Origin of the sequence: Microbacterium sp. M3, from assembly GCF_033548675.1 — a bacterium.
GTDB classification, from domain to species: Bacteria; Actinomycetota; Actinomycetes; order Actinomycetales; family Microbacteriaceae; genus Microbacterium; species Microbacterium arthrosphaerae.
The window spans coordinates 897,432-1,012,774 of the sequence record NZ_JAWTZT010000001.1 but is presented as its reverse complement, the minus strand read 5'-3'; the positions used below and the strand labels follow the sequence as shown (position 1 = coordinate 1,012,774).

86 protein-coding genes and 2 tRNA genes (1 of these 88 only partly in view) are annotated in these 115,343 nt (G+C 71.6%); 40 read left to right on the top strand and 48 right to left on the bottom strand.

Annotated features, from left to right (window positions below; genetic code table 11):
- The 5 genes from R8Z57_RS04565 to R8Z57_RS04545 all read left to right on the top strand — a co-directional run.
- Positions 1–305, top strand: partial view of a glycoside hydrolase family 6 protein gene (locus tag R8Z57_RS04565; RefSeq protein ID WP_318352556.1) — the end only. The gene continues 1,321 nt to the left of window position 1, outside the view; the window shows 305 of its 1,626 coding nt (coding positions 1,322–1,626); its start codon lies off the left edge, out of view; it ends in the stop codon at positions 303–305.
- Positions 306–490: 185 nt separating this feature from the next.
- Positions 491–817 carry a hypothetical protein gene (locus R8Z57_RS04560; protein ID WP_318352555.1) on the top strand — a complete coding sequence of 109 codons (327 nt, stop codon included), beginning with the start codon at positions 491–493 and terminating at the stop codon, positions 815–817.
- A 255-nt stretch (positions 818–1,072) separates the two neighbouring features.
- A complete protein-coding gene (locus R8Z57_RS04555; RefSeq protein WP_318352554.1) occupies positions 1,073–2,122 on the top strand; it encodes a biotin/lipoate A/B protein ligase family protein in 1,050 nt (349 codons plus the stop codon).
- Positions 2,101–3,093 (top strand): site-specific DNA-methyltransferase, encoded by a 993-nt coding sequence (locus tag R8Z57_RS04550; protein ID WP_318352553.1) that lies wholly within the window; start codon positions 2,101–2,103, stop codon positions 3,091–3,093. The genes R8Z57_RS04555 and R8Z57_RS04550 overlap by 22 nt, the downstream gene beginning before the upstream one ends.
- A gap of 89 nt (positions 3,094–3,182) precedes the next feature.
- Entirely contained in the window at positions 3,183–4,169 is a 987-nt protein-coding gene (locus R8Z57_RS04545; RefSeq protein WP_318352552.1) for an LLM class F420-dependent oxidoreductase, read from the top strand.
- Positions 4,170–4,205: 36 nt separating this feature from the next.
- Here the strand turns inward: R8Z57_RS04545 and R8Z57_RS04540 are convergent, their stop codons facing one another.
- The 5 genes from R8Z57_RS04540 to galT form a co-directional block, all read right to left on the bottom strand.
- Positions 4,206–5,696: a carboxylesterase/lipase family protein gene (locus R8Z57_RS04540; RefSeq protein WP_318352551.1), complete on the bottom strand. Its 1,491-nt coding sequence runs from the start codon at positions 5,694–5,696 to the stop codon at positions 4,206–4,208.
- Between the two features lie 240 nt (positions 5,697–5,936).
- Entirely contained in the window at positions 5,937–6,095 is a 159-nt protein-coding gene (locus R8Z57_RS04535; protein ID WP_318352550.1) for a hypothetical protein, read from the bottom strand.
- 66 nt (positions 6,096–6,161) lie between these two features.
- A complete protein-coding gene (locus R8Z57_RS04530) occupies positions 6,162–7,004 on the bottom strand; it encodes an alpha/beta hydrolase (RefSeq protein ID WP_318352549.1) in 843 nt (280 codons plus the stop codon).
- A 223-nt stretch (positions 7,005–7,227) separates the two neighbouring features.
- Positions 7,228–8,496 carry a galactokinase gene (gene galK, locus R8Z57_RS04525; protein ID WP_318352548.1) on the bottom strand — a complete coding sequence of 423 codons (1,269 nt, stop codon included), beginning with the start codon at positions 8,494–8,496 and terminating at the stop codon, positions 7,228–7,230.
- Positions 8,493–9,653 (bottom strand): galactose-1-phosphate uridylyltransferase, encoded by a 1,161-nt coding sequence (galT, locus tag R8Z57_RS04520; protein ID WP_378723740.1) that lies wholly within the window; start codon positions 9,651–9,653, stop codon positions 8,493–8,495. The genes galK and galT overlap by 4 nt, the downstream gene beginning before the upstream one ends.
- Before the next feature lie 157 nt (positions 9,654–9,810).
- On the opposite strand from galT, the gene R8Z57_RS04515 reads away from it, so the two are divergent.
- Positions 9,811–10,782, top strand: a complete 972-nt coding sequence (locus tag R8Z57_RS04515) for a LacI family DNA-binding transcriptional regulator (RefSeq protein ID WP_318352726.1) — start codon at positions 9,811–9,813, stop codon at positions 10,780–10,782.
- A 20-nt stretch (positions 10,783–10,802) separates the two neighbouring features.
- On the opposite strand, the gene galE is transcribed toward R8Z57_RS04515, so the two are convergent.
- Together galE and R8Z57_RS04505 are read right to left on the bottom strand one after the other, a co-directional pair.
- Positions 10,803–11,780, bottom strand: coding sequence for a UDP-glucose 4-epimerase GalE (gene galE / locus R8Z57_RS04510; protein WP_318352546.1), 978 nt, complete (start codon positions 11,778–11,780; stop codon positions 10,803–10,805).
- Between the two features lie 205 nt (positions 11,781–11,985).
- Complete coding sequence (locus tag R8Z57_RS04505; RefSeq protein WP_318352545.1) at positions 11,986–12,687, bottom strand: ThuA domain-containing protein; 702 nt, start codon at positions 12,685–12,687, stop codon at positions 11,986–11,988.
- A 90-nt stretch (positions 12,688–12,777) separates the two neighbouring features.
- Here R8Z57_RS04505 and R8Z57_RS04500 point away from each other — a divergent pair, with 90 nt between their 5' ends.
- Positions 12,778–13,905, top strand: coding sequence for a glycerate kinase (locus R8Z57_RS04500; protein WP_318352544.1), 1,128 nt, complete (start codon positions 12,778–12,780; stop codon positions 13,903–13,905).
- Between the two features lie 758 nt (positions 13,906–14,663).
- On the opposite strand, the gene R8Z57_RS04495 is transcribed toward R8Z57_RS04500, so the two are convergent.
- From R8Z57_RS04495 to R8Z57_RS04465, 7 genes are all read right to left on the bottom strand, one after another.
- Positions 14,664–16,124 carry an aldehyde dehydrogenase (NADP(+)) gene (locus R8Z57_RS04495; protein WP_318352543.1) on the bottom strand — a complete coding sequence of 487 codons (1,461 nt, stop codon included), beginning with the start codon at positions 16,122–16,124 and terminating at the stop codon, positions 14,664–14,666.
- 208 nt (positions 16,125–16,332) lie between these two features.
- Entirely contained in the window at positions 16,333–17,484 is a 1,152-nt protein-coding gene (locus R8Z57_RS04490) for a mandelate racemase/muconate lactonizing enzyme family protein (RefSeq protein WP_318352542.1), read from the bottom strand.
- Positions 17,481–18,383 (bottom strand): 5-dehydro-4-deoxyglucarate dehydratase, encoded by a 903-nt coding sequence (locus tag R8Z57_RS04485; RefSeq protein WP_318352541.1) that lies wholly within the window; start codon positions 18,381–18,383, stop codon positions 17,481–17,483. Before R8Z57_RS04485 ends, R8Z57_RS04490 begins: the two co-directional genes overlap by 4 nt.
- Positions 18,380–19,327: an NAD(P)-dependent oxidoreductase gene (locus R8Z57_RS04480; RefSeq protein WP_318352540.1), complete on the bottom strand. Its 948-nt coding sequence runs from the start codon at positions 19,325–19,327 to the stop codon at positions 18,380–18,382. Before R8Z57_RS04480 ends, R8Z57_RS04485 begins: the two co-directional genes overlap by 4 nt.
- Positions 19,324–20,673, bottom strand: coding sequence for a Gfo/Idh/MocA family oxidoreductase (locus R8Z57_RS04475; protein ID WP_318352539.1), 1,350 nt, complete (start codon positions 20,671–20,673; stop codon positions 19,324–19,326). The genes R8Z57_RS04480 and R8Z57_RS04475 overlap by 4 nt, the downstream gene beginning before the upstream one ends.
- Before the next feature lie 181 nt (positions 20,674–20,854).
- Positions 20,855–21,868 carry a LacI family DNA-binding transcriptional regulator gene (locus tag R8Z57_RS04470; RefSeq protein ID WP_318352538.1) on the bottom strand — a complete coding sequence of 338 codons (1,014 nt, stop codon included), beginning with the start codon at positions 21,866–21,868 and terminating at the stop codon, positions 20,855–20,857.
- 78 nt (positions 21,869–21,946) lie between these two features.
- The gene (locus tag R8Z57_RS04465) at positions 21,947–22,984 is read right to left on the bottom strand and encodes a LacI family DNA-binding transcriptional regulator (protein WP_318352537.1); all 1,038 of its coding nucleotides are present in this window, start codon (positions 22,982–22,984) and stop codon (positions 21,947–21,949) included.
- Positions 22,985–23,091: 107 nt separating this feature from the next.
- Here R8Z57_RS04465 and R8Z57_RS04460 point away from each other — a divergent pair, with 107 nt between their 5' ends.
- The gene (locus tag R8Z57_RS04460) at positions 23,092–25,458 is read left to right on the top strand and encodes a beta-L-arabinofuranosidase domain-containing protein (protein WP_318352536.1); all 2,367 of its coding nucleotides are present in this window, start codon (positions 23,092–23,094) and stop codon (positions 25,456–25,458) included.
- 157 nt (positions 25,459–25,615) lie between these two features.
- On the opposite strand, the gene R8Z57_RS04455 is transcribed toward R8Z57_RS04460, so the two are convergent.
- The 15 genes from R8Z57_RS04455 to R8Z57_RS04385 all read right to left on the bottom strand — a co-directional run bounded on the left by R8Z57_RS04455 (position 25,616) and on the right by R8Z57_RS04385 (position 47,263).
- Positions 25,616–26,497 (bottom strand): sugar phosphate isomerase/epimerase family protein, encoded by an 882-nt coding sequence (locus R8Z57_RS04455; RefSeq protein WP_318352535.1) that lies wholly within the window; start codon positions 26,495–26,497, stop codon positions 25,616–25,618.
- Positions 26,498–26,624: 127 nt separating this feature from the next.
- Positions 26,625–27,842: a dihydrodipicolinate synthase family protein gene (locus R8Z57_RS04450; RefSeq protein WP_318352534.1), complete on the bottom strand. Its 1,218-nt coding sequence runs from the start codon at positions 27,840–27,842 to the stop codon at positions 26,625–26,627.
- 13 nt (positions 27,843–27,855) lie between these two features.
- The gene (locus tag R8Z57_RS04445; RefSeq protein WP_318352533.1) at positions 27,856–29,058 is read right to left on the bottom strand and encodes a Gfo/Idh/MocA family oxidoreductase; all 1,203 of its coding nucleotides are present in this window, start codon (positions 29,056–29,058) and stop codon (positions 27,856–27,858) included.
- A gap of 136 nt (positions 29,059–29,194) precedes the next feature.
- Positions 29,195–30,511: an alpha-galactosidase gene (locus R8Z57_RS04440; RefSeq protein ID WP_318352532.1), complete on the bottom strand. Its 1,317-nt coding sequence runs from the start codon at positions 30,509–30,511 to the stop codon at positions 29,195–29,197.
- Positions 30,508–32,976, bottom strand: a complete 2,469-nt coding sequence (locus tag R8Z57_RS04435) for a beta-galactosidase (RefSeq protein ID WP_318352531.1) — start codon at positions 32,974–32,976, stop codon at positions 30,508–30,510. Before R8Z57_RS04435 ends, R8Z57_RS04440 begins: the two co-directional genes overlap by 4 nt.
- The gene (locus tag R8Z57_RS04430) at positions 32,973–34,493 is read right to left on the bottom strand and encodes an alpha-N-arabinofuranosidase (protein WP_318352530.1); all 1,521 of its coding nucleotides are present in this window, start codon (positions 34,491–34,493) and stop codon (positions 32,973–32,975) included. The genes R8Z57_RS04435 and R8Z57_RS04430 overlap by 4 nt, the downstream gene beginning before the upstream one ends.
- A gap of 87 nt (positions 34,494–34,580) precedes the next feature.
- Positions 34,581–35,864, bottom strand: coding sequence for an ABC transporter substrate-binding protein (locus R8Z57_RS04425; RefSeq protein WP_318352529.1), 1,284 nt, complete (start codon positions 35,862–35,864; stop codon positions 34,581–34,583).
- Between the two features lie 59 nt (positions 35,865–35,923).
- Positions 35,924–38,020 (bottom strand): beta-galactosidase, encoded by a 2,097-nt coding sequence (locus R8Z57_RS04420; protein ID WP_318352528.1) that lies wholly within the window; start codon positions 38,018–38,020, stop codon positions 35,924–35,926.
- Positions 38,021–38,061: 41 nt separating this feature from the next.
- Positions 38,062–38,706 (bottom strand): DUF624 domain-containing protein, encoded by a 645-nt coding sequence (locus R8Z57_RS04415; protein WP_318352527.1) that lies wholly within the window; start codon positions 38,704–38,706, stop codon positions 38,062–38,064.
- A gap of 48 nt (positions 38,707–38,754) precedes the next feature.
- Positions 38,755–39,678, bottom strand: coding sequence for a carbohydrate ABC transporter permease (locus R8Z57_RS04410; RefSeq protein ID WP_318352526.1), 924 nt, complete (start codon positions 39,676–39,678; stop codon positions 38,755–38,757).
- A complete protein-coding gene (locus R8Z57_RS04405; RefSeq protein WP_318352525.1) occupies positions 39,675–40,670 on the bottom strand; it encodes a sugar ABC transporter permease in 996 nt (331 codons plus the stop codon). The genes R8Z57_RS04410 and R8Z57_RS04405 overlap by 4 nt, the downstream gene beginning before the upstream one ends.
- Before the next feature lie 72 nt (positions 40,671–40,742).
- Positions 40,743–42,047, bottom strand: coding sequence for an ABC transporter substrate-binding protein (locus R8Z57_RS04400; protein WP_318352524.1), 1,305 nt, complete (start codon positions 42,045–42,047; stop codon positions 40,743–40,745).
- Positions 42,048–42,807: 760 nt separating this feature from the next.
- On the bottom strand, positions 42,808–43,902 hold the full coding sequence (locus tag R8Z57_RS04395) for a Gfo/Idh/MocA family oxidoreductase (RefSeq protein WP_318352523.1): 1,095 nt from the start codon (positions 43,900–43,902) through the stop codon (positions 42,808–42,810).
- Between the two features lie 393 nt (positions 43,903–44,295).
- On the bottom strand, positions 44,296–46,083 hold the full coding sequence (locus R8Z57_RS04390) for an ABC transporter ATP-binding protein (RefSeq protein ID WP_318352522.1): 1,788 nt from the start codon (positions 46,081–46,083) through the stop codon (positions 44,296–44,298).
- A 145-nt stretch (positions 46,084–46,228) separates the two neighbouring features.
- Positions 46,229–47,263: a LacI family DNA-binding transcriptional regulator gene (locus R8Z57_RS04385; RefSeq protein WP_318352521.1), complete on the bottom strand. Its 1,035-nt coding sequence runs from the start codon at positions 47,261–47,263 to the stop codon at positions 46,229–46,231.
- A 330-nt stretch (positions 47,264–47,593) separates the two neighbouring features.
- Here R8Z57_RS04385 and R8Z57_RS04380 point away from each other — a divergent pair, with 330 nt between their 5' ends.
- The 3 genes from R8Z57_RS04380 to R8Z57_RS04370 are packed head-to-tail and all read left to right on the top strand — an operon-like array spanning position 47,594 to position 51,348.
- A complete protein-coding gene (locus R8Z57_RS04380) occupies positions 47,594–48,595 on the top strand; it encodes an ABC transporter permease (RefSeq protein ID WP_318352520.1) in 1,002 nt (333 codons plus the stop codon).
- A 13-nt stretch (positions 48,596–48,608) separates the two neighbouring features.
- Positions 48,609–49,565, top strand: a complete 957-nt coding sequence (locus R8Z57_RS04375; protein WP_318352519.1) for a carbohydrate ABC transporter permease — start codon at positions 48,609–48,611, stop codon at positions 49,563–49,565.
- Positions 49,566–49,596: 31 nt separating this feature from the next.
- A complete protein-coding gene (locus R8Z57_RS04370; protein ID WP_318352518.1) occupies positions 49,597–51,348 on the top strand; it encodes an ABC transporter substrate-binding protein in 1,752 nt (583 codons plus the stop codon).
- Positions 51,349–51,660: 312 nt separating this feature from the next.
- Here the strand turns inward: R8Z57_RS04370 and R8Z57_RS04365 are convergent, their stop codons facing one another.
- From R8Z57_RS04365 to R8Z57_RS04355, 3 genes are read right to left on the bottom strand one after another with little or no spacing between them, the layout of a single operon-like run.
- Positions 51,661–52,266, bottom strand: coding sequence for a DUF624 domain-containing protein (locus R8Z57_RS04365; RefSeq protein ID WP_318352517.1), 606 nt, complete (start codon positions 52,264–52,266; stop codon positions 51,661–51,663).
- A gap of 54 nt (positions 52,267–52,320) precedes the next feature.
- A complete protein-coding gene (locus R8Z57_RS04360) occupies positions 52,321–53,310 on the bottom strand; it encodes a LacI family DNA-binding transcriptional regulator (protein ID WP_318352516.1) in 990 nt (329 codons plus the stop codon).
- A complete protein-coding gene (locus R8Z57_RS04355; RefSeq protein ID WP_318352725.1) occupies positions 53,304–55,931 on the bottom strand; it encodes a glycosyl hydrolase family 95 catalytic domain-containing protein in 2,628 nt (875 codons plus the stop codon). Before R8Z57_RS04355 ends, R8Z57_RS04360 begins: the two co-directional genes overlap by 7 nt.
- A 115-nt stretch (positions 55,932–56,046) precedes the next feature.
- Between R8Z57_RS04355 and R8Z57_RS04350 the strand changes: the two genes are divergently transcribed.
- The 3 genes from R8Z57_RS04350 to R8Z57_RS04340 are packed head-to-tail and all read left to right on the top strand — an operon-like array spanning position 56,047 to position 63,100.
- On the top strand, positions 56,047–58,110 hold the full coding sequence (locus R8Z57_RS04350; RefSeq protein WP_318352515.1) for a beta-galactosidase: 2,064 nt from the start codon (positions 56,047–56,049) through the stop codon (positions 58,108–58,110).
- A complete protein-coding gene (yicI, locus tag R8Z57_RS04345) occupies positions 58,107–60,467 on the top strand; it encodes an alpha-xylosidase (protein WP_318352514.1) in 2,361 nt (786 codons plus the stop codon). The genes R8Z57_RS04350 and yicI overlap by 4 nt, the downstream gene beginning before the upstream one ends.
- Positions 60,464–63,100: a glycoside hydrolase family 3 C-terminal domain-containing protein gene (locus R8Z57_RS04340; protein ID WP_318352513.1), complete on the top strand. Its 2,637-nt coding sequence runs from the start codon at positions 60,464–60,466 to the stop codon at positions 63,098–63,100. Before yicI ends, R8Z57_RS04340 begins: the two co-directional genes overlap by 4 nt.
- A gap of 556 nt (positions 63,101–63,656) precedes the next feature.
- On the opposite strand, the gene R8Z57_RS04335 is transcribed toward R8Z57_RS04340, so the two are convergent.
- Positions 63,657–64,568 (bottom strand): PmoA family protein, encoded by a 912-nt coding sequence (locus R8Z57_RS04335; protein WP_318352512.1) that lies wholly within the window; start codon positions 64,566–64,568, stop codon positions 63,657–63,659.
- Between the two features lie 181 nt (positions 64,569–64,749).
- Here R8Z57_RS04335 and R8Z57_RS04330 point away from each other — a divergent pair, with 181 nt between their 5' ends.
- The gene (locus tag R8Z57_RS04330) at positions 64,750–65,028 is read left to right on the top strand and encodes a GlsB/YeaQ/YmgE family stress response membrane protein (protein ID WP_318352511.1); all 279 of its coding nucleotides are present in this window, start codon (positions 64,750–64,752) and stop codon (positions 65,026–65,028) included.
- A gap of 119 nt (positions 65,029–65,147) precedes the next feature.
- Here R8Z57_RS04330 and pgm read toward each other — a convergent pair whose 3' ends face one another.
- Entirely contained in the window at positions 65,148–66,791 is a 1,644-nt protein-coding gene (gene pgm / locus R8Z57_RS04325) for a phosphoglucomutase (alpha-D-glucose-1,6-bisphosphate-dependent) (protein WP_318352510.1), read from the bottom strand.
- A gap of 290 nt (positions 66,792–67,081) precedes the next feature.
- Here pgm and pheA point away from each other — a divergent pair, with 290 nt between their 5' ends.
- Positions 67,082–68,059, top strand: a complete 978-nt coding sequence (pheA, locus tag R8Z57_RS04320) for a prephenate dehydratase (RefSeq protein WP_318352509.1) — start codon at positions 67,082–67,084, stop codon at positions 68,057–68,059.
- The gene (locus R8Z57_RS04315; RefSeq protein ID WP_318352508.1) at positions 68,059–68,499 is read left to right on the top strand and encodes a pyridoxamine 5'-phosphate oxidase family protein; all 441 of its coding nucleotides are present in this window, start codon (positions 68,059–68,061) and stop codon (positions 68,497–68,499) included. The genes pheA and R8Z57_RS04315 overlap by 1 nt, the downstream gene beginning before the upstream one ends.
- A 69-nt stretch (positions 68,500–68,568) precedes the next feature.
- Here R8Z57_RS04315 and R8Z57_RS04310 read toward each other — a convergent pair whose 3' ends face one another.
- The 3 genes from R8Z57_RS04310 to R8Z57_RS04300 all read right to left on the bottom strand — a co-directional run bounded on the left by R8Z57_RS04310 (position 68,569) and on the right by R8Z57_RS04300 (position 77,482).
- A complete protein-coding gene (locus R8Z57_RS04310) occupies positions 68,569–74,952 on the bottom strand; it encodes an SdrD B-like domain-containing protein (RefSeq protein WP_318352507.1) in 6,384 nt (2,127 codons plus the stop codon).
- Between the two features lie 198 nt (positions 74,953–75,150).
- Positions 75,151–76,215 (bottom strand): LLM class flavin-dependent oxidoreductase, encoded by a 1,065-nt coding sequence (locus tag R8Z57_RS04305; protein WP_318352506.1) that lies wholly within the window; start codon positions 76,213–76,215, stop codon positions 75,151–75,153.
- 220 nt (positions 76,216–76,435) lie between these two features.
- Positions 76,436–77,482, bottom strand: a complete 1,047-nt coding sequence (locus R8Z57_RS04300) for a LacI family DNA-binding transcriptional regulator (RefSeq protein ID WP_378722791.1) — start codon at positions 77,480–77,482, stop codon at positions 76,436–76,438.
- Positions 77,483–77,599: 117 nt separating this feature from the next.
- Here R8Z57_RS04300 and R8Z57_RS04295 point away from each other — a divergent pair, with 117 nt between their 5' ends.
- From R8Z57_RS04295 to R8Z57_RS04275, 5 genes are all read left to right on the top strand, one after another.
- Entirely contained in the window at positions 77,600–79,615 is a 2,016-nt protein-coding gene (locus R8Z57_RS04295; RefSeq protein ID WP_318352504.1) for a beta-galactosidase, read from the top strand.
- A complete protein-coding gene (locus R8Z57_RS04290; protein WP_318352503.1) occupies positions 79,612–80,547 on the top strand; it encodes a sugar ABC transporter permease in 936 nt (311 codons plus the stop codon). Before R8Z57_RS04295 ends, R8Z57_RS04290 begins: the two co-directional genes overlap by 4 nt.
- On the top strand, positions 80,544–81,443 hold the full coding sequence (locus tag R8Z57_RS04285; protein ID WP_318352502.1) for a carbohydrate ABC transporter permease: 900 nt from the start codon (positions 80,544–80,546) through the stop codon (positions 81,441–81,443). Before R8Z57_RS04290 ends, R8Z57_RS04285 begins: the two co-directional genes overlap by 4 nt.
- Before the next feature lie 69 nt (positions 81,444–81,512).
- Positions 81,513–82,847, top strand: a complete 1,335-nt coding sequence (locus R8Z57_RS04280; protein ID WP_318352501.1) for an extracellular solute-binding protein — start codon at positions 81,513–81,515, stop codon at positions 82,845–82,847.
- A gap of 8 nt (positions 82,848–82,855) precedes the next feature.
- A complete protein-coding gene (locus R8Z57_RS04275; protein WP_318352500.1) occupies positions 82,856–84,916 on the top strand; it encodes an alpha-galactosidase in 2,061 nt (686 codons plus the stop codon).
- Between the two features lie 179 nt (positions 84,917–85,095).
- Here the strand turns inward: R8Z57_RS04275 and R8Z57_RS04270 are convergent, their stop codons facing one another.
- Both R8Z57_RS04270 and R8Z57_RS04265 read right to left on the bottom strand, forming a co-directional pair.
- Complete coding sequence (locus R8Z57_RS04270) at positions 85,096–85,770, bottom strand: NADPH-dependent F420 reductase (RefSeq protein ID WP_378722794.1); 675 nt, start codon at positions 85,768–85,770, stop codon at positions 85,096–85,098.
- Between the two features lie 32 nt (positions 85,771–85,802).
- Positions 85,803–87,158 carry a deoxyribodipyrimidine photo-lyase gene (locus R8Z57_RS04265; RefSeq protein WP_318352498.1) on the bottom strand — a complete coding sequence of 452 codons (1,356 nt, stop codon included), beginning with the start codon at positions 87,156–87,158 and terminating at the stop codon, positions 85,803–85,805.
- Positions 87,159–87,350: 192 nt separating this feature from the next.
- Here R8Z57_RS04265 and R8Z57_RS04260 point away from each other — a divergent pair, with 192 nt between their 5' ends.
- From R8Z57_RS04260 to R8Z57_RS04240, 5 genes are all read left to right on the top strand, one after another.
- The gene (locus R8Z57_RS04260; protein WP_318352497.1) at positions 87,351–88,358 is read left to right on the top strand and encodes a LacI family DNA-binding transcriptional regulator; all 1,008 of its coding nucleotides are present in this window, start codon (positions 87,351–87,353) and stop codon (positions 88,356–88,358) included.
- Between the two features lie 442 nt (positions 88,359–88,800).
- The gene (locus R8Z57_RS04255) at positions 88,801–90,480 is read left to right on the top strand and encodes a glycoside hydrolase family 13 protein (protein WP_318352496.1); all 1,680 of its coding nucleotides are present in this window, start codon (positions 88,801–88,803) and stop codon (positions 90,478–90,480) included.
- Positions 90,481–90,565: 85 nt separating this feature from the next.
- Positions 90,566–91,933, top strand: a complete 1,368-nt coding sequence (locus R8Z57_RS04250) for an ABC transporter substrate-binding protein (protein ID WP_318352495.1) — start codon at positions 90,566–90,568, stop codon at positions 91,931–91,933.
- 60 nt (positions 91,934–91,993) lie between these two features.
- Positions 91,994–92,980 (top strand): sugar ABC transporter permease, encoded by a 987-nt coding sequence (locus R8Z57_RS04245; protein WP_318352494.1) that lies wholly within the window; start codon positions 91,994–91,996, stop codon positions 92,978–92,980.
- Positions 92,977–93,903 carry a carbohydrate ABC transporter permease gene (locus tag R8Z57_RS04240; protein ID WP_318352493.1) on the top strand — a complete coding sequence of 309 codons (927 nt, stop codon included), beginning with the start codon at positions 92,977–92,979 and terminating at the stop codon, positions 93,901–93,903. The genes R8Z57_RS04245 and R8Z57_RS04240 overlap by 4 nt, the downstream gene beginning before the upstream one ends.
- 48 nt (positions 93,904–93,951) lie before the next feature.
- Here the strand turns inward: R8Z57_RS04240 and R8Z57_RS04235 are convergent, their stop codons facing one another.
- Positions 93,952–95,427 (bottom strand): diacylglycerol/lipid kinase family protein, encoded by a 1,476-nt coding sequence (locus R8Z57_RS04235; protein ID WP_318352492.1) that lies wholly within the window; start codon positions 95,425–95,427, stop codon positions 93,952–93,954.
- Between the two features lie 98 nt (positions 95,428–95,525).
- Between R8Z57_RS04235 and serS the strand changes: the two genes are divergently transcribed.
- The 3 genes from serS to R8Z57_RS04220 all read left to right on the top strand — a co-directional run bounded on the left by serS (position 95,526) and on the right by R8Z57_RS04220 (position 97,860).
- Entirely contained in the window at positions 95,526–96,806 is a 1,281-nt protein-coding gene (serS, locus tag R8Z57_RS04230) for a serine--tRNA ligase (protein ID WP_318352491.1), read from the top strand.
- A complete protein-coding gene (locus R8Z57_RS04225) occupies positions 96,803–97,711 on the top strand; it encodes an HAD family hydrolase (protein ID WP_318352490.1) in 909 nt (302 codons plus the stop codon). The genes serS and R8Z57_RS04225 overlap by 4 nt, the downstream gene beginning before the upstream one ends.
- 64 nt (positions 97,712–97,775) lie before the next feature.
- Positions 97,776–97,860 (top strand) — tRNA-Ser (locus R8Z57_RS04220).
- Positions 97,861–97,913: 53 nt separating this feature from the next.
- Here the strand turns inward: R8Z57_RS04220 and R8Z57_RS04215 are convergent.
- Positions 97,914–99,848: a DUF4012 domain-containing protein gene (locus R8Z57_RS04215; RefSeq protein WP_318352489.1), complete on the bottom strand. Its 1,935-nt coding sequence runs from the start codon at positions 99,846–99,848 to the stop codon at positions 97,914–97,916.
- Positions 99,849–100,172: 324 nt separating this feature from the next.
- Between R8Z57_RS04215 and R8Z57_RS04210 the strand changes: the two genes are divergently transcribed.
- The 4 genes from R8Z57_RS04210 (at position 100,173) to R8Z57_RS04195 (ending at position 104,464) form a co-directional block, all read left to right on the top strand.
- Positions 100,173–101,465, top strand: a complete 1,293-nt coding sequence (locus R8Z57_RS04210; protein ID WP_318352488.1) for an LCP family protein — start codon at positions 100,173–100,175, stop codon at positions 101,463–101,465.
- The gene (locus tag R8Z57_RS04205) at positions 101,465–102,802 is read left to right on the top strand and encodes an LCP family protein (RefSeq protein WP_318352487.1); all 1,338 of its coding nucleotides are present in this window, start codon (positions 101,465–101,467) and stop codon (positions 102,800–102,802) included. Before R8Z57_RS04210 ends, R8Z57_RS04205 begins: the two co-directional genes overlap by 1 nt.
- A 199-nt stretch (positions 102,803–103,001) precedes the next feature.
- Positions 103,002–104,294 (top strand): diguanylate cyclase, encoded by a 1,293-nt coding sequence (locus R8Z57_RS04200; RefSeq protein WP_318352486.1) that lies wholly within the window; start codon positions 103,002–103,004, stop codon positions 104,292–104,294.
- Between the two features lie 81 nt (positions 104,295–104,375).
- Positions 104,376–104,464, top strand: a tRNA-Ser gene (locus R8Z57_RS04195).
- Positions 104,465–104,700: 236 nt separating this feature from the next.
- On the opposite strand, the gene R8Z57_RS04190 is transcribed toward R8Z57_RS04195, so the two are convergent.
- Positions 104,701–105,954 (bottom strand): hypothetical protein, encoded by a 1,254-nt coding sequence (locus R8Z57_RS04190; RefSeq protein ID WP_318352485.1) that lies wholly within the window; start codon positions 105,952–105,954, stop codon positions 104,701–104,703.
- Positions 105,955–106,429: 475 nt separating this feature from the next.
- Between R8Z57_RS04190 and R8Z57_RS04185 the strand changes: the two genes are divergently transcribed.
- Both R8Z57_RS04185 and R8Z57_RS04180 read left to right on the top strand, forming a co-directional pair.
- On the top strand, positions 106,430–106,954 hold the full coding sequence (locus R8Z57_RS04185) for a helix-turn-helix domain-containing protein (protein WP_318352484.1): 525 nt from the start codon (positions 106,430–106,432) through the stop codon (positions 106,952–106,954).
- 17 nt (positions 106,955–106,971) lie between these two features.
- Positions 106,972–107,523: a PIN domain-containing protein gene (locus tag R8Z57_RS04180; protein WP_318352483.1), complete on the top strand. Its 552-nt coding sequence runs from the start codon at positions 106,972–106,974 to the stop codon at positions 107,521–107,523.
- Positions 107,524–107,800: 277 nt separating this feature from the next.
- Here R8Z57_RS04180 and R8Z57_RS04175 read toward each other — a convergent pair whose 3' ends face one another.
- The gene (locus tag R8Z57_RS04175) at positions 107,801–107,929 is read right to left on the bottom strand and encodes a hypothetical protein (protein ID WP_318352482.1); all 129 of its coding nucleotides are present in this window, start codon (positions 107,927–107,929) and stop codon (positions 107,801–107,803) included.
- On the opposite strand from R8Z57_RS04175, the gene R8Z57_RS04170 reads away from it, so the two are divergent.
- From R8Z57_RS04170 to R8Z57_RS04155, 4 genes are all read left to right on the top strand, one after another.
- Positions 107,922–108,245: a PadR family transcriptional regulator gene (locus tag R8Z57_RS04170; protein ID WP_318352481.1), complete on the top strand. Its 324-nt coding sequence runs from the start codon at positions 107,922–107,924 to the stop codon at positions 108,243–108,245. The genes R8Z57_RS04175 and R8Z57_RS04170 overlap by 8 nt on opposite strands.
- Positions 108,246–108,925: 680 nt before the next feature.
- Entirely contained in the window at positions 108,926–109,600 is a 675-nt protein-coding gene (locus R8Z57_RS04165; protein WP_318352480.1) for a VOC family protein, read from the top strand.
- A 20-nt stretch (positions 109,601–109,620) separates the two neighbouring features.
- Complete coding sequence (locus R8Z57_RS04160; RefSeq protein ID WP_318352479.1) at positions 109,621–110,121, top strand: hypothetical protein; 501 nt, start codon at positions 109,621–109,623, stop codon at positions 110,119–110,121.
- The gene (locus tag R8Z57_RS04155) at positions 110,118–110,594 is read left to right on the top strand and encodes a GNAT family N-acetyltransferase (RefSeq protein ID WP_318352478.1); all 477 of its coding nucleotides are present in this window, start codon (positions 110,118–110,120) and stop codon (positions 110,592–110,594) included. The genes R8Z57_RS04160 and R8Z57_RS04155 overlap by 4 nt, the downstream gene beginning before the upstream one ends.
- A 36-nt stretch (positions 110,595–110,630) precedes the next feature.
- Here R8Z57_RS04155 and R8Z57_RS04150 read toward each other — a convergent pair whose 3' ends face one another.
- The 5 genes from R8Z57_RS04150 to R8Z57_RS04130 form a co-directional block, all read right to left on the bottom strand.
- On the bottom strand, positions 110,631–111,686 hold the full coding sequence (locus tag R8Z57_RS04150; protein WP_318352724.1) for a DNA polymerase IV: 1,056 nt from the start codon (positions 111,684–111,686) through the stop codon (positions 110,631–110,633).
- Positions 111,687–111,843: 157 nt separating this feature from the next.
- Complete coding sequence (locus R8Z57_RS04145) at positions 111,844–112,560, bottom strand: SDR family oxidoreductase (protein WP_318352477.1); 717 nt, start codon at positions 112,558–112,560, stop codon at positions 111,844–111,846.
- 34 nt (positions 112,561–112,594) lie between these two features.
- A complete protein-coding gene (locus tag R8Z57_RS04140; protein ID WP_318352476.1) occupies positions 112,595–113,431 on the bottom strand; it encodes an IclR family transcriptional regulator in 837 nt (278 codons plus the stop codon).
- A 50-nt stretch (positions 113,432–113,481) separates the two neighbouring features.
- Positions 113,482–114,309: a 5-dehydro-4-deoxy-D-glucuronate isomerase gene (gene kduI / locus R8Z57_RS04135; RefSeq protein ID WP_318352475.1), complete on the bottom strand. Its 828-nt coding sequence runs from the start codon at positions 114,307–114,309 to the stop codon at positions 113,482–113,484.
- Positions 114,310–114,325: 16 nt separating this feature from the next.
- The gene (locus R8Z57_RS04130) at positions 114,326–115,285 is read right to left on the bottom strand and encodes a 2-hydroxyacid dehydrogenase (protein WP_318352474.1); all 960 of its coding nucleotides are present in this window, start codon (positions 115,283–115,285) and stop codon (positions 114,326–114,328) included.
- Positions 115,286–115,343: the final 58 nt, after the last annotated feature.

The window sequence follows — 115,343 nt, the reverse complement described above, 5'->3', positions numbered from 1 at the left end:
ACCCGCCGATCGCGCCGCTCGACTGCCACGTCGACTGGGTCGCGGACGGCGATGCACGTGCGTTCTCGGCCACTGTGCGGCTCTCGGGCGCCGTGCCCGATCGCTGGACGCTCGCCTTCGCGGTGCCCGAAGATCAGCAGGTGACGAAGGCGACGCGCGCGACCGTCTCGCAGCAGTCCGACGTCGTCGCCGTCGCCGGCGCGGCCAAGCGGACGGGCAATGCGCCCGACACCGTGGTGCACGCGAAGGGCGCGGTCACGACCCCGTGGCAGTTCCTGCTCGGCGGGCGCGCGTGCACCTCGTGACGCACGGCGGCTGATACCCGAGGCGGCGGCGACGGATGCCTCATCCGCCGTCGCCGCCTCATAGCAGGCGCGACGACCGCACGTCCAGACCCGGGCCTCTTCTGCGCCGCCGTTCGAGCCGTCGCTAGTGTGAGCGGCGCCGCGGCGACCGTCGCGGCATCCCTTCGAGAAAGGTTCCCCCCGCCTTGATCACCCTCAGCTGGCTCCTGCTCATCGCCCTCGTGGGCGGCGCCCTCGCGCTCATCGACGGCATCCTCCGCGTCCGCGGACGCGGCAACACCATCGTCGGCATCATCGAGATCGTCGTCGCGGCGCTGTTCGTGCTGTCGCTGTTCCTGCCCGGCATCCCGTTCGGATCGCTGGTGCTCGCGATCGCGACCATCATCGTCATCGTGGTCGGCATGGTGTTCCGCGGTCGCCAGGGCATCGGCATCGCGATCGCGGCGCTCGCCGTGCTCGTGCTGTGGATCGTCCTCGTCAACCGGTGGCTCGTCATCCCCGGCATCAACTGACCCGGAGCCGGGCGTCGCCGCGGCGGCGCCCGGCTCAGCGGTGCCTTTCGGGCGCCACAAGGTCGGAGATCTCCCCCAGATCGGACGGATCTTCCTCAGCCCCTCCGGCTTTCGGTGGATCTCCGACCTTGCGGCGGCCGACGCAGGGCCGCGCGAGCTCCGGTGCCACCCTCCGACCCCACCCTCCGGCCTCCGGCCACCCGCCCCCGCCCCGCCCTCCGGCATGGCCGGGGACCCGCGCAATAGGCTGAACCCATGCACGGCGAATACAAGGTGCCCGGCGGAAAGCTCGTCGTCGTCGACCTCGAGGAGCGCGGCGGCCGCATCGCGGACTTCCACCTCGCGGGCGACTTCTTCCTGGAGCCCGACGACGCGCTCGACGACATCGACGCCGCCGTCAACGGACTGCCGGTCGAGTCCGACGTCGCCGCGATCGCCGCCGCCGTGCGCTCGGCCCTTCCCGAAGGCGCGCAGCTGCTGGGGTTCACCCCCGAGGCCGTCGGCACCGCGGTGCGCCGTGCGCTCGTGACGGCACCCGGCTGGCGCGACTTCGACTGGGAGATCGTCCACGACAAGCCCGTCTCGCCGCGCATGAACCTCGCCCTCGACGAGGTGCTCACCGGCCGTGTCGGCGACGGCCGGCGTCGCCCCACCCTGCGCATCTGGGAGTGGGACGAGAACGCCGTCGTCATCGGCTCGTTCCAGTCCCTGCGCAACGAGGTCGATCCCGACGGCGCCGCCGCACACGGCTACGACGTGGTCCGCCGCATCTCCGGCGGCGGCGCGATGATGATGGGCGCGAACTCGATCGTCACGTACTCGCTCTACGTGCCGGCATCCCTCGTCGCCGGGCTCACGTTCGCCGACTCGTACGCCTTCCTCGACGACTGGGTGCTGCAGGCGCTGCGCTCCCTCGGGATCGAGGCGACCTATCAGCCGCTCAACGACATCGCCTCGCCGCAGGGCAAGATCGGCGGTGCGGCGCAGAAGCGCCTCGCCAACGGGGGAGTGCTCCACCACGCCACGCTCAGCTACGACCTGGACGGCGAGGTGATGACCGAGGTGCTGCGGATCGGCCGCGAGAAGCTCAGCGACAAGGGCACGACCTCGGCGGCCAAGCGCGTCGATCCGCTGCGCCGGCAGACCGGGCTGCCGCGCGAGGCGATCATCGCCCGGCTCGAGGAGACGTTCGCGCACCTGTACGGCGCGGTGCCCGGCAGCATCAGCGACGACGAGTACGCCGAGGCCGAGGCCCTCGTCGAGTCCAAGTTCGCGACCGACGCATGGCTGCGGCGGGTCCCCTGACCGGGGGAGCGGATGCCGCGGCGCCCGGGTCGATCGAGATCCACCAGGGTGACAACCTCGAGGTCATCCGCGCGCTCCCCGACGCCTCGTTCACCCTGATCTACCTCGACCCGCCGTTCAACACCGGCCGCCCGCAGGAGCGCTCGATCGAGACCGCGCGGTCGGGCCTGCGGATTCAGCCTGAAGGGGAGGAACCGGTCGCGCACGCCGCGGAATCCCCGGACGCGCACGCGACCGCGGCGCCGCACAGACTGAATCCCGCAGGTGCGGGGCCTGGTGCCGTCGTCCGCCGCGGGTTCCACGGCCGGGAGTACGAGCGCATCCGCGGTGACCTGCGCGCCTACGACGACACCTTCGACGACTACTGGGGCTTCCTCGAGCCGCGGCTGCTCGAGGCATGGCGGCTGCTGGCCGACGACGGCACGCTGTACCTGCACCTCGACTACCGCGAGGCGCACTATGCCAAGGTGCTGATGGACGCGCTCGTCGGCCGCGAGCGGTTCCTCAACGAGCTGATCTGGGCCTACGACTACGGCGCGAAGACCCGCAAGCGCTGGCCCACCAAGCACGACACGATCCTCGTGTACGTCAAGGACCCGAAGGCGTACTGGTTCGATTCGGATGCCGTCGACCGTGAGCCGTACATGGCGCCGGGGCTCGTCACGCCCGAGAAGGCCGAGCGCGGCAAGCTCCCCACCGACGTCTGGTGGCACACCATCGTGCCGACCACTGGGCGGGAGAAGACGGGGTATCCGACGCAGAAGCCCGAGGGGGTCCTGCGGCGCATCGTGCAGGCATCCTCACGCCGCGGCGATCGCGTGCTCGACTTCTTCGCCGGCAGCGGCACGACCGGGGCGGTCGCCTCGGCGCTCGGCCGCGACGCCGTGCTCGTCGACCACAATCCCGAGGCGATCGCCGTCATGCGCGAGCGGATGCCGCACGCCCGGGTGGTGACTGAAGCCGGTCGTTGAGCGGGGCACGTATACGCCTTCGTGGACGCGCTGACAACCCTCCCGCGGCGCGGGGCTGCGGCATCCGTCATCGCCCTAGGCTGAGGATCATGCGCTTCGGAACCTTCATCCCCCAGGGCTGGCGATTCGACCTCGTGGGCATCGAGCCCGCCGAGCACTGGGCGGTGATGAAGGGGCTCGCCGAGCGCGCCGACGCGGGTCCGTGGGAGTCGCTGTGGGTGTACGACCACTTCCACACCACACCCGTGCACAGCGACGAGGCGACGCACGAGGCGTGGACGCTGATGGCGGCGTTCGCCGCGACGACCAGCCGCATCCGCCTCGGGCAGATGTGCACGTGCATGGGCTACCGCAACCCGGCGTACCTCGCGAAGGTGGCGGCGACCGTCGACATCGTGTCGGGCGGGCGCACCGAGATGGGCATCGGCGGTGGCTGGTACGAGCACGAGTGGGAGGCGTACGGCTACGGGTTCCCGCCGATCCCCGAGCGCCTGCGGATGCTGCGCGAAGGCGTCGACATCATGCAGCAGGCGTGGACGACCGGCCGTGCGACGCTGGACGGCAAGCACTACCAGGTCGACGGCGCCATCGTGCAGCCGCTGCCCCTGCAGGACGGCGGCATCCCGATCTGGGTCGCGGGCGGCGGCGAGAAGGTGACGCTGAAGATCGCGGCGAAGTACGCCTCGTACACGAACTACGCCGGCTCGCTCGACGACATCGACCGCAAGAGCGCCATCCTGCGCGAGCACTGCGACGCGCTGGGCCGGGACTTCGCGGACATCACACGGACGTCGAACTTCAACACGATCGTCGGGGCGACCGAGGCCGAGGCGCTCGAGCGGCTCGCCGTCGTCAAGGAGCGTCTGCTGCCGCACGTCGGCCAGGAGCGTGCCGACAAGATCGAGCACGACTACGTCACCTCGCCGGCCTTCGGCGCGGTCGAGCAGGTCGTCGAGCGCCTCGCCGAGCGCGAGCGGCACGGCATCGCCTACGCCATCCACTACTTCCCCGAGGCCGCGTACGACCTCTCGGGCGTCGAGCTCTTCGAGCGCGAGGTCATCGGCGCGCTGAGCTGAGACCGTAGGCCGGCGGGCCGGAACGGATGTCGCGCCTCAGACGAGGGCGCGCACGCTCCGGTAGCCGTCGGGGACCACGTCGGGGGCGGATGCCGCGCCGCCGAACACGCGCGTCGTCCCGGGGGCGTCGGACCAGGGCCGCCAGCCGGGGTCGCCGCCGCGGATGAGGGCGACGGCCGCGCCGTGCACCGCGTCGGCCAAGCGACGGGGCGGAGCGTCGCCCGCGATGGCGGCGACGTGCGGGTCGTCGAGGCAGTCGAACCAGAACGGCACGTCGAGGCAGTGCAGCGCCCAGCGCTTGGTGGGCGACGGCCACGTGAAGCGGTAGACCCAGGTGGGTGCCGCGCCCCGAGCGCCGGCCACCTTCACCACGGTGGAGCGGAACACCCTGTCGGAGACGTACCGGCCGACCGTGGCCGCCGTCCCCTTGCGGCGCTGCGCCGTGTTGTCGGCGAGGTACGGCTGACGCACGTCGCGCGGCACCCCGAGCTTCGCGAGCGCGAGCGTCGCCGGGATGAGCCGAAGCTTGCGTGCGGCTCCGTCCAGCACCATGGTGAACTCGTCGTCGGTCGAGCCGAGGACGAGCGGCTTGTCGGCACCGACACCGGAGGCCAACGACGCGATCGTCGGCTGGGTGAGCAGGTCCCCGTCGATGGCGGGTCCCCACGAGGGGCCCTCGCCGAGCAGGATCCGCACACCGGCGAGGCGATCGCCCGACTCCGGTTCCGCCGCCTTCGACTGCAGGGCGTGCAGCCGCTCCTCGGGCACCGACGCGAAACCCTCCCGGGTCGCGTCGACCCCGGCGAGGTGCGCGAGCCGTGCCGAAGCCGTGCGTGCCCGCTCGCGCGAGACGTCGGCCAGCGCCGCCGACAGCGCCCACGCGGAGTGGAAGAGGTGCTGGGCCGCCGGCATCCCGAGCAGTGTCAGCACCGCCCCGCCACCGGCGGACTGGCCCGCGATCGTCACCCGCGACGGATCGCCGCCGAACGCGGCGATGTTCCCCTGCACCCACTCGAGCGCGGCGAGCCAGTCGCGCACGCCGCGGTTCGACGGGGCGCCCGCGATGTGCCCGAACCCGTCGAAGCCGAGGCGGTAGGAGATCGCGACGGTCACGACGCCGTCGCGGTTGAACGAGCGCCCGTCGTACCACGGACTCCCGGGAGACCCGGAGATGTAGCCGCCGCCGTGGATCCACACGAGCACCGGCAGCGCGGGCTCCGACCGACCCGGCGACGGCGTGAAGACGTTGAGGTTGAGCGTCGCCTCGCCGGGCACGCTCGGCTCGGGGATCAGCGTGATGCCGGTGTCGCCCCGCTGCGCGGTGGCGCCGAACGCGACGGCGTCGCGGATCCCGTCCCACGGGTCGGGCGGCACCGGCGCCGCGAAGCGGAGGTCGCCGACGGGCGCCTTCGCGAACGGGATGCCGAGGAACGCCGCCGACGCGCCGCGCTCGCCCGGCGACCCCCGCCACACTCCGCGCACCTTCCCGGGTGCGGTCAAGGCGATGGGGCCTTCGGCGGGAGTCATGCGGGTCCTTCCAGGCAGGCGGGCTCGGCGCCCGCTGCCGCCGGCTCCCACCGCCGGCAGCGGACACGCGCGGAAGCCTACCGTCCCAGCCCCGGCCGGACCGGATGCAGGGGTGCCGAACCCGCCGCCCGGGCCCACGGCCCCGGACTCGCCGCCCGGGCCCACGGCCCCGGACTCGCCGCCCGGGCCCACCGCCCGGGCCCACCGCCCCGGACTCACCGCCCGGAGCTGCCGCCCGACCTACCGCTCCGGGACGTGGTCGCCCTGGCGCTCGATGTCGTCGTCGGCGTCGTCCTGTGCCTCGATCAGCTGCTCGTGGAACTCGCCGCCGGCCAGCGTGTCGGGCTGGTCGTCCGGCCCTTCGCGGGCGTCCGTCGTGTCGTGCGGGTCGCGGTGCATGTCGTGCTCCTCTCCGCGATCAGCGTGGCCCTCCCGGTGTCGAGACCGGGAGGGCCTTGACGCGCGTCACGTGTGCAGGAAGGCGAGGAGGGCCTCGTTCACCTCGGCACCGTGCGTCCAGAGCAGTCCGTGGGGTGCGCCTTCGAGCTCGACGTAGGTGGCGTCGGGCAGCAGCTCCTTGAACCGGCGCGCGGTCACGTCGATCGGCAGGATGTTGTCGGCGGTGCCGTGCAGGATGAGCGCCGGCACGTCGATCGCGGGGATGTCGGCGCGGAAGTCCGTCGGCCATGTCAGCGGAGCCGCGGCGATCGCGGTGTTGCCCGCGTAGCTCGCCACCTGGATGCTCGCGTCCAGCGCCTCCTGCGAGATGCGCGAGCCGAGATTGTCGTCGAGGTTGTAGAAGTCCTTGTAGAACCCTGCGATGAACGCGTAGCGGTCGTCGCGCACCGACTGTGCGATCCCGTCGAAGAATTCCTGCGGCCCCGCGCCGTCGGGATTGTCGTCGCTCTTCAGCAGGAACGGCTCGAGCGAGCCGAGGAACGCCGCCTTGGCGACACGGCCGCTGCCGTAGCGCGACAGGTAGCGGGCGATCTCGCCGGTGCCCATCGAGAACCCGACGAGCACCGCGTCGCGCAGGTCGAGGTCTTCGATCAGGGCGTGCAGGTCGGCGGCGAAGGTGTCGTAGTCGTAGCCCGATCCGGCTTTGGTCGACGCGCCGAACCCGCGGCGGTCGTACGCGATCACGCGGTAGCCGGCATCGAGCAGGGCAGCCTGCTGCTTGCCCCACGACTCGCCGTTCAGCGGGAACCCGTGGATCAGCACGACCGGCTGCGCGTCGGCTGGTCCCTGGTCGGTGTAGTAGAGGTCGACGTCCACCGAGTTCTCGGTCCCGACGGTGATGTACGCCACGATCGCTCCTTCCGGGCCGGGAGACGGATGCCGCGGCCCTGCGTTCGACGCTAGGCCGCGGCATCCGTCATCGCCAGCATCTTGCGCGCAGCCGTCATGAGCGTTCATGCGGCGTTCAGGTCGGGCTCGTCTCCCCACACCCGCCGTCCCCCCCGCCGCGGCCCCAACTCAATAAGGACCCGGGGGGTGGGGGCGGGGAGGGTGGGACCCTAGAGCGGCCCGGTCAGTCGCGGGCGGCGCCCGCGGACGGCGTCACGGTGAAGATCGTGGGCGCGCCGAACCCGGCGGCCGCGAAGGCGGCGGTTGCGGCATCCGTCACCGTCCGGACCTTCTCGTGGGCGACCAGGGCGATCGCGGCGCCGCCGAAGCCGCCGCCGGTCATGCGCGCGCCGACGGCACCCGCCGACAGTGCAGCCTCGACGGCCGTGTCGAGCTCGGGCACCGAGATCTCGAAGTCGTCGCGCATGGAGGCGTGCGAGGCGACGAGCAGGTCGCCGATCGCCGTCGGACCCTGCTCGCGGAGCGTCTGGACCGTGTCGAGCACGCGCTGGTTCTCGGTCACGACGTGGCGCACGCGACGGAAGGTGACGTCGTCGACGAGCTCGGCGAGTCGCGGGAGGTCGTCGACCGACACGTCGCGCAGCGCCGGCACCCCGAGCGCCGCCGCGCCGCGCTCGCAGGCCGCACGGCGCTCGCCGTAGCCGCCCGTCGCGTGCGAGTGCTTCACGCCCGTGTCGATGACGAGCAGCTCCAGGCCCGCGGCCGCGAACCCGAGGTCGATGACGTTCGCGTCCAGCGAGCGGCAGTCGAGGAAGATCGCCGCGTCGGCCCGGCCGAGCAGCGAGGCCATCTGGTCCATGATCCCGGTGGGGGCGCCGACCGCCTCGTTCTCGGCGCGACGGCCGATCTGCGCGAGCGCGACCCGGTCGAGGGGGCCCACGCGGCCGGAGGCTCCGCTCGACGCGTCAGCGGCGAGTGGAGGGGCCGTGGGGACGATGGCCCATGTCTCGGCGAGCGCGACGGCGGTCGCGCCCTCGATCGCGGCCGACGACGACAGTCCGGCGCCGACCGGCACGACGGAGGCGAAGGCGAGGTCGACGCCCGTGACCGACTCGGGATCGGTTCCGGATGCCTCCAGCAGCGCCCACGCGACGCCCAGGGGGTAGCGGGCCCACTCGGGGATTTCGTCGCGTCGCTCCGGGAAGAGGGCGTGCAGCTCGGCGAGTCCGGCCTCGACGGTGGCGTCGTCGAAGGTCGAGACGACGCGGATCCGTCCGTCGCTGCGCGGAGCCAGCGCGGCGTGCGTGCGGTGCTGGATCGCGAACGGGAGGACGAAGCCGTCGTTGTAGTCGGTGTGCTCGCCGATGAGGTTCACGCGGCCGGGGGCCGACCAGGTGCCGACGGGCTCGGCGCCGAAGCTCTCGGTGAAGAGGGCGCGCGCCGCCTCGGCGGCCGGGCTCTGACGGTGGGCAGCGGGGCCGGCGGTGGTCACAGGGTCTCCTCGGGGATGGACAGAACGGCCTCGCGCAGCTTCGCGGCGGCCGCCTCGGGCGGGATGTCGCCGATCCAGGCGCCCATGGCGGCCTCGGATCCGGCGAGGAACTTGAGCTTGTCGGCGGCCCGGCGGGGCGAGGTCAGCTGCAGGTGCAGACGGGCGGCGTCGCGGGCGCGGTGCACCGGCGCCTGGTGCCAGGCGGCGATGTAGGGCGTCGGCGAGTCGTACAGGGCGTCCACCCCGCGCAGCAGCCGCAGGTACAGCGGGGCGAGCTCGTCGCGCTCGGCCTCGGAGGTCTCGGCGAAGTCGGCGACGTGGCGGTGCGGCACGAGGTGGATCTCGATCGGCCAGCGCGCGGCGAAGGGCACGAACGCCGTCCAGTGCTCGCCCTCGAGGATGACGCGCTCGCCGGCGCGTTCGAACTCGAGGATGCGGGCGAAGAGGTCGGGTCCCTCGCGGTCGATCGAGGCGAGGAGGCTGGTCGTGCGGGGTGTGATGTAGGGGTAGGCGTAGATCTGCCCGTGCGGGTGGGGGAGCGTCACGCCGATCGCCTCGCCGCGGTTCTCGAACGGGAAAACCTGCTCGATGCCCGGCAGCGCCGAGAGGGCCGCGGTGCGGTCGGCCCACGCCTCGATCACGGTGCGCGCCCGGGTGGGGGTGAGCGTGCCGAACGAGCCGGAGTGCTCGGGGCTGAAGCACACGACCTCGCAGCGACCGACGCTCGTGCGGGTGCGGCCGAGACCGGGAGCCGTCAGGTCTTCGAGATCGCGCGGGGCGTCGGCGCCGGCCGGGGCGTCGCCGTGCGCGGCGGCGAGGGCGGGCCCGAACGACGGCGACTTGTTCTCGAAGACCGCGACGTCGTAGCGCGACGGGATCTCGGACGGGTTGGCCGGCGTCTGCGGCGACAGCGGGTCGAGGTGGGCGGGCGGCAGGAACGCCCGGTTCTGCCGCGCCGCGGCGATCGAGACCCAGTCCCCGCTGAGCACGTCGCGGCGCATCGTCGCGGTCTCGGGCCGCGGGGCGAGGTCGCGGGCGTCGACGGCCCGCTCGGCGCCGAGCGTCGTGCCGGGGTCGTCGTAGTAGATGAGCTCGCGGCCGTCGGCGAGGCGCGTCGAGCGCTTGACGACGCCCGCCCCCAGGTTCGAGGTCTCGATGTCGGTGGCGGCGGTGCCGAACTCCGGTGTGTTCACGTCAACACGGTAGCAAGCGCGCTATGTTAGCGTCAACACGAGGCGCGATCGTGGAGTTCTGCAGACGCAGCCGGCGCCATCGTGCCGGGAAGAAGGGGACGTGACGTCGAGGCGGGTGTCGATGGCGGACGTCGCCGCGCGGGCGGGCGTCTCGGGCCAGACGGTGTCGCGCGTGGTCAACGCGAGCCCGCGCGTCGATCCCGAGACCCGCGCCCGCGTCGAGGCGGCGATGAGCGACCTCGGCTACCGCCCCCACCGCGCCGCCCGCGCCCTGCGCACCGGGCGGACGCAGACCATCGGGCTCGTGGTGTCGACGCTGGCCTCGGTGGGCAACTCCCGCATGCTGCAGGCGGTGGCGGATGCCGCAGCCGCCCGCGGCTATGCGCTCACGGTGGTGACGCTCGGCGCCGGGGGCGACGTGGCCGCCGCGTTCGAACGGCTCGCCGACCAGGGCGTCGACGGGGCCATCGTGCTGAACGAGGCGACGGAGCGCGTGCGCGAGTCCGACCTGCGGGGCGCGGGCCTGCGGCTCGTGGTCGTCGACTCGCCGCGCGACGACCGCTTCGGCGTGGTCGAGACAGACCATGCCGGCGGCGCGCGCCTTGCCGTCGCGCACCTGATCGGGCTCGGACACCGGATGGTGCACCACCTCGCGGGCCCTCAAACCTCGTTCGCTGCGGCCGAGCGCGAGCGGGGCTGGAGCGAGGCGCTGGCCGAGGCGGGGATGCCGGCCCGCGCCGTGGTGCGGGGCGACTGGACCTCCGCGTCGGGGTTCGCCGCGGCATCCGCTCTCCTCGCCGAGGGGGCGACCGCGGTGTTCGCCGCCAACGATCAGATGGCGCTCGGCGTGCTGCGCGCGGTGGCCGAGGCGGGGCGCGTCGTACCCGGCGACGTGAGCGTCGTGGGGTTCGACGACGTGGCGGATGCCGCGGACTACCGCCCGCCGCTCACCACGGTGCGCCAGGACTTCGACGCCCTCGGCTCGCGGGCTGTGGCCGCGCTCGTGGACGGCATCGAGGCGGGCGCGCCCGCCGCGTTCGAGACCGTGCCCACGCGCCTCGTCGTGCGTGAGAGCACCGGCGCCGCCCGCTGAAGACGGCGCCGGCGGATGCCTCAGCCCACGGCCCGGCGGGCCTCCCAGCCGGTGCGGACCATCTCGTCGACGGTGTAGCGGTTCTTCCAGTCGAGGTCTCGCGCCGCGAGCTCTCCGGTCGCGACGATGCGGTCAGGATCGCCCGGGCGGCGCGGCGCGATCTCGGGCGTGAAGTCGATGCCCGTGACGCGCGCCATCGCGTCCATGATCTCGCGCACGCTGAGGCCGTTCTGCGAGCCGAGGTTGTACGCCGGCTCGATCGGCTCGCCGGCCAGCAGCCGCTGCGCGGCGGCGACGTGCGCGGCGGCGATGTCGGCGACGTGGACGTAGTCGCGCACGTTGGTGCCGTCGGGGGTGTCGTAGTCGTCGCCGTTGATGCGCGGGGTTTTGCCGGCGAGCAGCGCCTCGAAGACGAGGGGGAAGAGGTTGTGCGGGCTGCTGTCGTACACGGCCGGGTCGCCCGAGCCGACGACGTTGAAGTACCGCAGGGCGGTGTGGCGCAGCGGGCGATCCGACGCCGCGGTGGCGACGGCCTGATCGCGGATCAGCCACTCGCCGATGAGCTTCGACTCGCCGTACGGCGATGCCGGGCGCTTGGGCAGGTCCTCGGTCACGAGGGGGACGTCGGGGGTGCCGTAGACCGCGGCCGACGACGAGAACACGAGGTTCGCGACGTCCGCGGCCTGCATCGCCTCGAGGAGCGCGCGCGTGCCCTCGACGTTCTGCGCGTAGGTGTGCAGCGGACGCTGCACCGAGACGCCCGCGTACTTGAAGCCGGCCAGGTGGATGACGCCGACCACCGCGTGCTCGCGGAGCGTGCGCTCGACGAGGTCGCGGTCGAGGATCGAGCCCTGCACGAACGCGACGCCGTCGGGGACGAAGCCCGCGTGGCCGCTCGAGAGGTCGTCGATGACGACGGGCGTGAGGCCCGCTCCGGCGAGCGCACGAACGATGTGGGCGCCGATGTAGCCGGCGCCTCCGGTCACGAGCCAGGTCATGTCACTCCGTCGGTTCAGCGGGGTCTGGTCGCCGAGCGGCGCCGCGTCCCATTCTGCCCCGAGCCGGACGGATGCCTCGTCCCCGGCGTCTGCGCGGGGTGCACGGCGTGCGCAGAATCGCCAGGTCCGGCCCGCACGCCGGGGCGCGACATCCGCTTCACGGCGTGTCCTGCGAAAGGTCCGACTCTGCGCTTCGATGCCGGGCTCAGACGTGGGCGGCCCAGCGCGCAGCGCGCTGCAACAGGGCGACGTGCGCGGGGGAGTCGTAGGAGCGCTCGTCGTGGCCGAGAGACGAGACCACGGCGCGTGTCGGCTGCTCGCGCACCCACACCGCGGGGTGCTCCGCCCCCTCGACCTCGTGCACGGCGAGCACGCGCACCCCGGGGTCGACCACGAGGTCGCAGTAGCGCTCGTCGAAGACGTCGAGCCCCGGCATCCCGCTCGTCACGGGGTGGGTCGCGTCGACCACGCGCACCCCCGCGTCGCCGATGGGCGGGTGCCACGAGACACCCGGCGCCCACTCGCCCCCGATCGCCTCGCGCCACGCCGGATGGTCGCGCAGGGTCGAGAGGGCGGCGTGCACGGCGACGAGCCCGATGCCGCGGGCGATCGCGGCGCGCAGCCCGGCGTCGGCGTCGGGATCGGCGCGACGGTCGAGCTCGGTCGCGCCCTCGCGCCACGGGTCTCCGGCGTTGACCACGAGGAGGTCGGCGCCGTCGAGGGTTGTGAGGGCGTGGTCGACGTCGTCGTCGACGACGACCTCCCACCCGTCCGAGCGCAGCGCCGCGGCGATCCGCGCGGACGTCTCGGGATACGGATGCCACGGATCGGCGTACCGCCCCGTCCCCGTGGCGATGACGGCGCGAGGCGGTGCGGGCTCGGCTTCCGGTCGGTCCATGGTTACCATGATCTGCAGGATAACGCTTTCCCGCTCCGCCGGGGCAGCGCACGGACATCGCCGCGCAGCCGATCGCTGCGGCCCGAGGAGAATGACGCCATGGCACACATCGTCGTGATCGCCCCCGATTCCTTCAAGGGCACCATCGGTGCCGCATCGGCCGCCGACGCCCTCGCCGCAGGCTGGCGCCGCGAGCGACCCGGCGACCACGCCCGCCTGCTGCCGATGGCCGACGGCGGCGAGGGCACGGTCGACGCCTTCGCGACGGCCGTGCCGGGTGCGCGGCGCATGCCGGTCACCGTGACGGGACCCGAGGGAGCGGCGGTCGAGGCATCCTGGGTGCTCCTCCCGCCGACGGCGGACGCGCCCGAGGGCATCGGCGTCGTCGAGCTCGCCAACACGAGCGGCATCGAGCTGCTCGGCACGCCGCCGCGGCTGCGCCCCTTCGATGCGCACACCCGCGGCTTCGGCGAGGCCATCGCCGCCGCCCTCGCTCACGGCGTCTCGCGGCTCGTCCTCGGCATCGGGTCGAGCTCGTCGACGGACGGCGGCACCGGCATGCTGACCGCGCTCGGCGCGCGATTCGCCGACGCGGCGGGCGCGCCGATCGCCGACGGCGCCCGGGGGCTCCATGCCGTGGCGTCGGCCGACCTCTCCGGTCTCGCGCCGCTGCCCCCCGGCGGCGTCACCGTGCTGAGCGACGTCACCAACCCGCTGCTCGGCGCGCGCGGCGCGGCGGCCGTGTTCGGCCCGCAAAAGGGCGCCGGGCCCGACGATGTGCCGGTGCTCGACGCCGGGCTCGCTCGGCTGGCGGGTCTGATCGATGCGGATACGGATGCCGCGGGCGCGGGTGCTGCGGGAGGCACCGGCTTCGGCCTCCTGGCTTGGGGTGCGGTGCTCGTGCCCGGGTCGGCGGCGGTGGCGGAGCTGGTGGGACTGGACGCGGCGGTGACCGCGGCATCCGTCGTCGTCACCGGCGAGGGCTCGTACGACGGCCAATCGGCCGCGGGCAAGGTGCCCGCTCACGTCGGTGCGATCGCGGCGTCTGCGGGGGTGCCCGTCGCGCTCGTCGCGGGACGCATCGCGACGGATGCCGACACCTCGGGCTTCGCCGCGACCACGTCGCTGACCGAGCTCGCCGGGTCGGGCGCGGCCGCGATGGCCGACGCCGCGCGGTGGCTCGTCGAGGCCGGCGCGCAGCTGGCCCGGGAGCTCGACCGCGACTGACCCGCGCGGGTGCGGGTGTCGCCGCCCCTCCGCCGCCCTCACGCGCCCGGCCGTGAGCGGACGCCGAACCCGGGGAGTCGCGCCGAGACCGGGGGCGATGCCCGGTGTTTCGGCGGGAATCCCCGGTCTCGGCGCCGGGGTCGGGGGCGATGCCCGGTGTTTCGGCGGGAATCCCCGGTCTCGGCGACAGGGTCGGGGGCGATGCCCTGCGTTTCGGCGGGAATCCCCGGTTTCGCCGCCGCCCCGCGCGCGGCCGGGAATGGACGCCGAACCCGGGGAGTCGCGCCGAGACCGGGGGCGATGCCCGGTGTTTCGGCGGGAATCCCCGGTCTCGGCGACAGGGTCGGGGGCGATGCCCTGTGTTTCGGCGGGAATCCCCGGTTTCGCCGCCGCCCCGCGCGCGGCCGGGAATGGACGCCGAACCCGGGGAGTCGCGCCGAGACCGGGGGCGATGCCCGGTGTTTCGGCGGGAATCCCCGGTCTCGGCGCCGGGGTCGGGGGCGATGCCCGGTGTTTCGGCGGGAATCCCCGGTCTCGGCGCCGGGGTCGGGGGCGATGCCCGGTGTTTCGGCGGGAATCCCCGGTCTCGGCGCCGGGGTCGGGGGCGATGCCCGGTGTTTCGGCGGGAATCCCCGGTCTCGGCGACAGGGCCAGGGTGATGTCCTGTGTTTCGGCGAGAATCCCCGGTCTCGGCGATGGCACCGAGGTCCACGCCACGGCGGAGCCCGGGCAACGACGCGGCTCGTGCGCCGAAGGACTCAGGGGACGCGGAGCACGCCGTTGCGACGGTGCGGCAGCGACGCGAGCGCCGCGTCGCGCAGCACCTCCGGCAGGAGCTGCTCGGGGGCGTCCTGGAACACCACCGGCCGCAGGAACCGGCGGATCGCCGTCGCCCCGACCGACGTGTGCAGCGACGTCGTGGCCGGCCACGGTCCGCCGTGCTGCTGCGACCACGTGACGGCGACCCCGGTGGGCCAGCCCGCGAAGAGCACACGCCCGGCCTTGCGGGTCAGCACCTCGAGCACGTCGCCGACCTCGTCGGACGGCTCGGAGTGCAGCGTGGCCGTGAGCGACCCGGGCACCGCTTCGAGCGCGGCGTGGAGCTCCTCGTCCGACGAGTAGCGCACGAGCAGCGTCACCGGACCGAAGCACTCCTCGAGCAGCGTCTCGGGGCGCGCGGCGACGGCCGCGGCATCCGTCATCAGCACGATCGGCTGTGCCGCACCCGCCTCGGCGGGGAGGCCCTGGGCGACCACCGACACCGACGGGTCGGCCTCGAGGTGCTCGATGCCGGCCGGGAAGGCCTCGGTGATGCGGTCGGTCAGGAGCGGGCCGCCCGCGGCGCCCGCGGCGAACCCGGCGACGAGCGACTCGAAGCCGGCGTCCGCGGGCACGAACACCACACCGGGCTTCGTGCAGAACTGGCCCACGCCGAGCGTGAACGAGCCGACGAGCCCCTGTGCCAGGGCTTCGCCGCGTGCCGCGACCGCGGCCGCGGTGATCACGACGGGGTTGACCGAGCCGAGCTCGCCGTAGAACGGAATCGGGTCGGGGCGGCCCGATGCCAGGTCGAACAGCGCGCGCCCGCCGCCGAGCGATCCCGTGAAGCCGGCGGCCTGGATGAGGGGATGCTGCACCAGCGCGTTGCCGGCCTCGCGGCCCTCGACGAGTGCGAGCGAGCCCCCGGGGGCCCCGGCGGCGACGAGGGCCGCGGCGACGATCGCGGACGTGCGCTCGGACAGCCGCGGGTGGCCCGAGTGCGCCTTCACGATGACCGGGTTGCCGGCGGCCAGGGCCGACGCCGTGTCGCCGCCGGCGACCGAGAACGCGAACGGGAAGTTCGACGCCGAGAAGACCGCGACCGGGCCGACGCCGACGAGCATGCGGCGCAGCTCCGGGCGGGGCGGCGTGAGCGACGGGTCGGCATCATCGACGGTGAGCTCGAGGTACGAGCCCTCTTCCACGACGGTCGCGAACAGCCGCAGCTGTCCGGTGGTGCGGCCCACCTCGCCGCGCAGCCGCGTCTCGCCGAGGCGCGTCTCCTCATCGGCGATGGCGACGAGCTCGTCGACGTGCGCGTCGAGCGCGTCGGCAGCCGCACGCAGCCACGACGCCCGGGTCGCGGCATCCGCTGCCCGCCACACGGGGGCGGCAGCCGCGGCAGCCGCGGCGAGGGCATCGAGCTCGGCGGTCGAGGTGGTCGTGAGGGCGGTGGTCATCGAGGGTCCTTTCGTCACGGCATCCGCTCGCCTGTCGCATCGTGCCGCGCGGGGCGGCCGTTCGTGACAGGTGAGCCGGGGTCGTCTTCGTTCACCTGTCGCAAACCGCCGCAGGCGGCGGCCGATCGTGACAGGCGAGCAGTGAGGGAGTGGGGAGCAGTGAGGGAGTGGGGAGCAGTGAGGGAGTGGGGAGCAGGGAGGGAGCGGGTCATGAGAAGCGGATGCCGAGGCCGGCGTGGGCGACCTCGGTGAGGGCTCCGTCGGCGATGCGCACGGGCGACTCGTCGAGGAGTGCGCCGAGGGTGCCGAAGCCGGCATCCTCCACATCCTCGGCCATGGGCTCGGGGACGCCGGGCACCGCGCGCAGGCAGAGGGCCAGCTGGCCGGAGAGCTCGGGCAGCAGGTGCGGATGCACGGCGGCGCCGTACTCGGCGGCGATCGCGGCGATGCCGAGGAACGGGGTGATGCCGCCGACCCGCACGATGTTGGGCTGCACGATCTGCGCGGCGCCGGTGCGGAGGAAGTCGTCGAACCGGTACACGTTGTGGAGGTTCTCGCCCACGGCGATCGGGATGCCGCTGGACGCGGCCAGGCGCTTCGCCAGCTCGCCGTGCCCGAAGAGGTCGTCGGAGCGCAGGGGCTCCTCGATCCACGCCGGCGACACCTCGGCGAGCACGTCGAGCGCCCGCGTCGCCCGATCGAGCTCCCACCGCTGGTTCGCGTCGATCATGAGGGCCCGCTCGGGGCCGAGCACCTCGCGCACGGCCTTCAGGCGGTCGAGGTCCTCGGCGACGTCGGGCTTGCCGACCTTCACCTTCACGGCGTCGAAGCCGGCGTCGACCCACCGATGCACCTGGGCCACCAGCTCGTCGAGCGAGTAGTGCAGGTTGACGCCCGATCCGTACGCGCGGACGCTCTCGCGCTGCGCACCGAGGAACCCTGTCAGCGACGTGCCCGCGGCGCGCACCGCCGCGTCCCAGAGCGCCAGGTTGAGTCCCGCCATCGCGATCGTCGTCAGACCGCCGCCGCCGGCCTCGTGCAGGTGCTGCCACAGCGCGAGCGACTCCGAGCCGGGGTCGGCGGAGCGTCCGATCGCGAAGGCCGTGATGTCGTTCGCGAGGAGCGCGTGCACCGCCTCGGCGCCGATCTGCGGCGTCCAGGAGAAGCCCCATCCCTCCGTGCCGTCCGATCGCACCACGTGCGTGGCGATAACGCCGACCGAGGTCACGTCGGCCGCCCACGGCCGCGTGAGCGGCACCCGGACGAGCCGCGTATCGAACGCGGCTATCGTCGGCGCGGGGTCGAAGGCGGCCGCCGTCCCGTCGGGAAGGAGGGCAGCGGTGGGCGGGGGAACCGTCATCGCAGCAGCGCCCGTCCGGCGTCGAGGATCTCGGCGAGGCGCTTCTCCTGCGCCGGCGTCGGGTCGACCAGCGGCGCGCGCACCGAGCCGACCGCCAGCCCGCCCAGGCGCAGCCCGGTCTTGATGAGCGAGACGCCGAAGCCGGGTGTCTCGTCGCGCAGCTGCACGAGCGGCGTATAGAACCCGTCGAGCAGCTCGGCGCGGCGCGCCTCGTCACCGTCGACGTACGCGCGGTAGTACGCGTTCGCGACCTCCGGGATCATCGCGAACGCCGCCGAGGAGTACAGCGGGATGCCGATTCCGCGGTACGCGCCCTGGGTCAGCTCCGCCGTCAGCAGGCCGTTGAAGAACGCGAAGTCGTCGCGCCCCTCCGCCGCGACAGCGCGGACGATCTGCTGGGCGAGGCCCACGTCGCCGACGCCGTCCTTGAACCCGACGACCTTCGGATTGCCGGCGAGTCGTCGCACCGACTCGACCGAGTACTGGGCGTTGCCGCGGTGGTAGATCACGACGGGAAGATCGGATGCCGCGGCCACCGCCTCGACGTAGGCCACGAGTCCCGCCTGCGGACCGCCCACGAGGTACGGCGGCAGCACCAGCAGCGCGTCGGCGCCGGCGTCCGCGGCGGCCCGGGCGAGGGTCGTCGCGTGCCCCAGCGGACCCCCGGTGCCCGCGACCACGGGCACGCGGCCGGCCACGGTCTCGGTCGCGACCTGCACCACCCGGGTCGCCTCCTCGGTGGCGAGGGCATGGAACTCGCCCGTGCCGCATGCGGGGAACACCCCGCCGGGAGCATGCTCGAGCGTCGTCGCGATGTGCGTGCGCAGCAGGTGCTCGTCGACGCGGCCGTCGGCGTCGAAGGGGGTGACGGGGAAGAAGAGGATGCCGTCGAAGTTCACGCCAGCACGTCCTTTCGGGCGAGGTCGGGGGAGGGGGAAGGAGTGACGGGTTCGCCGAGCTCGCCGCGCCAGGAATGAGCCGGGCGCCAGCCGAGCACGCGGCGCGCTTTGGCATTGGAGAACGCCGGGGCGGTGCCCGTCAGCCCGGCGGCGAGGCGCTCGGAGCCGGGCACGAACTGCGGCAGCAGCTCGGCGAGCGGCCGGCGCGCGAGGGCGTCGTCGGCGGCGACGAAGAACACCTCGGCGTTCGGGATCTCGGGCAGGGCCACCAGGAGCGTGTCGACGAAGGTGGCGACGTCGCGGGCGTCGACGTAGTTGAAGAGCGCCGGCGCCGATAGCGCCGGGTCGTCGAGGCGCTCGGCCACGGTGTGTCCCTGCTGGGTCGGCGCGCCGCGCCACTCCTCGGGGGCGATGACGTAGCAGGGGCGGAAGGCGGCGAACCGCGTCGCCTCGCCGGTCTGGCGCGCGAGCATGGCGATCGTCTGCTCGGCGAGCAGCTTCGACAGGGCGTACGCGTTCCAGGGCCTCGGCGCGGTGTCCTCGTCGAGCGGGAAGCGGTCGGGCAGCCAGCCGGTGGGGGCCCCGTAGCCGAGGACCGTGGGGCTCGACGCCGTCACGATCTTGGGGATGCCGGCGGCCACCCCGGCCGACAGCACGCCGAGCGCCATCGAGGCGTTGGTGCGCAGGATGACGTCCTCGGGGGCGCTGAACGGCACGGCGATCGCGGCCAGGTGGATGAGCGCATCGGCTCGGGCGGCGGCGATGGCGCGGGCTGCGGCATCCGTGTCGGTGAGATCCACCGCGATCTGCTCGACATCGGCGAGCTCGGGGGCATCGGACACGGCGCGGTCGAGCGACACCAGTTCGTGCCCCGCGCCGGCGAGGCCCGCGACGAGGCTGCGCCCGAGGCGCCCGGCGCCGCCGGTGACGACGATGCGGCTCATGCGCGGAGGGCGGCGGCGCCGTCTGCGGCGAGGAAGCGGATGCCGAGCTCGGCCACCTGCACGGGCAGGCCGGTCTCGAGGGAGCGGTTGCCGGCGATGCCGACGGCGATCGAGCGAACGCCGTCGCGCCAGTCGGCGGGGCGCGCGAGCGGGTCGTCGCCGGGGCCCTCGAAGACGTCGGCGAGCAGCAGCTCGTCGCCGCCGCCGTGGCCGCCGTCGCCGTTGACGATCGGCACCTCGTACGCGGCCTCCCAGTGCTTCTGCACGATGAGTCGCTCGCCCTCGGGCCGGAGCGACCCCGACGAGCCGGCATCGACCGCGGAGGGATCGAGCACCGGGTGCAGGCCCTCGTCGGACAGCACGGCTCCGCGCTCGACGACCTCGAGCTCGGCCCGGCCGAGCGTGCCGTTGACGGCCACGCGGTAGCCCTCCCACGGGGAGTGCGCGTTGAGCGAGTAGCTGAGCGTCGCGCCGGAGAGGTAGTCGACGACCAGCGCGAGGTTGTCCTCGATGGTGATGCCCTCGCCGAACACGTCGCGGTCGCGGACATAGCCGTCGTGCTGCTCGGCGTCGAGGTAGAGGGCCTTCAGCCGCTCGTCGGTGCGCAGGTCGAGCTCGAACGGGTCACCACCGTCGTGCGTGCCGCGGGCGGGGCGCTCGCCGAGGCCGCGGGCGGCGGCGTTGTCGGCGCCGTAGAACCGCAGCGCGCCCGAGGCGTACACGCGGCGCGGGGCCGAACGGATCCACCAGTTGACCAGGTCGAAGTGGTGGCTGGCCTTGTGCACCAGCAGGCCACCCGAGTGCTCCTTCTCGCGGTGCCAGCGACGGAAGTAGTCTGCGCCGTGCTTGGTGTCGAGGACCCATGAGAAGTCCACCGAGGTGACCTCGCCGATGGTGCCGTCCTGGATCACCTGGCGCAGCGCCGAGTTGCGCGGCGAGTAGCGGTAGTTGAACGTGATGACGACCTCGCGGCCGGTGCGGTCGATGGCATCCTCGATCGCCGCCGCGCTCGGACCGTCGATGGTCAGCGGCTTCTCGACGACGACGTCGGCGCCGGCATCCAGCGAGCGCACGATCAGCGGGGCGTGGAGGTCGTCGCGCGCGCAGATCACGACGCGGTCGACGCTCTGGTCGCGGACCATCGCCTCGAGGTCGTCCGGCGCGTAGACGGCGGGCGCGGGGAACCCGGCCGCGACGACGCGGTCGACGTAGTACTGCGCGCGGACGGGGTTCGGCTCGCAGATCGCGACGAGCACCGCGTCATCGGAGTAGCGCCCGATGATCGCGTCGACGTACATCTGGGCGCGGTGTCCCGCTCCGACGAGGGCGTACCGGCGGTGGCTCATCTCACTCCTTCAGGAAACGTTTTCTCAGGATAGCACGCGGCCGAAGGAAGCGGTTCCCGGGGTTCCCGGCGGTTCCCGGGACCGCGAGACCGGGGAAATCGGCCGAACCACTGGCCGACGCCCTGTGGCTCGACGCGGATCCCCTGTCTCACGCTCCGCGGCGGGACGCAGGCGGTTGAGGTCAGGCCCCGGCGGGACCCGTCGAGCCGCGCACGGTGAGCTCGGGGAGGAGGGTGAGCGGATGCCCCGGCTCGGCGCCCTCCAGCAGCTCGCGCATGCGCGACCAGGCCTGGGCGCCGAGATCGGCCGCCGGCACCGCGGCGGTGGTGAGCGGCGGAGTGGTGTACTGCGCGAACGGGATGTCGTCGAAGCCGACGATCGACAGATCGCCGGGGACGCGGCATCCGCTCGCCTGCACGGCGCTCAGAAGCCCCATCGCGACGAGGTCGTTGAACGCGACCGCCGCGGTCGCTCCGGAGCCGAGCACCGCGGAGCCGGCGGCGGCGCCCGATTCGAAGTCGACGCCGCAGGGGATCTCGGTCACCTCCGTGTCGGGGTGGTCGGCCACGAACGACGCGATGGCGTCGAGGCGTGCCGCGTTGGCGACGCTTCCCGGCGCGCCGGCGAGGAAGACGATGCGCCGGTGACCCAGGTCGTGGAGGTGGGCGAGCTCGGTCGCCAGCGCGCTGCGGTAGTCGGCGCGCACCGACGGCACGTCGCCCGAGGCGCGGTTGATCAGCACCACGGGGCGCAGGCCCCCCACCAGCCGGTCGAGCTCGTCCTGCGGCAGGCGCGGCGAGCACAGGATGATGCCGTCGGTGCGGCGCCGCGTCGCGCCGGCGAGCACGCGCTCCTCCTCGACCGACTCGGCCGAGTCCGCCACGAGGACGTGGTAGTCGTCCGCGGCGGCCGCGCGGCTGAGCCCGCGCAGGATCGCCTGGAACGTGGGGTTGCCGAGGTCGGGCACGATCACCGCGACCGTCTGCGTGCGGCCCAGCACCAGGCTGCGTGCCACGGGACTGGCGGTGTAGTCCAGGGCGGCGGCGGCATCCTTCACCCGCTCGGCGAGGGTGGGATCCACCGTGGGATTGCCGTTCAGGGCGCGCGAGACGGTCGAGAGCGACACTCCCGCGCGCGCGGCGACGTCCGCGATCGTGACGCGCGCCGGTCCGTCGGTGCGGGCAGGTCGAGGCATCCGTACTCCTTCGCTCGGCGCGCTCAGCCTACCCGGAAGCGTTTCCCGAGCTTCGGCCGGTGGGCGCCGGCCGTGCGGTCAGGAGCGGGGCGGGGTGCTGCCGCGGACCACGACCTCGAGCGCGAGGGGCGCCTCGGCGGCATCCCACTCGGGCTCGGTCGCGGCGTGCAGCGCGCGGTAGCCGAGGTCTTCCAGCGGCACGCGCACGGTCGTCAGGCCGGGGCGGATATCGCGGCCCGTGGCGATGTCGTCGAATCCGGCGACCGCGATGTCGCCGCCGACCTGCCGCCCGGCGTCGCGCACTGCCGACATGATGCCGATGGCCACGACGTCGCTGATGCCGAAGATGAGGGTGCCCGGCGCGATGCCGCCGTCGGCCAGCAGCTCGGTGGCGGCGGCATAGCCGGCGTCGCGGGTGAAGCCCGTGCGCCGCACCTCGCGCACCGAGCCGCCGGCGGCTCCGAAGCCCTCGGTGAAGCCCGCGACGCGGTCGTCGGACGTGCGGATGCCCTCGGATGCCGCGACCACAATCGCGTCGCGATACCCGAGGCCGGCGAGCTCGGTGCCGAGTGCGGCCGCGCCGCCGCGGTTGTCGACGGCGACCGAGCGCTCGGTGCCACCGCCCGGGCCGACCACCACGACGCGGCCGCCCATGCCGGCGAACGCGTCGAGCTCGCCCTGGAGCCCGGCGGCGTCCGGTCCCTCCACGCGGGAGGCCGCGAGGATCAAGCCGCGCGGGCGCTGGCCGCGCAGCGCTCGGACCAGCCGCACCTCGCGCTGCGGATCGCGCTCGGTGATCGCGATGGTGACGACGAGGCCGGCCTCGTCGGCCCCTCGGGCGACGCCCGCGGCGAGCTGACCGAAGTACGGGTCTGCGATGTCGGCGACGAGCAGCGCCACGATCGCCGAGGTGCCCCGGGCAGTCGCCTGGGCCGACAGGTTGGCGGTGTAGCCGAGCTTCTCCGCGGCGGCTTCGACGCGCTCGCGATAGCTCTCGGCCACTTTGCGGGTCGAGCCGTTGAGCACTCGCGAGGCGGTGGCGAGCGAGACACCGGCCTCGCGCGCGACATCATGAAGGGTGGCGGCGCCTCGGGTCGGCGCGATCATGTCGCTCACAGGGCAGAGTCTAGGCCCCCATGTCCGGTTCCGGCGATAGGGTGGGAAACGGTTTCCGTCGTGTCTTTCCGTGGGGAGACCGGCCCCCGCCCCCGCGAAGGAGCACCATGCGCCGACCCGTCGACTCCCCGTCGCCCCCGCGCCCCGCGCGGTTCGCCCCGGCGGCTGCCGTGCGCCTCGCGCCGGGCGCCGAACTCGACGCGCAGCAGACCGTCAGCGCGACCCTCCTGCGGCTCGACGCCGACCGGCTGCTCGCGCCGTTCCGCCGCGAGGCCGGCATCTGCCAGGCGGTCGCGTCGTACGGCGGCTGGGAGGCCGACGGGCTCGACGGTCACACGGCCGGGCATGTGCTGTCGGCCGCGAGCACCCTGGCCGCGGGAGGGGACGCGGCGGCCGCCGCGCTGGCGCAGGCGCTGGTCCGCGGCATCCGGGAATGTCAGCTCGCGAGGGGCACCGGCTACGTCGGCGGCGTGCCCGACGGCGAGGCGCTCTGGGACGAGCTGCGCGCCGGCCGCATCGACGCCGGGGCGTTCCATCTCAACGGGCGCTGGGTGCCGCTGTACAACCTGCACAAGATCCTCGCCGGCCTGATCGACGCGGTGGAGCTGACCGGCGACCCGGTCGCCCGCGAGGCGCTCGCGGCCCTGGGCGCGTGGTGGCTGCGGGTGGCGTCCGGCCTCGACGACGACGCCTTCGCGGAGATCCTGGAGTGCGAGTTCGGCGGAATGACCGAGGCGTTCGCCCGCCTCGCGCTGCTGCGGCACGACGGCGAGGTGCCGGGTGACGCCGCCGACGCGGTGGCGTACCTGCGTCTCGCCCGGCGGTTCGCGCGGCGCGGACTGGTGGAGCCGCTCGCCGAGGGACGCGACGAGCTCGACGGACTCCACGCCAACACGCAGATCCCGGTCGCGGTGGGATTCGCCACGACCGAGCGCGCCGCACGGGTGGTGGCACCCGAGCTGCTGCCCGATGTCGAGACGCGCGAAGGCGCGGCGGCGCGGGTGTTCTTCGACCGCGTCGCGCGGCACCGCAGCGCGGCGATCGGCGGCGACAGCGTGCGCGAGCACTTCCCGCAGGGGTTCGCGAGCATGTTCATCGCGCGCGAGGGCCCCGAGACCTGCAACACGCACAACATGGTCAAGCTCGCGGCCGAGCTGCACGCGCTCACCGACGACGACGCCTACCTGCTGTGGGCCGAGCGGGCGCGCGCGAACCACCTGCGCTCGGCGCAGCATCCCGTGCACGGCGGCCTCGTGTACTTCACCCCGCAGCGCCCCGCGCACTACCGCGTGTACTCGCCCGAGGCCGAGGGCTTCTGGTGCTGCATGGGCTCGGGGTTCGAGGCGCAGTCCCGCCACGGCGCGCTGGTGTTCGCGATCGGCGCCGACGGCGACGAGCTGCGGGTGAACGCCCTGGTCGCCTCACGGGCCGAACTCGACGGGGTCGAGGTGGTCGTGGAGGTCGACGAGCAGGCGGATCCGTCGGTCGTCGGCGCGACGATCGCCGTGCGGGCGGTGCGCCCGACGCGGCTGGCGGTGCTGATCCCCGACTGGGTCGACGGCGATGCCGGCGTCGAGGTGCTCGCCGACGGCGGGACGGATGCCGCGCCCCGGCGCGCGGCGCCGGGCACCCGGCTGCGGCTGCCCGTGCCGGATGGGGCGTCGGTCGTGCGGCTCCGCCTTCCGCGCCGGCTGCGGTTCGAACGGCCCGCCGACGGCTCCGACTGGGCGTGGATCGTCGACGGACCCGATGTGCTCGCCCAGCGCCTGCCCGACTCCGATCCCGCCTACCGCGGCAGTGGCGCCCGCATGGGACACATCGCGGTCGGTGCGCTGCGGCCGCTCGCCGACACACCGGTGCTCGCGCCCGACGCGCTGGATCGGGCGCGACGGCTCGGGCCCGGTCGCGTGCTCGTGCCGACGGCCGACGGCGGCTCGGTCGAGCTCGAGCCGTTCGCTCGCATCCACGACGCGCGGTACACGGTCGCGTGGCCGCTGGCAGCGGCGACGGATGCCGCCTCCGCCGTGGCACGTCGCTCCGAGCTCGAGCGCCTCGACGCCGCGTCGCTCGGGCTCGAGGCCCGCACGCGTGACGTCGTCGGGTTCGGCGAGCAGCAGCCGGAGTCGGATCACGGGCTCGAGGCATCCGATGAGGAGATCGGCGTGCGGGGCGACGCGCGCTGGCGGCGCACCCGAGGCTCGATCACGGTGACGCTCCGGGACTGGAGCGGGACGGCCGATGCGCTGCGGATCTCGTGGTTCGCGGGCGACGACGCCGAGCATCTGCGCGTGGTCGTCGCCGGCGAGGTCGTGCTCGACGAGGCGGTGCCGCCGGGCTCGGGCGAGGCGACCCGCGAGGTACCGGTGCACGTCGCGCCCGGCACGGTGGAGTTCCCCGTGCGCCTCGAGGCCGGGGACATCCCCACACCCCGCCTGCGCGAGCTGCGACTGCTGGCCGCGGCATCCGACCGCTGAGCCCCTCGGGGCTGCGGCTCCGCCGTCGGCTTCGGCGGGCGTTGGAGCCGTTGCCCGCGAAAGGTGACTGCGGAGCACCGCGCCCTGCGGCTGCGCACAACGACGGAGCGTCCGCGGGGGCGAAGACCCCGCGGACGCTCCGAGTCTCTGAGCCGGCTCAGCCCGCGACCGGTGCGCGCAGGTGAGGGGAGACGGATGCCGCGAACCCGGCAGCCGTGCGCTGCACGGCGACGAGCGGGTCGGTGGCCCAGATCTCCTCGTTGAAGATCTCGACCTCGATGTCGCGGTCGTAGCCGGTGGCCTCGACGGCGCGCGTCAGCGTCTCGAAGTCGATGACGCCGTCGCCGGGGTAGTGGCGGCTGAGGAGCACGTCCGCGGGGAGCGGCGTCTTCCAGTCGCACACCTGGTACGTCGCGATGCGGCCCTCGCGGCCGGCGCGCTCGATCGACGACAGAACGTCGGGATCCCACCAGATGTGGAAGGTGTCGACGGTCGTGCCGACGACGGCCGGATCGAAGTCCGCGGCGATGTCGAGCGCCTGGCCGAGCGTCGAGACGACGCAGCGGTCGGACGCGTACATCGGGTGCAGCGGCTCGATGGCGAGCGTCACGCCGGCGGCTGCGGCATCCGGAACCAGCTCGCCGATCGCATCGCGCACGCGCTCGCGCGCACCGATCAGGTCGCGCGAGCCCTCGGGCAGGCCGCCCGCGACGAGCACGAGGATCGCGGTCGACCCCTCAGCGCCGGCGGCGGCCAAGGTGGCGGCTTCTTCGATCGCGACGCGGTTGTCGTCGATCGAGGCGCGACGAGCGGGGCCCTCGGGCATCGTGAAGAAGCCCGAGCGGCAGTGCGTCGTGAAGCGCAGGCCCGAGTCGGCGAGCATCGCGGCGGCGGTCGCGAGACCGACCTCCTGCACCGGCTCGCGCCACAGGCCGATCGCCTGCACGCCCGCCTCGGCGGTCACCCGCAGCGCGGTCGCGAGGTCGGCGTGCTTGATGGTCGCCTGGTTGATCGACAGGCGTGGGTCAGCGGCGGTCATCGGGTGGCCTTCCCGGAGCATGTCCCCATTTCGTCCATACCGCGGTCGCTGATCGAGCGAATCCGGGACACGGGGGCGAGAAAGTGGGACATGGATGCCTCGAACACGGATGCCTCGAACTCGGCGGTCATGCGATCACCCCGGGGACGTCGACGCCGTTGTGGCGCAGCATCCCGTGCCAGCGGATCATCGCGAGCTCGGGCTTCTCGAGCGCGAGCGAGGAGTTCGCGAGCTCGACGATGCGCGACAGGTGGGGGAGGCTGCGCGCGGAGTGCAGACCGCCGACCATCTGGAACGCCGGCTGGTGGCCGTTCAGCCACGACAGGAAGGCGACGCCCGTCTTGTAGTAGAAGGTCGGCGCGGCGAACACCTGGCGGCTGAGCTCTTCGGTCGGGCCCAGGATCTCGAGGTACCGGGCCGGATCGCCCGCGTCGAGCGCCTGGATGGCGGCCGAGGCGACCGGCGTGATCGCGGCGAACGCCCCGAGCAGCGCATCGGAGTGCTGTCGAGCGGATGCCGCATCCCGCTCGGGCTGGGTCGCCTCGGGCACGTCCTGACCGCCGATGAGGCCGACGTAGTTGAAGTCGTCGCCGGTGAACATGCGCACGCCTTCGGGGAGGCGCTCGCGCACCGACACCTCGGATGCGGCATCCAGCAGGCTCATCTTGACGCCCGCGACCTTGTCGGTGTTCTCGCCGATGATCTCGAGCAGCACCGACGACGCCTCGCGCCAGTCGGGCGAGCCGAAGTAGCCCTCGAGCACCGGATCGAACGCGGTGCCGAGCCAGTGCAGCACGACCGGACCCGACGCGGCACCCAGCACCTCGCGGTACACGCGGCGGTAGTCGTCGGCCGACTCGGCGGCGCGCGCCAGGTGGCGCGACGCCATGAGCACGGGGCCGGCGCCCTGCTCCTCGGTGAAGTGTAGCTGCTCCTTGTAGGCGTCGATCACCTGGTCGATCGAGATGCGCTCGTCGTCGACGTGGTCGGTGTTGACCCCCACGACGACCGAGCCGCCCTCTTCACGGGCGACCTGCGCCGAGCGCGCGATGAGGTCGCGCGTGGCCGCGGCGTCGAGACCCATGTTCCGCTGCGCGGTGTCCATGGCGTCGGCGACGCCGAGGCCCCAGGAGTACACCGCGCGACGGAAGTCGAGCGTCGCGTCCCAGTCGACCTCCGCGGGCTGACCCGGGGTGTTGTCGGCCCAGGTCTGGGGCACGACGTGCGCGGCGGCGTACGCGACGCGGCTGCGGAGAGGGCCCTCGGGCTTGGTGTACCCGGGCGCCTCGTTCAGGTCGGCGGCGGAGAGACCGCCGTCGCCTGCGAGAAGTGTGAGCTTCGGCATCCGTGCTCTCCGGTCAGTCCAGCGACAGCGTCGGCAGCTCGACCTTGCGGCCCTCGCGGCTCGACTGCAGGCCGGCCTCGGCCAGCAGCACGCCGCGCGCGCCCGACAGCAGGTCGAACTCGTAGGCGGTGCCCTCGACGTACGACACGAGGAACTCCTCCCACTGCTGGCGGAAGCCGTTCTGGAACACGTCGTTGGTCGGGACCTCGGCCCAGTCGGCGTCGTAGTCGTGGTCGTCGGCGAGATCGGGGTTCCACACCGGCTTCGGCGTGGCGTTGCGGTGCTGGATCTTCGCCCCGAAGAGGCCCACGACGGCCGAGCCGTGCGTGCCGTCGACGTGGAACTCGACCAGCTCGTCGCGGTTGACGCGCACGGTCCACGACGAGTTGATCTGCGCGACGATGTCGCCGTCGAGCTCGAAGATGCCGTAGGCGGCGTCCTCGGCGGTGGCGGTGTAGTGCTCGCCCTTCTCGTCCCAGCGGTCGGCGATGTGCACGGCCGCCTGCGCGTAGACCGATTTGACCTCGCCGAACAGGTTCTCGAGCACGTAGTTCCAGTGCGGGAACATGTCGACGATGATGCCGCCGCCGTCCTCGGCGCGGTAGTTCCACGAGGGGCGCTGCGCGGGCTGCCAGTCGCCCTCGAACACCCAGTAGCCGAACTCGCCGCGCACCGAGAGGATGCGGCCGAAGAAGCCCGAGTCGATGAGGCGCTTGAGCTTCTGCAGGCCCGGGAGATACAGCTTGTCGTGCACGACGCCGGTCTTGACACCGGCCTCCTGCGCGAGCTTGGCGAGCTCGAGAGCCTCGTCGACCGTCTCGGCCGTGGGCTTCTCGGTGTAGATGGTCTTGCCGGCGGCGATCGCCTTGCGGAGGGCCGACGCGCGCGCCTTGGTCACGAGGAAGTCGGCGTAGATCTCCCAGCGCGGGTCGGCGAGGGCAGCGTCGAGGTCGGTCGTGTAGTCCTCGATGCCGTGCTTGGCCGCGAGGTCGGCGAGCTTGGCCTCGCTGCGGCCGACGAGCAGCGGCTTGACGGTGACCTTGGTGCCGTCGGGCAGCTCGATGCCGCCCTGGTCGCGGATCGCGAGGATCGAGCGCACCAGGTGCTGGCGGTATCCCATGCGGCCCGAGACGCCGTTCATGATGATGCCGATCTCACGCACGGCGGGGCGGACGGATGCCTCGGCCGAAGCCGGAGCGAGTGTCGTGTCAGTCATGGGTCCTGCTTTCTTCTCTGAAGGCTGTGGGTCTCCTGCGGCGGTTCGGATCCGTCGCGGGTAAACGCTTTCCAATAGTGTGCCACGGGTCCGGACGGCGCGCAAGCGTTTTCCCGGGTGCGCGCCGACCTGCGGCTCATGCGTGACCTCGCGCTCGGAGGAGCACGCACCCGTGCGGCTCCAGCGCGAGACGGACGACCGAGCTGCCGGGGGCGACGCCGCGCGCGGCATCCGACTGCTCGTGAACGACCTCGACCGCGACCGGCGCGCCGGCCCACAGGTCGACGACCGCGGCCGGCGTCGGCCCGAGTCCGACCGAGCGCTTGTCGAAAGGCACCTCACGCGCCTCGTCGGCGGTGTTGAACACGGCGACCCACCGGGTGTCGCCGCGCGACGCCGCCCACACCACGAGGTCGCGTTCCCGCAGCAGCTCGCGGTTGCCCGCCGAGTCGCGCAGGATCTCGAGCACGTCGTCGTTCGTGAAGAGCGCGATCGTCTCGGGGGCGCTGGTCGGCAGGTCACCGCCGATCATGAGCGGGGAGCGCGCCATGACCCAGAGGGTCACCAGCGAACGGCGCTCGGCGAGCGTGAGCGCGTCCTCGCGCGGTTCGCCGCGCTCGGCCCGGATGCCGATGCGCCCGAGCGGCAGCATGTCGGCGTCGGGCCAGCCCTCCGGGCCCGCGAACGGCGCCCACCGCGCGAGCCGGGCGAAGTTGGCCTCGACGCCGTCCCACCGGTCCCACAGGTCGTCGCAGATCCGCCACATCGTGGCGTGCTGCCGCAGGTGCTCGAGGTGGGCGGCCGACAGGTCGCGCCCGGGTGACAGTGACAGCGCGATCTCGCGGTGCGCCGTCTCGATCGCGGTCGAGAGGGCCTCGATCTCGGCCGCCTGATACGGCCACAGCAGGTCGTCGGCCTTGAGGAAGTCCACGCCCCACATCGCGTACTGGTCGGCGAGGGAGTGGTAGTAGGCCGCCGCCCCGGGAGCCGAGTGATCAAGCCCGACGTAGTGCGGATTCCACTCGCAGGCGTTCGCCGGGTCGGCCACCGCCGAGGCGGTGACGCCGGCCCCGAGGATCGGCAGGTCGCGCTCGACCGCGATGCGGGGGATGCCGCGCATGATGTGGATGCCGAACTTCAGGCCCAGCTCGTGCAACCGCGCGGCGAGCGGTGCAAACCCCTCGCCGCCGGCCGCCGAGGGGAAGCGCACCGGATCGGGCTGCACGCGCCCGTACTCGTCGATCACGAGCGGGGCGGACTGGTTGTAGCCGTGCGCGCGGGCGGTGGGGTCGGCCCAGTCGATGTCGACGACGATCGTGTCCCACCCGTGGCGCAGCAGGTGCTCGGCCATGAACTCCGCGTTGGCGAGCACCTCGGCCTCGGTCACGGTGGTGCCGTACGAGTCCCAGCTGTTCCAGCCCATCGGCGGGGTGGGTGCCTTGCGCAGCGTCATCGCCGCCTCCTCGGGTCGCCGTCGCCGTGGTCACCGTTGCCGTTGCCGTTGCCGTCGCCGTTGCCGTTGCCGTTGTCGTCGTCGGCGCGGGTGCCGGCTTCGTGCCAGAGCGCGCGCTGCTCGATGCGGGCACCGTCGAGGGTGCACAGCATGCCGCGCGGGGCCGCGAGCCGTGCGGCCGCGTCGGCCGGCAGGTGCACGCCGCTGTCGTCGCGCAGCGGCAGCACCCGCAGCTCGACGTGCCCGCCGGGCGTCGCGCCGGCGTCGCGCAGGTGCACCATGAGCTCCGAGCCCTCCCAGAACCGGTCGGTCACCGTCTCGCCGTCCACGCGCAGCTGCGCGACGTCGCCGGCCCACGCGATCCGCAGCACGGCGTCGTCTTCCACCCAGTCGGGCACGTCGATGCGGTACACCGCCGCGTGCGCGTCGAGGACGGCGTCGGCGGGAGCGGCCTGGCGTCCGTCGCGCGAGCCGTATTCGCCCGACGGGAGCGTCGCGGCGCGCACCAGGCGGGCGGTGACGGATGCCGCGGCCGCGGCGCCCTGCGCGTGGTGCCAGTCCGGAGCGCTCCAGGCGCCGCCGGCGTATTCGCGCACCCGCGGCTCGCGGCCGCTCGCCCGCACCGAGAGGGTGCCCTCGACGTCGGAGGTCACCTCGTCGGCGGAGAGGAGCAGCCGGCGCCGCCCGCCGGCGTCGACCACCCAGACGCTCGTCGCCTCCGCGGCGGGCAGCACCAGCACGTCGAGCGCGGCGCCGTGGGGCTCCTCGATCCGCACCGGGGCGAGGCCCGGCTGCAGCCGGTGCGCGACGCCGTCGTGGCACAGCTCGACGGGAATGCCGGCGTCCTCGATCAGCACCAGCGTCGGCACGCCGTCCTCGGTCGACGCCGGCAGCACGGTGAGGGCCGAGGCCGTCGCCCACTCGATCGCGACGCCGCCGAGCTCGAGGCGCAGCGGCCAGCGCGCGAGGGTGCCGGGCGGGATGTCGACCGGCGCGCTCGGCAGCTCGACCGAGCCGTCCGCCGTGTCGATGCGCAGCTGCGCCCCGCGATACGCGGTGAGCGGCACGTGCGGCTGGTGCCACCCGATGAACACGAAGCCCGCGCCGTCGTCGGCGCGCACGGCCCAGCGCAGCGTCGTGGAATCCGCCACACCGGACGGGCGGGCGTCGGGCAGGTGCGACGCCATCGGCGCGAGCCGGTCGCCGAACGCCGCGATGAACGCGTGCTGCAGCCGCAGTGCCGCGTGGCTCGCCGACGCGCGGCCGGCCTCGCCGATGGGCGCGTGGAAGTCGTAGCTCAGGCGCGTCATGTCGTTGGGGTACCCGGTCGCCTGCGTCTCTTCCAGGCCGGGGCCGGGGTTCGTGCCGCCCGCGTACATGTAGTAGCCCTGCCACGCCGATCCGCTGCCGAGCTTGGCGTGGGCGATGGCGGCGATGTCGAGCGCGTCGGGCCGCGGCCGCCGGTGGTACGCCGTGGCCATGCCGCCGCCGAGCTCGCATGTCGCCGCAGGGAACCAGGGCGAGAGGTCGGCGCGGCCGCCCGCCTCCTCGCCGCGGACGTCGGCGCCGATGCCCGGGTCGTCCCACGTGGCGGAGAAGAAGTAGTGCGCCCGGAAGGTCGCATCCCACGGGCCGTCGGGATCGACCCAGAACCCGTCGCCGTACCCGCCCCAGAGCGGAAGCACCTCCGGGTCGGGCAGCTCCGCGCCGCCCCACGCGGTGGCGGTCCACAGCGGTGCCGACAGCCCCGCCTCGCGCGCCAGCCGCTTGAGGGTCACCAGGTGCCCCGGCTGGTCGTAGAGCTCGTTCTCGAGCTGGAGGCCGAGCAGCGTGTCCGGGTTCGCGCGCCCATCCAGAGCCCGCGCGAGCGTCGCGAACCAGTCGCGCACCAGCTCGAGGTAGGCGGGATCGTCGGTGCGGTGCCGCACCGGGGCCTGCTGCACCCAGTCGGGGAACCCGCCGTTGCGCATCTCGCCGTGCGCCCACGGACCGATCCGCAGGATGAGCTCCAGCCCTTCGGCGCGTACGGCGTCGACGAACGCGGCGACGTCGTAGCGTCCGTCGAACCGCGCGTGGCCGCGCACCGGCTCGTGATGCAGCCACGGCACATACGCCGACACGACCGAGATGCCGCCGGCGCGCATGAGGCGCAGCCGGTCGATCCACCGCTCGCGCGGGACCCGTGTGTAGTGCAGCTCACCCGACACCGGCAGCCACGGCCGCCCGTCCCGCACCAGGGCGCGGCTCGTCAGCTGCAGGCCCGGCCGCGCGTCTTCGTCGTTCGCCATCCGGGGCCGACGCTCCTCGCGGGCGGCCCCTGTCGCGTCGAGCCGCAGCGGCGCGACCGGCGCAGTGCGGTCGTGGTCGGTGGAACTCGGAGATCCGGCCGGAATCGGCCCGGTCGTCGTGAGGAGGCCGTCGTGCGCGGGATCTCCGACGCCCGCCGGCAGCGCAGCGGTGCTCATGCGAGCCGGACCGCCGCCCACGAGACGGCCGGAAGCTCGATCGACAGCTCCTCGCCGTCGACGGATGCCGCGGCCCGGCGCACGCTGACGCGCCCGGGCTCGCCGAGGGTGTTGGCGGCGTACAGGTCGTCGTCGTGGAGCAGGTGCGTCTCGACCACCTCGACCGGCCGGCCGAGGGCCCGCACCAGCGGGGCGAGGTCGACGCGGAGGGTCGCGGCATCCGTCGTCGAACGGTTCACGACGAAGAGCGACACGCCCTCGTCGTCGAGGGTCGCCACGGCGTTGACGGCGGCCACCTGTCCGTGGGCGGCGCTCGCGAACGTCGCCGACTCGACCGGGACGCGGATCGCGCGGCCCTGCGCCAGTCGCGAGGTGATCGAGAACGGGAAGAAGGTCGTCTGCCGCCAGGCGGGACCGCCCGGCTCGGTCATGATCGGGGCGATGACGTTGACGAGCTGGGCGAGCGAGGCCGAGCGCACCCGGTCGGCGTGCTGCAGCAGCGTGATGAGGAGGTCGCCGAAGACCACGGCGTCGAGGGCGTGATACTGGTCCTCGAGCAGCCGCGGCGCGACCGGCCAGCCCTGCTCCGCGGGCTTGTCGTTCTGTCCGCCCTCCTCGTTGTGCAGGTACCAGACGTTCCACTCGTCGAACGAGATCATGATGCGCTTGTCGCTCTTGCGCGTCGCGGCGACGGCGTCGGCGATCGCGACGACCGACTCGATGAAGCGGGCCATGTCGACGCCCGATGCGAGGAACTCCTGCGCGTTCCCGCCCTGCTCCTGGTAGTAGGAGTGGCACGAGATGAAGTCGACGTCGTCGAAGGTGTGCTCGAGGACGGTCCGCTCCCACGCGCCGAAGGTGGGCATCGAGCGCGCCGACGAGCCGCACACCACCAGCTCGACGCCCGGGTCGATCATCCGCATCGCCTTGGCGGTCTGCGACGCCAGCTTGCCGTAGTCGTCGGCGTTCTTGTGACCCACCTGCCACGGGCCGTCCATCTCGTTGCCGAGGCACCACATCTTCACGCCGAACGGCGTCTCGCGGCCGTTCGCGGCGCGCCGGTCGGTCCACGCGGTCTGCGCCTCGACGTTGGCGTACTCGAGCAGCTCGAGCGCCTCCTGCGTGCCGCGCGTGCCGAGGTTGACCGCGAGCATCAGCTCGCTGCCGACCCGGTCGAGCCACGCCTGGAACTCGTGCAGCCCCACCTCGTTCGTCTCGGTGGAGTGCCAGGCGAGGTCGAGGCGGCGCGGGCGCTCGTCCTTCGGGCCGATGCCGTCCTCCCAGCGGTATCCCGACACGAAGTTGCCGCCGGGGTAGCGGATGGTCGAGACGCCGAGCTCCTCGACCAGCGCGATCACGTCGGTGCGGAACCCCTCGTCGTCGGCCGACGGGTGCCCCGGCTCGAAGATCCCGTCGTAGATGTGGCGTCCGAGGTGCTCGACGAAGCCGCCGAACAGACGGCGGTCGATGTCGGCGATGTCGTGGTGCGGGTCGAGGCGGGCGGCGGCGGCGTTCATGGGGGTCCTTCCGGGAGAGAAGAGAGGCGGATGCCGCGGCACGAGGCCGTGCCGCGGCATCCGCCCGCGTTCGGGTCGGGCTCGACGTCAGCCGAGGATGGCGTCGGCCTCCGCGAAGAACTGCGTCACGGCGTCGTCGACCGAGAGGGCGCCCAGGCCGATCGACTTGCCGAGGTCCCAGAAGGTCTGCTCGAGCGAGCCGTAGCCGACGACGGGGACCGGCGGGGCGTCGCCGATGCGGTCGGCGGCCGAGTCGATGTAGTCGGCGACCTGCTTGTCGGCGCCCTCGAGCGTGGTGCCCTCGAGCTTCGAGCTGGAGGCGGGGAAGCCGAGCGTGGTGCCGAAGATCTCACCGGCCTCGGGGCTGTTCACGACGTAGTCGAGGAAGATCGCCGCGGCCTCGGGGTGCTCGGTGTTCTCGGCGATCGCGACCTGGAGACCGGCCTGGCGGTAGAGGTCCTTCGAGCCCTCCTTCGCCGTGGGCGGCGCGACCAGCGAGATCGAGGAGGAGCCCGAGTCGGCGAGGTAGCCGCCGAGGAAGTTGCTCCAGCTCATCTCGCTCGCCGTGATGCCGGCGCCGAAGCCCGACTTCGGCGAGAGCTCCTCGAGCCGCTGCTGCGGCACGGTGACGCCGTCGCGGATGTCGTCGCCCGACTCCCAGAATTCGCGCAGCTCGTCCTCGGTGAAGCCGAGCTCGCCGTCGTCGGTGTAGAGGTTTCCGCCGTTCGCGCGCAGCACGAGCTCGAACACCTGGATGCGCTGGGTGTAGTCGGTGCCGCCGTAGACCGTGCCTCCGGTCGCGTCGGTGACCGACGCCATCCACTCGTCGAAGTCGGCGAAGCTGGTGCCGCCCTCCGGCGCCTCGACGCCCGCCTGCGCGACGAGGTCGTCGTTGACGAAGTTCGCCCACAGGCTGTAGCCGGTCGGCAGCGAGTACTGCACGCCGTTCAGCGCACCGGTGCCCAGCAGCGACTCGTCGAACGTCGTGGTGTCGATGTAGTCCGACACCGTCGCGAGGTCGAGCAGGTTGCCCGACTCGCCGTACTGGCGCAGGTAGCTGTCGGAGAACTGGAACACGTCGGGCAGGCCGCCACCCGCGGCCTCGGTCTGGCGCTTCTCCCAGAAGCTCGGGAAGTCGGTGAACGAGGTGTTGACCGTGATGTTCGGGTACTCCTCGTTGAACGCCGCGATCAGCTCGTTGTATCGCGTGGCGCGGTCGTCGTTGCCCCAGAAGGCGAAGTCGAGCGTGACCTTCTCGTCGGGGTCGTACGCGGCGGCGTCGCCCTGGGCGCCGCCGGCGCAGCCGGCCAGGACGACAGCGGCGGACGCCGTCAGCGCGGCGGCGGCGAGCAGTCTGCGAGGTGCGGGCATGGATGTCTCCACTTTCTTTCGGGTCGGGTTGGATCGGGTGCGGTCAGGGTCGGTCGGGTTCAGGGCACGACCGCGACGGCGGGCGCCGTGGCGCGTGCCGGCGACGGCACGACGTCTGCCGGCGCCGCAGCCACGGGCGCGGTGACGAAGGCGACGCCCTGGGGGTCGAGGACGACGCGGTCGGTGACGAGGCCGGTCTCGGCATCCGTCCCCTCGATCGCGATCTCGACGCGGTCGTCGCCGTGGTTGATGAGGGTGACGAGGCCGCCCCGGCGCGCGGCCTCGACCCCGGCGGGAAGGCCTGCGACGACGGGACGGACACCGGATGCCGCGACCACCGCGTCGACGATCGCCGCGATGCCGTCGGGGTCGGGCTGGGTGGCGGTGTACCAGGCTGCGCCGGCGCCGAAGCGGTGCCGCGTCACGGCGGCGGAGCCGGTCTGCGGGCCGGACGCGAAGGAGGCGACGACGTCGGCCCCGGCGGGGTGCACCGACTCGGCGACCAGGCGGCCGGTGTGGGTCGTGTCGCCGACCGCGAACTCGACCGTGGCCCCGGCGGTCGCGGGCACGGCGTGGAGGGCGTCGGCGGCCAGCGCGCCCACGCCGCTGGCGCTCGCCGCCGTCCCGGCGAGGGCGCCGAAGTCCTCGAAGCGCAGGCCCAGCACGGGGCCGAGCTGCGTGAGGAAGCCGCCGTCGCGGAACTGGTCGTGAGCGTCGACGATGTCGGTGAAGGGGCCGGTGAGGAGCGTCCCGCCGTCGCCGACGAACCGGCTCAGGGCCTCGGCGCCCTCGTCGCGGAGCAGGTACAGTGCCGGCGCGACGACGAGGTCGTAGGGCGAGCCCGCCTCTTCGGGACCGATGATGTCGACCTGGATGCCGCGCGCGTGGAAGGCCCCGTACCACTCGAGGACGAGCGCGAGGTAGTCGATCCGCGTCGGGTGGTCGCGCTCCTCGACGGCCCACCAGTTCTCCCAGTCGAACACCAGCGCGACCTGTGCGTCGCCGCGCCCGGGGGCGGGAAGGCTGGGCAGCGCGGCCAGGCGCGCGCCGAGCTCGGTCACCGCGTCCCAGGTGCGGGTCTCGGTGCCGGCGTGGGGGAGCATCGCGGAGTGGAACTTCTCGCTGCCCGCCCGTGACTGGCGCCACTGGAAGAACATGATGCCGTCGGCGCCGCGCGCGACCGACTGGGCGGTCTCGGCCATGAGCGCGCCGGGACGCTTGCCGGCGTTCGCCGGACGCCAGTTGACGGCATCCGTCGCCTGCTCCCACAGCAGCCACGGCACCCCGGGCTTGAGCGAGCGCACGAGGTCGCGCTGGAAGGCCGCGTCGCGCACCCGGTGCGGGTTCGCCGGGTCGGGGTAGCAGTCGTCGGCGATGACGTCCATGAAGGGCGCCCACCGGCGGTAGTCCGCGGGCTTGAACGGCCCCATGAAGTTCGTCGTGATGGGCTGCGTCGCGCCCGCCGCGAGCAGGATCTCGCGCTCCATCAGGTAGCACTCGAGCAGCATGTCGCTGGTGAACCGGCGCCAGTCGAGCATCGACGACGGGTTGTGGCTGTAGGGCGCGAGGCGCGGCGGGAAGACCTCGTCGAACGACCCGTACCGCTGCGACCAGAAGCTCGTGCCCCATGCCTCGTTGAGCGCCGCGACGGTGGCGTACTTCTTCTCGAGCCACGCGCGATACGCGTCGCGCGCGGCATCCGAGAAGTCCATCCAGAGGTGGCAGCCGAACTCGTTGCCGACGTGCCACATCACCACGGCGGGGTGGTGGGCGTAGCGCTCCGCGAGGCGCCGCACGAGCTCGCCCGCGAGGCGCCGGTAGGTGGGCGACGACGGCGCGAAGTGCTGCCGGCTGCCCGGCCAGTACGAGGCGCCGGACTCGTCGGCCGGGAGCGTCTCGGGGTAGGTCGCGCTCACCCACGGCGGGGGAGACGCCGTCGCGGTCGCGAGGTTCACGGCGATCCCGCCGGCGTGAAGCTTGCCGATCACGGTGTCGAGCCAGTCGAAGTCCCACACGTCCTCGGCGGGCTGGATGCGCGACCACGCGAAGATGCCGAGGCTCACGATGTTCACGCCGGCCTCGCGCATGAGGCGGACGTCCTCGTCCCACACCTCTTCCGGCCACTGGTCGGGGTTGTAATCGGCGCCGTACAGCACGTCGACGAGCTCCTTGATCTGGCTTCGGGTCGGTGAGGGGTTCAGCGGTGGCGGCGCGCGGGTACGGCCATCACCGCGAAGGCGGCGCAGCCGAGCCCGGCGATGAGCAGGGGCGGCAGCATCCACGTCACGACGGCCACGAGGCCCGCCGCAGCGGCGAGGTACACCGCACCGATCGGGTCGGGCGCGAGGGCCGACGGGATGCCGCGGACCGCCGCGCGCCAGCCGTGTTCGGGCGTCCACGACCCGGCGGCGACGAGCAGCGCGACCGCGCCGACGACGAGCCCCGCCCAGCCGACGACCGCGATGACCGTGCCGCCGGGAAGGGCGCCCGAGCCCGCGAGGTCGATGTCGAGCAGCAGCAGGAGGGCGAGCGCGATCGCGACCCCGCCGACGGCGAGGCCGCCGGGCAGGGCCTTGCGGAACTCCTGCCAGAACGTGCGGACGTGGGACTGCTCGGCGTTCGCATACCGGCGGAGGTGACGGATGCCGGCGGCCAGTGCCGCGGGAAGGGTGATCACGAGGATCCCAGCCGCAGTGATGAGGAGCCCCGTGAGCAGCACCTCGCCGAACAGGGCGAAGGCGCCCTTGGCGCCCGGGTAGCGGGCAGGCTCGCGCTCCTCGAGCGTGGGCCCGCTGCCGGACGCGTCGGCCCGGCGGGCGGCACGAAGTGTCTTGCGGTCCATGGGGTGCGGCATCCTTCCTCCTCGGTTCTTGCGGGGATCGTCGAGGTGTCAGCCCTTGAGGCCCTGGGTGGCGACGCCGTCGACGAGGAAGCGCTGGAACACCAGGAAGAACAGCAGCACCGGGATCAGCGCCACGAACGACGCGGTGACGGTGGCGCCGTAGTCGCTCGTGGAGGTCTGGTCGTTGTAGAGGCGGAGGGCGATGGGGAGGGGGTAGTTCTCGGGGCTGGTGAGGTAGAGCAGGGGTCCGAGGAAGTCGTTCCAGGCCCAGATGAACGCGAAGATCGAGCAGGTGATCAGGGCGGGCTTGATCAGCGGCAGGATGATCGACCAGAAGATGCGCATGTGGCCGGCGCCGTCGATGCGGGCCGCTTCGTCCATGTCGCGGGGCATCTGGCGGATGAACTGAACGAGCAGGAACACGAAGAATGCTTCGGTGGCGAGGAACTTCGGCAGCAGCAGCGGCCAGAACGTGTCGATCATGTCCAGGCGCTGGAAGATGATGTACTGCGGGATGATCACGACGTGGAACGGCAGCAGCAGCGTGCCGATCATCGCGGCGAACATGATGCCGAGGCCCTTGAACTGGATGCGCGCGAACGCGTACGCGGCCAGCGATGACGAGAGCAGCACGCCGATCACGGAGCCGGCGGCGATGATGAGGCTGTTCAGGAAGAACCGCCACATCGGGACGCCGGCGATGCCCTCCATCACCTTCGCGTAGTTGGCCAGCGTCGGGTTCTCGGGGAGCAGTCCCATGTTGGAGCCGAACTCGCTGTTCGGCTTGAACGTCGAGAACAGCAGCCACACCAGCGGATAGAGCACGATCGCGGTGATGGCGAGGAGGACGACGAACCAGACGACGGTCTGCCACGTGGAGCGCTTGACCTTGCGGCGCGGCTGCTGCGGGGTGGCGTCGAGCTGGTTCTCGAGGGTGGCGATGGCGGGTTCGCCGAAACTGGTGGTGCTCATCGGTTGTCTCCGGCGTAGTGGACCCAGGAGCGCTGGGTGCGGAAGAGGATGAAGGCGATGATGGCGACGACGATCAGCAGTACCCACGCGATCGCGGCGGCGTAGCCCATCTGGCCGTCCGAGAACCCGCGCTTGTAGAGGTACAGGGTGATGAAGTTCGTCATGCCGGCGGGGCCGCCCGAGCCGTTGGAGATGATGTAGGCGGAGGCGAACACCTGGAATGCGCCGATCAGGCCGAGCAGCAGGTTGAAGAAGATCACGGGGCTCAGCATCGGGAGCGTCACGGCACGGAACCGGTGCCAGGGGCCGGCGCCGTCCATCTCGGCCGCCTCGTACAGCTCCTTGGGGATCTGCTTCAGGCCGGCGAGGAAGATGACCATGGTGGCACCGAACTGCCAGACCGCCAGCAGGATCATCGCGGGAAGCACGAGCGCCGGGTTGCCGATCCAGCCGCCCAGGTCGATGCCGATCGCCGACAGGGCGTTGTCGACCGGGCCGTCGGAGCCGAACATCGCCCGCCACACGATCGCCACCGACACCGACCCGCCGATGAGCGACGGGGCGTAGAACGCCGAGCGGAAGAACCCGGCGCCGCGGTCGCGGTAGTTCAGGAGCATCGCCACACCGAGAGCTGCCGCAAGGGTGATCGGGGTGCCGACGAGGACGTAGATCAGGGTGATCTGCGCGGACTGGATGAACGCCGGGTCATTGGTGAACATCCGGATGTAGTTGTCGAGGCCGATCCACTTCGGCGGCGAGAAGATGTTGTAGCTCGTGAACGACAGGTACAGCGAGTACGCCATCGGGATGAGCGTGAGGCCGAAGAAGCCCACCAGCCACGGGACCAGGAACCCGTAGCCCGCGAGGCTCTCGCGCACGGCCCGCTGCCGCTGGCCGGGCCGGTTCGCGTGCTCGGGCCTGCTGCGGCGGAACAGGGACCGGCGTGAGGATTCCTCACCGGTCACGATGACTCTGGTCGCTGTGGTGCTCACGGGACTCTCCGATACGGGTGTGTGGAGTGGTGTTCCGGGCCCGGGCGCAGCTGCACCCGGGCCCGGAAGCTGTCACTGGTTGAGGACGACGTCCATCTCGGCGAAGAACTGCGAGACCGCGTCCTCGACGGTGATGGTGCCGAAGCCGAGCTCCTGACCGAGCTGACGGAACTTCTCCTCGAGGCTGCCGTAGCCCACGATCGGCACCGGCGGGGCGTCGCCCAGGCGGTCGGCGATCGACGCCTCGTACTCGGCGATCTGCTGGCCCAGCGGGTCGAGCTGTGCGGCCTCGAGGGCGGTCTCCGAGGCGGGGAGGCCGCGGTTGGTGCCGAAGATCTCACCCGACTCGGGCGAGTTGATGAGGAAGTTCACCAGCGTGGCCGCGGCCTCGGGGTGCTCGGTGTTCGCGGCGATGGCGTGCAGCATCGAGGGCTTGAGATAGAGGTCCTTCGCACCCTCTTCAGTGATCGGGGGCGCGACGAGCCCCAGCTCGGTGTAGCCCTCGCCGAGGTTGCCCAGGTAGCCGGCGCCGAAGTTGTCCCAGGTGAGCTCGCTCGTGGTCAGCGCCGCGTCGAAGCCCGACTTCGGGTAGACCTCTTCGAGGGTCTGGGCCGACACTCCGATCCCGTCGCGGATGGCCTGGCCCGACTCCCAGAACTCCGTCAGGTCGTCTTCGGTGAAGTTCGGCTCGCCTTCGTCGGTGAAGAGGTCCTCGCCCTTGCCGCGCTGCTGGATCTCGAAGTTCTGGATGCGACCGGTGTAGTCGGTGCCGCCCCAGACGCTGCCGCCGCCGGCGTCAGTGACCTCGGCCATCCAGTCCTGGTAGTCCTCCCAGCTGCCGCCGCCCTCGTAGGCCTCGACGCCCGTGGTCTCGAGCAGCTTCGGGTTGAGGTACATGCCCCAGGCGTTGGTCGACGTGGGGATGGCGTAGGTCGTGTCGTTGACCACGCCGATGCCCAGGATGTTCTCGCTGAGCGGGTCGGTGTCGATGATGTTGCCGAGGTACGGGTCGAGGTCGTGGAGCAGGCCGTTCTCGGAGTACTGACGCAGGTACGAGTAGTCGAACTGCATCACGTCGGGGAGGTTGCCACCGGCCGCCTCGGTCTGACGCTTCTCCCAGAACTCCGGGAAGCCGAGGAACGAGGCGTTCACCGTGATGTTCGGGTACTCCTCGTTGAAGGCCTCGATCGCCTGGTTGTACAGGTCGGCGCGCACGTCGTTGCCCCAGAAGGCGAGGTCGAGCGTGACCTCCTCGTTCGGGTCGAACGTGGGCGCGGCGTCGGGAGCGTCTTCACTGCCGCCGGCGCAGCCGGCCAGGACCAGTGCGGCGCCGGCCGCGATGGCGGTGACGGCGAATGCCCGCTTCTTGCTGAACATCCTTGTCCTCTCTTGAACGTCTGCGTTCGCAACTCCGCGTGTGAGACGTTCGTCGTCTGTGTGTGCGGTGGGTGGCGCATCCCTTGGTGCGTATGGTGCTGCTGCTGGAAAGCGCTTGCCCGCTACGGTACCTCCTCTAAAAACGTTTCGCAAGACGTCGTCTCGAGATATTTGAACGATTCAGTAACGGGCGAGCGGGCGGTGCCGGGCTCGTCGCGGTCGTGCTCGACAGGCCCGGCCCGACGGCGTTCCTCAGGAAAACCGGGCGTGGACAGGAGAAGATCGCGCCGAGCCGTCCTGCGGAAGTGCCGTTCACCTGTCGGAGCGCGGCGAGGACGTGCGCGGGCGCGGGTGCGGAGGAGATTGCGCGGAGACGGATGCCGCGGCTCGGCGCTCTGCGCCGGGCGCCCCGGTCGGTCGGGGCTCCTGCAGGTGAACTGTTCCAGGGCAGGACGGGATGCGGCATCCGTCTCCTGCCGAAGCCCGGTTGACCTGTCGGGCAGCGAGGCGGGGCTGCCGGTGGGGGTGGGTCGCGTGACGGACCCGGGGACGGATGCCGAAGCCCGGCGCTCTGCGGCGGGCGTCAGTGCGCGGGCGCCCCGGTCGGTCGGGGCTTCTGCAGGTGAACTGTTCCAGGGCAGGACGGGATGCGGCATCCGTCTCCTGCCGAAGCCCGGTTGACCTGTCGGGGTGGGCGGGGTGGGGCGGACCGCGTGACGGACCGGGGCGGATGCCGCGGCCCGGCGCTCTGCGGCGCGCGTCAGCGCGCCGGGCGCAGGTCGATCACGGTGCTCGCGAAGCTTTTGCGGTGGGTCGGGTGCGCGGCGAGGTCGGCTGGCGTGATGACCCGGCCGTCGGCGTCGGCCGAGGCGTAGATCGCCGCCACCAGCTCGATCGAGCGCGCCGGCGCGTCGGCCGTGGGCGGCAGGGGCGACCCCGAGCGGAGCGCGTCGAAGACGTCGCGCAGCAGGGGCGCGTGGTCGCTGCGCTCCTCGGGGCCGGTGAGCGCCCAGGTGCCCGCTTCGTCGCGATCGACGTGGGGCGCCTTCGTGATGCGCCAGTTCTCGTGGCCGTGGCCGTACAGGTGGTCGACGGTGATCGTCGCCTTCTCGGTGTCGATGCGGATCGTGCTCGTCTCTCGCGGCGAGAGCGTGCTCGAGACGACCTGCGCCACCACCCCGCCCTCGAACACGACCGTCGCGGTCGAGACGTCCTCGGTCTCGGTCTCACGGTCGAGGCGCCAGAGGCGGCCCTCGACGCGGGCCCAGTCGCCGAGCAGGAACGCGAGGAGGTCGATCTGGTGGATCGCGTGCCCGAGCGTCGTGCCGCCGCCCTCGGTCTCCCACTTCCCGCGCCACGGCACGGCGAAGTAGGCGGCGTCGCGGTACCAGAGGGTCTGGCACTGAGCGACCAGCGGCCGCCCGAGGGCGCCGGAATCGAGCAGGCGCTTGACATGGGCGGCGGCCGTGCCGGTGCGCTGCTGGAAGACCACCGCGAGCTGCCGGCCGGCGGCGGCCGCGGCATCCGTCATCTCCTGCAGCTCGTCCAGCGACGGTGCCGGGGGCTTCTCGACCACCACGTGCGCGCCGGCGGCGAAGGCGGCGAGGGTCTGCGCGGGGTGGGCGCCCGGAGGGGTGCAGACGTGCACGACGTCGGGCCGCTCGGCCGACAGCATCGCCTCGAGGTCGTCGTACACGGCCGGGGCGTCGTACGCCGAGGCGAACGCCTCGGCCGAGGCTCGGCTCAGGTCGGCGACGGCCACGAGCTCGGCATCGGGGTAGGCGGCGATCGACTTCGCGTGGGCGTGGGCGATCGCGCCGGTGCCCACGATGACGCAGCGGAGGGTGTCGGTCACGGTGGCTCCTTCGGGTGGATCGTGAGCGGATGCCGCGGCCCGCGGCATCCGTCTCGTCCAGGGTAGGCGGCGCAAGAGGAAAGCGCTATCCCGGCGGGTCGGCGGCCACTATCCGTTCGCAACTCAGGATGAGTGCCCGAGCAAGCGCTTCTTCCACGCCTCCGGCGAGATTCGTCCTGAGTTGCGAACCACACGGGATCGTGCCGCACACCCGGTCCGGGCGGAAGGTGCTATCCCGCTTTCGGTGACGGTCGCATCGGTTCGTAATTCAGGATGATCGGCCGGCGCACGCGTCAGGACCGCTTCTGGCGAGGTTCTTCCTGAGTTATGAACCGCACGGCCGCGCCGGACGCCCTCCACCCCGCCGGACGGCCGGCGCGAGCGCCGCCGGTGTCAGTGCGGGAGGCCGGCCTGGGTGGCGTGCAGGTGCGCGTAGCGGCCGCCGGCGGCGAGGAGCGCGTCATGGCCGCCGACCTCCACCACCTGGCCGTGCTCGAGCACCACGATGCGGTCGGCCTGGCGGATGGTCGACAGCCGGTGCGCGACGACGAGCGTCGTGCGGCCCTTCATGAGCCGGTTCAGCGCCTCTTTGACCAGCTCCTCCGACTCGGGGTCGAGCGCCGAGGTCGCCTCGTCGAGCAGCAGGATGCGGGGATCGCGCACGAGCGCCCGCGCGATCGCGAGGCGCTGGCGCTGGCCGCCCGACAGGCGCGCGCCGCGCTCGCCGACGACGGTGTCCCAGTCCTCGGGCAGCCGGTCGACGAACTCGGCGGCGTTGGCGTCGCGCAGCGCCTCGCGCAGGCGCCCGTCCGACACGTCGTCGAGTCCGTACGCGATGTTCTCGCGGATCGTGCCCTCGAAGAGCACCGACTCCTGCGGCACGACCGAGACCGACTGCCGCACCGTGCGCAGGTCGAGCTCCTGCATGTCGGCGCCGTCGAGCAGGATGCAGCCGGCCGTGGGCCGCACGAACCCGAGCACGAGGTTGAGCATCGTCGACTTGCCCGAGCCCGACGACCCGACGAACGCCACCGTCTCGCCCGGTGCGATGTCGAGCGAGACGTCGTGCACGGCGTCGCGTTCGGCACCGGCGTAGCGGTGCGTGACGTGCTGCAGCTCCAGATGACCGCCGACCGCGGCGACGGCGCGCTTGCCCTCGTTCTGCTCGAGGTCGGGCTCCTGCAGCACCTCCGAGATCGAGCGCATCGACTCCATGCCCCGGGCGCCGACCGGGATGAGCATCAGCAGCGACGTCAGGCCCTGCGTGAGCAGGGTGAAGTACGTCGAGAGCAGCACGACCTCGCCCGGCGTGATGGGAAGCACGCCCGTGAGCGCGAAGACGGCCGCGAGCACGAGGCATCCGAGTCCGAGCAGCTGCATCGTGACCCACGAGATCGAGGCGACGTGGCCGTTGAGCATGTCGAGGTGCAGGCCCGCGCGGCGCACGCCGTCGGCGCCCGCCTGCACGCGCGACACGGCGGTGCGCTCGAGGCCGTGCGCCCGGGTCACCGGGATGAGCGACGCCATCTCGCCGACGCGCGCCGCGAAGCCCTCGACCTCGCGGCGGAACACCTCGTTGCGAGCGCGCGACCGGCGGCTGAGCGCGGCGCGCAGGCCGAGCGCGATCGGGACGGCCAGCGCGTAGACCGGCAGGAATTGCGGCACCGCGATCGCGGTCATGACGATCGCGCCGCCGAGCACCATGATCGACGACAGCAGCGGGTGGGTCACCTGCTGCAGCATCAGCTCGACGTTCTCGACGTCGCGCACGACCTTGGTCTGCACGATCGACGAGCTCACCCGGGTGTGGTAGCCGATCGACAGGCTCTGCAGCCGGGCGGCCAGCGCGTTGCGCAGATCGGCGCCGGTGTCACGCACGACCGTCATGAAGTTGCGCGTGTAGACGATGTGCATCGGGTAGTTCTGGATCAGCAGCAGCGCGGCCACCCCGAACCAGATGAGCACCGTCGACACGTCGCCGCCGCTCGCGACGAGGTCGATGATCTCGGCTGTGACCACGGGCAGGAACCACAGCGGGATCTCCTTGCACGCGAACGCGAGGATCGCCACGGTCATGCGGCCGGGTCGCCGGGCGAGCAGGCGCAGGACGGAGCGGGCGGGTTTCGGGTGCTGGGCGATGCCGATCACGCGGATGGCGCCGGTAAACGCTTTCTGCGTCATGCTGCAATGGTAGACGGATGCCGCGGCCCCGGCGCGGCGAAGGGTGCAACATGTCGCATCACGCTGCCGCGACGGCTCGGCGCGTCGCGCTGCCTGCAACCGTGCGCCGCGGCGCGGCGCGGAGCGCGTGCTCGCGGTGATCGCGTCAGCCGTGCGTCGCCGCGCGGAGCGCGTGGCCGGCGGTCGACGCGCGGACCACCAGCTCGGGCTGGTAGACGACGTTGCCGAGCTCGGCCCCCGCGGTCCCCGCGATGCGGGCGAGCAGGATCTCGGCCGCAGTGCGTCCCATCTCACGCGCCGGCTGGCGCACGGAGGTCAGCGGTACGCCCGCGATCGCGGCGAACTCGATGTCGTCGTAGCCGACGACCGCGACGTCGTCGGGCACGCGCACGCCCTGCGAGATGAGTCCGTGGACCACTCCGATCGCGAGGTGGTCGTTCGACGTGATGAGCCCGTCCGGCCGGTCGGCGGGGGAGCGCGCCGCGAGCTGCTCGCCGAACGCGCGGCCGAGGTCGGAGGTGGTGCGCCGGGTCCAGATCGGCTCGACCGTGACGTCGGGGTGGGCGGCGGCCGCCAGGCGCGCGCCCTGCAGGCGCTCGCGCACCTGTCGGACCTCCTCGCGGGCGCCGACGAACGCCAGCCGCCGCCGGCCGGTGCTGATGAGGTGCTCGGCGGCGAGCCGGCCGCCGGCGACGTCGTCGAACGAGACCGAGGGCAGCTCGCCGGTGTCGTCGACGGCGTCGACCAGGACGACGGGGATGCCGCGCCCCCGCAGCCGCTCGAGCCAGGGCTCGAGCGGTCCGAAAGGGCTCACCAGCGCGCCTTCGACCTGCACGCGCTCGAAGAGCTCGAGGTGGTCGCGCTCTTTGGCGACGTCGTCGCTGGAGTTGCCGACGAGCACGCGCAGACCCGCGCGCGACGCCGCGTCTTCGGCCCCGGCGACCATGTCGGCGAAGAACGGGTTGGCGATGTTGATGACGGTCATGCCGAGCAGGCCGGACCGCCCGGCGCGCAGCTGCTGCGCGGCCTGCAGTGGCACGTAGCCGAGCTGATCGGCGGCCGAGCGCACGCGCTCGACGAGGCGCTCGCTCACCATGTGCGGGCGGTTGAGCGCGTTCGAGACGGTGCTGATCGAGACGCCGGCGCGCTGTGCGACATCGCGGATGCCCACTCGCTTCATGTCGCTCGTTCCGTCCTGGTGTGCGTGACACGCGCCGGGTCGCGCCCCCGGGCGCCCGATCGGGTCCATGGTAGGCGTTTTCCGCCGGGCGGCAGCGGAGCTGGTCGATCCGTCGATCGTTACCCCGGCGTTACACCTCGACATTTGACGAATCCGATGCACCCGCCTACTCTTCAATCGAAGCGGTTCGAAATCGAAGCGATTCGACATCGGAACCCCCGATTCCGCCCCGGCGGAGCGACAGCCACGTACACGAAGGAGTGACATGGAACGACGTCATGCTCACCCAGCGGCACCCGCCCACGGCGCCTCCCCCCGGGGCGCCGCCCGATGACGACCCAGGCGCAATCGCAGGTCGTCTTCCAGGAGGCGGCGGTCCACAACCTCGACAAGAACGCGAAGAAGCGCCGCGGCCGGCGGCTGCGTCCCGCGGGGTCGAAGACGTCGTTCAAGCTCTTCCTCTGCATCGTGCCGTTCCTGGTGCTCGCGTTCCTGTTCTCGTACCTGCCGCTCTACGGGTGGATCTACTCGCTGTACGACTACAAGCCGGCACTCGGGCTCGAGGGCAGCGAGTTCGTCGGGCTGCAGTGGTTCCAGATGCTGGTCTCGTCGCCCACGCAGATGGCGCAGATCGGGCAGGTGCTGCTGAACACCCTCGCGATCAGCTTCCTGGGCATCGCGACCTCGGTGCTGCCGCTGTTCTTCGCGATCCTGCTGAACGAGATCAAGGCGCCGTGGTTCCGCAACTCGGTGCAGACCCTCACCGCGCTCCCCAACTTCATCTCGTGGGTGCTGGTGTACATGATCGCGTTCTCGCTGTTCTCCAGCTCCGGGCTCGTGAACGACGTGCTCAACGACGCCGGGCTGATCACCACGCCCATCAAGTTCCTCGACAGCGACCAGAACGTGTGGCTCACCATGACGCTCTGGAGCATCTGGAAGGGGCTGGGCTGGGGCGCGATCATCTACCTCGCCTCCATCGCGGGCATCGACCAGTCGCTGTACGAGTCGGCCCGCATCGACGGCGCCGGGCGCTTCCAGCTGATGCGGCACATCACGATCCCGCAGCTGATGCCGACGTACCTCGTCCTGCTGCTGCTGTCGATCGCGAACATCCTCAACAACGGGATGGAGCAGTACTACGTGTTCCAGAACGCGTTCAACAAGGAGTACATCCAGGTCCTCGATCTGTACGTCTACAACATCGGCATGACGGGCAACAGCCTGTCGCTGGCCACCGCGATCGGCATGCTGAAGAGCCTCATCTCCGTGGCGCTCCTGCTCTCCGTCAACGCGATCTCCAAGCGCGTCCGCGGCGAATCGATCGTGTGAGAGGACCCGGATCATGACCACGACGATGACCAAGACGATCACGACCACCGATCGCCGCGACACCTCGGCTCGCTACCGGCCCACGGTCGGCGACATCCTCTTCCGTGTGGGGAACTACGCGCTCTTCGCGCTGTTCGCCCTCATCTGCGCGTACCCGTTCTATTACCTGATCATCAACTCGGTCAGCGCCAACGACGTCTCCGCGCTCGGCGACGTGCGGCTGTGGCCGGTGGGCTTCCACCTGTCGAACTACGCCCAGGTCTTCCAGCTGCCGGGCCTGCCGATGGCGACCGTGGTCAGCATCGGCCGCACCGTGCTCGGCACGCTGCTCACGGTGCTCGCCTCGGCCTTCCTCGGGTTCATGTTCACCCAGACGCGCATGTGGGGCCGCAAGTTCTGGTACCGCTTCCTCATCATCACGATGTACTTCAGCGCGGGCCTCATCCCGGTCTTCATCATCATGAAGACCCTCGGCCTCACCAACAACTTCTGGGTCTACGTGCTGCCGTTCGTGGTGCAGCCGTTCAACGTCATCCTCGCGAAGACCTACGTCGAGTCGATGCCGAAAGAGCTGCAGGAGGCCGCCGAGATGGACGGTGCCAACATCCTGCAGGTGTTCTTCCGCGTGTACCTGCCCAACATGACGCCGATCCTCGCGACCATCGCGATCTTCAGCGCCGTGACGCAGTGGAACAGCTTCCAGGACACCCTGATCTACATCACCGACCAGAGCCTCTACACGCTGCAGTACCTGCTCTACATGTTCATCAACCAGGCGTCGAGTCTGGCTCAGGCGGCCCAGAACGCCGGCGGCAATCTCGGTCAGATCGCCGGCGTCGCCACCGAGCAGACGCCCACGTCGATACGCATGACCGTCTCGGTGCTCGTCGTGCTGCCCATCATCTTCATCTATCCCCTGTTCCAGCGCTTCTTCGTGAAGGGCATCATGCTGGGCGCCGTCAAGGGTTGACGGCGGCCGGTCCCACCAAGAAAGGAAAGCAATGAAGCTTCGAAAGAAGGTGTCCCTGGCGGTCGTCGCGCTCCTGGCCGCGGGGTCGCTGGCCTCGTGCAGCGCCGGCGGCAACGACTCGCAGGGGCCGATCGAGGAGTTCCCCGAGAAGTGGGACGAGCAGATCACGATCGACGTCTTCGACGGGCTCGCGAACTACATGGGCGTCCAAGAGGGCTGGTTCGGCAAGCTCGTCGAAGACAAGTTCAACATGAAGCTCAACATCATCGCCCCGAACGTCGCGGGCGGCGGTGACACGCTCTACAACACGCGCGTCTCGGCGGGCGACCTCGGCGACCTCATCATCACCGACAAGGGCCAGAAGCTCGACGAGCTCATCGAGGGCGGGCTCGTCCAGGACTCGTCGGACTACTACCCGGCGATGGACAACGTGGCCCAGTTCGAGGCGGCCGTCGACAAGCTGAACGAGGACAAGGGCGGCGTGTACGCCTTCCCGTCGTCGGTCTCGTCGCTCCTGCCGACCGAGCCGTCGGAAGGCCTCAACCCGACCTTCGGCCCGTACACGCGCTGGGACTACTACAAGGAGCTCGGCTACCCCGAGATCGGCACCCTGGAGGACCTGCTCCCGGTGCTCGCCGACATGAAGGCCGCGCACCCCACGGCCGACAACGGCCAGCCGGTCTACGGGTTCTCGCTGTTCAAGGACTGGGACGGCAACATGATGGTCACGGCCAAGCAGCCGGCGACCTTCTACGGCTACGACGAGATCGGCTTCGCGCTGGCCAAGGCCGACGGCTCGGACTACCAGAGCATCCTCGACCCCGAGAGCCAGTACATGCGCAGCCTGAAGCTGTACTTCGACGCGAACCAGCTCGGCCTCGTCGACCCCGAGTCGACCACGCAGAACTACGACACCCTGTTCTCGAAGTTCCAGAACGGCCAGGTGCTCTTCTCGTGGTGGCCGTGGCTCGGCCAGTCGGCGTTCAACACCGACGAGAACATGGCCGCGGGCAAGGGCTTCGAGATGGTGCCGATGGCCGACCAGGAGATCTTCTCCTACGGCGCCGAGGCGTACGGCGGCAAGCAGGTGTTCGCGATCGGCTCCAAGGCCGAGGACCCCGAGCGCATCGCCGCGTTCATCGACTGGTTGTACTCGTCCGAGGGCGCGTACGCCAACAGCGCGCAGACCGGTGGCTCGGCGGGCCCGCAGGGGCTCACGTGGGATGTCAACGACGCCGGCGAGCCCGAGCTCACCGAGTTCGGCACGCAGGTGTTCCTCGGCGGTGGCGGAACGGTTCCCGAGGAGTGGGGCGGCGGCGAGTACGCCGACGGCGTCTCGGCGCTGAACCTCTCGTCGGTGCTGCCGATCGAGGTCGACGAGGAGACCGGCTTCCCCCGCAGCTACACCTTCTGGCCGAGCTACCAGGCGGCGACCGCGAACGCGCTGACCGAGGACTGGTCGGCCAAGATGGGCGACGCGACGTCGACCATGGAGTACCTGCAGGCCAATGACCAGGTGCTCGTCGCCCCGGGTGCGAGCTTCACGGTGCCGGCGGACGACTCCGAGACCGAGACGCTGCGCAACCAGGTCAAGGAGATCATCAAGCAGTTCTCGTGGCAGATGGTCTTCGCCGAGAACGAGGCGCAGTTCGAGTCGCTCCGCGACGAGCTCATCGAGACCGCGAACGGCCTCGGCTACGAGAAGGTGCTCGAGGTCGACATGGGCAACGCCGAGGCGCAGAACGACGCGCGCATCGCGGTGACGGAGGAGTTCGCGAACTGACCCGCTGAACACCACGCGAGGGCCCGGGATGCCGCATCCCGGGCCCTTCGTCGTGCCCTCGTGACTGTGCTCCCTTCTTCCCCCTCGTGAGTTGTCGTATGTGCACGCGACACGCCAGCGTGTCGCGTGCACATACGACAACTCAACGGTGGCGGTGGCGGCGGGGGTCCGTGCGGGATGGCGGCGACCGCCGCGCGGCCGCGTCGGGCGGGGTGGAAGGCGGATGCCGGGGGCCGAGGCATCCGGTTCCGCGGCGGGGAGGGGACGGATGCCGGGGGCCGAAGCATCCGTTCCGCGAGAAGCGCGCGGGGGTCAGGCCTCGTGGCGGGCGAAGACGCTGCGGAACAGGAACGCCGTCGCGTAGGCGCCGACAGAGAATCCGACCGTGAGGACGATGATGCCGAACACCGGGAACAGGATCGTCAGCGCCACGAGCGTGACCGGGATGAGCAGCACGCCGAGGGTGCGCACCGGTTCGGCCGCGGGCAGGAGCAGCGCGTTCCGGAGGGTCTGGCGCACCGAGTTGCGGAAGTACGCCACCTGCGCCATCGCGTAGAGGAACGCGGCGAAGAAGTACGCCCCGCCCAGCAGGGCCACCACGCCCGCGACGCCGCCGAGCACGGTCGGCATGGCGAACCAGAAGACGGTGGAGAAGCCCAGCAGCGCCGCGGGCAGCAGCAGCGCGAGCATGAGCGCTGTCGCGCGCCCGAAGTTGGCGCGGAAGGCCGGGAAGAAGTCCTTGAGAGGCCGGCCGCTCTCGTCCTCGGAGTACCGGAGCGTCACCTCGTAGAGCGCGCTCGTCGCCGCACCGATCGTGAGGATCGGGAGGCACAGCAGGGCGAACAGCAGGTTGAGTCCGACGAAGGTGAGGAAGGTCGAGAAGCCGTTCAGCGCTCGGCTCTCGGGATCGATCCGCATGCGGACGTCACCTGCCCTTCGCCGCGGACGCCGGCCGGGGTGCGCGCCGGCCCGTCACGGCGCGGTGGGCGTTCCGGTCAGCGCGGGCGGCAGCAGGCGCACGGCGGGCTGGGAGCCGTTGGCGAGGATCTCGCAGATCATGTCGGTCGCGGCGGCGCCGATCCCCTCGGCCGGCACCGCGATGCTGTCGGCGAGCCCCGGGACCGACCGGGCGACGTCGTCGGGGCACAGCGCCAGCACGGCGAGGTCGTCGCCGCGCTGCCGGGCACTCCGGCCGATCGTCGCCGCCACGTGCGGCAGCGCGCCCTCGTTGTGCACGAAGAAGCCCGTGATGTCGGGGTTCTCCGTCATCACCGCGTCGACCGTGGCGACCGCCTCGGTGGTGCTCGGGCAGGCGTGCACGCTGCCGGTCACGCCGCTCGCCTCGCAGGCGGCGAGGAACCCCCGCACCAGGCGGTCGGCGTACGAGGTGTGCCGCGTCATGACCTCGGGCGGCGAGCCGATGAGGGCGAGGCGCCGGTGGCCGAGCGCGACCAGGCGGTCCACCGCCAGCCACCCCGCCGCCTCGAAGTCGAAGTCGACGCAGGGGATCGCGCGCCGGCCCTCCGGAAGCCCGATGAGCACGCTCGGATGCCCGAGGCCCGAGAGCGTCTCGATGCGCGGGTCGTCGGACTCGACGTCCATCACCAGCAGGGCGTCGACCATCGATCCCTTCGCGGCGCGCTGCAGCGCCTTGGCGTCGTCGCTCGCCAGCAGCAGGATGTCGTAGCCGTGCTTGCGCGCCTGGGTCACGACGCCGGTGACGATCTGCATCACCACGTGCACGTCGACGCCGGTGCGCAGCGGCGCCTGCAGCCCGATGACGTTGGTCGACCGCGACGCGAGCGAGCGGGCGCCGGCGTGCGGGCTGAAGCCCAGGCTGTCGATGGCCTTCTCGACGCGGGTGCGCGTCTCCTGCGAGATGGCGCGCTTGCCGCTCATGACGTACGAAACCGTCGAGATCGATACTCCCGCCGCCTGCGCGACGTCCGCGATCGTCACCATGACGTCCCCTGTCCTCCTGTATCGATCGCCCACTTCGTCCCCGGGGCGAGGTCGTACGTCCCGAGCGCGCCGTCAGGCCCGCTCACCATCATTGTGACCGCTCGCGCGCCGGCCGTCAGTCGCGCGCGCACCAGCCGTCCCGCGGCCCATTCGACGTCGACGGACACGTCGCCGCGCGCACGCAGTCCGCGCACGGCGCCGTCGGGCCACGCCGGCGGCAGCGCGGGCAGCAGCAGCAGCCGCACGCGAGCCGCCTCCGCCTCGCCCGCACCCGCGACTCCGTCGGCGTCGGCTTCCCCGGCGAAGGACTGCACGAGCGCCTCCGCGATCCCGGCGGTGAGGCCCAGATTGCCGTCGATCTGATACGGCGGGTGGGCGCTGAAGAGGTTGGGGTACACGCCGCCGCGATGCGCCGACCCGCCCTCGGTGTCGGCGCCGGCGGGCCGGAGCGCCATGCGCACCTGCGCATGCACCGCGGCTCCGTCGCCCAGCCTCGCCTGCATCGCGGCCCGCCACGCCAGGGCCCAGCCGGTCGACTCGGCGCCGCGCAGACGGATGGATTCGGATGCCGCATGCGCGAGGTCGGGCGTCTCGTCCGGCGTGATCTGCGCCAGCGGGAAGAGGCCGACGAGGTGCGAGAGGTGACGGTGCTGCGGCTCGGACTCGGTCCGCTCGCGATCCCACTCCAGGAGCTCGCCCCTGGGCCCGACCCGGGGGCGGGGGAGAGCGCGCGTCCGCGCGCAGAGCTCGGCGACCCACGGCTCGTCGAGGCCGAGGACTCCCGCGGCGGCCCGACACACGGCGGCGAGCTCGCGAAGCAGCGCGACGTCCATCGTGGCGTTCACGGCCACGCCGCGCTCCCGCCCGCTCTCATCGAGGTAGTGGTTTTCGGGCGAGGTCGAGGGGCTCGTCCAGGCGCGGCGGTCGTCGCCCTGGATCCACGACAGTGCGAACGCGGCCGCCGATGCGAGCACGGGCCAGGCATCGTCGCGGAGGGATCCGGCGTCGCCGCCGAACGCGTAGCGCTCCCACAGGTGCAGCGCGAGCCACACGCCCCCGAGCGGCCAGTTCGCCCACGCCGGGTCGCCGTGGCCGGCGCCCACCGGCGCCGCGTGGGCCCAGGCATCCGAATTGTGGTGCGCGACCCAGCCGTCGGCCCCGTAGAGATCCCGTGCGACAGCCGGCCCGGTCGTCGTCGCGAGACGCCGCGTGAACGCCAGCAGCGGCTCATGGCACTCGGGCAGCGCGGTCGTCTCGGCGGGCCAGTACGCCATCTGCGTGTTGATGTTGAGGGTGTAGGCGCTCGACCACGGGCCTGGCAGCTCGGCGTTCCAGAGCCCCTGCAGCGTCACCGGCAGCCCGCCCGGCTGCGAGGACGCGACCAGCAGGTAGCGGCCGTAGTGGAACGCGAGCGCGGCGAGCGCGGGGTCGTCCACCTCCTGCGCGCGCCGGACGCGCTCGACGGTGTCGACCTGCGCGGCAGCGCCCGCCGCGGGCAGCGTCAGGGCGCAGCGGTCGTACAGCGCGCTGTGCGCTGCGGTGTGCGCGTCGCGCAGCTCACGGGCGGTCGCCGCGACGTCGGAGGAGGGACGGATGCCGCGCAGCACGTCGGTCGCGCGCGCGACGGCGTCGCGGGGGTCGACCGGTTCGCCGGGCAGGCCGGGAGCGGTCGCCGTCGCGACGGCGACCAGGTGCGCCGTGGCCGGGGCGGACGCCAGGGCGCCGTCGACGATGCCGGACGGGCCGGCCGAGCGCACGACGACCGCGGCGTGGCGGCCGATGCTCTCGTCGTACCGGATGGGCTCGTCGGGGTGCTCGTGGCCGGGCGCGACGTCGACCGGAAGCCACCACTCGGTGACGAGGTCGCCGTCGGCCGCACGGGCGGATGAGCGCGGTCGCAGCAGCGATCCCACCTCGAGGAGCACGCGCACCGGGGCGCTCGCGGTGATCTGGTGCATGATCGCGCCGGTGACGAGGTCCGCCCAGGTGCGGTGCCGGACTGCGACGCCGTCGATCGCGTACTCGTGTGTGGCGACGCCGGTCGCGAGGTCGAGCCGTCGCGCGTGCGTCGAGGGCGTTTCGTCTCGCTCCGCTCGCTCAACGACCGGGTCAGGGGAGGGCGTTTCGTCTCGCTCCGCTCGCTCAACGACCGGCTCTGAGACCGGGTCCGAGTCCCGGTCGTTGGGCGAGGGAGCGCCGGCGACCGAGACGAAACGCCCAGGACCCGGCGTCGAGCCCGGGGTCGCGGCATCCGTCTCCACGGTCACGTCGATCCAGCCGAGCGGGAGGTACGCCTGCACCCACGGCGTCTGCATGCCCTGCAGCAGCGACTCGGCGTCGTCGAGGGAGCCCGTGTCGATCGCGGTGCGCACGGCGTCGAGGGCATCGGGGCCGCGGGTCGTCGTGCCCGCGAGCGGGTGGCCGCCAGCGCTTCCCGACCACGCCGTGATGTCGTTCAGCCACAGCCTGTCGCCGCCGGCGAGTCCCGCGCACATGGCGCCGCGGATGCCGTTGCCCACCGGGTACGCCTCCAGCCAGCGCGCGGCCGGCGTCGCCGCCGACAGCTCGTGAAGAGCGTCGAAGCGAGGGGTGGGGGCCGCGTCATCGCGGCGCGTGGACATCGTCACAGGCTTAGTATACGGTCTCAGTGTTGAAGCGCTTCGAAAGTTCGATAGACCTTCGGAACGGCTCCTGCCGACATCGCCCCACGAAACTCAGCGAAGAGGTTCTCGCCCCATGGTCCCCACTCCGACCCCGCGTCGACTCGAGGCGTTCGCCGACCTCACGCGCGACCTCGGCATCGCCTTCGGCGGCGACTACAACCCCGAGCAGTGGCCGCGCGAGGTGTGGCGCGAGGATGCCGAGCTCATGGTGCGCGCGGGCGTCAACCTCGTCACGGTCGGCGTGTTCAGCTGGGCGCGGCTCGAGCCGTCGCCGGGCGCATACGACTTCGACTGGCTCGACGAGGTGCTCGACCTGCTGCACGACCACGGCATCGCGGTGGATCTCGCCACGCCGACCGCGTCGCCGCCGCCGTGGCTCGGCATCCTGCACCCCGAGACGCTGCCCGTGAACCCCGACGGGGTGCCGCTGGCCGCCGGCTCGCGCAACCAGTTCACGCCCGCCTCCCGCGTCTACCGCGAGAGGGCGACGGCGATCGCGACCGCCCTCGCCGAGCGGTACGCAGCCCACCCCGCCGTGCGGATGTGGCACGTGGGCAACGAGTTCGGCCAGATCGACTACGGCGACGAGGCGGCACGCGAGTTCCGCCTGTGGCTGCGCGAGCGCTACGGCAGCATCCAGGCTCTCAACGAGGCATGGGGCACGCTCGTCTGGGCGCAGGGGTATCGCGACTTCGACGAGATCGTCCCGCCGCGGCGCATGCCCTACCTCGTCAACCCGGCGCAGTCCCTCGACTTCCGCCGCTACACGTCGTGGGCGCTGCAGCGCGTGTTCACCGAGCAGCGCGACGCGATCCGGGCGACCGGCGCGACGCAGCCCGTCACCACGAACTTCATGGGATTCGAGCCGCTCACCGACCTGTGGGCGTGGGCCGGCGACGTCGACGTGATCGCCGACGACCAGTACCCCGACCACGCGGCGCCGACGTCGTCGTCCGACATCGCGCTCGTGCAGGACCTCATGCGCTCGCTCGGCGGCGGGCGCCCGTGGCTGCTCATGGAGCAGGCGATCAGCGGCACGTCGTGGCGGCCGCACAACCTGCCGAAGACTCCCGCGCGCGCACGGCTGGACTCGCTGCAGGCCGTCGCCCGCGGCGCCGATGCCATCTGCTTCTTCCAGTGGCGGCAGGCGCGCACGGGAGCCGAGCGCTTCCACTCCGCGCTCCTCCCGCACGCGGGCGCCGACACCGAGCTCTTCGCGGGGGTCTGCGCTCTCGGCGCCGACCTGCAGCGGCTGCGGCCCGTCGTCGGCGGCCGGGTCGAGGCATCCGTCGCCGTCCTGTTCGACTGGGAGTCGTGGTGGGCGGCAGAAGAGCCGGCCCGCCCGACCGAGCGGCTGCGCACCCTCGAGCAGGTCACCCGCTGGCACCGCGCGCTGTGGCGCCGTGGCGTCGCGATCGACCTGGTGCGTCCGGGCGCCGACCTCTCGGCCTATCGCGCCGTGCTGGTGCCGCACTCGTACATCATCGGGACGGATGCCGCCACCGCCCTCCGCGCGGCGGTCGAGGCCGGCGCGAGCCTGGTCGTGGGCCCGTTCTCGGGAGTCGCCGACGCGAACGCGGGCATTCTGACCGGCCGGTCGCCGGTGCTGCTGCGCGACCTCGTGGGTGTGAGCGGCGAGGAGTGGGTCGGCCTGCCCGACGCGCCCACGCCGCTCGTCGCCGAGCCCGCCTGGGATGCGGCCCCGGCCGCCCCCGAGGCCGGCGTGCTGGGCGAGCGGCTCCGCGCCGAGGGCGCCGAGGTGCTCGCGCGCTTCGACGGCGGCCATCTCGCCGGAGCACCGGCCATCACGCGTCACCGGGTGGGCGCGGGGACGGCCTGGTATCTGGGCGCCGTCCCGTCGGACGAGGTGCTCGACGCCGTCCTCGGCGAAGCGCTCGCCGCCGGCGGCGTCACCGGCGCGGTGCGCGTGGGTTCGCTCGCCGGCGGCCGGCTGCCCGAAGGCATCGAGGCCGTGCGGCGCGGCGACGCCCTGTTCCTCCTCAACCACGGCGATGCGGCGGCGCACCTGTCGGTGCCCGGGCATCACCGGGATCTCCTGTCGGACGCGGACGTCGACGGCGAGCTCGAGCTCGCCCCCGGCGCCGCCCTGGTGCTCATCGAAAGGCACGCGAAGTGAAGTTCACCGATGGCTACTGGCTCACGAGGCCGGGGCTCGCCCCGCTGTACGCGGTCGAGGTCGACGACATCCGCGTCGACCGGGAGGCGGGCACGATGACCGTGTACGCCCCCACGGCCGCGATCCGCGACCGCGGCGACACCCTGAACCGAGCGATGCTGACCCTGACGTTCTCGTCGCCGGCGCCCGGGGTGGTGAAGGTCCGCGTCGAGCGGCACGCCGGCGCCGTGCACCGCGGCCCCGACTTCGAGGTCTTCGGCGCCGAGGGCTTCTTGCCCGAGATCGAGGTCGATGACGAGGCGGGCGTGCTGCGGGCCGGTCCACTCAGCGCCCGGGTGGTGCGGTCGGCGGGGCAATGGCGCGTCGACTTCGAGAGCGACGGCCGCGTGCTGACGAGCTCGCTGCCGCGCTCGATCGGGCACTTCACCGGCACGACGGGGACGAACGGCACGAAGGGCACCGCCGGTACGGCGGGCACCGCAGGCACCGCCGCCGGGGGCACCGAGCCGACGTGGGTGCACCAGCAGCTGAGCATCGAGCCCGGCGAGCGGGTCTACGGCCTGGGCGAGCGGTTCGGGGCGTTCGTCAAGAACGGCCAGGTCGTCGACACGTGGAACGCCGACGGCGGCACCTCCAGCGAGCAGGCCTACAAGAACGTCCCCCTCTACCTCACCAGCCGCGGCTACGGCGTCTTCGTCGACCACCCCGCGAACGTCTCGTTCGAGGTCGGCAGCGAGGTCAACTCGCGCGTGCAGTTCTCGGTCGACGGCGAGTCGCTGGAGTACTACGTCATCGCGGGCCCCGAGCCCAAGGACGTGCTGCGCCGGTACACCGCCCTCACCGGACGCCCCGCGCGGGTGCCCGCGTGGTCGTTCGGGCTGTGGCTGACGACGTCGTTCACGGCGAGCTATGACGAAGACACCGTTAGCGCGTTCGTCGACGGCATGGCCGAGCGCGACATCCCGCTCTCGGTCTTCCACTACGACTGCTTCTGGATGCGCGAGTTCCAGTGGACCGACTTCGAGTGGGACTCGCGGGCCTTCCACGATCCGGTCGGGCAGATCGCGCGCATGCACGAGCGCGGCGTGCACGTCTCGGTGTGGATCAACCCGTACATCGCGCAGCGCTCGGCGCTCTTCCGTGAGGCCGCCGACAACGGCTACCTCCTGCAGCGCGCCGACGGCAGCGTGTGGCAGTGGGACATGTGGCAGGCGGGCATGGGGCTCGTGGACTTCACGAACCCGGCTGCGGCGGACTGGTACGTCGCGAAGCTGCAGGGCCTCCTCGACCAGGGCGTCGACGCCTTCAAGACCGACTTCGGCGAGCGGATCCCGGTGGACGGCGTGGTGTGGCACGACGGCTCCGACCCGCACCGCATGCACAACTACTACGCCAAGCTCTACAACGAGGTGGTGTTCCGGGCGCTCGAGCAGCACCGCGGCGCGGGCGAGGCGGTCGTGTTCGCGCGCTCGGCGACCGCGGGCTCGCAGCAGTTCCCGGTGCACTGGGGCGGCGACAACGACTCGACGTTCCTGTCGATGGCGGAGTCGCTGCGCGGCGGGCTCTCGCTCGCGATGTCGGGCTTCGGCTACTGGAGCCACGACATCGGCGGGTTCGAGGGCACGCCCGACCCCGGCGTCTTCAAGCGCTGGCTCGCGTTCGGCCTGCTGTCTTCGCACTCCCGGCTGCACGGCTCCTCGTCCGTGCGTGTGCCGTGGGCCTTCGACGAGGAGGCCGTCGACATCGCCCGGGCGTTCACGAAGCTGAAGATGAGGCTCATGCCCTACCTCGCCTGCACCGCCGAGCAGGCGCATGCCGACGGCATCCCCATGATGCGGCCGATGGTGCTCGAATTCCCCGAGGATCGCTCGGGGTTCGACGCCGACACCCAGTACATGCTGGGCGGCTCGCTGCTGGTGGCACCCGTCTTCACCGCCGACGGCAGCGTCGAGTACTACCTGCCGGAGGGGGAGTGGACCTCCCTCCTCGACGGCTCGGTGTCGGACGGCCGCCGGTGGGTGAGGGAGACCCACGCGTACGACTCGGTGCCGCTGCGGGTGCGTCCCGGCACGGTGCTGCCGATCGGCGCGGTCGACGACCGCCCCGACTACGACTGGGCCGACGGCGTCACCCTGCGCTGCTTCCAGCTCCCCGACGGCTACGACGCCGTGACCGTGGTGCCCGGGCATGACGGCGCCGCTCCGACCCGGTTCCGCGTGCGCCGCGAGGGCGACGCCGTCATCGCACGCTCGGACGACGCCCGCGCCCCGTGGGCGCTGCAGGTGGGCGAGCGCACCGCGCAGGCCGAGGCATCCGGCGAGATCCGCATCACACTCGACGAGGAGGGCGCGCGATGAGCGACACCGCGACGCACACGACGACCACCGACCCGACGGACGCGGCCGACGCGGCCGGCCGGACGCCGGCGCACGACGAGGCCGGGCAGGCGCAGGCCGGGCAGGCGCAGGCCGGGCAGGCGCAGGCCGAGGTCGCGCCGCCGGTGTTCCGCCGTGCCGACGAGCCGCTGGCCGCGCGTGCCCGCGACCTGCTCGACCGCCTGACGCCCGAGGAGCGCATCGCGATGCTGCACCAGGCGGCGCCGGCGATCGAGCGCCTGGGCGTCGCCGAATGGCGCACCGGCTGCGAGGCGCTGCACGGCGCCGCGTGGCTCGGTCGCGCGACGGTGTTCCCGCAGCCGGTCGGTCTCGCCGCCACGTGGGACACCGACCTCGTCGAGCGCGTGGGCGAGGTGGCGGCCGTCGAGGTGCGCGCCAAACGCGCCGAGAACCCGCTGGTGAGCCTCAACGTGTGGGCGCCGGTCGTCAACACCCTGCGCCACCCCGGGTGGGGTCGCAACGAGGAGGGGTACTCCGAAGACCCGCACGTCACCGGGATCTTCGGCACCGCCTACTCGCGAGGCCTGCGCGGCGACCACCCGCGCGTGTGGCGAACGGTGCCTGCGCTCAAGCACTTCCTCGCCTACAACAACGAGACCGACCGCTCGACGACGTCGTCCGAGATGTCGCTGCGCACCCTCCACGAGGAGGAGCTGCCCGCCTTCCGCGACGCGATCGAGGCCGGTGCCGCCGGCGGCATGATGCTCGCGTACAACCGGGTCAACGGCATCCCGGCGCACACGCAGCCCGAGCTCGTGGCCGAAGCGCGCACGTGGGCGGACGAGTCGATCGCGGTGGTGTCGGATGCCGGCGCCCCGACCTTCCTGGTGACGACGCAGCGCTCGCAGCCCGACCACGTGCACGCCGCGGCGGCCCTGGTGGGCTCGGGGCTCGACTCGTTCACCGACAACGAGGCGAACGCCGCGCCCACCATCGAGTACGTCACCCAAGCGCTCGCCGCGGGTCTCCTCACCACCGAGGACGTCGACCGCGCCGTGCTGCGGCTGCTCGAGCTGCGGATCCGCACCGGCGAGTTCGACGGCGATGCCGACCCGTACGCGGGCATCGGCGCCGACGCGATCGACGGCCCCGGTGCGCGCGAGCTGGCCCGGGAGGCGGTGGTGCGCTCGGTCGTCGTGCTGCGGAACGACGCCGGCGTTCTGCCCCTCTCGGATGCCGGACGCATCGCGGTCGTCGGCCCGCTCGCCGACCTCGTGCTCACCGACTGGTACGCCGGCACGCCGCCGTACGCCGTCGGCATCGGCGCGGCCGCGGGCGAGCGGTTCGGCGCGGCCGAGGTGGTGACGGGCGCCGACACGATCGCGCTCCGGGCCACCTCGAACGGCCGCTTCGTCGTGGCGAGCGCCGACGGCTCGGTCGTCGAGGCGTCCGCCGACACCGCCGTCGACGGAGCCCTGTTCGACGTGACGGACTGGGGCGACGGCATCCTGACCCTCCGCTCCCGAGCGAGCGGCCTGCTGCTCACCGGAGGTGTCTGGCCCGTGCGCGCCGATGCGACGCGCGTCGGCGAGTGGGTCGTGCAGGAGAGCTTCCGCAAGCACGTGCACGCCGACGGCACGTGGTCACTGCTGCACCTCGGCTCGGGCCGGTGGCTGCGGGTGTTCCGCGACGTGGGCCTGCTGGCGGCCGAGGCGGTCACGCTCGACAAGGCCGAGCGCTTCGGCGTGCGCATGGTGCGTTCGGGCGCCTCGGCGGTGGCCGAGGCGGCGGCACGCGCCGACGCTGTCATCGTAGCGGTGGGCAACGACCCGCACCTCAACGGCCGCGAGACCGAGGACCGCCCGCACCTGCGCCTGCCCGAGGCCTGGGCCGAGCTGTGGCGCGTCGCGCGCGAGGCCAATTCCCGTGCCGTGCTCACGGTCGTCTCGAGCTACCCGTACGTGCTGTCGGGGATCGATGTCGACACCGTGGTGTGGTCGAGTCACGGCGGGCAGGAGCTCGGCCGCGGAGTCATCGACGTGCTGTCGGGCGACCGCGAGCCGTCGGGGCGCCTGTCGCAGAGCTGGCTCGCGACCGAGGAGCAGGCCGGCGACCTGTTCGACTACGACACCCTGCGCCAGGGCGCGACGTACCGTCATCAGGCCGAGCCGCCGACGTTCGCCTTCGGGCACGGCCTCACCTACACCTCCGTCTCGTATGAGTCCGTGACGGTGACGGATGCCGCAGCCCCCGCCCCTGCGCCCACGCACCGGCACGCCGTGTTCGCGGCGCGCGCCGACGAGACGACGGTCGACGCCGTGGTGCGGGTGCGCAACACGGGGGAGCGGGACGCCGAGGAGCTCGTGCAGGTCTACGCGCTGCCGGAGGAGGGCCTCGCGATCCCGACGCCGCGCCGACTGCTCGTCGCGTACGCGCGGGTGCGGCTCGCTCCGGGCGAGGTCCGCGACGTCGAGCTGTCGTTCCCGGTGTCGCGCCTCGCCGTGTGGGACGACGCGCTGCGCCTCGACGGCGCGGTCGACGACTGGCTCCACGCCGGCGCGCTCCGGGTGCAGCCCGGGCGCTACGCGCTCGCCGCCGGGCCGTCGGCGTGGGACCTCCCGGTCCGCGCGGACCTCGAGGTCACGCCGGCCTGAGGCTGCGCGAGGCTCGGGGCGTTTCGTCTCGCTCGTTCCTCGCTCGCTCAACGACCGGCGCCTCCTCGGGCCGGGCCACCTGTCGGCCGGCCGCTTCGCTCAACAGGTCAACCGGGCTTCTGCAGGAGCCCTTCGGACCTTCGGCTCCTGCAGAGCCCCGGTTCTCCTGTGGAAGCGGCGTGCGCTCCGGGGGCGCACGGATGGGCCGGCCCGGCGGCCGGTGACCGTCGCTCAACAGGTCAACCGGGCTTCTGCAGGAGCCCTTCGGACCTTCGGCTCCTGCAGAGCCCCGGTTCTCCTGTGGAAGCGGCGTGCGCTCCGGGGGCGCACGGATGGGCCGGCCCGGCGGCCGGTGACCGTCGCTCAACAGGTCAACCGGGCTTCTGCAGGAGCCCTTCGGACCTTCGGCTCCTGCAGAGCCCCGGTTCTCCTGCGGAAGCGGCGTGCGCCGCCGTCCGCTCTCATCGGGGAGGTGCCGGTCGTTGAGCGAGCGCAGCGAGACGAAACGCCCCCGCGCGGCGCGGGGATGCCTCGAGGAGCGAGCGCCGGCGCAGGGTCAGAGGGCGAGCTCGGCCGCGAGCGCCCGCGTCTCGTCGGGCGTCCAGACCCGGTCGCCGAACACATGGCGGTGGGCGAGCGAGAACTCGTCGCCGGGCGCGAGCGTGATGTGCTCGGCGAAGGAGGGGGACGGCGCCAGGATCGGGAACGGCTCGCTGCGCACGAACCAGCGGATGCCGGGGCCCGCGGTCGCCTTGCCGGCGAAAGCGAGCACGGTGCCGCCGCCGTCGAGCTCGTCGTGCTCGCCCGAGAAGGCCACCCACCCGGCTGCGGAACCCATCACGGCGTCGGCGCCGGCGTCGTCGGGCAGCCCGTCCGCCAGCACCCGGCCGCCGGTCCAGGCCCGCGGCATCCGGATCACGAAGCCGGTGTAGCCGGCGGCGGGGCGGCCCTGCGTCGTCGGGCTGCCGAATTCGAGGTCGCGGTCGGCGATGTTGCGCAGCGTCGTCGTGAAGTCCAGGAGCCACAGGCCCCGCTCGGCGTCCAGCCCGTGGAAGCGGTGCGTGCGGGTCTCGGCCACCCACTGCTCGCCGCCCTGGGTGATCCAGGTGAGCTCTTCGCTGAAGGACACCTCGGTGGCGGCATCCGTCACCGTCGTGAACCCGTCGTGCCGCATGCGGCCCACGTTGTCGAGCGGCACGTAGCCCGTCTCGCGCTGGAAGGTGGGGCCGCCCCAGAAGTTCTGGCCCGAGACGTGCGTCCAGGTCATCTGGAGGCCCTTGTGCCAGCGGTGGTCCCACGGCCGGAACGCCGTGAGCGGCGCGCCGTCGAGCGCGCGCAGCGGGTGCAGATACGGCTTCGGCCCCTCGAAGACCGCACCCCCCGGCTCGAAGGCGTAGCGGGCGATGTCGATGCCGGCGGCGGTCACGACCAGCTCGGTGTCGGCGCGTTCGAGGGTGAAGTCGGGCATCCCCTCATTGTGGCGCATTGCAATGGAAAACGCTTCCCCGGATCTCGCACGTGCGGGAATGTACCGCTTCCGAGGCCGGAGCGGTAGGGGCAACCGCGTCTTCACACCCCGCGCTAGCGTCTTGGCATCTCGAAAGGGACACCGCACCCCCCGCAGTGTCCAGGAGACAAGGGAGGAAATCATGCTCTGGACCATTCTCGGCCTGATCATCATCGGCCTCATCGCCGGACTCATCGCTCGCGCCCTCATCCCGGGCAAGCAGAGCATGGGCATCCTGCTGACGATCGTCCTCGGTATCGTCGGCTCGTTCGTCGGCGGCTTCCTGGGTTACCTGCTCTTCGGCGCAGACCCCAACGGCGGCTTCCTGCAGCCCTCGGGCATCATCGGCTCGATCCTCGGCTCGATCATCGTGCTCGGCCTCTACGTGCTGTTCACGCGTCGCCGCGGCGTCACCCGCTGAACCGGCGCGGAGGCAGCGTCCGCAGCCTCACGCACAAGCGCGAACCCACCCGATCGATCGGGTGGGTTCGCGCTTTTCGTTCGCTCGCCGCCGGCGCGCCTGACGCGCCGCGCTCGGCGTCAGGCGCCGGCGAGCGCCTGCGACACCACCTCGCGGGCCTCGGCCTGCACCTGCGCAAGGTGCTCGGGGCCCCGGAGCGACTCGGCGTACAGCTTGTAGACGTCCTCGGTGCCCGACGGGCGCGCGGCGAACCACGCGTGCTCGGTCTGCACCTTGAGCCCGCCGATGGCGGCGCCGTTGCCCGGCGCGCGCGAGAGCTTCGCGGTGATGGGCTCTCCGGCGAGGTCGGTCGCAGTGACGGCCTCGGGCGCGAGCTTGCCGAGTGCCGCCTTCTGAGCGGGGGATGCCGGGGCATCCACGCGCTGGTACGCCGAGGCGCCGAACGCGACCTCGAGCTCGGCGTAGCGCTGCGAGGGCGTCTTGCCGGTGACAGCGAGGATCTCGGCGGCGAGCAGGCACAGCAGGATGCCGTCCTTGTCGGTCGTCCAGACCGTGCCGTCGGTGCGGAGGAACGACGCCCCGGCCGACTCCTCGCCGCCGAACGCGACCGATCCGTCCAGCAGCCCGGGCACGAACCACTTGAAGCCGACGGGCACCTCGAGCAGCGGGCGCCCGAGCGATTCCGCCACGCGATCGATGATCATCGAGCTCACCAGCGTCTTGCCGACCGCGGCATCCGCCGGCCACTGCGGTCGATGCGAGTACAGGTAGTCGATCGCCACGGCCAGGTAGTGGTTCGGGTTCATGAGCCCCGCGTCGGGCGTCACGATGCCGTGCCGGTCGGCGTCGGCGTCGTTGCCGGTGAGGATGTCGTACTCCTCGCGGCGGCGGATGAGGCCGGCCATGGCCGACGGGGACGACGGGTCCATGCGGATCTTCTCGTCCCAGTCGAGCGTCATGAAGCGCCAGGTCGGGTCGACGTCGGGGTTCACGACGGTGAGGTCGAGGCCGTGGACCTCGGCGATGAGCGCCCAGTACTCCACCGAGGCGCCGCCCAGCGGGTCGGCACCGATGCGCACGCCGGCGTTCCGGATCGCCTCCACGTCGATGATGTTCGCGAGGTCGCGGACGTACGCCTCGCGGAAGTCGTACTGACCCAGGGTGTCGGCGTCGAGGTCCTTGAACGGCGTGCGGGCGACACCTTCGAGCTGTGCGGCGATGAGCTCGTTCGCGCGGTTCGCGATCCAGCCCGTCGCGTCGGTGTCGGCGGGGCCGCCGTTCGGCGGGTTGTACTTGAAGCCGCCGTCGCGCGGCGGGTTGTGGCTCGGCGTCACGACGATGCCGTCGGCGCGGCCCGGGTCGGCGGCATCCTTCCCCCGGTTGTACGTGAGGATCGCGTGGCTGAGGGCCGGCGTCGGCACCCAGGAGTCCCGCGAGTCGACCCGCACGTCGACGCCGTTGGCCACGAGCACCTCGATGGCGCTGCGCTCGGCGGGGAGCGACAGCCCGTGGGTGTCGCGACCGAGGAACAGCGGCCCCTCGATGCCCTGCGAACGCCGGTAGTCGACGATCGCCTGCGTCGTGGCGAGGATGTGCGTCTCGTTGAAGCTGGCCGACAGCGACGACCCGCGGTGGCCGCTCGTGCCGAAGGCGACGCGCTGCTCGGGGACCGCGGGGTCGGGGCTGATGTCGTAGTAGGCGGAGATCAGCTCATCGATGTCGATGAGATCGGATGCCTCGGCGGGTTGTCCTGCGCGACTCATGTGGTCCAGTCTGCCTGTCCGCACGCCCGCGTGCACAAGCTTGACCGGGTATGACGCGTACCGTACGCAGGATCGATTCGGCCGGTGCGATTCCGCGACCGCCGGAACACGCTGCGGGCGGTACGTCCAGGCGCTGCGGTCCTGCGAACTGCCAGGGTGCGGCACCGGCGGCGGCGTTCGGCATTCAGCCGGCGCGCGGCGGCCGCAGGGACACCTGCGGATTTCCGCGGTCGCAGCGGGCTCCTCGTGGGCGGCCGGACGGAATGCTCAACGCGGATAGGCTGGCACGCGTGACTTCCGAGGTCGACGCCGTCGCGGCATCCGCTCCCGTCCGCCGCACCTACAGCTTTCTCGGCCCGGCCGGCACCTTCACCGAGGCGGCGCTCGCGCAGGTGCCCGAGGCGCGCGGCCACGAGTGGCGCCCCGTCCGCAACGTCGGTGAGGCGCTCGCCGACGTCGTCGACGGCCGCTCGGACGCCGCGATGATCGCCATCGAGAACTCGGTCGACGGCGGGGTGTCGACCGCGCAGGATGCCCTCGCGACGGTTCCCGGCCTGCGGATCGTGGGGGAGTACCTCGTCCCGGTCGAGTTCGTGCTCGTCGGGCGCCCCGGCGCGCGCCTGGAGGATGTGGCCCTCATCGCCGCGCACCCGGTGGCTTACGCGCAGTGCCTGCAGTGGCTCTCGCGCGAGCTGCCCGCGCACGCCCACGTGCCGGCCGCGAGCAACGTCGCGAGCGCGATGAGCCTGCTCGAAGGATCGAGCGATGCGGATGCCGCGATCGCCCCGCCCGGGATCCTCGAGCATCACCAGCTCGAACTGCTCGCCTCGAACATCGGCGACAACGCCAACGCCGTGACGCGTTTCGTGCTCGTGAGCCGCACGGTCGCGCCGCCACCCCCGACCGGGGCCGACAAGACCTCGCTCATCGTGGAGCTGCCCGACGACCACCCCGGCGCGCTGCTGGAGATGCTCGAGCAGTTCGCGACGCGGGGCATCAACCTGTCGCTGCTCGCCTCGCGCCCGATCGGCGACGAGCTGGGCCGGTACCGCTTCGTCGTCGACGCGGACGGGCACCTCGAGGACGAGCGGATGGCCGACGCCCTCATGGGCCTCCGCCGCTTCAGCCCGCGGGTGACCTTCCTCGGGTCGTACCCGCGCGCCGACCGCGCCGTGGTGCGCTATCCCGAGCGCTACGCCGACGACGTGTTCGTCGAGGCGCGCGACTGGCTGCGCGGACTCCTGAGCGGCGAGCCCGAGGAGGCCTGATGGCCGAGCCCTTCGTCTTCGACCCCGCGAACGAGGTGCACGCCCGTGCCCGGCGGCGCCTGGAGACGGAGCAGGTCGCGTGGTTCGGCACGAACGGTCGCGACGGCTACCCGCACGCCGTGCCCATCTGGTTCCTGTGGCGCGACGGCCGCGCGCTCATCATGAGCGAGCCCGAGACGGCGAAGGTGCGAAACCTCCGCGCGGACGAGCGCGTGCTGCTCCACCTCGAGGCGGGGCACGACGGCGAGCAGCTCACGGTGCTGCGCGGCACGGCGGCGATCTCGGCGGAGCCCGCGAGCACCTGGGTCGAGCGGATCGGCGAGGCGTACACGGCGAAGTACGACGCGTGGCTCCAGCGGCTCGGCCTCACGACGGCGACCATGGCCGAGCGGTACTCGGTGCTCATCGAGGTCACGCCGCACAAGCTCATCGCCTGGTAGGCGCACCAGGGGCGATGCGGAGCGGGGGCCGAGCGCCGTGGCGCTCGACCCCCGCTTGCTCGTGCCGGGTCAGGCGCGGCGGCGGCGCCCGGTGATGAGCAGCAGCGCGCCGAGCAGGGCGGCGAGGACGCCGACCGAGATCGCGATCACGGGGAGCGCGCCGCCGGTGGCGGGAAGCGCAGCCGCGGCAGCCGATGCCGGCTTCGGCGGCATGGTGCCGAGGTAGTGCGCGGGGTCGGTGTCGGTGACGGTGACCTCGGTGCCCGGGACCCGGCCGGTCGCGGTGCCGGTGTTGACGTAGGCGCCCTGGATGGCGACGCCGAGGGCGTTGCAGGTGAACGACGCTCCCGGCGCCAGCGGCCCGGGCACGACGTTGGACTGCGTGCCGTTGCACCAGATCTCGAACGCGGCGACCTTGTCGTCGGTCACCGTGACGTCCACGAGCGGCGAGTTGCCGGTGTTCGTGACGACGTAGGTCCACTCCACGACGGCCCCCGTCGTCACGGCCACGCCGGGCGCCCGGTCGGCGTCCTGACCGTTGACGGCCTTCTCGATGTCGATCGCGGGGGCGGCGCCGAAGTAGTGCGACGGGTCGTCGTCGCTCACGACCACCCCCGGCACCGGGAGACCCTCGACGTCGGTGGTCTCCGGCCCGACGCCGGTGACCGTGCCGAGGTTGGCGTACTGGCCGACGATGGCGGTGCCGGTCGCGACGCAGGTGACGGTGGCCTGGGGAGCGAGCGGACCGGGCACGACGTTGCTGCCCGTTCCGGCGCAGTCGATGTCGCCCGCGCCGACCTGGTCGTCGGTCACGGTCACGTCCGTCAGCGGCACGTTGCCGGTGTTGGTCACCTCATACGTCCACTCGACGCTGCCGTCCACCGGCACGTAGGGACCCGTGGGCTCGTCGGCGTCGATGGTGTTGGTGGCCTTCTCGATGTCGACGGCCGGGTTCGCGCCGAAGTAGTGCGAGGCATCCACGTCGGTCACCTCCGCCTCGAGCGGGTCGATGCCGGTCACCGTGCCGAGGTTCGCGTACTGGCCCGCGACGGCGGTCCCGGTCGCGACGCAGGTGAACGACGCCTCCGGAGCGAGGGGACCGGGCACCACGTTCGAACCGGTCTCGGCGCAGTCGATGTCGGCCGCACCCACCTGGTCGTCGGTCACCGTCACGTTCGTGAGCGGCACGTTGCCGGTGTTCGTCACCACATACGTCCAGCGCACATCCTCGCCGACCGCGACCAGCGGACCGGTGGGTTCGTCGGCGTCCTGCCCGTTGGTGGCCTTCTCGATGTCGACCGCCGACGCGACGCCGAAGTAGTGCGACGGGTCCTCGTCGTCCACCTGCACGCCGGGCGTGACGACGCCCTGCGCGTCGGTGGTGGCGGGGGCGGTGCCGGTCACGGTGCCGAGGTTCGCGTACTGCCCGGCCACCGCGATGCCCGAGGCGACGCAGGTGACGGATGCCTCCGGCGCGAGGGGACCGGGAACCACGTTGCTGCCCGTCCCGGCGCAGTCGATCTCCGCGGCGGCGACCTGGTCGTCGGTGACGGTGACGTCCGTCAGCGGAACGTTGCCGGTGTTGGTCACCACGTACGTCCACTCCACCGCGCCATCCACCGGCACCAGCGGACCGGTCGGCTCGTCGGCATCCTCCCCGTTCGTCGCCTTCTCGATGTCGATCGCCGGCACCGACCCGAAGTAGTGCGACGGGTCTTCGTCGGTCACCTCCACCGCGGTCGGATCCAGCCCGGTCACCGTGCCGGTGTTGGCGTACTGGCCGGCGGTGGCGGTGCCCGTTGCGACACACGTGACCGATGCCGCGGGCGCGAGCGGTCCGGGAACGAAGTTGCTGCCCGTCCCGGCGCAGTCGATGTCTTCCGGATCCACCAGGTCGTCGGTCACTTCGATGTCGGTCAGATCCACATCCCCGGTGTTGGTCACCACGTACGTCCACACCACGGCGCCGCCGACCGGCACGTACGGCCCGGTGGGGGTGTCGGCATCCTGCAGGTTGGTGGACTTCTCGATATCGATCGCCGGCCCCGGCAGGAGCGCCAGGTCGACGGTGAAGGTGGTGAACTCGTCGGGGATCAGCGGCCCCGCCAGGCGTGCCACGTCGTCCCCGGTCGGTCCGTCGCCGCCGACCAGCCGGTCCCCGGCGTACTCGTAGGCCAGGGTCACCGCGGTGCTCGTCAGCCCGGTCGACCGCGGGTCGGGCGCCGCGGTGTTGTTGTTGTCGACGCCTTCATTGACGCCGTCGGCATCGCCCGAGCCCACCGTGCGCACCACGAAGTCCGCCAGCGGCCCGCCCGCCCGGAACATCGCCGCCGGGATGTGGGCGGTGTAATCACCCGCGGGCAGCGCGTCGGCCGACCAGCGGCCGTTCGCGTCGGTGACCCGCGTGGCGACGACCTCGCCGTCGGCGTCGCGCACCTGAACGGTCACACCGGCGATGCCCTGCTCTCCGATATCGAACTTGCCGTTGCCGTTGCGGTCCGCCCACACCAGGTCGCCCAGCGTGAACCCGGGCATCAGCACATACGGCTCATTCGAGAAGAGCAGATCGTCGGGGAACGAGGGCGAGACGATCGACGCCCGGTTCACATAGACGTTGTCGAGCGCGGTGCTCGTCGATCGCGCGGGGATGTCGGCCCGCACCCTCGATCGTACGGGCAGATCTTCGCTGGAGACGAACCGGATGGCGGTGACCTGCGAGAAGTCGCTCACCTCGCCCGCCACGAGCCACAGCCCTCCCGGGGTCTGGGGGCTCGCGTTGGCCGCCACCCTCGAGTCGTGGTTGATCGTCGCGGGGTTCGCGGTCGAGTAGTACCACGTGCCGGCGACCTCGCCGGTGGCGCCCGCGAGGAACACCGGCGGAGCAAGCTCGCCGATCAGCCGCGCGGAGCCCTGGAAGTCCGTCGCGTACTGGTCGCGCTTGGAGAGCGAGCCCACGGCGAAGTCGCCGTTCCACGGCAGGACGTCGATGACGTCGGGCGCCTGGAAGGGAATCATCTGCGAGGTGTTGCCCCATTCGAGCGACCAGTCGTACCGGTCGCCGCTGGCGACGTACGGCTTGTCGACGTGCTTCTCGATGCCGAGCTTGCCGGTGCCGACGACCAGGATGGTGGCCTGCGCCGACGGCCGGTCGCTCGAATTGTCGGCTGACAGCTGCACCCGGTTGATGTAGTTGGTTCCCGGCTGCGCGAGTTCCGACACATCGGTGCAGATCTTGAGCGCACCTCGGGCGGCCGAGGCGTCGCTCTGGTGGAACATCCACTGTGCGCCGGTGCCTCCCACCCGCTCGAGGAGGACGTCTCCGGCAGCGAAGGTCACCTGGCGGGCGACCGCGTCGTAGGCCACCGTCACTCCGGCGGGGAGCAGGTTCCTCGTGCACGCGAGGTTGAACTCGAGCCCCTGGGGGATGGTGTCGACCAGGCGCACGTTGTAGATCGTCTGACCGTTGTAGGCGAACACCGCGCGCGCGTTCAAGTTCCACGTGACAGTGTCGCCGGGGAGGTAGGTGTTCGGGGTGACGTTCTTCTCGACCTGCAGGCCGGGGCCGACCGTGACCAGATCACGCGCGCCGATGCTCCAGCCGCTGCCCCAGTTTCCGCCGGCGTTCCCGGACGGCCATCCCCCGACGTTGTGGGTGAGCACGCCCGCGGGGATCATCTCGCCCGCGTTCGGACCGCCGTTGTAGGTGAGACGCGACTGCAGATCGAACTGGAGGAACGCGTTGAAGGGGCCGGTCGCGACGGTGGTGGGGTCGAGGGGACGGACGCGCACCATGTTGACGCGGTCCTGCCAGCCTTCGCCGAACTGCGCCGGATCGGTCAGCCACGGCCCCGCGAATCCGCGGCAGTCGCGCGCTGCCGCATCGTTCGACGAGGCGTCGATCGGGTACAGTCCGTTCGCGCCCTGCGGCCCCGCCTGCGTGTCGACCTGGTTGGGGCCGACCGCGTACTCCATGACGTAGTCGGTGGTGTCGAGGTTCTGCACGGGGGTGTTCACCGTCACGAACCGGGGGAAGCCGCCGCGCGGGGCCCCGAGCTGGAACACCGAGACGTCGAACACGTCGCACTGCTGGAAGTTCGTGACCTTCACGCGTGCGTTGTCGGCCACCGAGTTGACGGAAGAGCCGATGATGCGCCCCGCCCAGGTCGCGTCTCCGCGCTGCCCGTCCGCCCAGTTGACGTACGACTTGCTTCCGGTCAGGGTTCCGCATTGGCCGGAGAAGTTCAGGCGATGGTCGACGACGTTGTTGCCGGTCGCCTCGGTGCCGTCCCAGCCGGGCTCGAACCCGGAGCCGTTCATCGGCAGGCCGAGCGCCGTCCAGCCGTCGGACTGCACGGCGATGTTCCGGAATCTGACCTCGGTGGTGAGATCGGTGCAGGGGTCGACCTCGAACTCGGCCATCGGCACGAAGATGTCGACGAACATGTCGGCGTAGTGGAGGTCGTGCGCCCACTGGTTGGGGTGGAAGGTCAGCTCCCAACCGGTGTCCATGTCGGTGGCGGTTCCCGGCTGCGTACCCGTGGTGCAGGTGGGCGTGCCGGTATCGGCGCTGTAGCTGTTGTTCGAGCGCAAGACGGTGAAGCCCGCGGCGTAGCAGCGGGTCAGCACCGCGTCGGGGGCGAACTCGCCGCTGACGAAGAACTTGTCTTTGAAGGTCAGCGGGTCATCCAGGAACGGTGCCAGGTTCGGCGTCGGCGTGAGGTCGCGCACCCGCAGCCGGTATCGCTGCGTGTACCCCTCCATCGGCGTGCCGTTGACGGTGGTCGACGTGAACACCGGACCGCCGTCCGCGAACTTCTGCAGATCCCACTGCGACGGCTTGGCCTCACCCGAGAACGTCGCGAGGTTGTCGCCCGTGCCGTCGTAGCCCGGCTCCCGGCCGTCTCCGTAGTTCAACTGGCCGCCGTTGATGGCCCAGGTGTCGGTGTCCTTCGCGAGGTTGTCGAAGGTGTACGTGCCGGTGGGCGCCGGCTGGCCAGGCTGCCAGCTCGGGTCGACCTGCCGGTACATGTCGCCGGCCGGAATCCACACATCGAGCAAGGTGTGACCGAGAGTCGCGGGATTGCCCTTCTGGATCCTCAGCGTCCAGCCGTCGGGTCCCTGCGTCTGACCCACGGGACAGTTGGGCATCGTCCAGCTCTCGCCGTTCGGATACGGCCCGCCGTCGTAGAAGCCGTACGCGGAGCAGCTGGCGACGACGGCGTTCGGGAACTCCGGCATCTGGTCGTGGAACGTGAGAGGCCACTGCAGCTCGGCGCCCTTGCCCTGCAGCATGTCCTGCATCTCGAACATGTACCGCATCTGATAGCCCGGCTGCCCGTTGCGCACGACGTAGCGCGGGTTCGATGGGGCCGGTGAGGTGGCGAAGCCCCGGACGCTCTTGCGCAGTTCCCACTTCGCGATGCCGGTGACTTCCACGAGCGGCCCGTTGACGGTGTTCGAGTTGCCGGCGTCGCCGCCCGCGGCGTAGGCGCGCATCGAGATCTCGGCGTGCGAGGGGATCGGCGTGTCAGACGCGAAATCGTAGACGAGCTGGATGGCTGCCACGTTCGACGACATCGTGCCCAGGTTGCAGATCACCGTGATCGACCCGTCGGCATTGGTCCTGCTCGATGATGTCGGCACCGCGCCGTTGGCCGCGTAGAGGCAGCCGTCGGGCATGCCGCCTGCCGCGGGTCCGCGCAGGCGGAGCTTGGCATTGTCGGGCGAGGAGATCGTGAACTCCGCGACGACGTTCGGCACCGAGGCGCCCGTCGGCAGGCCGGTGAGCGCGACCGAGTAGTTCTGGTAGACGCTGTCCTGCGGACGAACCCGGCAGTTGGCCGTGCCGCTGTCGTGGCCCGGCTCATCGTCGGCGTCGAACGGCGGCAGGCCGGTGCGCGCGAACCCCTCGCAGGCGTCGCTCCATTCCATCTTCGTGACCTTGAGGTCGGCGATCGGCTGGAAGCCCGCGTTCCTCACCACCTGGGCGGCGCCGGTGATCGTGAACGGCGTCGTGACGCCGCGCTCCGGATCGCCGGGATTGGGGTCGCCGGCGCGGATGAAGCTGTTGTCGCCCGCGGCGGCGTCGGGGAATCTTCCGGTGCCCGGTGCGTCGACGCGCACCACGAAGTCGCCGTCGGCCGCGTCCGCGAAGCTGTACGTGCCGTTGGCGGCCGTCGTCGTCGTGGCGACCACCGCCCCGTCCGGGGATGACAGCAGCTGCACCGTCACGCCGGACTTCACCGCCTCGGTGGTCTGGCGCACGCCGTCGCGATTCGCGTCCGACCATACGACGCCCGAGACCCGGCTTCCCGGTCCGGCGTGCGCGGCGGGCACTCCGCCCAAGGGCGCGACCAGCGCCACGACCACCGCGATCACGGTCGCGAACACGACCGCCGGCCGCACCCCTCCCCGGGTGAACGTGCCGGCACCATCGATTCGTCGAACAGACATGAGGTCCCCCCGGAGCTCTGCGATGACCTGGGCGTCATCGCCTGCGCGGACTGTCCCTCCCACCGTCACGAACCGGGGTGCCGAGGGCATCACCCAGATCAGGTGATGTTCTCGCCTGTGGTCAGGGCATCGTCGGTGGTCAGTGCGTGGCCGATGACCGCCGGCGCAGGGGGAACGGGCGGCCGGACGCCGGCCGATTCAGAGGCCGAGCTCGCCCGCCAGCAGCTCGAGGGTCTGCAGCCGGCCGGGTGCGGCATCCATCGGCTCTTCCTCGTACGAGCCCGCGATCGGCGAGATCATGACCTCGTCGACGGCGTGCCGGTCGGCGAAGGTGCGGAGGTCGGATGCCACGGCCTCGGCCGTGCCGACGAACCACTTCGCGCGGGCCGAAGCCATGAACGTGTCGCCGAGCCCGGCGAAGTCCTCGGCGTGGGCCTGCGCGTACTCGACCGTCTCGAGCGCGACGAGCGGCTTGTTCGTGCGCAGGCGCGCGGTCATGCGCAGGTTCGGCAGGGCGCGAGCTTCGGCCTCGTCCTGCGTCGGGGCGACGAGCACGTTCGCGGTGAGGAAGGTGCGCGGTGCCGACAGCGCGTCGGAGGGGACGAACGCCGAGCGGTAGAGGTCGAGCGCACGCTCGAGGCCCTCGCCCGAGAAGTGGTTCGCGAAGACGTAGGGCAGCCCGAGCGCCGCCGCGAGCTGGGCCGAGTAGTCGCTCGATCCCAGCAGCCACACCTCGGGCGTGGTGGTGGCCGCGGGCGTCGCGTGCACGTCGTACGTGCCGCCCGAGGTGAAGCGCAGCGACGCGCCCTCAGCCGAGACGAGCGAGCGGATGTCGCGCACGTGGTCGGGGAACCGCTCGACGTCGCTCGTGGTTCCACTCTGCCGCAGCAGCTGCGTGATCACCGGATCCGAGCCGGGCGCACGCCCGAGGCCGAGGTCGATGCGGCCCGGGGCGAGCGCCTCGAGCGCCGCGAACTGCTCGGCGACGACGAGCGGGGAGTGGTTGGGCAGCATCACGCCGCCCGAACCGAGACGGATGCGCGACGTGCGCACGGCGGCCGCTGCGGCGAGCACCGGCGGCGTCGTCGACGCGACCGCCGGCATGTTGTGGTGCTCGGCGAACCAGTAGCGGCGATAGCCGAGCCGATCGGCGGCGTCGACGAGGGAGAGGGATGCCGCGACCGCCTGCGCGCTGGTCTGCCCGGTGCGCACCGGAACGAGGTCGAGAACGGACAGGGCCGGGGCGGAGGTGGCGGTGCTCATCCCTGAGGCCAACCTCCGCCCCGGCCCGCGCATTCCGAGCCCTGGCCGTCAACCGTCGCGCCGGCGGAACTCCACAAGAACGCGGCGAGACTGCGCTATCACGCGCTCCTCGTGGCTTCGAGCGCGGAAACCGTGGAGTTGTGCACCGGCGCTTGCCCGGCCCGCGCACCGCGCGATGGCCCCGCACCCCCCGCGCGCCGTCCGGTGACAGTGAGCGCGATCAGGCGGACTCGCGCCACACGACCGGGCAGGAGAGCACGCTGCCGCCGGTGCCCGGGTCTTCGCCGCGCAGCTGCCGCAGCACCGACTCGGCCGCCGCACGGCCGAGCTCGTTCGCCGGCTGATGCACGGTGGAGAGCGGCGGGTCGCACCGCAGCGCCCACGAGCTGTCGTCGAAGCCCACCACGCCGACGTCGCGGGGGACGACGCGTCCGGCCGACTGCAGCACGTCCATCGCGCCGGCGGCGACGGCGTCGCTCGAGGCGAAGACGCCGTCGATGTCGGGGGCCCGCTCGAGGAGGGCGCGCATGCCGGCCTGGCCGTCCGAGTACGAGTACAGCGGCACGCGCTCGACCAGCTGCGGATCGAACCGATTGCCGAGGGCGTCGACGAAGCCGGCGAGGCGGTCCGAACCCGAGTCGCGGTCGAGCGCCGAGGCGATCATGCCGATGCGAGACCGGCCGGTGGCCGCCAGGCGGGCGGTGATCTCGCGCGCCGCGCCCCGGTTGTCGATCGCGACGTACGCGGCGTCGCCGATGTCGCGGGGGTGCCCGACGAACGCCGCGGGCAGGCCGAGCTCGGCGATGGCGCGGGTGATGGGGTCGCCGACGCGCGCCGACACGATGATCACGCCGTCGATGAGACCGCCGCTCAGGTAGCGGGCCAGGCGCTCGATGTCGCGGGTGCCGTCGGCGATCATGAACGACAGCTGGTAGTCGGCCTCCGACAGCGCAGCGTTGGCCCCGAGCAGGATCGAGCCGATGTTCGGGTCTTCGACGAAGAGCGAGTGCGGCTCGTGCACGATGAGCCCGATCGCCTGCGAGCTCTGCATCACGAGGCTGCGCGCGGCGCGATTCGGCACGAAGCCGACCTTGGCGATCGCCGCGTCGATCGCCGCGCGCGCCTCGTCCGACACGTAGGGCTGGCCGTTGAGCACGCGGCTGACGGTGCCCCGGGAGACGCCGGCCTCGATCGCCACGTCCTTCACGGTTGCGCGGCGCCTGCGTCCATTCGTCTCCACGCGACCATCGTATGTGCACGCGCACATGCCGCACGGAACCAGTTGACAGGAGTTTGCGGCGTGCATACTCTGTACACGTTCACAGAACCTCAGCGCGGAGGCATCCCGCTCGGAACTGTGCACGTTCACAGATCCGAGGAGAACATGACGGCCCCCGCCCGCCCCTTCGCACACGACGGCATCGCGTTCGGCTGCGACTACAACCCCGAGCAGTGGGCGCCCGAGGTGTGGGACGAAGACATCGCCCTCATGGGCCAGGCGGGCGTCGACCTCGTGGCCATCAACATCTTCGGCTGGTCGCACATCGAGCCGCGCGACGGCGAGTTCGACTTCGCCCGGCTCGACGACGTGATCGCGCGCCTGCACGCCGCCGGCATCAAGGTCAACCTCGGCACCGGCACGGCGTCGCCCCCGGCATGGCTCGCCCGCTCGCACCCCGAGATCCTCCCGATGGCCGAAGACGGCACGCGCCGCTACCCGGGTGGCCGTCAGGCGTGGTGCCCGAGCTCGCCCGTCTTCCGCGCCGCCGCTCTCCGGCTGGTCGACGCCGTGGCCCGCCGCTACGGCAGCCACCCGGCCGTCGAGCTCTGGCACGTCTCCAACGAGCTCGGCTGCCACAACGCCCTCTGCTACTGCGACGAGAGCGCGATCGCCTTCCGCGGCTGGCTGCGCGCCAAGTACGCGTCGATCGATGCGCTCAACACCGCGTGGGGCACCGCGTTCTGGAGCCAGACGTACCGCGAGTGGGACGAGATCCTGCCCCCGCGCGCAACCGTCTCGACCCGCAACCCGGGCCAGTTCCTCGACTTCCACCGCTTCAGCTCGGACGAGCTGCTGTCGTACTACCGCGCCGAGGCGGGGGTGATCCGCGGGCTCAGCGAGATCCCCGTCACCACCAACTTCATGGTGACGGCGCACATCGAGAACCTCGACTACTGGTCATGGGCGGCCGACATGGACATCGTCGCCAACGACCACTACCTCGACCACCGGCTGGCCGACCCCACCTCCGAGCTCGCCTTCGCCGCCGACCTGTCACGGGGCCTCGGCGGCGGCGCGCCCTGGATCCTCATGGAGCACTCCACGGGCGCCGTCAACTGGCAGCCCCTCAACAAGCCCAAGGCGCCCGGTGAGATCCTCCGCAACTCGCTCACCCACGTCGCGCGGGGTGCCGACGGCGTGTGCTTCTTCCAGTGGCGGGCCTCGGTGCAGGGCAGCGAGAAGTTCCACTCCGCGATGCTGCCGCACGCCGGCACCGACTCCGCCGTGTGGCGAGAGGTGGTCGAGCTCGGCGGCATCGTCGAGCGTCTCGCGGAGGTCGCCGGCTCGCGCGTCGACGCCGACGTCGCGCTCGTCTTCTCCTGGGAGTCCTGGTGGGCGGTGCAGACCGACTCGCGGCCGAGCCAGGCGCTCGGCTACCTCGACCAGGTGCACGCCGCCTACGGCGCGCTGCACGCCCAGGGCCTCACCGTCGACATCGTCGCGCCGGGCGCCGACCTGAGCGCGTACCGCCTGGTGGTCGTGCCGGGCCTGCACCTGGTGCGCGCCGAAGAAGCGGCCGTCGTCACCGACTGGATCGCCGCCGGCGGCACCGCGCTCATCACCTTCTACAGCGGCACCGTCGACGAGGAGGACCGCGTCTTCACCGGCGGCTACACCGGGCCGTTCCGCGAGGCGCTCGGCATCCGCGTCGAGGAGTTCGCGCCCGTCGCTCCGGGCACGCCGCTCACGCTCACCGACGGATCGGTCGCCCGCCTGTGGTCGGAGCGCTCGCAGGCGACGACGGCCGAGGTCGAGGCATCCTTCGCCGACGGCCCCGCGGCCGGACAGCCCGCCGTCACCCGCAACGCGTGGGGCGCCGGCGAGGCCTGGTATCTCGCGACGCTGCTCGAGGCGCCCGACTACCGCGCGCTCGTCGCGAAGCTGCAGGAGCGCGCCGGCGTGCGTCCGGCGGCCGAGGTGCGCGGCGCCGACGGCGCGGTCGAGATCGTGCGCCGGAAGGGGACGGATGCCTCGTACCTCTTCGTCGTCAACCACTCCGAGTCGTGCGCCGAGCTCACCGCGCACGGCTACGAGCTCGTCACCGGCACGCCGGTCGCGGGGCACGTCGACGTGCCCGGCGGCGCGGTGCGCATCATCAGAGAGGAGGCGGCCGCATGACCGCCACGGAGGTCCTCGTCACGGGGAGCGGAGAGGGCGGCCGTCCGGCGCGCCCGCCGCGCCGCAAGACGCCCCACAAAGGTGCGATCGCGATCTTCACGGGTCCGTTCAGCATCCTGTTCCTGCTCTTCTACCTGATCCCCATCGCCTACGCGGTGTGGCAGTCGCTGCAGGTCGTGCAGCGCGACGGGCTGTACGGCGAGCCGACCGAGGTGTTCGGCGGGCTGGCGCAGTACGTGCTCGTGTTCCAGAACGCGCCGTTCTGGGAGTCGGTCGGCCGGGTGCTGCTCTTCGGCGTCGTGCAGGTGCCGATCATGCTCGGCCTGGCGCTGCTGTTCGCCCTGCTGCTGGACTCACCGGTGCTCAAGGGCAAGAAGTTCTTCCGGCTCGCGTTCTTCGCGCCCTACGCGGTGCCCGGCGTGATCGCCGCGATCATGTGGGGCTTCCTCTACTCGCCCAACCTGTCGCCGTTCACCGACGTCACGCGCACGATCGACTTCCTCTCGCCCGAGCTCGTGCTGTGGTCGATCGCGAACGTCGTCACATGGGTGTTCGTCGGGTACAACATGCTCATCATCTACTCGGCGCTCCTGGCGATCCCGTCCGAGGTGTACGAGGCGGCGCGCCTGGACGGCGCCGGCCAGGTGCGGATCGCGTGGTCGATCAAGATCCCGATGGTGGCCCCGGCGCTCATCCTCACGGCGGTGTTCTCGATCATCGGCACGCTGCAGCTGCTCGCCGAGCCGCAGGTGTTCCGCTCCTTCACCGCCGCGGTGTCGAGCACGTACACGCCCAACATGACCATCTACGCGACGAGCTCGATCCCGAACACCCAGCTGGCCGCGGCCTTCTCGGTCGTGCTGGCGCTGGCGACCTTCGTGCTGTCGTTCGCGTTCCTCAAGCTCACCCAGCGGAAGGCGGCCCAGTCATGAGCATGCTCACCCGTACCCGCGGTGCGACCGCCGACGACCTCGCCCCGGCGCGCGGTCCGCGCGAGAGCATCCTGTCGCGGGGCGCCGCCCTGATCGTGATGGGCGTCTTCACGCTCTACTTCCTCGTGCCGATCTGGTGGCTGTTCATCGCCTCCACGAAGGACCGCGGCGACCTCCTCACCACGAACGCCCTGTGGTTCTCGGACTGGAACTTCTTCGCCAACGTCGGCGACCTGCTCGCCTACAACGACGGCATCTACGTGCGCTGGCTCGTCAACAGCCTCGGCTACGCCGGGCTGGGGGCGCTCCTCGCCACGATCGTCGCCGGCATGTGCGGCTACGCCCTGGCGAAGTACCGCTTCCGCGGCCGCGAGGTGTACTTCAACGTGGTGCTCGGCGGCGTCCTGGTGCCCGCGACCGCGCTGGCGCTCCCGCTGTTCCTGCTCTTCAGCCAGGTCAACCTCACGAACACGTTCTGGGCGGTGCTGCTGCCGAGCATCGTCAGCCCGTTCGGCGTCTATCTCAGCCGCATCTACGCGTCGGCGAGCGTCCCGGACGAGCTCATCGAAGCCGGCCGCATCGACGGCGCGGGAGAGGTGCGCACGTTCTTCACGGTGTCGGTGCGGCTCATGATGCCGGCCCTCATCACGGTGTTCCTCTTCCAGTTCGTCTCCATCTGGAACAACTTCTTCCTGCCGCTCATCATGCTGCGCAGCCAGGAGCTGTTCCCGGTGACCTACGGCCTCTACTCGTGGAACACGCAGCTCAACCAGATCCCCGAGCTGCGCACCTACGTCCTGGTCGGATCGTTCCTCTCGATCGTTCCGCTCATCGTCGCCTTCCTCCTCCTTCAGCGCTTCTGGCGCACCGGACTCGGCACCGGGTCCGTGAAGTGAGCTCCCGCTGACGGGCCCGGCCCGCGGCATCCGTGTAAATCCCCCATCACCCACCAAGTAAGGAAGATCATGCAGCACAACAAGAGGGCAGTCGTCACCGGCGTCGCACTGCTCAGCGCGCTCGCGCTGGCCGGATGCGCCGGAGGATCCGGCGCCGACAACGGCGGAGGCGCGGATGCCGCGGCCTGCACCCCGTCGGACGGCGATGTGACGCTGGAGTTCACGTCGTGGATCCCCGGCATCGAGGACGTCGTGGCGATCTGGAACGAGGAGAACCCCGACATCCAGGTGGACGTGCAGACCGGTCCGAACGGCAACGGCGGCACGTACAAGAGCTTCTTCAGCCAGCTCGAGGCCGGGAACGCCCCCGACCTCGGCCAGATCGAGTACGACGCGCTGGCGAGCTTCCGCGTGCAGGACGGCCTCGAAGACCTGTCGGCGTGCGAGGACGTCGTCGCCGCCGAGGACGAGTTCATCCCGTGGACCTGGGGCCAGGTCACGCTCGGCACCGACGGCGTGTACGGCGTGCCGCAGGACTCCGGTCCCATGGCCCTGTTCTACCGCTCCGACCTGTTCGAGCAGAACGGCATCGCCGTGCCCACGACGTGGGAGGAGTACAAGGAGGCCGCGAAGGCCGTGCGCGCCGCCGGCGGCTACATCACGAACTTCTCGACCGCCGACATCAACCAGTTCGCGGGCTTCGTCTGGCAGGCGAACGGCGACTGGTTCTCGAACGACGGCGAGGAGTGGACGGTCGACCTGACCGGCGAGGAGTCCACGAAGATCGCGGAGTACTGGCAGGAGCTCCTCGACGAGGACCTCGTGGCCACCTACCCGGCGTGGACCGAGGAGTGGAACAACGCCTACAACTCGGGCGAGGTCTGGACCTGGAACTCCGCGGTGTGGGGCGCCAACTCGATCTCGTCGGGTGCCCCCGACACGGCCGGCAAGTGGTCGGTCGCGCCGTCCCCGCAGTGGGAGGCCGGCGGAACCAGCGCGGGCAACTGGGGCGGATCGTCCATCGCGGTGTTCCAGGGCACCGAGCACCTCTACGAGGCGGCGAAGTTCGCGCTGTGGCTGAACACCTCCGACGAGGCGCTCACCGCGCTCAACGAGTCGGCGAACATCTACCCCGCCACGACGGCCGGTCTGCAACTGCCGTCGCTCCAGGAGGGCGTGGAGTTCTACGGCGGCCAGAAGATCTACGACGTGTTCGCCGAGGCGGCGGAGCAGGTCAACCCCGACTTCGTGTGGGGCCCGACCATGACGCAGACCTACGCCGACGTGTCGGACGGCTTCCAGAAGGCCGTCACCGGCCAGGGCACGCTGCTCGAGGCTCTCGAGTCGGCGCAGGAGTCGACGATCGCGACGCTCAAGGCGCAGTCGATCCCGGTCGCGGAGTAGTCCGCCGCGTGATCCACCACCTCCGTGCCGCGGGAGTCAGCCTGGTGCTCGACTCCCGCGGCGCGGGCGTTCCGGCGATCGTCCACTGGGGACGTGACCTGGGTGCGCTCGCCGAAGCCGACCTCGTCGCCGTGTGCGACACCGCCGTCCCGGCGGTTCCGCCGAGCTCCATCGACGTGCCCCTGCGGCTGTCGCTCCTGCCCTCGCTCGGCGACGGCTGGTCGGGAATGCCGGCCGTCGTGGTCGCCGGCGCCCGCACCGCGCCCCGCGGGCGGTCGACTGTCCGCGACGGCGAGACGCTCGTCGTCGAAACGGAGTGGGGCGGCGCCCTCGTCGCCACGCGGCTCGAACTGACCGCGCAGGGCGTGCTGCTGGTCTCCCACGTCGTGCGCAACGAGGGCGACGTGCCCCTCGCGCTCGACGCCGCCGGCGTCGTGCTGCCGGTGCCCGACCGGGCGCGCGAGGTGCTCGACTTCTCCGGTCGCTGGGCGGGGGAGCGCCGGCCCCAGCGCGCGCAGCCCGGTCACGGGGTCTGGCTCCGCGAGACCCGGCACGGCCGCGGAGGACACGACGCGCCGTTCCTCCTGGCCGTCGGCACACCGGGCTTCGACTTCGCCGCGGGCGAGGTGTGGGCGACGCACCTCGCGTGGAGCGGCGACGTCCGGCAGTGGTTCGAGCGATCCGATCTCGGGCCGTCGACCCTGGGCGCGGGGGAGCGGTTCGCGCCGGTCACGCTCGCGCCCGGCCAGTCCTACGAGACGCCCGCGCTCGTCGCCGTCTGGTCCGGCAGCGGTCTGGACGGCGTCTCGGACCGCCTGCACCCGTGGGTGCGCTCGTGGTCGACCATCGACCGCCCGCGGCCGCTCACTCTCAACACGTGGGAGGCGGTCTACTTCGACCACTCCCTCGACCGGCTCGAGCCGCTCATCCAGCGTGCCGCCGAGATCGGCGTCGAGCGGTTCGTCCTGGACGACGGCTGGTTCCTCGGGCGCACCGACGACCGCCGTGCCCTGGGCGACTGGACGGTCGATCCCGTCCGCTGGCCGGACGGCCTCGGGCCCCTCATCGACCGCGTCCACGGCGGCGGCATGGAGTTCGGACTGTGGGTCGAGCCCGAGATGGTGAGCCTCGACTCCGATCTCGCGCGCGCCCACCCCGAGTGGCTGCTCACAGCTCCCGCGTCGGTGACATGGCGCTGGCAGCACGTGCTGGACCTGTCGCGGCCCGAGGTCGCGCAGCACCTCTTCGAGCGGCTCGACGCGCTCCTGTCCGAGTATGCGATCGCGTACCTCAAGTGGGACCACAACCGCGATCTGCTCGTCGACGGCAGCGGCCCGCAGGTGCGCGCCGTCTATGCGCTGATCGACCGCCTCCGCGCCGCGCACCCGGGCGTCGAGATCGAGTCGTGCGCCTCCGGCGGCGGGCGCGTCGACCTCGGCATCCTGCCCCGCGTCGACCGGGTCTGGGCGAGCGACACCAACGACCCGCTCGTCCGCCAGCAGATCCAGCGCTGGACCGGCATCGTGATCCCGCCCGAGTACGTCGGCTCGCACGTCGGCGACGCGCGCGCCCACACCACCGGGCGCACCGCGGGCCGGGGGTTCCGGCTGGCCACGGCGCTCTTCGGGCACGCCGGCATCGAGTCCGACCTGACCCGCCTGGATGCCGGCGACCTCGCCGCGCTGCGCACCTGGGCGGCGGCGTACCGCCGGCACCGCGCGCTGCTGCACACCGGCCGTGTCGTGCGGGCGGATGCCGCCACTGACGCGGTGGTCGTCCACGGTGTGGTCGCGCCCGGCCAGGACGAGGCGCTCTTCTCCTACGCCGTCCTCGACACGACGGACGCCGCGCTGCCGGCCCCGCTGCGCTTCGTCGGCCTCGATCCCGCGCGGCGCTACCGCGTGGCGGTGCTCGACCTCGGGGCGCCGGTCGACACACTGCAGGACGCACCCCCGCCCTGGCTCGCCGACGGCGTCGTGCTGCCGGGCGCGGTGCTGGCCGAGTCGGGTCTCGCGCTGCCGCTGCTGCTCCCCGGCAACGCGATCGTGCTGCACCTCACGGCGGTCTGACCGCAGGCGACGAGGATGACGGATGCCGCGGCCCGCGGCATCCGTCATCCCACTCGGTTTCGGGGGCCACTGCGTCGCCACAGGATCGGAGATCGGCGTCGGGTCGGAGCTCGCGCTTCGTCCAGCCCCGACTTCGTGCGGATCTCCGACCCTGCGGTGGCGCCGGCTGCGGACCGGAGCTACGGGAGGCGGTTCGCCTTCGCGAGGTTCTCTCGCAGCTCCGCCGCCGTCTGCCGCACGACGTATGCGGGGCGGTCGCGCTCGAGGCGCCAGGACTCGCTCAGCGGTCCCGCGCTGACGGTGTCGAAGCCGAGCGCGTCGTAGAGCCCCGTGACGAGGGCGATCGCCTCGTCGTCGTCGCCCGCCGTGCCCAGCGCGCGGCGGTCCGGCGTGCCGGCCGGGAGGCCGGTCGTGCCGATCTCGGCCGCGTACAGGTGGTTGAAGGCCTTCACGACCTTCGATGAGGGCAGATGCTGCTGCAGAAGCTCGGACGTCGTGGTCTCACCACGATCGAGCGCGTCGACGTGGCCGTCGCGCTCGAAGTAGTAGTTGTTGGTGTCGAGCACGATCTTGCCGGCGAGAGGTTCGACGGGCACGTCCTTCAGCGCCTTCAGCGGCACGGTCACCACCGCGATGTCGGCGGCGGCCGCCGCATCGTAGGCCGTGGCGGCGTTGACCTTCGGGCCGAGCTCCGCCACCAGTTCCGACAGGCTCTCCGGTCCACGCGAGTTCGAGATCACGACGTCGTACCCGAGCCCCGCGAAGGCGCGGGCGAGCGCGCTGCCGATGTGTCCTGCACCGATGATTCCGATCGTTGTCATGTCGGGCCGCAACCTCCGTCGTCGCCGTCGCATTCCGCGCGGCCGACATCCGACGACACGGCACGTCAGCTGCGGGCGGCGCGCTTGACGTGCTCGTAGGCCGCGAGCGCGGCCTTGCGCGACTCGCCGAGGTCCACGACCGGCGTCGGCGGAGGATCGCCGAGGTGCTCGGGCGCCCATTCCCGGACGTAATGGCGGTCGCCGTCGAACTTCTTCGCCTGCAGCTCGGGGTTGAAGATGCGGAAGTACGGCGCCGCGTCCGCGCCCGACCCGGCCACCCACTGCCAGTTGAACGGGTTGTTGGCGTCGTCGGCGTCGACCAGGGTGTCCCAGAACCACTCTTCGCCGCGCCGCCAGTCGATGAGCAGGTTCTTCACCAGGAAGGATGCCGCGACCATCCGCACCCGGTTGTGCATGTAGCCGGTGTGCCAGAGCTCGCGCATGCCCGCGTCGACGAGGGCCACGCCCGTGCGTCCCTGCTGCCAGGCACGCAGCAGCGACGGCTTGAGCCGCGGCCACGGGAACGAGTCGAACTCCGGTCGCAGGTTCCGCGTCGCGAGTTCCGGGAAGTGGTAGAGCGTGTGCCACGCGAACTCGCGCCACCCGAGCTCCGACAGGAAGCGCCCGCCCTGCCCGGCGTCGAGCGTCTCGTGCCACACCGTGTGCGGGCTCACCTCTCCCCACCGCAGGCGCGGCGACAGCAGCGAGGTCGCGCCCGCCGACGGCTCGTCGCGCGCCCGGTCGTAGCCGTCGAGGTCATCGGCGAGGAACGCGCGCAGCCGTCGGCGGGCGGCGGGCTCGCCGGGCTCCCACGTCTCGCGGAGGCCGCCCGCCCAGTCCGGCTCGCGCGGGAGCAGGGCCCAGTCGTCGAGCGTGTCGGATGCCGGAGCCCGGCGCGGACCGTCGACCTCCCGCGGTTCGGGCAGCGGCGGCCGGGGCGTCGGCAGACCGAGGCACGCGCGCCAGAACGGCGTGAACACCGAGAAATGGGTGCCCGCCCCGGTCTTCACCGTCCACGGCTCGAACAGCAGCGAGCCCGCGAACGACGCCACCTCGACGCCGTCGTCGCGCAGACGCGACTTGAGGTCGGCATCGATGTCGCGCTCGTGCCCGCCGTAGCGGCGGTTCCAGAAGACCGCGCCGGCCGCGGCATCCGTCACAGTCTCGCGGACCACGCGGCCCGCCGGCCCGCGGCGGAGCACGAGGGTCCCGCCCCGCTCGCGGAGCCGGTCGGCGAGCGAGGCGAGCGAATGATGCAGCCACCAGCGGGCCGCACCGCCGAGCGGCCGGATGCCGGGGCTCTCCTCATCGAGCACGTAGAGGCCGATGACGGGCTCGTCACGCTCGAGCGCTGCGCGCAGCGCCGGGTTGTCGGCGAGACGCAGGTCGTCGCGGAACCACACGATCGAAGGCCCGGGCATGCTGTCATCCTGCCGTGCCGGCTCGGCGCCGGGTCGGTCTTGACAGGCGTCGAACTTCCGGGCCGGATGCACTGGTTCGGGCCGCCGAGCCTCGGATCGTGCGATCTCGCCCGGATTCTTCACCCCGCAGACCGCTGTCCGCCGCTTGCGCGCACTTGCGAAATTCTGCAAGTTCTTGCGTACACTGAGCGCATGTCGAAGCGACTCGCCGAGGTGGCGCGCAAGGTGGGGGTCAGCGAAGCCACCGTCAGTCGCGTGCTGAACGACAAGCCCGGGGTCTCGGAAGCCACCCGTCAGGCGGTGCTCACGGCGCTCGATGTGCTCGGGTATGAACGCCCGACGAAGCTGCGCGGCGAACGGGCGCGTCTCGTCGGCCTCGTGCTGCCGGAACTGCAGAACCCGATCTTCCCCGCCCTGGCCGAGATCATCGGCGGCGGGCTGACGCAGAACGGCTACACGCCGCTGCTGTGCACGCAGAACGCGGGCGGCATCACCGAGTCCGACTACGTCGACCTCCTGCTGCAGCAGCAGGTGTCGGGGGTCATCTTCCTGGGCGGCAACTATAGTCAGGCAGACGCCGTGCACGACCACTACGAGCGCCTGCGGCAGGTCAACCTGCCGACGGTGCTGGTGAACGCGCGCATCGACGCCCTCGACTTCGCCACCGTGTCGACCGACGACGCGGCCGCGGCCGAGCAGGCCGTCCAGCATCTGCGCCAGCTCGGTCACCGGCGCATCGGGCTGCTGCTCGGGCCGGTCGACCACATCCCGTCACGGCGCAAGCTCGACGCCGCGCGCCCGCTGCTCGAACGGCTCGGCTCGCCCCTCGACGACGCCCTCGTCGTGCGCGGGCTGTACTCGCTCGAGTCCGGGCAGGCCGGCGCATCGCGCCTATTCTCGGCCGGGGCCACGGCGATCGTATGCGCGAGTGATCCGCTGGCTCTCGGGGCCGTGCGGGCGGCGCGTCGTGCCGGCCTGCGCGTGCCGCAGGACGTCAGCGTCGTCGGGTTCGACGACTCCTTCCTGATGAGCTGCACCGAGCCGCCGCTCACGACCGTGCGCCAGCCCATCGAGTCGATGGGGCGCACGGTGATCGAGCTGCTCCTGTCGCAGATCGCCGGCACCACCGAGGCGGGCGACGAGCTCCTGTTCGAGCCGGAGCTGGTGCTCCGCGCCTCGACCGGTCCCGTCGCGTCCTGAGCCCGCCGGGGCCCGGCGCCGTGCGCGCCGCCGGCGCGTTTCGTCTCGCTTCGCTCACTCAACGACCCAACCTCGGGCGTCGCGCAGGACGCCTCCTTTTCTCCTCCCCTTGGCGTTCGCGCCCCCCTCCGCTCCTCCGCCATCGGCCGCGCGCAGCGCCGGCCCACGGCGCAGCACAGAGCGGAGCGGGATCATCCGGAGAGCGCGCGGGCATCGGGACTGGCGGGCACCCCCGACCCGTCGCCGCCGACGAAGTCGACGTCGACGCGTCGGCGGCGCGGGTAAGCGCGCCGGAGGATGATCCCGCGCAGCGGTCGCCCACTCTGCAGCCGAAGGATAATCATCTCGAAGATCAAGAACTTGCGTTAATCCGTCAAAGAGTTGCGCTCCGCACGAACGCCCAATACATTCTTCCCATCGGTCCTTTCATCGACGAGGAGACATGTTGGACACCGAGGTCCTCACCCGCGGCGCACGTCCCGTGCCCGGCACCGACGATCCGCTGTGGTGGCGCTCGGCCGTCATCTACCAGCTCTATGTGCGCAGCTTCGCGGACGGGAACGGCGACGGCACCGGCGACCTGGCGGGCGTCCGCGCTCGCCTGGGCTACCTCAAGGACCTCGGGGTCGATGCCATCTGGTTCAACCCCTGGTACCCGAGCCCGCTGGCCGACGGCGGCTACGACGTCCAGGACTACCGCGACATCGATCCGCGCTTCGGCTCGCTCCAGGAGGCCGAGCAGCTGATCGAGGAGGCCCTGGCCCTCGGCATCCGCACCATCATCGACGTCGTCCCGAACCACATCTCGGATCAGCACCCGTGGTTCCAGGCGGCGCTCGCCGCGGGCCCCGGCAGCCCTGAGCGCGAGCGGTTCTGGTTCCACCCCGGCCGCGGCGCGGACGGGAGCGGGATCCCCACGGACTGGGTGTCGAGCTTCCAGGGCGAGACCTGGACGCGGACCACGAACCCCGACGGCACGCCGGGGGAGTGGTACCTGCACCTCTTCACCCCTGAGCAGCCCGACCTCAACTGGAACCACCCCGACGTGCGGCGCGAGCACGAGGACATCCTGCGGTTCTGGTTCGACCGCGGCGTCGCGGGCGTCCGCATCGACTCGGCGGCCTTGCCGGTGAAGGACCCCGCTCTTCCGCAGCTCGAGGGCAACGCGCCCGCGCCCGGTGCGCACCCGCACGTCGATCGCGACGAGCTGCACGACATCTACCGCGCATGGCGTCGCGTCGCCGACGAGTACGACGGCACCCGCGTCCTGGTCGGCGAGGTGTGGCTCGACGACGCCGAGCGTTTCGCGCGGTACCTCCGCCACGACGAGATGCACACGGCGTTCAACTTCGACTTCATGACCCAGCCGTGGAACGCCGCGGCGATGCGGGCGTCGGTCGAGCGGACCCTCGCCGAGCACGCGCCGGTGGGTGCACCGGCCACCTGGGTGCTCTCGAACCACGACATCACGCGTCCGGTCACGCGCTACGGTCGTGCCGACTCGGGCTTCTCGTTCGCCCGCAAGCGGTTCGGCACCCCCACCGACATCGCCCGCGGCACCCGCCGGGCGCGCGCCGCGGCGCTTCTGACCGCCGCCCTGCCCGGCAGTCTGTACATCTATCAGGGCGATGAGCTGGGGCTCCCCGAGGCGGAGCTGCCCCGCGACGTCATCCAGGACCCCATGCACTTCCGCTCCGGCGGTGTGGACCCGGGACGAGACGGATGCCGCGTCCCGCTGCCGTGGTCGGGCAACCGGCCGCCGTACGGCTTCGGCACGGCGGCCGGCACGCGCACCTGGCTGCCGCAGCCGGCGGACTGGGGAGCGCTCGCCGCCGAGACGCAGGAGGCCGATCCCGCGTCGATGCTCTCGCTCTATCGGGCCGCGCTGCGACTGCGACGCACCCTCGACGACCTGCGCGCCGACGAGCTCCACTGGCTCGAACTGGGCGCCGACGTGCTCGCCTTCCGCCGGGGCGAGCGCACGCTCTCGGTCACCAATCTCGGAGCGACGCCCGTTCCGCTCCCCGCCCATCGTGCCGTGCTCCTCGCGAGCGCGTCGCCGGCCGGGGACGAGGGCGGCGGCATCCTTCCCCCCGACTCCACCGTGTGGCTCGCGCTGTGAGCGCGGCCACCCACCACGAGGAGAGCGTGCCCGCCTCGGGCACGCGACGACGCAACACAGCAGCAGCAGACGAAAGGACCAGACAATGACGTCCACGATCCGGCGCGCCGCCATCGGCGCGCTCGCACTCACCTCCACGGCGGCCCTGCTCGCCGGCTGCGCCGCCGCCGGCGGCGACTCCGGTGACGGCGTGACCCTCACCGTGGCGATCGACGCCGGCCTCGAGCAGGAGGCGCGCGACAACTTCGACGCCCGCGTCGAGGAGTTCGAGAAGGACAACCCCGACATCACCGTGGAGGCCCAGGAGTACACCTGGACCGCGCCCACGTTCACCACCGACCTCGCCGGCGGCACGCTGCCCGACGTGTTCACCATCCCCTTCACCGACGGCCGCGGCCTCATCGCGAACGAGCAGATCGCCGACGTGTCGGCGTTGGTGGCCGACCTGCCTTACGCCGACCGGTTCAACCCGAACGTCGCGCAGGCCGGCCAGGCGGCCGACGGCAGTCAGTGGGCCATCCCGATCGCCGCCTATGGCCAGGGACTGCACTACAACCGCACGCTCTTCGAGGCCGCGGGACTGGATCCCGACGCTCCGCCCGCGACGTGGGACGAGGTGCGCGAGGCGGCGAAGGCCATCTCCGACGCCACCGGCGAGGCCGGGTACGCCACCATGACCTCCGGCAACACGGGGGGCTGGATCCTCACGACGCTGGTGAACGCCTTCGGCGGCAGCACCGAAGACGCCGACGCGTCGGCGCCGACCATCGACTCCGACCCCGCGGTCGCCGAGGCGCTGGAGTACCTGCACGAGATGCGCTGGGCGGACGACTCGATGGGGGCGAACTTCCTCTACGACTGGGGCACGATCAACCAGGACTTCGCCGCCGGGCGGATCGGCATGTACGTGTCGGGCGGTGGCAACTACGGCAACCTGGTCACGCAGAACGAGCTGAACCCCGACGATTACGGCCTGACCGTGCTGCCCCTGCAGGGCGACGAGCCGGGACTGCTCGGCGGCGGCACGCTGGCGGCGGTGAGCCCGAAGGCCAGTGAGGCGCAGCAGGAGGCGGCCGTGAAGTGGATCGACTTCTACTACCTCGCCAAGCTCGCCGACGAGGCGACCGTGGTCGAGACCGTCGAGCTCGCCGACTCGCTCGACCAGCCGGTCGGCGCGCCGGAGCTGCCGATCTTCGACGCCGAGCAGTACGCGCAGTACCAGGAGTGGATCGCGCCGTTCGTGAACGTGCCGGTCGACCAGATGGCCCCCTACACCGACGCCATCTTCGACCAGCCGCTCATCGCCGAGCCGCGCGTCGCGACGCAGGACGTCTACGCACTGCTCGACACCGTCGTGCAGTCGGTCCTCACCGACGAGAACGCCGACATCCCCGCGCTGCTGGCCGACGCGCAGGCGCAGGCCGAAGCGCTGTACGAGAAGGCCGGCTCGTAGCATCCGTCTCCCGGGGCGGCCGCCCCGCCCCGGGAGACTTCCCGCAGAAGAGGACCCGCAATGACGCAGCTCACTCCGACGACGGCGCCGCCGCCCGTCGCCGAGACCCCCGACACCATCGACCTCGCCGTGGCCGTCGAACCCCGCCGGCGCCGGGGGCTTCGCGGCTGGGTGCGGGGTGGCGGCCCGCACACGGTCGTCTTCCTGATCCCGCTGCTGGTGAGCTTCGTGCTCTTCTCGTGGCGGCCCATCGTCGACGCCGCCGTGATGGCGTTCCAGCACACGAACCTCATCGCCCCGCCGGAATGGGTGGGCTTCGACAACTTCGCGACCGTGCTCAGCGACCCGCTGCTGGGCACCGCCGTGATCAACACGCTCTGGTTCGCCGTGCTCGCCCTGCTCCTGGGCTATCCCGTGCCTCTCGTCGTCGCCGTCCTCATGAGCGAGGTGCGGCGCGGCCGCGGGCTCTACAGCGCGCTGGCCTACCTCCCGGTGATCGTGCCGCCGGTCGTGGGAGCGCTGCTGTGGAAGTTCTTCTACGACGCCTCGCCGAACGGCGTGTTCAACACGATCATCGGCTGGTTCGGCCTCGGACCGCTGCCGTGGCTGCAGGATCCCGCCACGGCGATGCCGTCGATCGTGCTGTTCGCCACATGGTCGGCCGCCGGCAGCACGGTGATCATCTACCTCGCGGCCCTCATCGGCGTCGCGCCGGAGCTGTACGACGCGGCGGAGGTGGACGGCGCCGGAGTGTGGCGCAAGGTGTGGCACGTCACGGTGCCGCAGCTGCGCGGCGTGCTCCTGGTGACCTTCATCCTGCAGATCATCGGCACGGCCCAGGTGTTCCTCGAGCCGTTCCTGCTCACAGCCGGCGGGCCGGCCAACTCGACGATGACGGTGCTCATGCTGATCTACAAGTACGCGTTCCAGAACAGCCTCGGCGGCGACTACGGCGCGGCGACGGCGCTGAGCCTCATGCTCGCTCTCGTGCTGGCGATCTTCTCGGCGATCTACTTCCGCCTGACCAAGAGCTGGAGCACCTCGTGAGCCGCGCCGACACGGCCGCGCGCACCACCCACGCCCGCGAGATCGACGCGGATCGCGGCATCCTGTCGTCCGCCGACTGGCGCCGCCGCCGCGTGCGCGTGACGACACGCGCCACCCACGCGATCCTCCTCGTCTCGCTGATCGTCGTCGGACTCGGGCCGATCCTCTGGCTCGCCAAGTCCGCCGTCACGCCGACCCAGGACACGCTCCGCCAGCCGCTGGCGCTGTGGCCGAACGGGATCGACTGGGCCAATCTCGGCGAGGCCTGGAACCGGGTCGAGATCGACAAGTACTTCTTCAACACCGTGATCATCGCCCTGGGGGTCTGGCTGGTGCAGGTGCTGGTCGCGACCACCGCCGGCTACGCGCTCTCGGTGCTGCGGCCCCGCTACGGCAAGGTCGTCGTCGCCGCGGTGCTGGCGACCCTGTTCGTGCCGAGCATCGTGCTGCTCGTGCCGCTGTACCTGACGATCGTCGATCCGCCGTTCCTCGGCCAATCGCTCATCAACACGTTCTGGGCGGTGTGGCTGCCGGCGGGCGCGAACGCCTTCAACGTGCTGCTCGTGATGCGCTTCTTCGACTCGCTGCCGCGCGAGGTGTTCGAGGCCGCCCGCATGGACGGCGCCGGCCCGTACCGCCTGTTCTGGTCGGTGGTGCTGCCGATGTCGCGGCCGATCATCGGGGTGGTCTCGGTGTTCGCCGTCATCGCGGCGTGGAAGGACTTCCTGTGGCCGATGCTCGTGCTGAAGGATCCGGCGCTCCAGCCGCTCTCGGTCCGGCTCCCGCAGCTGCAGCAGTACATCGAGCTCGATGTGTTCCTCGCCGCCCTCGCGATCTCGACGGTGATCCCGGTGGTGCTCTTCCTGCTCTTCCAGCGGGTGTTCCTCAACAGCGCCGGCATGGGAGGCGCGGTGAAGGGCTGACTCTGCGACGGGGAGGAGACGGATGCCGCGGCCCGCGGCATCCGTCTCTCACAGGCCGTCGGTGGTGTGGGCCTTGGGCACCGCCACCAGGAGGGCGGCCGCCTCGACGCGGGTCTTGACCGACAGCGCCTCGCCGAACTCGTCGCCGTCGAGCTGCACGGGCTGCGGCTCCTGCGTCGCGAGCTCGATGCCGGCGCCGCGCGAGTAGACGACGGCGCTGTCTTTCGTCCGCAGCGAGAGCACGCGGCGCCCGGCGCGGAACTTCCGCAGGAAGCTGTTGTCCCACGCGACGCGGCGCCAGACGAAGAGCCAGCCGAACGGGCCCTTGGGCTGGAAGATCACGATGTCGAGCGCCCCGTCGGTGATGGAGGCCTCGGGGATGAGGTCGAGGCCCGCCGGGAGCTTGCCGCAGTTGGCGAACAGCACGCTCTGCACCCGCGACGAGTGCAGACGGTGGCCGGGCAGCTCGTACACCACGCGGAAGGGCTTGGCGCTCGGCAGCGCGCGCGCCGCGCCGTCGACGTAGGCGACCCAGCCCACGGTCTTCTTCAGCTGCGGGTTGGTGTTGGCGATCATCGCGGCGTCCAGGCCCATGCCGCCCATCACCACGAAGGCGTGCTCCTCGAGTGTGCCGTCGGGGCGGCGCATCTCGGTCCACCCGACGTCCATGGGCATCGTGTCGCCGTCGAACGCCGCGCGCACCATGGCGTCGGGGTCGGTGAGGGGCAGCTTCAGGTTGCGGGCGAGCAGGTTGCCGGTACCGCTCGGCACGATCGCCAGCGGCACGCCGCTGCCGCTCATGGCCTCCGAGACCGCGCGCACCGTGCCGTCGCCGCCGGCGACGAGCACCGCGTTCGCGCCCTCCTCGAGCGCCTCGCGCGTGACGTCGTCGCCGAGGTCGTCGACCGTGGTCTCGTAGAACAGCGGCTCGGACCAGCCCGCCTCCTTCGCGAGCCGTGCGACGGTCTGCCGCAGCGCGTCGCCGTCGACCTTCGTCGGGTTGTACACGAGGGCCGCCTTGGGTGCCGGCCGTTCGGCTCCGCCCGCCATCGGCTCGGTCTCGCCCTCGCGTCCCACTCGGCGCGCCTCGCCGTGCTCGTCGTCCGCGGTGTCGGAGGCGACGTCATCGGGTTCGCGGATGACGTCGTCGGGCGCCGCGGCCTGCTTCGGGTCGGGCGCGTCCTGGCCGCCGGCGTCCGCACCGGCGTCGTCCGCTGCGGGCGCCGGCCGGGCATCGGCCGCGCCGGGCGCCGGCGACGCGGGCGGGGCGGAGGCCGCGGCATCCGCCTTCTCTTCCTCGACCTCAGCCGCCGCGACGTCGAGCTCCGCGGTGCTGGGGCCGTCGGCGTAGATGGCGTCGGCCGGATGCGGGCCGAGGTCGGTGGGGATCTCGCCCGTCGCCACGTCCTCGGCGGAAGCGTCGTCCGCCCTCACAGCGTCGGCGGGAACGCCGTCGGCGGGAGCGTCATCGGGGGATGCGTCGTCGGTGGGAGTCTCGTCGCCCGATCCGGATGCCGCCGTCATGAGGACCAGATTAGGCCGCACAGCCCCGGTCGCGGGCATCCGGCCGGGGGACTTGACAGCCCGGGTGCCCGGTCGTGGGCGCCGACTAAGCTTGCAGGGTGATCGATCCCGTGCTTCTTCGCGAGAATCCCGAGCTGGTCAAGCGCTCGCAGGAGGCGCGCGGCGAGTCATCCGACACCGTCGACATCGCCCTCGACGCCGATCGCGCGCGCCGCGCCGCCATCACCGCGTTCGAAGAGCTCCGCGCCGCACAGAACGCGCACGGCAAGCGCGTCGCCCAGGCTCCCAAGGAGGAGAAGGCGGCGCTCGTCGCCGAGGCCAAGGAGCTGAGCGAACGGGTGAAGCAGGCCCAGCACGCGGTCGCCGCGGCGGAAGAGGCATCCGCCGCCGCTCTCGCGGCGATCGAGAACATCGTCGTCGACGGGGTGCCGGCCGGGGGCGAAGACGACTTCGTCACGCTCCGCACGCACGGCGAGATCCCGGCGTTCGGCTTCGAGCCGCGCGACCACCTCGAGCTGGGCGAGCGGCTCGGGGCGATCGACATGGAGCGCGGCACGAAGGTGTCGGGCAGCCGCTTCTACTTCCTCACCGGCATCGGGGCACGTCTCGAGATCGCGCTGATGAACCTGGCGCTCGACCGGGCGCTGCAGGCGGGCTTCACGCCGATGATCCCGCCGACGCTCGTGCGTCCCGAGGTGATGCAGGGCACCGGGTTCCTCGGCAAGCACTCGGCCGAGGTCTACCACCTCGAAGACGACGACCTCTATCTCGTCGGCACCAGCGAGGTGCCGCTGGCCGGCTACCACATGGACGAGATCCTCGACCTCTCGCGCGGGCCCAAGCGCTACGCCGGCTGGTCGACGTGCTACCGCAGCGAGGCCGGCTCTTACGGCAAGGACACCCGCGGCATCATCCGCGTGCACCAGTTCAACAAGCTCGAGATGTTCGTCTACACGACACCCGAAGCGGCCGAGGACGAGCACGTGCGCCTGGTCGAGCTGCAGGAGCGCATGCTGCAGGACCTGGGCCTGTCGTACCGGGTGATCGACGTGGCGGCGGGCGACCTCGGGTCGAGCGCCGCCCGCAAGTACGACGTCGAGGCGTGGGTGCCCACGCAGAACGCGTACCGCGAGCTCACCTCGACGTCGAACTGCACCACCTACCAGGCGCGCCGGCTCGACATCCGCCACCGGACGGCGTCGGCCGACGGCAAGCCCGGCAGGACTCAGCCCGTCGCCACGCTCAACGGCACGCTGGCGACCACGCGCTGGATCGTCGCACTGCTCGAGACGCATCAGCGGGAGGACGGATCGGTGACCGTGCCGGAGGTGCTGCGGCCCTTCCTCGGCGGGCTCGAGGTCATGGAGCCGATCGAGTGACGGAGGCGCACCTGCCGGCGACCGGCTCCATCAAGATCGTCCGTCCGAAGAAGGCCGCGAAGCTCGTCGAACAGGTCGCCCGCGACACCGAGGACCCGAAGCTCCTCACCGAGCGCCTGCTCATCGCTCTCGATCTCGACGGCACGGTGCTGCTCGAGGACGAGTCGCTGAGCCCGGGCGTCGTCGAGGCCGTCGAGCACGCTCACCGCGCCGGCCACGAGGTGATGGTCGCCACCGGACGCAGCTGGGAGGGCACCCGCGGCATCCTGCGCGTGCTCGGCATCGCCCCGGAGTACGTGGTGTGCTCGAACGGCGCCGTCGTGCTGCGCCGCCTCGAGGCGGACGAACTGCGCTACGACCGCTGGCACGTCGAGACCTTCGACCCGCAGGACGTGCTCGTGCAGCTGCGCGAGCACCTGCCCGACGCCCGCTACCTCGTGGAGCTGCCCGACGGCCGCCGGCTGTACACCGAGTACCTGCAGGACTGGAATCTCGTTCACGCCCGCCGTGTGCCGTTCGAAGAGCTCGGCGCGCAGCCAGTGTGCCGCATCGTCGTGGTCGCCCCCGAGCAGGGCGAGCAGGACTTCGTCGACCTCGTCGCGCGCATCGGGCTGAACCAGGTGTCGTACGCCGTCGGCTGGACGGCCTGGCTCGACATCGCGCCGCAGGGCGTCGACAAGAGCACGGGTCTCGAGCTGGTGCGCACGGAGCTCGGCATCGACCCCGCCCACGTGCTGGTGATGGGCGACGGCCGCAACGACGTGGGCATGTTCCGGTGGGCGCTGGAGAACGGCGGCCGCGCCGTCGCGATGGAGCAGGGCCCGCAGGAGGTTCGGGATGCCGCGGGCGAGACCACGACGTCGGTGCAGGCCGGCGGGGTCGCCGCCGTGCTCCGTCAGCTGTAGCTGCGGGGTCGGCTAGACTCGACGCCTGTTCGACGGATGCCTCCCACCAGGGCGGGATCGGTCGGGAGGGTTGTCCGAGCGGCCGATGGACCTGGTCTTGAAAACCAGTGGGCAGCAATGTCCCGTGGGTTCGAATCCCACACCCTCCGCAGTGTGACGGGTGAGACCCGGCGCGTCGCGCGTCGGCGGCGCGCTCCGGGACTCAGCCGATCTTCGACAGGCGGATGTTGCGGGAGCCCTCGGGGCTGGCGAAGAGCGCACCGCAGTTCGCGTCGACGGTGACCTCGGTGTCGTTGGCGCCGGGGGAGTGGCGCAGCTCGAGGGGCCCCAGATCGCCGTCGGGCAGCTTCACCTCGTACGAGATGGTGCGGGTCTCGCCCATCTCGAGGAGGATCGTCCTGCTCACGGCGGTGTTGTCGTGATCCACGCCGGCGCGGTCGCGGAAGCGGTTGCCCTGCCAGTTCGGGGGGTCCTGCCAGTCGCCCCGCTTCGGGTCGGTCCGCAGGATCTCTGCTCCGGGCGGCGCGAAGAAGAGCACGTCCAGCATCATCGTCCGCGGGTCGATGTCGCGGAACTGGTTGCGCAGGCCCAGCGTGTACTCGCTCGAGATGTCTTCGGTCATCCCGCTGTGCAGCTCCATCGTGACGGTGATGGTGCGCTCGTCGGCCTGGCAGCTCGCGTGCTGCGTGTAGTCCAGCCAGTACTCGAGCTTGCCGACGGAGTAGTCGTTGAAGTAGATCCCGAGCTGAGTGGCCTCGGTGTTGTCTTCGCGGAGCGCACCGTCCAGGCCGTACTCGTGCGCCAGGGACTGCAGTCCCTCGTCCTCGAACCAGAGGAAGATCCGGCCCTCCTCGGCGCTGCGCACGAGCTGATCCCACATGGCGCCGATCTCCCACTGGCCTCCGGTGAGAGCGGTGAACATCACCGACGTCACCTCGCTGAAGAACGCATCCATGGCGGCGTTGTCGGTCCCGAACCGCTCGTAGGGCTCGCTCATCAGCAGCGATGCCGCGTTCTGCGCGTCGACGACCTCGCCCGAGGCGAGGGTCAGCGGGCCGGTCGCCTCGAGCATGTGGGCCAGCACCACGGGGTCGATGGAGATGACGCCGTCGAACTTCTCCTTGCCGGTCCACTCGCGGGTGGCCTGGAACAGCTCGACCGCGCGAGGGAAGTGCGGCGTCATCGTGAAGTTCGACGACCAGTTCCCCAGTTCGAACGGGTAGAGCGAGCTCGTCTTCGAGGGGAGCTTGATGAGCGAGCCGTTCACCGTGTCGAACCCCTCCTCGGGGAGCTCGGTGTACATGAGGTCGACGCCGTTCTCCTGGCCGAGCAGCTGGGCGCGTCCGTTCTCGACCTTGAGGACGAGCCAATGGGCGGGGCCGCCGCCGGTCGCGCGGATCTCGGCGGGGGTCTGGATCATCAGCTGGTACAGCATCGGCTTGTCTGCGCCCGCCGCGTGCAGGACGGCCGGAAGGTGCTCGTCGACGATCTTGAGGATGGGGGTGGCCAGGGTCAGCAGATTCACCATCTCGTCGAGCGGCTCGTAGACGGCCGGCAGCACGCCCGTCCGGTCGAGTCCCGAAGCGATCGCCGAGGCGTCCTCGAAGGACGTGATGATCGTCGGAAGAACGGTTCCCGCCCCGAGGAACGGTCGCAGATCGAAGCCGATGCTCTCGGTCTGCTGCTCGCCCGTGTCGGCGGCGGCGACCATGTCGACCACCGGGGGGATCGACTGCGACGTGATCGTGTTGACCACCTGCGCCACGGTGCGCACCGCCGCCACGTTGTTCCCCACCTCGGGGATCTCCGAGGCCAGGTCCCACAGCACGCCGCTGGACACCTCTTCCGCCCGCTGCGTCCGCGTGATGATCTCGTCGCTGGACTGCTCGAGCTGCGCCACGTCCATGGAGACGGCGGCGTCGGCGAGGACCTTCAGCTCCTCCTTGGCCGCCTCCAGGTCGTCGCGCACCTGCAGCACCTGCATCGTGAACGTTCCGATGGCGACGAGCGCCACGGCCGCGATCACGAGAAGCGACCCGCTCACCGCGGCGAACGCGATGCCGGTGCGACGCTTCAGCCGCTGACCGTTCGTCTCCCGGGCGGCGTGCCGCGCGACGGGCTTCTTGGCGGGACGCATGCGGGCACTCGAACTCGTCGTGGCGGGGCGCGAAGCCGGCGAGGGCGGGGACGAGGTCACGGCGGGATGCTATCTGGTGCGGATGGCAGGAGTCTGAGCCGCCGGGAGCAGGCCGTCCGGGCAGGGGTGCCTGTCGGCGTGCCCACAGCGCTCCCACAGGGCGGTGTGTCAGGATACCCCGGATGTTCGGCGTCCGCCTGACGTCTCGCCGACGATCAGCTGAACGATCGCGAAACGGCGTCGACGGTCGGCCGTGTCGACGACGTCAGATCCACCGCCGGCGTCGTCGAATCCCTCAACCGATGCGGCCGGAAAGGAACGCCCGTGACCTCGACGCACCAGCACGCCCGGCGCGGCCGCCGCACGGTGGCACGTCACGGCGAGCTGTCGTCGCCCGGGCCGGTCGCGTTCGTCCTCAAGGTGGTGGCCGTGGTGGTCGCGGTCGTCCTCGCCTCGGGCGCGGGCGTGGCCGCCTACGCCGCGTACGACCTGACCGCGAGCTTCGCGGAGGGTGCCGTCGACCTCGAGGGGCAGGAAGCGCTGCCCCCGCCGACCATGGGGGCCATCGAGGGCGAGGCCAACTTCTTCCTCGCGGGCACCGACGCCTGCGAGCCCGAGTACGAGCACCTCTTCGGCAAGCGGTGCACCGGTCCCGACGCGGGCGGCGAGCTGAACGACGTCAACCTGCTCGTGCACATCTCCGACAACCCCCGCCGGGTGACAGCGATCTCGTTCCCCCGCGATCTCATGGTCCCGATCCCCGAGTGCACCCGCGAGGACGGGTCGACCACGAGCGCGATGAGTGAGCAGCCGCTCAACTCCGCCTATTCGGTGGGCGGTCTGTCGTGCGTGGCGAGCACCGTGTCGCAGCTCAGCGGACTCAACATCCAGTACGCCGCGAAGATCACCTGGGGCGGCGTCATCGAGCTCACCGAGGCGGTGGGCGGCGTCGAGGTGTGCCTGGCCGCCGGCATCCGCGACCGCGAGACCGGCATCGACTGGCCCGCCGGCACGCGGGAGATCGCGGGCGTGGAAGCGCTGCAGTTCCTCCGCACGCGGTACGGCGTCGGCGACGGCTCCGACCTCGGACGCGTGTCGAACCAGCAGGTCTACATGTCGAGCCTTGCGCGCAAGGTCATGAGCGAGGAGGTGCTGACCAACGTCGGCACGCTCTACAAGCTCGCGACGACCGCGGTCGACAACATCACGCCCAGCCAGTCGCTCACCAACCCGGTGCGACTCGCGCAGCTCGCGCTCGCCGTCAAGGACGTGCCGCTCGACGAGATCGTCTTCGTGCAGTACCCGAGCCTCCCCGATCCGAACGACTCGAACAAGGTCGTCCCGAACGAGGAGGCCGCGCAGCAGCTGTGGGACGCGCTCGCCGCCAACCAGCCCATCCAGCTCACCGGCGACGTGGCGGCCAACGACGGCGTCGTGCTCGCCGATCCGCCGGCCGCCGAGACGCCGGCGGAGACGCCCGCGACTCCGGCGCCCGAGGCCTCCGAGCCCGCCACCCCCGCGCCGACGGAGACCGCGGTGGAACTCCCCTCGACGATCACCGGCTCCAACGCCTCGCAGACCACCTGCTCGAACGGCAACCTGCGAGGCCGCGGCTGATGGGGTCGAGCAACCGGTCCTCCGACGAGGGCCGCGCACCACTCGCGCGCCACGGAGCGCTGCGGACGCGGCATCCTCTCACCACTCTCGTGGCCATGCTGGGAGTGGCGCTCGGCGTCGTCGTCGTGAGCGTCACCGGACTCGCCGCCTTCAACCTGTGGGACGCCACGCACACCGTCACCGCGAACGCCGTGGTGCTCGACGAGGACACCCCGGTGCCACCATCGCTCGGCGCGATCGAGGGCGGCGTGAACATCCTGATGGTCGGGACCGACTCGTGCGAGGGGGAGAACGCCCAGCTGTCGACGGCGTGCCAGGCCGGCGACACCGAGGGCGAGCGCAACGACGTCACGATGCTCGTGCACATCTCGGACGAGCCGCGCCGCGTCACGGTCGTCTCGTTCCCGCGCGACATGCTGGTGCCGATCCCGTCGTGCGAGAAGCCCGACGGCAGCGGCAGCGTGTCGGCGATGTCGTCGCAGATGATCAACTCGTCGTACTGGTACGGCGGGCTCGGCTGCACCGTCGACACGGTCGAGGCGCTGATCGGCGACGAGAGCTTCAACATCGACTTCGCCGCCGCGATCCGATGGGCGGGCGTGATCAACATGTCGGACGCGATCGGCGGCGTGGACGTGTGCGTCGCGGGTGACATCAAAGACAGCCACACCGGCCTCGACCTGTCGGCCGGTCAGCACACGCTCGTCGGCGTCGAGGCGTTGCAGTTCCTGCGCGTGCGCCACGGCATCGGCGACGGCTCCGACCTCGGGCGCATCTCGAACCAGCAGCAGTTCATGTCGTCGATGGTGCGCAAGCTCCAGTCCGACTCGGTGCTCGCCAACCCTGCCACGCTGCTCAACCTCGCGACCACGGCGATCAACCAGGTGCAGCAGGGGCAGCTGGTGCTGAGCTCGGGACTCACCAACCCCACCCTGATGGCGCAGATCGCCATGGCCGTCAAGGACGTGCCGTACGAGGACATCGTGTTCGTGCAGTATCCGACGGGCTATGCCGGGGGCGATGGCGCGGAGCGGGTGGTTCCGGTGAAGGATGCCGCAAAGGTGCTGTTCGATGCGCTCAAGGCCAACCAGCCCCTGACCCTCACGGGCGAGGCCAGCCAGGGGTTCGGTGTCGAGGTCACGGGCGAGGCCGCCCAGACGGTGACGCCCGACCCGGCCGCGACGGCCGACGCGGGTGCGACGCCCGCGACGGGTGAGACGCCTGCGGCCGGGGCTCCGGCAGCAGAGGCGCCCACGGCCGAGGCCCGCGTCGAGCTGCCGTCCGACATCGCCGGGCAGACCGCGAAGGACATCACCTGCACGCGGCCGGAGGGCTGAGCGGGGCGGCACCTGCACGCGGCCGGAGAGCTGCCGACGCGGCATCCGTCCCGGACGAGGATCGCCTCGATGCGCAGTGGGAGATCCTCTGCGCGAAACGGCTAGGCCGAGACGGAATTCCGTGGGATTCTCGTGGTGCGGCACCTCGATGAGTCTGTATCAGACGCACCCCGGACGTCAGGAGCGCGCGGGAGGAATCATGAGCGCCCTGGAGATCGACGCGCTCCCGGTCGGCGTGCTGCGCGTGGACGAGGGCGGGCGCATCCGCGCCGCGAACGACTGGTTCCGTCGCTGGGCCGACGAGGAGGTCGTCGGCCGGCCGCTGTGCGATGTGCTCGTGCCGGTGCCCGACTTCCTCGACGGCATCGACCTCTCGACCATGATGGCGAGCGCCCGCGACCCCGAGCGCGCCGTGCTGGCGGTGCGGTCGGAAGAGCCGGCTGGAGCGGTGCTGACCGTCATGGAGGCCTCCGACCGGTACGCCTCCGGCCGGCGCCTGCGGCGGATGCACAGCCTGGCCGACCGCACGAAGAGCCGGCTGCAGCTCATCATGGACGCGTCGATCGCCTTCGCAGCCGCGACTGACGAGGGCCACCTCAGCGCCCTGCTGGCCGCCACCGCGGCGCAGGCGTACCGGGCCGAGGAGTCGCTCGTCATGCTGCGCGGCGACGACGGCGTCCTCCGCCGCACCGCCGGGACGAACCCGTTCCCGGACGTGTTCCCGCAGCAGTGGATCGCGAAGATGACGCGCGACCTTCGTCATGTCGTGAAGGTGAGCGGCCAGGAGGAGGCTGCGGCGGTCTCGCACGACCTGGCCGACGCGATGCGCACGGCGGGGGTGGACGCTCTCATCGCCGCCCCGCTGCACCTCGAGGGCGTCTCGCTCGGCCTGTTCGCCTGCTTCTTCCACCACCCCCGCGGTTTCGATGACGAGGCGACGCCCCTGGCCGAGGCACTGGCGGGCCAGGCGTCGCAGAAGCTCGAGACGGTGCGGCTGCAGCGACGGCTCGAGCACGCGGCCATGCACGACGAGATCACCGACCTGCCGAACCGTCGCAGCCTGGACGAGCTGGAGGCGCTGAGGGACTTGTCGCACGCCGCGGTGATCTTCATCGACCTCGACGGGTTCAAGGCCGTGAACGACCGCCTGGGCCACGACCTGGGCGATGCGGTGCTGTGCGAGGTCGCGCGACGACTGCAGGCCCACGTGCGCGAGAGTGACGTGGTGGCGCGCTACGGCGGTGACGAGTTCGTCGTGGTGTGCGACACCGACCCCGCGGGCGCGGTCGAGATCGCCGAGCGCCTCCGTCACGCGATCGAGGAGGAGTACGGCTTCCTCACCGAGTCGCTGCCCATCGGGGCGAGCATCGGCATCGCACACGCGGGAGAGCTGCCGCACGCGGTCGGGGTCGACCGGCTCATCCGGCTCGCCGACCAGGCGATGTACCGGGCCAAGGGCCGCGGCGGCAACCAGGTGGCCCTCGCCGGGTGACCGGGGATCGCCGGTGCGAGAACCCCGCCCGGTCTCGGTTATGATTGCTGGGTGCATCCGCGCCCTCGCGGCCGGATGCCTGGAGACGTCGCATAGTCAGGCCTAGTGCACCACCCTGCTAAGGTGGAGTCCTCGCAAGGGGACCGAGGGTTCAAATCCCTCCGTCTCCGCCGAAAAAGCCCTGATCAGGGGCTATTAATTTCGCCTCTGCCACGAAATCCGCCGTTTCTGCCACGTTTGCGCCGCGTTGCCCACTGAGCGGTACGCGCGGTGTTGCGACCGCATCCTGATCAATCTGCTTGAGCTGAGCTTGATCAAGCCCTCGGTCGGTGCCGCCGCCCGCGAGACGGGAGCGCGAAATCCCTGCGTCTCCTCCGGGCATTTGTCGCCGCGACAGCTCATGGCGTCAGAGCCCGGCGGCATCCATTCGCTGGATCAGGGACGGGCGCCGGGCGTTCCTGCGGCGCACGTCGGCGAGGTACTCGTCGGCGATCTCGGCGCGCCCGGCTGCTCGGGCGGCGGCGCGGAGCTTCTTCATCCTGCGGACCGCGCCGGGGTATGCACGGCTGTTCGCCTCGATCAGCCGGTCGTCGATGAGTCGCGCCATCACGGGGAGTACGACCACGGGATCGATCCTGCGGTACCGGTCGACGAGGTCATCCCACTGCTCGGGGTGAAGCGACTTACCGTTCTCGGCCGCGCGGAGTCCTTCTGCCCATGCCCGGGCGATGTCGTCCGCGTCGATCAGGTAGGCGATCAGCTCCCACGGGCGTTCACGCATCCGATCGATCGCGTGCTCCCGGACGGCGGGCCAGTCTGGCCCTGACGCCGCCTGCCACGCGTCCGCGTTGCTCGCGGTGGGCCATCGCTCGAACACCTCGGAGGCCGCATCCGCGGCATCCATTCCTGTTTCGATTGCCAAGGCGGCCCAGAGTTCCCCGCACTCCTGCTGTTGGTGGGGGCCGCCGGGGAGGGTCATTCCCTCGTGCGCGATGATGGCCGCGCGGTAGAGCAGCCCGGCCTCGCGGAGCGCTTTGGCGGCGGTGGCGTGCATGTGGGCGCGCGGCATGTCGCCGCCGTAGGTGCGGACGATCGCCTCCTCGTCACCGCGCAGGACGGCGAGGCGCTGCAGGTTGTAGAGCACGGCATGCCGAGCATGCCACTCGTCGTCGTGCGTGAACTCCGCGTCGGGGCGCCCGTCGAACGGCGTTGTCAGCGCCTGTCGTCGTTTGTCGAGGTGCGCTTCGAACCTCACGATGCCGGCTGCGCCAAGAGCGTCCGCGTAGTCGACGACGTCCACCGAGAAGTACTCGCCGAGCTCGCCGAACTGCTGCTTCTGGATCCACCCGATCAGCGTGGCCGGCGCCGGCGGGCTCTGATCGCACAGCTCGGCATGCAGGTTCAGCAGCTCCTGGAGGACGAGCTGGATGAGCCCGCCGGAATCGTCGGCGCGCATGAGGACGCGAAAGGTGCTCGCGATCGCCTTCTGCACGACAGGGATCACACCCTCGGCGCCATAGTCTTCCGCCATGTCCGCCAGGAGCGACACCCCTTGCTCGGCTTCGAAGGCGTACGTCTGCACCGATCGCCAGTCCCACATGTCGCGTCTGGTCGTGCGGAACGAGGCGAGAACGTTCGGGATGTCGCGGGCCAAAGACATCCGTCCAGGATGCCACCGCCCGGCCGGCGCCGCGATCAACCAATGCCGTGGCTGTACCGCCCGCTTCCGCCGTTCGGCTACATGCAAGACGATTGTGCGGCCAGATGTCAGTTCCGGCCTCGGCCAACTGCCAGTCGCGGGAGCGTTCGGGCGGTTCTGCGGCCTCGTCCATGACGAGGGGCTCGGCGCGCAATGACGCGTATTCGCGGATGACCCGCGGTGAGGGGTGTGCCCGTGACGCGCTCGCGGATATCCGCATCCGGGACTATTGCCGGTGAACGGATCAGGGCGCAGTGTGCCCTGCGGCCCCTCAGGAACAACGCCGATCCGCTTCGCGCCCGTGCTTGTGCCCCGAGATCGAGCGCGTCGAATTGTCAGTTGCCCCAGCACGCTCCTATCGACCTGTCGCTGACGCGTGCTATCGTAATCGCAACAAACGCAACTTCCTGCGTTTACATGTATTGAGGTGATTCCCGTGTCTCGCGCTGCAGTCGTTGAAGAGACGTACCTTCCCAGCAAGGGCTCCGAGCTTGCCCCTGTTCTGGACTTCCTCACCGCCCATGAGGCTGCCGGTAGAGCTCTTCCCGAGCCAAGGTACTTCCTTGCGGGAGCGCGTCCAGGCGATCAGGTAGAACTCCCGGAAGAGGTCTACCTTGCACTCCGCAAGATTGTTGATGCGATGCAAAGCGGGCTAGCCGTCTCGGTTGTACCGCAGACGACGCGGCTGACCACTCAGCAAGCAGCGGATCTCCTAAACGTAAGCCGCCCGACCGTTGTAAAGCTCCTCGACGAGGGCGAGATCCCCTTCGAGAGGGCCGGAACGCATCGCCGTGTTCTCCTTGCAGATCTGCTCGAGTATCGGGAGCGCCGTCGTGAGCGTCAGTACGACATGCTCGCTGCCACGCGTGACGCTGTCGACGAAGACAACGTCGAACAGACGCTCGAGGACCTCAAAGCGGCGAGGAAGGCGGTCGCGTCGAGGAGGGCTGCCCGCCTTTAGCTCCGCAGCCTGACAGGATGGGGGTCGTGTTCACGGCGACCCTCGACACCAGCGTGTTGTGGCCGAGCCTGCAACGTGACTTCCTCCTTTCTCTCGCGGTCGAGGGCGCGTATCGACCGACCTGGAGCTCGGCGATCCTTGAAGAGCTCGAGTATCACGAGGAAGCCAAGCTCGCGAAACGGGGAATCCCCGTAGCGGAGGCTGCAGGCCGCGCAGCGACCCTCATTGCAGCGATGCGGCGCGAGTTCGCCGATGCGGAGGTCGAAGGGTGGGAACCGCTGGAGGGCACGTTCGGTCTTCCCGATCAGGACGACGAGCACGTGGTCGCCGCGGCCGTCATTACAGGAGCCGGCGCGATCGTCACTGAGAACCTCAAGGACTTCCCCGCAGACAGATTCCGCCGACGATTCAAGTGCTCAGTGCGCGCGAGTTTGCGAAGAACACCGTCGCACTCAACCCAAGGCGCGCGCTCGCCGCGGTGCAGGAGATCGCCAGCCGTTCCGGCCGCCACGGTGCAGTACTCACCGTCGAGGAGATCCTCGACACCTTGCGGGACCGGTACGGCATGATCGAAGCCGTCGAGATGATGGTCGAAGCTGCGTCCGCGTAGCCTCAGGTCGCACGCCTGGCGCGCGGGCGCGGCCGCCTGATGAGCGCCCGATACCCGCCACGTTCTTGCCACGAATCAAATCCGGCCGACCTGATCGAGCACGACGTCATCGACGTCACAATCCGCGGAATTGCGCGGTTTCGGCTGACTTCATTCGCCATCGGCGCGATTTCAAATCCCTCCGTCTCCGCACAAGCCCCGCTGACGCGGGGCTTTTGCGTTCGCGCGGAACGGGCTCAGGGGCCGTTGCCGCCGGGGCCGCCTCCGATGCCGCCGGTCGCGGCCTGCTGGGTGACGCTGTTCGCGTAGTCGTCTGTGGGGTCGCGGTAGATGGTGTGGACGTGTCCCCATCCGGAGGTGACCACGCCGTCGACGTCGGCACCGGCGCAGCCCGGTAGAGCTCTGCTTCGGAATCCCGAGGCAGAGCTGTACGGACTCGAGATCGGTGAGGCGGCGGGACTGCGGAGCGGCACTGTGCATCCGATCCTCGCCCGGCTCGAGGGCGTCGGTTGGGTGACCTCCCGCTGGGAGGACATCGACCCGTCCGTCGAGGGCCGCCCGGCGCGCCGCTACTACAAGCTCGACGCCGGCGGCGAAGAGGCCGCCCGAAGCGCTCTCGCGAGGGCCTACCAGTCACGGCGCGCACCCCACGGCGCGCTCATTCCCCGACCGGAGCAATGATGCGAACGACCAGGCGCGAGCCACTGATCGCCGCCCGTCCGGCGCCGATCGTCTCGTTCCTGGTCCTGCTCGCTGCCCAGGTCCAGCCGGGTGGCTCCAAGCGCGCCCGTTATCTGCAGGAGTTCCGGGCTGAGCTCTCTGGGATGCCGCGGCGAAGTCAGCCCGGGTATGCGCTGCGCGTCCTGGGCTCGTCGTGGATGTTGCGCTCGGCATCTGCGAACCCGTATCGCGAGAGGAGAACGATCATGATGATCCTCCGGAGCAAGCCGCTGCTGTGTCTTGCTCAACATCCGTCACCACTGGGTCGTCTTGCGCACGGAGGACGGCGGCAACGACTTTCAGCGATGCTCGAAGTGCGGCAAAGACCGGCTGGACTTCGATTGGGGCATCGACCTCGACAAAGGGATGTCGTGGGGCGGCTAGGGGAGTAGTGCCTCTTCCGCTGCGCGCGTCTCGTCCGGCCGCCATCGGCGTGAACCCGCGCGTTCGGCGGAGGATCAGTCAGGCGGTACCGACCGGCGCGGAACGCTCGAGGAGAGTTTCACACCCCTCCCTCTCCGCAGAGGGATCCCCGGTCATGGGTGGGCACCGAGCCCCGCCCCGCGGGGTGCGAGTACGGTGGAGCGGACCGGGCGCCGCTCGCCGGCGTGCGGGCGAAACCCGGTGCGAAGGAGCTTCCCATGAGCGATCCGACGACGGCAGAGGCGGGCGGCCTCTCGCCGGCGGCATTCCACCGGTCACCCGACGTCGCGGACTGGCGGGTCACCGGCACGGGGCCTCAGGCCGTCTTCGCTGCGACGTCCCTCGCGCACGCGGCGGCGCTCGTCGCGCCGGTGGTCGCCGAGGCCGAGCGAACCGGCATCGAGGTCGACGTCGATCTCCGCCCAGAGGCCGTCATCGTGCGGATCCCGAATCGCGGCCCGGACGGGATCGCCGCAGGCGCGCCGGAGTTCGCCGCCGCCGTCTCGCGGGCGGCCGCCAAGCTGCAGCTCACCCCCGATCCGGAACGCACGCAGTCGATCGGCATCTACGTCGCCCAGCACTCGGCGGCCGACGTGCGGCCGTTCTTCACGGCTGCTCTGGGTTACGAGGAGTTCGGTGAGACGGATGCCGTCGATCCGCTGCGCTGCGGTCCGCAGCTCGCCTTCAACCCCATCACGGGTGACGCGCCGTCGCGGGGCCGGACCCACATCGACGTGTTCGTGCCCGCCGACCGGGCGCGGGTGCGAGTGGATGCCGCGCTCGCGGCCGGAGGGCGGCTCGTCGACGACTCGCACGCACCCGCCTGGTGGTCGCTGGCGTCGCCCGACAACCACGGCGTCGACATCGCTTCCTGGACCGACACCTTCGACTGAGGCGCGATAATCTCATTCGGATGAGCATCGATGTCAGCGATTTCGGCCGGAACGCCATCCGGTGGGCGCTCGACCGAATGGGATCGACCGACTACGCCACCCGCTGCCTCGCCTTCGTCGAGGACGCGGTGGAGCGATCGAGTGGCGTCGAGGTGTTCGGCGGGGACGACGCCGCCGAGTCGTCCCGACTGTACGGCGCCGACGCTGCGGAGGGGGAGCCCTCGCTCGGGGCCTTCGTGTTCTACGAGAGCGTCGGTGAGTGGTTCGGCGATCGGCGCGACTGGGGGCACGTCGGGTTGAGCCTGGGAGACGGTCGCGTGGTGCACGCGTGGGACGTGGTGCGCGTCGACGACTATCGAGAGCTGGTGGAGATGACGCCGGCACCCGGGTGGGAGCCGCTGTCGTACGTCGGCTGGACGCCGCTGGAGAGAGTGCTCGAGGGCAGCCGCCCCCGGGATTGGGAAGGCGACGCGGTCGAGGCCGCGCGCCGCATGCAGACCGAGAGGTTCGACAGCCGATGACCGAGAACTGGCTGCCCGCCGGCTTCGACCACCCGCAGCGGGTCGAACTCGTCGACGGCGTGCATCTGCGCCCCATCCGCGCGAGCGACGTCGACATCGACATGATCACGGTGAAGGCCAACCGCGACATGCTGTGGGAGATGTACGGCGAGGCGTGGGAGTGGCCGCCCGTCGACATGAGCCGGGAGGCCGACGAGGAGGACCTCGCACGGCACGCGGCGGAGATGGTGACGCAGGAGTCGTTCAACTACGCGGTGCTCACCGAGGACGAGGACCGGCTGCTCGGCTGCGTCTACATCGACCCGCTGCCCGACGAGGCCGACGACCGGCGGCCGGCCGCCGAGGTCTCGTGGTGGATCGCCCAGGATGCGCCGGACGCCTGGCGCGAGGCGCTGGACGCGTTCGTCCCGCGCTGGATCGGCGCGGCCTGGCCGTTCCGCCACGTGACGACGCCGTTCCAGCTGCCGCGCTGACGCGCTGACCCGCAGCACGGAGCGCCGGGGCCGGCATCACCAGCCGCTGCGGGTGGGCGTGTGCCCTTCGCGGGCGTCGTCGGGCATCGCCATCTCGGCCCGCACGCCGAGGAGGCGGATCGGGCGTCCGGGTTCGATCTTCGCGATGAGCTCGAGCGTGCGGGCGAGCACGACCTCGCGGTCGGCGGTGGACGGGATCTTCTTGGTGAAGGTCTTGGTGAGGAACGGCGCGTAGCGCACCTTGAGGCCGAGGCCGACGACGGGCCGGTCGTCGGCGGCGACCTCGTCGAGCACCTGGTCGAGTAGGTGCCGGGCCGCGGCTTCGATCGCGTCCGGGTCGACGATGTCGGTCTGGAACGTCGTCTCCTTGCTGTGGCCGCGCGCGACCCAGGGGGTGTCGTCGACGACGTTCGACCCGTCGCCGCGCCCGAGCTGCCGGTACCAGAGGCCCATCTTCGGGCCGAACTCGCCGGTGAGCGCCTCGGCATCGCCCACCGCCAGCTGGGCCACCGTGCCGATCCCGAGCGCCGCCAGTCGCTTGGACACCTTGGAGCCCACGCCCCACAGCGCCGTCGTGGGCCGCTCGCCCATGACCTCCAGCCAGTTCTCGGCGGTCAGTCGGAACGTGCCACGCGGCTTGCCGAAGTCCGTCGCGTTCTTCGCACGCACCAGGGTGTCGCCGATGCCCACGCTGCAGTGCAGCCGCGTGCGGTCGAGCACGTCGTGCTGCAGCCGCCGCGCGTACGCCTCGGGGTCATCGGTGGCGACGCCGACGAAGGCCTCGTCCCATCCGAGCACCTGCACGACCGCGCCCGGCTGGTCGCGCAGGGTCGCCATGACCTCCTCCGAGGCCGCCAGGTAGGCGGGCGCGTCGACCGGCAGGATGACGGCGTCCGGCACCTTGCGTGCGGCGATGCGCAGCGGCATCCCGGATCCGACACCGAACTGCCGCGCCTCGTACGACGCCGTCGACACGACCGCGCGCTCGGTGGGGTCGCCGCGTCCGCCGACGATGACGGGCTTGCCGGCGAGGTCGGGATTGCGCAGCACCTCGACCGCGGCGATGAACTGGTCGAGGTCGACGTGCAGCACCCACGGGCGCACCGCGGCCTCGCTCACGACCCGCCCTCTCGCCATCGGCGCATGTCACGAGACTAGGCCGCGGCGCCGACACTGCGCACGGAAGAGGTGAGCGGATGCCGCGGCCCGCGGCATCCGTCTCTCCGATGAGCTCGGCGGCCGGGGTGGGTCAGCGGCCCATCCAGCCGCCGTCGACGGTGAGCACGGTGCCGTGGACGTACGCGGCGTCGGCGGAGGCGAGGAAGGCGACGGCGCCGGCCATGTCGTCGGGGGAGCCCCAGCGCTCCGCGGGGATGCGCGCGGTGATCTGGGGGAGGCGCACGGGGTCGTCGAGGAGCGCCTCGTTCATGTCGGTGCTGACGTAGCCGGGGGCGATCGCGTTGACGTTGACGCCACGCGGCGCCCACTCGTTGGCGAACGCCTTCGTGAGCTGGGCGATGCCGCCCTTGCTGGCCGCGTACCCGGGCACGGTGAGACCGCCCTGGAAGCTCAGCAACGACGCCACGAACACGACCTTGCCCGAACCGCGGGCGACCATGTCGCCCCCGAGCTCGCGGGTGAGGATGAACGGCGCGGTGAGGTTCACGGCCAGCACCTCGTCCCACAGCTCGTCGCCGTGGCTCTCGGCCGGCGCGCGGCGGTTGATGCCGGCGGCGTGCACCAGGATGCTGGGTGCGAGCGGCCGGATCGCGGCGATCGCGTCGTACACCGCGTCGCGGGACTCGAGCGCCGCGCCGACCGCGGTGAACCCGCGTGATGCGGCGGCGACCGCGCGAGCCGTGGGGCCGAGCGAGTCCTCGGAGCGGGCGACACCCACGATGTCGGCACCGTCCTCAGCCAGCCGGCGCGCGATGGCGGCGCCGATGCCCCGGCTGGCGCCCGTCACGACGGCCGTCTGTCCTGCCAGCCGTGGCCCTGGATCAGGCATCCGCGCGCCCGTCGGTGCGCCGCGAGCCGAGCAGTCGCGAGATGCGCGCCGCCGAGGCGGAGATCTGCTCGCCGAGGATTGCGTCGTCGCCGGTGATGCGGTCGGCAGGGCCGCCGATGCTGACGGCGGCCACGACGGCCTCGGTGTGGTTGAAGATCGGCGCCGCGTAACCGCGGATGCCGGGGCGGTTCTCCTCGTCGTCGATCGCGTAGCCGCGCTCGCGCGTGCGACGGAGGTCGGCCTCGAGCTCGGCGCGGTCGTGGATGGTGCGGTCCGTGCGGGCGGTGAACGACTCGGGGATGTGCGCCTCGAGCTCGCCGTCGCCGGTGAAGGCGAGGATCGCCTTGCCGATCGCGGTGGCGTAGGCCGGGACGGAGGCGCCGACACGGCTGAAGATGCGCACCGGGTGCGGCGAGTCGACCAGCTCGATGTAGACGACGTCGCGGCCGGTCACGATGCCGAGGTGCGCGGTCTCGCCGGTGTGGTCGACGAGGCTGCGCATCTCGGGCAGCGCGACCTTGCGGAGGTCGAGCCGGTGGAGGTACTCCGAGCCGAGCTGCGCGTTCGCCACTCCCAGGGTGTACACCCCCAGTTCCTCGTCGAAGGCGAGGAAGCTGCGGGCGACCAGGGTGCGGAGGATCCGCTGGGTCGTCGGCTTGGAGTAACCGAGGATCGAGCTGCACGCGGCGAGCGTCAGCCCCGGCGGTGGGCTCTCGGCCACCTGGAGGAGCACGGTCAGCGCGCGATCCAGGCTCTGCGTGCCGGCGATCGGCTCGGCGCGGTCGGCCGCCGCCTTCTCTTCAGTACTGCTCGACTGCGTGGGGGTCACAGCGCATCATTTCCTGTCGCTCGTCAGTGCGACAACCATAGTTCGGGCCGTCACAGCTCGGTGATGGCGACCTGGTCCATGTCGGCGAAGTCCTGGTTCTCACCGGCCATCACCCACACGAAGGCGTAGTTCGTCGTCCCGGTGCCGAAATGCACCGACCAGCTCGGTGAGACGACCGCCTGCAGATTGCTCATGGAGATCGTACGCAGGTGGCCCGGCGTGCCCATGTAGTGCTGGATGCGGTGGTCGGCCGGGAGGTCGAAGTACAGGTAGGCCTCGGTCCGCCGGTCGTGCAGGTGCGGCGGCATGCTGTTCCACACGCTCCCCGGCTCGAGCGCGGTGATGCCGAGCACGAGCTGCGCCGTCTGCACGCCGTCCGCGTGGAGGTGCTTGTGGATCGTGCGCCGGTTCGCCGTCTCCGTGGCGCCCGCGGCGGTCGCCGAGGCCTCGGCGAGCGGCACGAGCCGCGTCGGGAAGGCGGTGTGGGCGAGGGCCGAGGCGAGGAAGAGGGCGCCGGGTTCGGCATCCGTCGCGGCGAAGCCGATGTCGCGCGCACCGCGACCGACGTAGAGGACGTCGCCGCGCGAGAGTGCGTAGGTCTCGCCGTCGACGGTGACGACCGCGGAGCCGGCCACCGACACGACGGCGAGCTCGCGACGCTGGCAGAACGTCTCTGAGCGCAGCTCGGCTGGCACGGGCAGCGCGAGCTGCTCGCCGGGGCGCAGCGACACCCCGCCGAGGACCATGCGGTCGTGGTGGGTGTAGGTGAGCGTCACCTCGCCGTCGACGAACAGGGCGTCCTCGAGGAAGCGGGCGCGGACGGACTCGTCGTCGAGGGCGGCCAGGTCGTCGGGATGGGTGGCGTGCTGGATCTTCACGGTGGTCCTTTGCGGGCTAGACGATGACGTTGACGGGGGCGCCCGCGGCGAAGGCGAGGATGTTCTCACCGGCGATGCGGAAGACGTCGTCGGCTTCGTCGGTGTGGAACCCGACGTGCGCCGACAGGATGGTGTTCGACTCGACCGGCGGCAGACCGCCCGGCTGGGGCGGCTCTTCGACGAAGACGTCGATGCCCGCACCGAACAGGGCGCCGCTCGCGATGCGCTCCGCGAGGGCGTCGACGTCGACGAGCTCGGCGCGCGCGGTGTTGACGAAGATCGCGCCGTCGGGCATCGACGTCAGCAGTTCGCGCGTGATGATGCCGTCGGTCTCGGGCGTGTGCGTCAGGTGGAGCGACACGACGTCGGAGGTCGCGAACAGCTCGGCGAGCTCGACCCGGCGCGCGCCCAGGCGTGCGTCGCGATCGGCATCCGGCGTGCGCGACCAGTAGACGACGTCCATGCCGACGCCGCGGGCCATCGCGATCAGGCGGGCCCCGATCGCCCCGGCTCCCACGACCCCGAGCGTGCGGCCGGCGAGCTTCAGGCCCTGGTTCTTCTCCCAGCGCCCCTCGCGGATGAGCCGGTCGCCCTCCACGATGCGGCGTGCGGCGGCGAACATCAGCGCGAGCGCGTGCTCGGCCACGCTCTGGCTGGCGAAATCGGGCACGTTGGTGACCGTCACCTCGTTGCGGGATGCCTCGTCCATGGCGACGAAGCGCCGGGCGCCGGTTCCCACGAAGCTCACGAGCGAGAGCTGCGGGTTCGCGTCCATGAGCCCGGCCGGAACCGGGCCCTGGTCGCCCACGACGTACAGGGCGTCGTATCCGGCCGCGCGGGCGATCGTCGCGTCGCGGTCGGCGAAGGACTCCTCGAACCAGTCGAACTGGTGGCCGGCGGCTGCCAGCGGCTCGCCGACATCCCTCATCACGATGTCTCGGTACTGGGCCTCGCCGTCGATGCAGACGATGCGCATGGGGGTCCCTTCTGGTTGGTGCGGTGGGGAGGGGCGCCGGCGGCCGCAGCGGCCGCCG

Coding starts and splice junctions, on each gene's coding strand:
- R8Z57_RS04555 (WP_318352554.1), top strand. CDS start 1,073: ATGCACGGCGAATACAAGGTGCCCGGCGGAAAGCTCGTCGTCGTCGAC.
- R8Z57_RS04550 (WP_318352553.1), top strand. CDS start 2,101: ATGGCTGCGGCGGGTCCCCTGACCGGGGGAGCGGATGCCGCGGCGCCC.
- R8Z57_RS04545 (WP_318352552.1), top strand. CDS start 3,183: ATGCGCTTCGGAACCTTCATCCCCCAGGGCTGGCGATTCGACCTCGTG.
- R8Z57_RS04540 (WP_318352551.1), bottom strand. CDS start 5,696: ATGACTCCCGCCGAAGGCCCCATCGCCTTGACCGCACCCGGGAAGGTG.
- R8Z57_RS04535 (WP_318352550.1), bottom strand. CDS start 6,095: ATGCACCGCGACCCGCACGACACGACGGACGCCCGCGAAGGGCCGGAC.
- R8Z57_RS04515 (WP_318352726.1), top strand. CDS start 9,811: ATGGCGGACGTCGCCGCGCGGGCGGGCGTCTCGGGCCAGACGGTGTCG.
- galE (WP_318352546.1), bottom strand. CDS start 11,780: ATGACCTGGCTCGTGACCGGAGGCGCCGGCTACATCGGCGCCCACATC.
- R8Z57_RS04505 (WP_318352545.1), bottom strand. CDS start 12,687: ATGGTAACCATGGACCGACCGGAAGCCGAGCCCGCACCGCCTCGCGCC.
- R8Z57_RS04500 (WP_318352544.1), top strand. CDS start 12,778: ATGGCACACATCGTCGTGATCGCCCCCGATTCCTTCAAGGGCACCATC.
- R8Z57_RS04495 (WP_318352543.1), bottom strand. CDS start 16,124: ATGACCACCGCCCTCACGACCACCTCGACCGCCGAGCTCGATGCCCTC.
- R8Z57_RS04490 (WP_318352542.1), bottom strand. CDS start 17,484: ATGACGGTTCCCCCGCCCACCGCTGCCCTCCTTCCCGACGGGACGGCG.
- R8Z57_RS04480 (WP_318352540.1), bottom strand. CDS start 19,327: ATGAGCCGCATCGTCGTCACCGGCGGCGCCGGGCGCCTCGGGCGCAGC.
- R8Z57_RS04475 (WP_318352539.1), bottom strand. CDS start 20,673: ATGAGCCACCGCCGGTACGCCCTCGTCGGAGCGGGACACCGCGCCCAG.
- R8Z57_RS04470 (WP_318352538.1), bottom strand. CDS start 21,868: ATGCCTCGACCTGCCCGCACCGACGGACCGGCGCGCGTCACGATCGCG.
- R8Z57_RS04460 (WP_318352536.1), top strand. CDS start 23,092: ATGCGCCGACCCGTCGACTCCCCGTCGCCCCCGCGCCCCGCGCGGTTC.
- R8Z57_RS04455 (WP_318352535.1), bottom strand. CDS start 26,497: ATGACCGCCGCTGACCCACGCCTGTCGATCAACCAGGCGACCATCAAG.
- R8Z57_RS04450 (WP_318352534.1), bottom strand. CDS start 27,842: ATGCCGAAGCTCACACTTCTCGCAGGCGACGGCGGTCTCTCCGCCGCC.
- R8Z57_RS04445 (WP_318352533.1), bottom strand. CDS start 29,058: ATGACTGACACGACACTCGCTCCGGCTTCGGCCGAGGCATCCGTCCGC.
- R8Z57_RS04440 (WP_318352532.1), bottom strand. CDS start 30,511: ATGACGCTGCGCAAGGCACCCACCCCGCCGATGGGCTGGAACAGCTGG.
- R8Z57_RS04435 (WP_318352531.1), bottom strand. CDS start 32,976: ATGAGCACCGCTGCGCTGCCGGCGGGCGTCGGAGATCCCGCGCACGAC.
- R8Z57_RS04430 (WP_318352530.1), bottom strand. CDS start 34,493: ATGAACGCCGCCGCCGCCCGCCTCGACCCGCACCACGACATCGCCGAC.
- R8Z57_RS04425 (WP_318352529.1), bottom strand. CDS start 35,864: ATGCCCGCACCTCGCAGACTGCTCGCCGCCGCCGCGCTGACGGCGTCC.
- R8Z57_RS04415 (WP_318352527.1), bottom strand. CDS start 38,706: ATGGACCGCAAGACACTTCGTGCCGCCCGCCGGGCCGACGCGTCCGGC.
- R8Z57_RS04410 (WP_318352526.1), bottom strand. CDS start 39,678: ATGAGCACCACCAGTTTCGGCGAACCCGCCATCGCCACCCTCGAGAAC.
- R8Z57_RS04400 (WP_318352524.1), bottom strand. CDS start 42,047: ATGTTCAGCAAGAAGCGGGCATTCGCCGTCACCGCCATCGCGGCCGGC.
- R8Z57_RS04390 (WP_318352522.1), bottom strand. CDS start 46,083: ATGACGCAGAAAGCGTTTACCGGCGCCATCCGCGTGATCGGCATCGCC.
- R8Z57_RS04385 (WP_318352521.1), bottom strand. CDS start 47,263: ATGAAGCGAGTGGGCATCCGCGATGTCGCACAGCGCGCCGGCGTCTCG.
- R8Z57_RS04380 (WP_318352520.1), top strand. CDS start 47,594: ATGACGACCCAGGCGCAATCGCAGGTCGTCTTCCAGGAGGCGGCGGTC.
- R8Z57_RS04375 (WP_318352519.1), top strand. CDS start 48,609: ATGACCACGACGATGACCAAGACGATCACGACCACCGATCGCCGCGAC.
- R8Z57_RS04370 (WP_318352518.1), top strand. CDS start 49,597: ATGAAGCTTCGAAAGAAGGTGTCCCTGGCGGTCGTCGCGCTCCTGGCC.
- R8Z57_RS04365 (WP_318352517.1), bottom strand. CDS start 52,266: ATGCGGATCGATCCCGAGAGCCGAGCGCTGAACGGCTTCTCGACCTTC.
- R8Z57_RS04360 (WP_318352516.1), bottom strand. CDS start 53,310: ATGGTGACGATCGCGGACGTCGCGCAGGCGGCGGGAGTATCGATCTCG.
- R8Z57_RS04355 (WP_318352725.1), bottom strand. CDS start 55,931: ATGTCCACGCGCCGCGATGACGCGGCCCCCACCCCTCGCTTCGACGCT.
- R8Z57_RS04350 (WP_318352515.1), top strand. CDS start 56,047: ATGGTCCCCACTCCGACCCCGCGTCGACTCGAGGCGTTCGCCGACCTC.
- R8Z57_RS04340 (WP_318352513.1), top strand. CDS start 60,464: ATGAGCGACACCGCGACGCACACGACGACCACCGACCCGACGGACGCG.
- R8Z57_RS04335 (WP_318352512.1), bottom strand. CDS start 64,568: ATGCCCGACTTCACCCTCGAACGCGCCGACACCGAGCTGGTCGTGACC.
- R8Z57_RS04330 (WP_318352511.1), top strand. CDS start 64,750: ATGCTCTGGACCATTCTCGGCCTGATCATCATCGGCCTCATCGCCGGA.
- pgm (WP_318352510.1), bottom strand. CDS start 66,791: ATGAGTCGCGCAGGACAACCCGCCGAGGCATCCGATCTCATCGACATC.
- R8Z57_RS04315 (WP_318352508.1), top strand. CDS start 68,059: ATGGCCGAGCCCTTCGTCTTCGACCCCGCGAACGAGGTGCACGCCCGT.
- R8Z57_RS04310 (WP_318352507.1), bottom strand. CDS start 74,952: ATGTCTGTTCGACGAATCGATGGTGCCGGCACGTTCACCCGGGGAGGG.
- R8Z57_RS04305 (WP_318352506.1), bottom strand. CDS start 76,215: ATGAGCACCGCCACCTCCGCCCCGGCCCTGTCCGTTCTCGACCTCGTT.
- R8Z57_RS04300 (WP_378722791.1), bottom strand. CDS start 77,482: ATGTGCGCGTGCACATACGATGGTCGCGTGGAGACGAATGGACGCAGG.
- R8Z57_RS04295 (WP_318352504.1), top strand. CDS start 77,600: ATGACGGCCCCCGCCCGCCCCTTCGCACACGACGGCATCGCGTTCGGC.
- R8Z57_RS04290 (WP_318352503.1), top strand. CDS start 79,612: ATGACCGCCACGGAGGTCCTCGTCACGGGGAGCGGAGAGGGCGGCCGT.
- R8Z57_RS04285 (WP_318352502.1), top strand. CDS start 80,544: ATGAGCATGCTCACCCGTACCCGCGGTGCGACCGCCGACGACCTCGCC.
- R8Z57_RS04280 (WP_318352501.1), top strand. CDS start 81,513: ATGCAGCACAACAAGAGGGCAGTCGTCACCGGCGTCGCACTGCTCAGC.
- R8Z57_RS04270 (WP_378722794.1), bottom strand. CDS start 85,770: ATGCGACGGCGACGACGGAGGTTGCGGCCCGACATGACAACGATCGGA.
- R8Z57_RS04265 (WP_318352498.1), bottom strand. CDS start 87,158: ATGCCCGGGCCTTCGATCGTGTGGTTCCGCGACGACCTGCGTCTCGCC.
- R8Z57_RS04260 (WP_318352497.1), top strand. CDS start 87,351: ATGTCGAAGCGACTCGCCGAGGTGGCGCGCAAGGTGGGGGTCAGCGAA.
- R8Z57_RS04255 (WP_318352496.1), top strand. CDS start 88,801: ATGTTGGACACCGAGGTCCTCACCCGCGGCGCACGTCCCGTGCCCGGC.
- R8Z57_RS04250 (WP_318352495.1), top strand. CDS start 90,566: ATGACGTCCACGATCCGGCGCGCCGCCATCGGCGCGCTCGCACTCACC.
- R8Z57_RS04245 (WP_318352494.1), top strand. CDS start 91,994: ATGACGCAGCTCACTCCGACGACGGCGCCGCCGCCCGTCGCCGAGACC.
- R8Z57_RS04235 (WP_318352492.1), bottom strand. CDS start 95,427: ATGACGGCGGCATCCGGATCGGGCGACGAGACTCCCACCGACGACGCA.
- R8Z57_RS04215 (WP_318352489.1), bottom strand. CDS start 99,848: ATGCGTCCCGCCAAGAAGCCCGTCGCGCGGCACGCCGCCCGGGAGACG.
- R8Z57_RS04205 (WP_318352487.1), top strand. CDS start 101,465: ATGGGGTCGAGCAACCGGTCCTCCGACGAGGGCCGCGCACCACTCGCG.
- R8Z57_RS04200 (WP_318352486.1), top strand. CDS start 103,002: ATGAGCGCCCTGGAGATCGACGCGCTCCCGGTCGGCGTGCTGCGCGTG.
- R8Z57_RS04190 (WP_318352485.1), bottom strand. CDS start 105,954: ATGTCTTTGGCCCGCGACATCCCGAACGTTCTCGCCTCGTTCCGCACG.
- R8Z57_RS04180 (WP_318352483.1), top strand. CDS start 106,972: ATGGGGGTCGTGTTCACGGCGACCCTCGACACCAGCGTGTTGTGGCCG.
- R8Z57_RS04165 (WP_318352480.1), top strand. CDS start 108,926: ATGAGCGATCCGACGACGGCAGAGGCGGGCGGCCTCTCGCCGGCGGCA.
- R8Z57_RS04160 (WP_318352479.1), top strand. CDS start 109,621: ATGAGCATCGATGTCAGCGATTTCGGCCGGAACGCCATCCGGTGGGCG.
- R8Z57_RS04155 (WP_318352478.1), top strand. CDS start 110,118: ATGACCGAGAACTGGCTGCCCGCCGGCTTCGACCACCCGCAGCGGGTC.
- R8Z57_RS04130 (WP_318352474.1), bottom strand. CDS start 115,285: ATGCGCATCGTCTGCATCGACGGCGAGGCCCAGTACCGAGACATCGTG.